We start from the raw sequence: 115,343 nt of genomic DNA, 5'->3' as shown, positions 1-115,343 counted from the left end.
AGCTTTCTGGCTATCTGAATAGTAGATTCTGGGTCACTGCTTCATTTGCAACACTCCTGCCGCCTATGCGGTGGTGAGTGTGTTGCAACGACCGGTTGAATCCGTCAGCGATTACGGCTGCTCACACTCACATCACAAATTTTCGCAAACCGCCATATAGAGGTCATCCGAGCTATATGGCGGGGAGCTTCTCAATGGCAGGTTTCTTTACGTAGCTGGCAGTACCCTTCGATAAAAGCTGGAAGTCCGTAGTGACCTTCCATGAAGGCTGTGCGATCCAGCTTCGGACATCAAAATTTTTGATGAATACCGCCCGAGTCAAAGGAGCCTAAAGCTTTGATCAAAGGTCGTCTCAACCTCCAGCTTTTGCTTAAGTAACCGTGCTTTCACATAGAAATCTGCGGTGCGCTGCTGGTCAGCAATGACTGCGGCATCAATATCTTGCCAACGCATGGCTCTGCGCTCAAATTGCAAAGTTGCTGCAGCTACGGGAATGCCAATGATTTTGGCCAGCGATTGTCCATAAGCATCTGCATTTTTGTAAGACCAGATTTGTGCTCTGGCGACACGCTGTTTGAAGTCCTGCAGGGCTTCACGCTTTTCTTTCAGAGCTACATCGGTTGCCGCCAAAAAGCTCAGGCCACTCCACAACCCTCGTCCATTCACCAGTACGCGTGCATGCTGGCTAGTTTCCGCCAAAGCGGTATATGGCTCCCAAGTTGCCCACGCATCCACCGAGCCTTGTGTCAGCGCCAGCTTGGCATCGGCCGGCGGAATGAATTTGAACTGCACGGAGTCCAGTGGCAGCCCTGCAGCATCCAAGGCTTTGAGCGCCACAAAATGTCCGATCGAGCCACGATTCGTGGCAATGCTTTTGCCCTTAAGGTCGTTGACGGATTTGAATGCTGAATCTGGGCGCACCAAAATGGCGGTGCCATAGGCATCAGAGCGCTGTGCGGCAAATGCCCTGGCAGCGCTGCCCGCCGCCAGACTAAACAACAAGGGTGCATCGCCAATAATGCCGAAATCAATGGCCCGGGCATTTAACGCCTCTGCCAAAGGTGCGGCTGCCGGGAACTCACTCCACTTGATGTCATAGGGCAGATCCTTGGTCTCACCTGCCGCATCCAGCAAGGCTTTCAACCCACCTTTTTGATCGCCTGCGCGCAGTTGCACGCGATTGCCTTGCGCACCCACGCTGGAAGCGCCCAACAAGCTGGAACCCGCAAAAACAGCGCCCAGCACTTGATGGAATTGTCTTCTTTGCATAACCGTCCTTGTGATGTCTGAAATACAAGAACCATTGCAGCAGTCAAGTTGCTTCAGGTGAAGCGAGTAATTCGCAGATGCTTATGCGAAAAATGGTGAGATAACTCAGTAGCCTTTGCTTAGATCCACCACATCAAATAGAGCTTGGGAGCGCCGATAACGCTGAAGATTCTCGGCAAACTTGTCCCGGGTAGCAGCCTGCACATCGCCTGCGGCCCAAGAAATATGCGGGGTGAGCCTGACCTTCTCGTGGCTGTAGAGCCAATGGCCTTCTGGCAGAGGTTCAGGCTCGGTCACATCCAGGCTGGCTGCGCCGAGCAGACCTGAATCCAGCGCAACTTTGAGTGCATCTTGGTCAACCAAGCCCCCACGAGCCACATTGATCAGATGCAGGCCCGGCTTGCAATACGCCAATGCATCGGCATTGATCAATCCCCTGCTCGCCGCTGTTAACGGCAAAGCCAACACCGCATGGTCACTGCTAGCGAGCAATTGAGACAGGTCTTTGGCAAAGGATGTTCCATCCTCAGCCAACTGCGCAGATCCTTTTCCATTGCGCAAAGCCTGCACCGTCATCCCAAATGCTTTTGCACGTTGGGCTACCGCCTTGCCTATGGCACCGTAACCCACGATACCCAGTGTTTGCCCTGCAAGCAGCCCCATGGGTTGGGAGATCACCGAAGTCGATTCCCGTTCCCAATCCGCAGCGTTTTTCGCACGGCGCGCATTCAACGCCAAAGACTGCTCCAGCAGTACAGAAAGCACGTAGTCGGCAATAGGGTCAGCCGCCACACCACGTGCACAACTGACTTGAACACCCTCAAACAACCAAGCGGGAAAATAATCGATGCCAACCGAAGCCAGATGCACCCAGCGCAGGCGCCCGGGCCAGCCTGCCGGCTTTTCTTCAGGGGCATCGCGCCAGCCATTACGTGGAGCCGTCAGCAACACATCGGCCTCGTGACAACGCTCCCAGGCCAAATCTTGGCCCGCATCCAGAACCTGCACACCGGTGGATGCGGACAAAACCGCACGACCCAACTGATTAAGCACGGTGAGCTGGCGCAGCGAAGGCGCCAAGGCGGGTGCGTCTGTCATTGCGCCCATGATCAGATCCCCAGGGCCTTGCGCCCCGCGGTAATCCACACGCTATCGTCTTGAGGCGTGTGGATACGACCGCACAGCACATCACGCCAATGGCGCTCCAAGGGGTTATGCCGTGTCAGCCCATGGTTGCTGGTCAGCGACTGGGCCAGCTCTACCGCCCGCACTGCATTATTGGTAGTCACGCTCTTGATCAGCCCTGCCTCGCTCGCGGATGGAAATACACCATCGTCCAGGCCTCTGGCCAGTCCAGCGATCAAGCGCTGATTTGTCAGTAACAGACCTTCTATACGGCCAACGACTTCTTGGGCACGCGGCAAGGTCGCCAAAGAAGCTCCTAAGGAAGACGGCTTGCGGGCATGCAAGAAACCCAGCAACCAATCACGTGCGGCCTCGGCCACCCCCGTATAAAGCGCAGAGATCAGCACGGAAATCTCTGCCTGCGCCTGGGGATCTGCACCAAGCCATTCGGCCGGAAGACGCAAATCCACTGCATTCTCGAAAGGCACCAGCACATCTTCAAACACGACATCATGACTACCACTGGCGCGCAAGCCCAGGTGGTCCCAGGTCTCTTCAATACGTGTACCGGCCAGCCCCGCAGGAACCAGCAAATAGCCGACTCTAGGCTCGGCCTCATCGGTACGCACCCATAGTGCATACCAGCTCAGAATCGGCGCACCTGTTGAGTACAGCTTGCGCCCCGAGACTCGCCACCCCTGCGACGTTTGGCGTGCAATGGTCGCAGGCAGACCTCCACGCGCAGGAGACCCCAACTCAGGCTCCACACGCAAGGCGTTGATCAACGCCCCTTTCTCAGCGGCCTCACGCACTACTTTTTGTGCCAAAGCTTCGGGCCAGCGATTACCCGCGCGCCCCAAACTGCGGTGCTGAGTGAACTGCATGATCAGCACCAGTGCCGTAGCAGGATCGCCCTTGCCAATCACTCCAATCACATCACTGAGCTGCGCCAATGTGGCCCCCTGCCCACCAAGCGAGATGGGTGCGGCCAAGGTCAGCAAGCCCGCTTGATGCAGATCCGAGAAATTCTCAAAAGGAAAGCTCGCATCCCTATCATGCGCGGCCGCACGCTGCGCAAAATCAGCTGACAGAGTGCGCACCAGCTCCGGCAATTTCAATGGCGCGTTCATTGCAGCACCTCCGGCTGCTCACGCACAATAACGGCAGCCAAATCGCGGAAGGTGTGATGAGCACCACCAGGGCCACCAATTTGCGAATGCGTCAATGCAGCAATCTCGTGCGGTATGGGTTGCGGTGTGCCTGCTGCTTCTGCAAGCAACTGTGTGTGGCAAACATTCTCTAGTGCGATATACCACCAAGCCGCAGCTTCGATCGATGGGCCCGCTGTCAAGATACCGTGATTCTTGAGAATCACCGCCTTGCGCTGTCCTAGCACCTTGGCGATGCGTTCGCCCTCATCGGTCTCAAGCACCACCCCGGAGTAATCGTCAAACAGCGCATGATCCTGGTAGAACGCGCATGAATCCTGCGTCAACGGGTCTAGCAGGCGCCCCAAGGTGGACCATGCCTTGCCATAGGTGGAATGGGTGTGCGCCGCAGCCACGATATTGGGACGCGCCTCATGCAGGGCTGCATGAATCGCAAACGCTGCACGATTCAGCGGCCCTTTGCCCACCACAATTTCTCCGGCAGAGTTGACTAGCAATAGATCCGAAACACGAATTTGCGAGAAGTTGATGCCTAATGGATTGACCCAGAAATGGTCACTCCACTCAGGGTCACGGGCCGTAATATGTCCGGCCAGGCCTATATGCAAGCCGTGGCGTGCGAACAATCGAAAAGCAATCGCAAGTTGCTCACGACGATATTGACGTTCTTGCAGGATGCTGCGCTGCGGCGCAGGCTCTTCAAACCAGTCTTGTCGACGGGGGCGGGCGTTAATCTCCAGTCGCTGACTGACCACTGGCTCGGACAAGGCAATAACAGTTGACATGGACAATCCGATTTTTCAAAAAGAGTTTCAAGCCGCCAGGGCTTGCAAGACTGGCGATGAATGGGGAACCGCAACGCTCACCCGTTTGCGGCTTGCAAGCTTGTCCTTCACCAGAGGCAGCAGCTCACGCCCATAGGCCAAGGTATCTGGCAAAGGATCAAAGCCTCGAATCAAGAAGGTGTGAATACCCAAGTCGTAGTACTTGATCAGCGCATCGGCCACTTGCTCGGCCGTGCCCACCAGCGATGTGGTGTTGGAGCGCCCACCTGTTTCGCGGGCAATCGCCGTCCATAGGCGCTCATCCACGCGGTCGCCGTTGGCGGCATCGGCCAACAAACGACGCGCACCCTCGCTTTGCTGTGGGCCACCGCGGGCATAGCTTTGCTCGGAACGCAAGTGCCTTGTAGTTTCAAGAATATGCTGTGCACGATCCCAGGCTTGGGCTTCCGTCGCACCCAGAATAGGTCGGAACGAAATGCTGAAATCGATCTCACGCTTGTTAAGCGCTGCAGCGGCTCTTACACGCTGCACCAGATCACTCGCCTGAGCCAAAGACTCGCCCCACAATGCATAGAGATTGGCATGGCGACCTGCAACCTCCAGCGCAGGTGCTGAAGCTCCGCCAAAATAGATCGGAATATGAGGTTGCTGCAAGGGCTTGACTTCAGACCACACAGCCTTGGCGCGGTAGTAGCGCCCTTCGTGATCAAACGGCTTGTCTTCGCCCCAAACACGGCACAGCAAACCTAGGTACTCATCGGTTCGCGCATAGCGCTCGTCATGACTCAAGAAGTCGCCATCGCGCTGCTGGTCTTCATCGGAGCCGCCCGAGATGATGTGCACCGCAACCCGACCACCGGTGTAGTGATCCAGAGTCGCCAACTGGCGAGCCGCCAACGTAGGTGCGACAAAGCCTGGGCGATGTGCCAGCAGAAAGTTAATATTTTTTGTGGCAGCTGCGGCATAGTTGACCGTCAGCAACGTATCTGGACTGCTGCCGCTGGCTGGCACCAGAATACGGTCAAAACCCGCGTACTCGTGGGCCTGAGCAAATGCACGAACATAAGCGGGATCTATGGCAGGACCGCGTCTGGCAATGATTTCCGATACTTCATGGGGCTGAATCATGCCGATGAACTGAGCGCTCATGTGTATTCCTTGTGAGTTGATCATTGACCTCCACCATAGGTCGAACGCCTGAATCAACCAACGAAGAAAAACGAGTTTTCACATCCGCTTTTCGCATGTAAAGCCTCAGAAACAACTCAGTGAGAGAAGCCCGCAACCACCGTGCGCACGGGCTCGGCATCCATACGGCGTATCAGGGCCTGCAAGCCATCAGCCGCACTAGCAGGCTTGCTGATTTGGGGGGCATCCGCCGTGCGGCACACCAGATCATCTTCACTCCAGCCGGAACTACCAGGCTTGGATTGCGCGCGCAGCCAGCCCTGTCTATCCACCAGAATCTGATACCCGCCCAACTTGCCATCCTCCGCCCCCAGCAAGACGCTCAAAGCGCGGCGCATCTCTGCACTATCGCTTGTGCAATCTATGCCTTGCGTCTCACCCACCGACACAGTCACCATCCGCGGGTCTTCTCTGACCGTGGTGTCCCCGGCAAAGACCAAGCGCACGGTCTGCCCGCGCAAGGCATCCAAGCGTTGACTGCTTGGGCCACGCCCTGCACATCTCACAGCCTCATCTGGCAAAGCCACAGGAAACTCCCAAACGCCTTCACGCTTAAGAGACTGCCCCGCCGCTTGCGCACGAATAAAGCCCAGGACCTTCCAGATCTGCTCATCCGTCATTAGCGCATCGGCAGCAGGCATGGTTGCGGCGCCATGCCTATCTGTCATGCCATGGCGAACACTCCAGAACAGCTCACCCTCAAATCGTCGCCACAAGATGGATCGATTCAAAGTAGGTGGCCATATCACTTGCCTCTCGGCATCCACTCCATCTCCGTCACCCAACGCGCCATGGCAACGCAGGCAATGTGCTTGATAAAGCTGCTGCCCCTGCATCACTGCACTGGCGGTAAAAGGCACGGCGCTGACGTGAAACGCGGTGGGGACGGTGGGCGTCAACAGCAAACGCCATATAGGCCATGGCGTGAACAGAGCGATCAAGATCGCCAAAGCTCCGAGCCCCAGCAGCCTGCGTGGCCTCTTTCGCCACCACAGTGCCACAGCCAAAATCAGCAGCAATGCAGCGATGACCAGCGCAGCCCACACCAGGCGCGCAGCCTGGCCGCGATCGAAAAGCAGCTGCTCTGCCGCCAACCTATGGCTAAAAGGCCAAGAGCTGACCCCCAATATTTCCAGGAAAGCCGCCAGGCCGAGTTGGGCCTGGTGCAAGACCCATAAAAGGGTCTTGACTCCATCATCCGTCATACCAACCTATTCAAGCTCTGCTCGCCATTACCAACTTCTCAAGCTACCAACTTGCATCCAGACCCAGCAGCTTGAGGGCTTCGTGACGCAGCTCCGTCAGTTTTGGATGGCTGCGGTGGCGCGGATATGGCAGATCGTTGTGCAAAACGGCTTTGACCCGTGCCGGTCGATCTGAAAGCACCACGATGCGCTGCGCAAGAAATAGCGCCTCTTCCACATCATGGGTTACCAGCAGCGCAGAGAAGCCTTTGCGCTGCCACAGCTGCACAATTTCCGTCTGCATACCGAGTCTCGTCAAGGAGTCCAGCTTGCCCAGCGGTTCATCGAGTATCAACAACTCAGGATCATTGACCAAGGCCCGTGCCAAAGCCGCACGCTGCGCCATACCGCCAGACAATTGATGCGGGAAAGCCTGCGCAAAATCTTGCAACCCCACCAAAGACAAAGCCTGATCAACCCGTGCGGCATGGGTCTTCTGCAAACCTCTGGCCTGCAGACCTAGCAATACGTTGTCACGCACAGTGCGCCAGGGGAACAGCGTGGGATCTTGAAACACCAGCAAGCGTGAAGGATCTGGATCTTCAATCCGCTGGCTGTTGTGACGTATCTCACCCGTCGTAGGCGTATCCAGGCCAGCCACCAAACGCAGCAGGCTCGATTTGCCACAGCCGCTAGGGCCCAAGAGGGCCACAAACTCGCCAGGAGCGATATCTAAAGAAAAATCATCCAGCACCTGCAAGCGCTTGCTGCCGTCACCAAACCAGTGGTTAACCGCCTCAATTTGCACATGCGCGCCCGCTTGCACCGTGGATGCATCGGCCTGCGTGACTTCTGCAACTCGCCCTACCATTTCACCACTCCTTTTTGCCAGCGCAGCACGCGGTCACGAACCAAAAATAGCAAGCTGATTAGGCCCGAGAACAGCAGTGCCATCACAATCAGCGCCCCATACATGTTGGGATAGGCTGCCCAGCCCTGCGCCCAGGTCAGATACCAACCCAAGCCCGACTTCACTCCCAGCATCTCAGCTGCAACCAAGGTGGAGAACGCCGCGCCCAAACCCATGAACAGGCCCACAAACACCTGAGGCAAGGCAGCAGGTACAGCCACACGCAAGATCAAAAACCACTGCGATGCCCCCATGGTTCGTGCCACGTCATAAAAATTCTTGTTCACACTGGCAATGCCAGACCATGTCAGCACAGCCACAGGGAAACCTGTTCCCAAAGCGATCAAAAACACCGCAGTGGACCAACTGGATGGGAAGAAGAAAAACGAGACAGGAAGCAAAGCCGTGGTAGGGATGGGTCCCAGAACCCGCAGCACAGGGTGAATCCAGTAGCTGGCCTGACGCGACCAACCAATCCATACCCCAACCAGAAAGCCCGTCCACGCACCGCACACAATTCCTGCAGACAACAGCACCAAAGAGTTACCGGTGCTGTCCAGCAGCTTGGCTGCGTCTGTTGTAAAAACTTCGATCAGGCTTTGAGGTGGTGCAAAAAATGGCGTTGGCAATCTGGCCAATTTGGCGGTCACAATTTCCCACACGGTCAAACCTGCGCCCAACGCCACCAACCAAGGCCCCAGTGCCTTAACCCGCTTTGTGACGGGAATACCAATCAAAGGGGTCATCGCCTGCAGTAACGCAACCAGCGCCACAACTGCGGCAGCACATCCAAACTCAGTGGTGTAGGCCCAATCACTAAAGCCGACCTCTGCGTTGGACCAGAGCAAGGTCACTGCAGATAGAACTCCCCATGACACCGCAGCCGACAACCCGACCCACCACAAAGCCTGGCTCGATCTACGTGTTTGCGGCACTGACACCGGAGACTTAACCTCGATAGAGTGCTCAAGCGTTGCAGAAATATTCACTGCACTCATAGCCTTCTCCTCAGGTCAGTACATCCACGTGAACATGGGTCGCAAAGCGAGCTGGATCCGTTGTGGATTTCAGCACCCCAACGGTTTTGAAATCACGTGCGTAGAATTCAATTTCTTGGCGCAATGCCTGGCCCTGCGGATGATGCTTGTGTGTCAATGTAGCCAGCACCGCACGCAAGTCAGCCTCAGACACCTTCGAATAGGCGCTGTAGATACGAGCCGTTTCCGCAGGGTAATTGGCCACAAAATCAGATGCTTCGTTGATTGCTCTGACCAAAGATGCGACCACCGGTTTTTCGTTTCGCACCAGCTTGCCCGTCACCCCCACCACGCAGCAAGTCTTGGTCGCATATTCACCGCTCAAATTGGTCGCCAGCTCCACCAGGCCCTTGGTGCGACGCTCAATGATGGCGAGATTCGGGTCGCCGTCAGCAATTGCGTGGGCTTCACCTTTTTCCACCGCCACACCCAGCATGTCGCCGGGGAACTGCCGCCAGTTCACGTCCTTTTCAGGATCCAGCCCAGCCTTGAGAAGCAAAATCGAGAAGAAGTTCTTACCGGGACTATTCAGGTCTGAAACAGCAATCGTCTTGCCCTTGAGCGCTTTGAGCGTGGTGATACCCGCAGGCTGAAAACCCACCAGGCGCACGCAGCCGCCATGGCTGCTGCCGACCAGCTTGACATCAAAGCCGGACTCCAAAGGCTTGAGCCAGCGATGAATCATGCCCAGGCCACCATCGGCCTTGCCTGTGGCAATGGATTCCAACAGCTGATCGGTAGATCCGCTGAAGTTAATCAGCTCCACATTCAGGCCATGCTTTTCAAAAATGCCGCGTTCTATGGCCACCGGCGCCGGCGAAAGACAAACCGCACCCATATTCCAGGCCAGTTTGAGGTTACGCGCGGGTGGAGCAGCCAGAACCTGGTTTGCCCCCAAGCCCACCAAGCCCAAAGCGCCCGCTGCAGACGCTGTGCGCAAAAATGCACGACGCCCTAAGCCATTACCCTCGCCCAGCTGTGCTGGATCCAATGCCGCCATGACCAATCCCCTTATGTTGCCAAGCTTGCATTGAACCCAAGAGCCCCCCGGTACACCAACGAAGAAAAACAAAGATCCTTATGCGAAAGTATTCGGCCAGCAGGGCCACGCTTCTGCTGCAATCGGCTCAGACTTCACTTTTCGTAAACGAAAGCCATGACGACAAGCCACAACCCTGCAAGACTGCGCCGCTTTCTCGCGCAACTCACCCAGCTAGTCCATGAAGCTCCTGAGGAAACCTTGTTACTGGAGCGCGGCAAGGTGCTGCTGCACAACCTGGTGCAGCACGATGACTGGCTACCAGATGCCTACGCCCAGCCATCACCAGAGCGTTACCAGCAGTACCTGCTGTATGCAGATCCGCTTGAGCGCTTTTCCGTTGTGAGCTTTGTCTGGGGACCCGGTCAAAAAACGCCGGTGCACAACCATACGGTATGGGGTTTGATCGGCTTGCTTCGCGGCGGTGAAAAGTCCCAGGGCTTTGTGCAAAACACTGAAAAGCAATGGCAGCCTCAGGGTGCCGCCCAAGTGCTTTCACTGGGCGACGTGCAAGCCGTTTCTCCCACCATCGGTGATGTGCACCAGGTCAGCAATCTCTTTGAAGACCAAACCTCCATCAGCATCCATGTCTATGGAGCCAATATCGGTGCAGTCCACCGTTCTGTCTTCACAGAAGACGGCAAGGAAAAAGCCTTTATCTCTGGCTACAGCAACACCACGCTGCCCAACATCTGGGACAGATCGCGCGAAACCGAATCGCACGCTGCCACCTCTCATTGATTTCACTGACTTTTCTTTCTCGCGCTCCATGACTCAACCTATTTCCTACACCACGACCGCTCAAGTCCGTGAAGCTTTGCTTGCCAAGCGCGAAATTGCCTTGCTTGATGTGCGCGAAGAAGATCCGTTTGCGCAAGGCCATCCGCTGTTTGCCGCCAACCTTCCACTGGGCCGGCTAGAGTTGGATGCGCGCTGGCGCATTCCCCGCCCCAATACCCAGATCGTGGTCTATGACAACGGTGAAGGGCTTGCTGAAATAGCTGCACAACGTCTGCAAGCCCAAGGCTTTACCCAGGTCAGTCTGCTACAAGGCGGCTTGCAAGGTTGGCGCGATGCAGGCGGCGAAATCTTTATCGACGTCAACGTCCCCAGCAAGTCTTTTGGCGAACTGGTGGAGTCCGAGCGTCACACGCCCTCTTTGCCCGCCCCCGAAGTCAAGGCCTTGCTCGATCAAAAAGCCGATGTCGTGGTGCTGGATGCTCGCCGCTTTGACGAGTACCAAACCATGAACATCCCCGGCAGCAGCAGCGTGCCGGGTGCTGAACTGGTATTGCGCGCCCGTGAACTGGCGCCCAACCCGGCAACACGCATCATCGTGAACTGCGCGGGCCGCACACGCAGCATTATTGGCACCCAGTCGCTCGTCAACGCAGGTCTGCCAAATCCTATCTCCGCTTTGCGCAATGGCACGATTGGCTGGACGCTCGCAGGCCAGACCCTGGAGCATGGTGCAGATCGCCGCGCTCCAGCCACAGTCTCTGCAGAGCACAAGGCTGCAGCTGCCAAGCAAGCCCGCGACGTGGCAGACAAGGCCGGCGTACAACGCGCTGTGCCCAGCGATATTGCCAACTGGCAAAAAGAAGTGGATCGCACCACTTACCTGCTCGATGTCAGAGCCCCCGAGGAATTTACGGCAGGCCATCTCTCTGGCTTTCGCAGCGCGCCCGGTGGTCAACTGGTGCAAGAAACCGATGTCTCTGCACCGGTACGTGGCGCTCGCATCGTGCTGGCTGACGATGATGGCGTGCGTGCCAATATGACGGCCTCCTGGCTGGCCCAGATGGGCTGGAATGTGCATGTGCTTGACGGTCTGAGCAGTGCTGACTTTTCAGACAGCAGCCCGGTGGCGCAAAACCTGCCAGCACCCACCGCACCCGTGACCTGGATAAAGCCCCAAGCATTGGCTGATGCAATTGCCAAAGCACCTAAAGACAGCATTGCTGTGGTGGACCTGACCACCAGCGCCAACCATGTGCGCCGCCATATCCCCGGTGCCTGGTTTGCGCTGCGAACCGACCTCCAACAAGCACTGAGCCGCATTCCCAAGGCCGATCGCTATGTGCTGACCTGCGCCAGCAGCTTGTTGGCCAAATACGCGGTGCAAGAGTTTGCCGAGGCCACCGGCGCAACCGTTGAGGTACTGGAGGGAGGCAACCAGGCTTGGGCCGATACAGGTCTGCCCGTTGAGGCCGGCGAGCAACGCCTTGCCAGCCCCCGCGTCGATCGCTATCGCCGTCCCTATGAAGGCACGGACAACGCCCATGAAGCCATGCAGGCCTATTTGGACTGGGAGTTTGGTCTGGTGGAACAACTGGGCCGCGATGGTACCCATGGTTTCAAAGTGATCTGAACGGTCTCACGTTCACCCACAAAAAAGGCAGCTCGAAAGCTGCCTTTTTCAATCTATACCGAACACTCAAACCACTGCTGCTTCTGGCTGACTCTGCGTTGTTTGCGCCTCTTTCGCCTCTTGAGCCAAGCGCTTGACCGTATTGCGGTTCACAGGCACATCCAGTCCCAGGTTGCCGCGAAAGGTATCTGCCTCATAAGCTTCGCGCCAAATGCCGCGCTGCTTGAGCAAAGGCACAACCAGCTCAACAAAGTCTTTCAGCGATGTATTGGGCAAAGCTTCAAAGAAGTTAAAGCCGTCTGCGCCCTCGTTGTTGAACCAGCGCTCAATTTCATTGGCTACATGCTCGGCCGTCCCGACAAACACCGTCTTTGGCGTAGCGAACCACTGCGCCACCTCACGCAAAGTCCAGTCATTTTCACGCGCAATCTTTTTGATGTGATCGCTGGCGGCCTGCTGGCTGTTGCGTCCAATGTCGCCCAAATCAGGGAAGGGCTCATCCAGCGGGTAGACCGAGAAGTCATGGTCATTGAAAGGCCGGGCCAAAGCAGCCAAGGCATTCTCAATGGGCACGAGGCTCGCTGCAATGCGGTACTTCTCTTGTGCCTCCTCCTCGGTGCGTCCTACGATGGGGCGAATGCCAGGCAAGAGCAGCACCTTGCTCGGGTCACGCCCAAACTTTGCCACCTTGGCTTTTACGTCGCGGTAATAGGCTTGGGCTTGCTCCAGCGAGTCGGCGTGAAAAAAGATCGCATCAGAGCGTGAGGCTGCAAAATTTTTGCCGTCCTCAGAGGCTCCTGCCTGAAAAATCACCGGCTGGCCTTGGCGTGAACGTGCAATATTGAGCGGCCCTTCCACCGAGAAAAACTCACCCTTGTGATCCAAACGGTGTAGCTTCTTCTTGTCAAAGAACTGGCCCGTGGCCTTGTTGCGCACCAGTGCGTCGTCTTCCCACGAGTCCCACAGACCTTGCACCACATCCAGATGTTCGCCCGCCAGGCGGTAGCGCACATCATGAGCATAGTGCTCATTGCGGCTGTAGTTGCGCGCACTGCCGTCCAGCCAGGAAGTCACCACATTCCAGCCCGCACGGCCACCGCTGATATGGTCTAGCGAAGCCAATTGGCGCGCCACCGTAAACGGCTCGCTATAGCTGGCTGTAATGGTGGCGACCAAACCGATATGAGAGGTGGCCCCCGCCAGTGCAGAAAGAATCGTCAGCGGCTCAAAGCGGTTGAGATAGTGTGGACTGGAGCGCTCAGTGATATGCACGCTATCGGCCACAAACAGAAATTCGAAACCTGCTTTTTCTGCCAGCTGTGCCTGCTCTCGATAGAAGCCGAAACTCACGCTGCCATCGGTCAGCGCCGCCTCATGGCGCCAGTCTCCCCAACCCGCCCCCACGCCATGCAGCACAAAACCTGCCTTAAGTTGTCGTTTGCTCATCTTGCATCCCCTCCGTCAGGCTGTACCGCCTAAATATCGATTGAATGTTTTGTCCCACAGCGGCCGCACATCGGCCGAACCTTCCAGCACCCCCATGGACTGGAAGGCTTCGGCTACACGCTGGTGACTTAAAACGGCTTTGTCGCTTACTGCCTGAACACTGCTGTTCTGACTGCGGTTGTTATAGATTTCGACCAAGTCACCCACCGGCACGCGCGTTTGTGCGGACTGGGCCTTGGCGTAGTCCAGAAAGTTGGCATTGCTCCATGCATAGGCTTTTTGCAGGCGCTGCAGCAAATCAGCCAGGGCCGCTTGGCGTTGCACGTCTTGCACCGCCTTGGGATTGGCATAAATCAGGAAATTGCCCGACAGATAACCCACCGCCGTTTTGAGAATGCGTGCACCATGACGTGTGCGGGCCAGTTGGCCGTTGTAGCCATAGATGGCCCAGGCATCGATATCGCCGCGCGCAAAAGCCGACAGCCCATCTGCGGGTGAGAGATTGACGGGCTTGATATCGTCAAAACTCAGCCCAGCCTCCTTGAGCTGTTGATACAGATACAGATGCGAGGTGGTGCCGCGCACATAGCCCACGCGCCTGCCACGCAGATCTGCCACTTTGTAAATGGCCGAGTCTTTTTGCGCCAGCGTGGCCTGGTTGTTCAAGTCTTCGTGATAGACCGCAACCACTTTGACCGAGGCCTTGGCCTTGGCGGCAAACACAGCAGGTATCTCGCTGCCAGAGCCAAAATCCAGCGCATCGGCGTTGATGCTTTCAATGTGCTGCACGCCAGAGTTGAACTCTTTCCACTCAATCTGATATGGCGTTTGCGCCAGGCCTGCGGCCTCCAGCAAAGTTTTGTGACCACCTTTATAGGTGGCCACACGCAAAGTCACACCACGCAGATTGCTTTGCGCATTACCGATGGATGGCAAAGCCGCAGCCAGCGATAAGACTCCAGCGCTTTGCAGCATGCGTCTTCTTGAGGGCCAGAGCGAGGAAGGGGAATATGGTTCCATAAGGCAGTTCACGATGGGGAATCGGCGCTGCCTGAAGTTCAAGGCCAGCGAAATCGTGTCCTGACTCTAGAAGCTGTTTCGTGGTGCGTTAAGGAAGAAAAACAGATATAGATATACCTCATGCAATACCTGCTTAGCAGGTGGCCTCTTGAAAAAACACCCTCTTCGACAACTTTGAGGTGTTAGGCAGGCCTGCATTGAAGGCCCTGATGCAATGACGGCTGTGGGCCATTCAGCAGTCATTGGCATTTCTGAGTCGAACGGCTGTAACCAGCCTGGATCTGTCGTTTGAGGGTGAGCTGAGGCCGTTCGCTCCAGACCCAAAGCAGGCCTCCAACAATTTTCAAAACCCCGGTGAACATGTAGCCACCGGGGTTTCCATCGAAACAGAACGGCACACCAGGTCAGCCGCACAGATTTGACGCCCACTCGCAGTAGTGTGCCGTCAGTCGCCATGATTGCTGCGTCCTGCGCAAATGGCCCGGTCGGTCGTCTATTCCCCCTTGTCGTAGGGCGGGTGCGCAGCACATGGGCTCCATGCGAAGGGGTTCGGGGATGACCGGGGCCATCCACCAGAGCGATCCACTTGTTTTTCAATAGGTACGAGACGCGCCTCCAGGAACAAGGTCAGACCCGAATCTTTTCCGCCTGCGGCCGAGGCGCCCCGGGTAACGTGGATTGCATCGGCCCAAAACAGTCACCCAGCATTTGCATCTTGGCGCTTGCGTCGCCAAGCGATGACCGCCACCGGGCTGCAGGTTCGCTGCGGCAGCGCTCAGCGCAGTCGCATCACGCAAGACAGGCATGCGCCGACCATGTCATTGCGTAGTCTCCGGTAACGACGTCGCCATTCATGTCCACCGTGAAGGTGGCTCCCGGAGGAATACATATGCCGCCGGTGTTCAGGCTCACACCAAGCGCTCCCCATCCGGTGCGGCCTGCACGCAGCGGGACTTTCAGGCCACCGCGATCGATGGGCACCCACAGTCTGTGCTGCCCAAAAAAACGGGCCTGAGCCCGTTTTTCTGTTGACGTCCAACGTTCTTACTTGTTCCCCAGCCAAGCCACGCTGTTGAGGAAGATGCGCACCAGCTCGGTCTGGCGGCGCACCCCCGTCTTGGAGAAGATGGAGCGCAGATGGGCTCGCGCCGTGTTGCGGCGGATGTTGAGCGCTTCGGCAGCCTCTTCCAGCGACAGGCCGTTGGCCAGTTGAATGGCCAGCGAAGTCTCGGCCGGCGTCAGCTGGAACAGCTGCTGAGCCAGCTTCACGGGTGGGTCGGCCTTGCCGCCGGTGTCCCGCACAAAGACGGCAACACTGGGGCGTTGCTTGCCCTCGGTCCACTCGTCGGGAGAAATGCTTTGCACCACCACGCCCCAGTTGAGCTGGCCGGACTGCCGGCTGACCGACATGCCTTCGGTCATGGACAGGCGCGAGACCTGGGTATGCATGAGCGCATCCTTGATCAGGCGCTGCAGCTTGCGGTTGTCGTTGGCGTAGTTGGCCTCCAGCATGCCGCCGGAGATCTTCAGGCCGTCCTGCATGTCCAGAATGCTGGCCGCTGCGGGATTGCACTCCAGCACATTGCCGTTCTGATCGAGGATGACCACCCCCACCATCAGCTGGGCCGTGGCCTTGCTGTAGAGGGAGATGACCTGACGATCCTGGTTCACCGACAGATGCAGGTTCAGCGCGCGCTTGATGTGAGGCAGCATCATGGAGCCAAAGGCACGCTCCTGCTTGTTGAAAGCCGGGGAACCTTCGGGCCGCGTGATGCGCAGACCGTAGACGCAGCTGTCCTTGGTGACGATGTCGGCAGCCATCACGTGAAACACCTGCAGCTGCTTGCACCAGTCGTTGTAGTAGCTTGAAGCTCGCCACTCGGACTCGGGCATCACATCCCCCACGGTCACGATACGGTCGGTAGGCATGCCGCGAAACGGGCTCATGCTGATCTTGGGGCAGTTCGGCATCAGATCGCGGCGGTCGCCTGCGGCCGAGACGATCAGCCCCACATCATCGGCGGAGCCGGGACGCACTATGAGTGAGGCGTAGTTGCCGCCCAGCTGCAGACGCAGAGTCTCCAGAAAAGGCTTCCAGCCTTCCGGGTCCATGGCAGCTTCATAGAGCTGACTGATCAGCGCACTGAACTGCTCGGCACTCACGAAGGGCGCATCGGGCGATACGCGCACGGGGGCAGGGGTGTCGAATATGGGCACATCCTTGATCACGCAAGCGATGGAACTTGGCGTGTAGGTGGAAAAACCCATCTTGGCGAAAGCGCTGTCCATCATGTTCAACTCCTTGGTTGAAGGTTGGTTGCAGACAGATCAGATCAATTCAGCTCAAACAGGCCAGCCGCACCCATGCCGCCGCCAATACACATGCTCACCACCACAAAACGCACACCGCGGCGACGGCCCTCCAGCAGGGCGTGACCAACCAGGCGGGCACCCGACATGCCGAAGGGGTGGCCGATGGAGATCGCGCCGCCGTTGACGTTCAGCCGCTCATCGGGAATGCCGAGTTTGTCGCGGCTGTAGATCACCTGACAGGCAAATGCCTCGTTGATTTCCCACAGGCCGATGTCGCCAACCGTCAGCCCATGCTGCTTGAGCAGCTTGGGGATGGCATAGACGGGACCGATCCCCATTTCATCGGCACGGCAGCCTGCCACGGCCACGCCGCGATAGATGCCCAGAGGCGCAAGGCCTCGACTGCGGGCTTCGTCGGCACTCATCACCACACAGGCGCTGGCGCCGTCGGACAGTTGGGATGCATTGCCGGCCGTGATGAACTGACCTTGCTCCACCCACTGGCCGTTCTTCCATACAGGCTTGAGCTTGGCCAGACTCTCAAGCGTGGTGTCGGCACGGTTGCCCTCGTCGCGGGTCAGCGTGACTTCCTCGCTGCCGGTGACATTGCCTTCCTTGTCAAACAGCTGCTTGACCGTGGTCAGCGGCACGATTTCATCGTCGAACAGACCACGGGCCTGTGCAGCGGCCACGCGCTGCTGGCTGCGCAGCGAGTACTCGTCCTGGGCTTCACGACTGATGCCGTAACGCTGACTGACCAGCTCGGCCGTCTCTATCATCTGGATGTAAGCCGTGGGCTCTGCGGCCAGCACCGCCTTCGATTGGGCGCGGTACGAGTTCTTGTACTTGTTCTGTACCAGGGAGATGGACTCCAGGCCTCCAGCCACAGCGATATTCATCTCGCCGGTCATGACACCCTTGGCAGCCGTGGCAATGCTCATCAGGCCCGATGCGCACATGCGATCGATCACCATGCCGCCCACGGATTCAGGCAGGCCGGCGGTATAGCCGCACAGACGCCCCAGGTTGTAGCCCTGCGTGCCCTGCTGCGCGGCAATGCCCAAAATGACATCATCCACATCCGCACTGGCCACATTCGCCTTGTTGAGCGCCGCGCGAATGACGTGTCCGCCCAGCACGGGGGCTTCGGTGTCGTTGAAGGCACCACGGTAAGCCTTGCCTATGGGGGTACGTGCCGTCGAAACGATGACTGCGTCTTTCATGTCTTTGTCTCCTAACTTTCTTTTCGTCGCGCCCTGGGCAGCTTTTGCTGCCGTATCGAGGTCGGCCGCTCTGTCGGCAGCTCATCCCTCTTCACAAAAAATGCAATCACCCATCGAAGCGGGCGCTTGCACACACTCAATTTTCCCGGATAAAGAACAGCCTGCTGATGGTTTCAACCACACAGCCGGGTTTGTCCTGATTCTTGACCTGTACTGTGATTCGGATCGTGACCTGCACGCCGTCTTCCCCGATCGGCGTCGCGGCCACCACTTCGCCGCTGCCACGCACGAAGCTGTTCACCAGCACCGGAGCCGGAAAACGCACCTTCTCGCAACCATAGTTGACGCCCATCTTCAGCCCCTGATAGCTGACCAACTGAGGCAAAAACAGATTGGCCAGAGACAGCGTCAGATATCCATGGGCCACGCAGGCGCCGAACGGGCCGCTGCCGGCCCGCTCGGGGTCCACATGAATCCATTGCTGATCACCCGTGGCATCGGCAAACTGATTGATGCGCTCCTGCGTGATCTGCATCCATTCGGTCTCGCCCAGCTGACGTCCCACCGATGCCTGCACCGAGGCTGCCGAGTCAAACTGCATCTTGTCTGAGACTGCATTCATGCTCAGGCCCTCTGCGAGCAGACGGACACCACTTCACCCGTCATGTACGAGGAGTAGTCGCTGGCCAGGAAGATCATCACATTGGCGACTTCCCAGGGCTCGGCACCACGGCCAAAGGCCTCCTTCTCGGACAGTTTGGCCAGCAGCTCTTCAGAGGCGGACTTCTTGAGGAAGGCGTGGATGGCGATGGAAGGTGCCACGGCGTTGATGCGGATGCCGAATTCGGCCGCTTCCAGCGCCGAACAGCGTGTGAGGGCCATCACGCCTGCCTTCGCGGCTGCGTAGTGAGCCTGCTCGGTCTGAGCGCGCCAGCCCAGCACCGAGGCGTTGTTGACGATCACGCCCTTGCCGCGCGGTTGCATCAGCTTGAGCGCTGCGCGCGTCATGCGGAAGGTGCCGGTCAACGTGATGTCAATGACCTTGCTCCACTCGTCATCGCCCATGTCGACGACCTTGCAGCTGGTGCCCAGACCCGCGTTATTGATCAGCACATCGATACCGCCCATGGCGCTGTCGGCTTCGGAGATCAGTGCCTGAACCTGCTCTTCCTTGCTCACGTCGCAAAGCTTGCCAAAGACCTGGGTCAAACCCGTGTCCTTTTTGATCTGCTCCACGGCTTCGGCCAGCCGACGCTCATGCACGTCGGAGATGAACAGGGCCTTGCAGCCCTCCTCTGCTGCTCGTTTTGCAGCAGAGAAACCAATACCAGCGCCAGCTGCGGCGGTTACGAGAACTGTCTTGTCTTTGAGCAGACCGTGGGGGGCAACGTAGGGGGGAGCGCTAATCATTTGTCATTCAAAAGGTAGTTACCCTTGATCTTCCGGCTCCCGCTGCGCTGCAGCATCGTCACTTTGGACGATAGGTCATTCCCTAGTGTCGCTGGACCGACATTTCATACGCAAAAAGCGCCGTAAACCTTCGGGGTCAACCCTTGATTTACGGCAGCTTTACATCAACCAATCAGAGTAATCACCTACACAAAGGCGAGCACTCCAAGCCCCTGAAATCAGCGCGGCATACCCAGCGCACGCTCGGCCATGAGGTTCAGCTGAATCTCGTTGGTGCCGGCGTAAATGGTGTCGGCGCGGCTGACCAGCCACAGTTGCTGCAGCGCAGCAAGTGCAGGCTCCTTGAGCACCAGCTCGCCCTGCTCGCCGAGCACCTCCATGGCCAGTTCGCCCAGATCACGGTGCCAGTTGGACCATGCGTATTTGGAGACGGAAGCCACACGGAAGGGCGTGCTCTCATCGCTGGAGCGCAGCGCATGGGCGCGCAGCGTCTGCAGGCCCATATCGGCCTTGGCCAGGCGCTGACGGATCAGCGGGTCGCGGGCCGCGCCGTTGCGCTTGGCCAGGTCGATGATCAGGTCCAGCTCATAGCGGAAATGTGCCTGCTGGCCCAGAGTGGACGCACCGCGCTCGCAGCCCAGCAGGTACATGGCGACCTTCCAGCCGTCACCCACGGGGCCCAGATGCAGCGCGCCTTCGGTGCGTGCGCCGTCAAAGAAAACTTCGTTGAACTCCGAAGTGCCGGTGATCTGGCGAATCGGACGCACCTCCACGCCGGCCTGCTTGATGGGCACCAGCAGCAGCACCATGCCCGCATGGCGGGGGCTGGCAGTGCTCGCTCCAACCTCATCGGTGCGAGCCAGCACAAACACCCATTCGGACTCATGGGCCCAGGAGGTCCAGACCTTCTGACCGTTGATCACCCACTCGCCCGTGGCCGCATCACGATGGGCTTTGGTACGAATGCCCGCCAGGTCGGAGCCCGCTCCCGGCTCGGAGTAGCCCTGAGCCCAATAGTCGGTACCGGCCAGAATACCGGGCAAAAAACGCTGCTGCTGCTCCGGCGTGCCAAAAGCCATCAGCGTGGGGGCGAGCAGGGTCTCGCCGATATGACCGATGCGGCCGGGACCGCCGCAGCGCACATATTCCTCGTGAAAGATGACTTGCTGCGCCAGTGGGGCGTTGCGCCCGCCGTACCGAGTCTCCCAGCCCAGGCCGGTCCAGCCACCCTTGGCCAGCTCCTGCTCCCATTCCTTGGCCAGTTGCGCGTCATAACCTTCGGCGCCCAGACCGCTGGCATGCTTGAGCGGGGCGAACCGCCCTGTCAGATGTTGCGCCATCCATTCACGCACTTCAGCGCGAAAGGCTTCATTGATTTCCGACTCCTGCATCTTCATGCTGCCTCCGTCACGCTCTCATCCAACAAACGCGCAGCCACCAGCTCGCGCCACTGCTCCACTGTGCCCATGCGCTGGCTGGATGCCTGCGCGCGGCGCAAGAACAGATGCGGATCAAACTCCCAGGTAAAGCCCACGCCGCCGTGCAACTGAATGCTTTCGCGCGTGGAAAAGAGAGCAGCCTCCGTTGCATCTGTGCGGGCTTGCGCTGCAAAATATGTCAGATCGCTTTCATTACCAGCGGTATCAGCTATGAAAGCTGCAGCATAGACGGCTGATCTGGCCGTCTCCACCTTCACCAAAATCTGCGCTGCACGGTGCTTGACGCCTTGGAAGCTGCCCACGGCTTTTCCAAACTGCTGACGCTCCTTGGTGTAATCCACCGCCAGATTCAGCGCGCGATCGGCCACACCGACCTGCTCGGCGGCCAAGCTAATCGCCGCCAGATTGCGGGTCTGAGCCCACAGTTTTTTGAGCGCGTCGCCATGCATCAGCACGGCAGCGCCAGTCAATCTCACATTAACGGCCATGACATCGGCACTGCTGCGTGTGGCGTCCACCGTCGTCAGCACCTGCACGCTCAAACCTTCTTCCTTTGCATGCACCTCCAGCAGGCCCAGCGAGCCGCAAGGCAGGGTAGCGGGCAGAAGGAACACATCGGCATGTGCTCCTGATCCCACCTGACTCCACTGACCATTGAGCACCAGCGTGTCGCCTTCAACCGTCACCGTCGCGGCCGCGGGCAGCTCGCCACGCACTGTCATGCCCAACACACAGATCCGGCCAGAGGCCGCCAGGCGCTCCACCACGCCCAGGCCCTGCTCGGTCTGGCTCAACGCTTGCCACAACGGCGTCACTGCGACAACAGCGTCAAAAAACGGCACGCAGGCGAGGTGGTAGCCCATCTGCTCTTGCAGCAGCACCAGCTCGCGCCAGCCCAGCCCCATGCCGCCTGCGGCTTCGGGCAGGGCCACGCTGCACCAGCCCATGTCCAGCACTTCCTGCCACAGGGCACGGTCCAGCCCGCCCTCGGTTTCAGAAACCTTGCGCACCTGCGCCGTGCTGCTTTTTTCCTGCAGAAACACCTCGGCGCTCTCGGCGATCATTTTTTGTTCTTCGTTCAGACTTAAATCCATGATGGCTCGCGTCCTGAGTTCTTCATCGAATGGGAAGGTCGGGCCCCACGGCCCGGCTGTTTCTTGCGCTTAGGTTCCGTAGACCTTCTGAGGAGCCTTGCCCTCGGCGATCAGCTGATCGACAACACCAGACAGCTCGGAAGGCTCCCAGCGCGCCTGCTTGTCATTGATCTTGCCGGTGAACCAGCCGTCGGCCACGGACAGCTCGCCACCCTTGGCTTCAAAGCAGCGGCCCGTCACATGCCTGGACTGGCTGCTGCCCAGCCAGACGACGATGGAGGCCACGTTCATGGGGTCCCACACATCAAAGCCGGATTCGGGCTTCCTGACCATATCGGGCATGGCGCCTTCGGTCATTGAGGTGCGCGCAGCAGGTGCCAGACAGTTGGCAGTGATGCCGTAGCGCGCCAGCTCCGCAGCCTGCACCAGAGTCAGACCGGCGATGCCGGCCTTGGCTGCTGCATAGTTGCTCTGACCGATGGAGCCTTGCAGGCCCGCGCCGGAGCTGGTGTTGATGATGCGCGCATCCACGTCCTTGCCGGCCTTCTTCTGATCGCGCCAGTAGCCGCCAAAGACCTTGGCCATGCAGAAATGTCCGCGCAGATGCACGCGCATGACCATATCCCAGTCCTCTTCGGACAGGCTCAGGAACATGCGGTCACGCAGCACGCCGGCGTTGTTGACGATGACCTGCACATCGCCATAGGCGGCCAGTGCCGCATCGAGAATCGATTGCGCTCCGGCCACGGTGGTGATGTCACCCGTGTTGGCCAGCGCCTTGCCACCAGCGGCCTTGACTTCCTCGGCCACGGCCTGAGCGGCTTCGGCACGGATGTCGTTGATCACCACACTTGCACCTTCTTGCGCGAAGGCCAGCGCATAAGCGCGTCCCAGGCCACCGCCTGCACCGGTGATGACGACGGTTCTCTGGTTGCAAATACCCATTTCTTTCCCCTTTTGCTTGCAATGCAGACAAGCTCATGGCCGTCTGCTTTTTTGAAATTACGCTTTGAAAACCGACAGATCAGGCTGACGATGTGCCCAGGGAACGGCTTGCTCCAGCTGCGCGGCCAGCGCCAACAGGCGCCCTTCGCGGCCAAACGGCGCAGCAAAGTGCGCGCCCACAGGCAAGTTGTCCCTGGTCCAGTGCATGGGCACAGACATGGCGGGCTGGCCTGTCATATTGAAAAGCGCGGTATAGGGCGAAGCCTTGACGGCTTCGCGCGCGAATGAGTCATAAGGCTGGTCCAGCGTCAGCACACCCAACAGCGGTGGCGGCACGGCCATCACGGGGGTAAGAATCAGGTCGTACTTCAGAAAGAAGCGGTCCAGAATCTGGCCGGCCGTATCAAAGTTGGTACGCGCCATCAGCATCTGCTCGGCGGTATAGGACTTGGCCTTTTCCAGATACAGCCAGTCCATCTGCTCTAGCTCATCCTGGCGCACTGCGCGACCGAGCAGCTTTTCGCGCGCACGGATGCTGGCCATCATGCCCACGGATGTCACCACGCCCAGGCCCGAGAACACCTCAGCCACAGGCAACTCCGGCATGTCTTCCACGATTTCATGTCCCAGCGCCAGGCAGGCCTTGATGGCCTTGTCCACCGCAGCCTGGCAGTCCGCATGTACGGGAATGCCAAAGTAGTTTTTGGACCAGACGGCAATCCTGAGCTTCTTGGGTGCCTGCTTGAGGGCGTCCAGATAGCTGCCTTCCACGTCGCGCGGCGGCACGGTGCGCGAGCCGGGCTCACGCCCCTGCGTCAGATCGAGCAGGTGAGCACTGTCGCGCACGCTGCGACTGATGACATGGTTCATGGACAAGCCCATCCAGCCTTCCATATTGGCCGGACCGGCAGGCAGACGGCCACGGCTGGGCTTGAGGCCAAACAGGCCGCAGTGCGAAGCGGGAATGCGGATGGAGCCGCCTCCATCACTGGCATGGGCCACGGGCACAATGCCTGCGGCAACCACCGAGGCCGCACCACCCGAGGAGCCGCCTGTCGTGTGGGCAGCATTCCAGGGGTTGGGCGACTTGCCGTAGAGCAAGGACTCGGTCGTGGGCGTCTGGCCGAACTCGGGCGATGCCGTCTTGCCAAAGATATTGAGACCGGCCGCCTTGTAGCGTGCCACCAGGGTGCTGTCGTACTCTGCCACGGCCCCCTTGAAAAAGCGGCAGCCATTGGTAGTGACCGTTCCCTTCAGATACTGGTTCAGGTCCTTGAGCAGAAAGGGCATGCCCCACATGGGCGCCCTGGCTGTGGCTTCGGCACGCGCAGCGCTGCCCAGCGCCGACATCTGCCTGGCCTGATCACGTGCCAGCTCGTAGTCTTTGATGACCACTGCATTGAGCTTGGGCAAGGCCTCCGTGCGTGCAATCGCCGCTTCCAGCGCTTCCAGCGGCGTGATATCGCCCCGGCGGATCTGTTCTGCCCAGGCATAGCCATCCACCGCAGTCGCCTCATTTTTCTTCTGTGCGGCCATTGTCGGCATGGTCGCGGCTGCGGCCACGGCACCTGCGCCCTGAATAAAGCCGCGACGATCCACACCTTGATTCAAGGTATCCATGGTCTCCATCCTTTTGTTGTTCGGGATTCATGTTCCGAGTGCGGACAGTCAGGCACCCGATGCGGAGCCGGCGCTGGCTGTCGCGTCGTCTTGCATGTCCTTGTCTCCGCTGGCTTTCTGGACGACTTGCCCAGACGCTCATACCTGAAATCCGGGGCGATGCAGGCACTGCGGTGCCTGCATGAGTGCCGTCAGAGACGTTCGATGATGGTGACGTTGGCCTGACCACCACCTTCGCACATGGTCTGCAGCCCATAGCGACCGCCCGTGCGCTCCAGCTCGTGCAGCAGTGTGGTCATGAGCTTTGCGCCCGAGGCTCCTAGCGGATGACCGAGCGCAATCGCGCCGCCGTTGACGTTGGTTTTGCCATGGTCGTAGCCGGTCTCCTTAAGCCAGGCCATGACCACGGAAGCGAAGGCCTCGTTGATCTCGACCAGGTCGATATCGGACATGGTCATGCCAGCCTTCTTGAGCGCATATTCCGTGGCGGGAATCGGAGCAGTCAGGTGCCAGATGGGGTCATCGGCTCGTACGCTCATATGGTGAATGCGGGCGCGTGGCTTGAGGTTGTAGCGCTTGAGAGCGGCTTCAGACACCACCAACACCGCAGCCGCTGCATCGCAGGTGGAGCTGGAGACAGCTGCCGTGATGGAGGGATAGCTGGGGTCCACCGGCTCCAGAGTGGCCATCTTCTCCAGAGTGGAAAGGCGAGCCGTCTCGTCCATCCTGAAATCTCCGAACGGCACGATTTCACGGTCGAAGCGGCCCTCGGCAATCGCATTCAAAGCGCGGTCGTGGCTTTCCTTGGCAAACACTTCCATATCGGCACGACTCACACCCCAGTGATCGGCAATGCGCTGGGCGGCATAGAACTGGTTGACGGGCGCGTTGCCGAAGCGGGCCTGCCAGCCCTTGCTCTCGGCAAACGGCGTGGTAAAGCCCAGGGGCTGACCGGCGAGCATGGCCGAGGAGATGGGAATCGCGGTCATGGTCTGCACGCCACCGGCCAGCACCACATCCTGCGTGCCACTCATCACGGCTTGGGCCGCAAAATGAATGGCTTGCTGGGACGAGCCGCACTGGCGGTCGATCGTGGTGCCGGGAACGTTCATGGGCATACCGGCTGCCAGCCAGGAAGTGCGGGCAATGTCGCCGGCCAGAGAGCCGATGGTGTCCACGCAACCAAAGATCACGTCGTCGTAATCGGCTGCGGGAATGTCGTTGCGCTCGACCAGCGCTTTGATCACATGGGCGCCGAGGTCGGCACCGTGCACGGTGGCAAGAGAGCCCTTGCGCTTTCCGGTAGGAGAGCGCAGCGCATCAACGATATAGGCCTGGGCACTCATACAGCCACCTCTTCAGCAATGTTCTTGATTGCATCTTGCGCAAAGCAGGAGGCACATGAATCGATTTCTCGATCAAAAGTCGATCCGGGACCCACGGGGGCATTCGGACTGCGCAGCAGGCCCTGAGTCAGGCGGGCCGCATGGTATGCCTTGTCACCCCAGGCAGCGTCCAGTACCCAGGCGCGCTTCATGAACATCTGCAGGTCGACTTCCCAGGTGTAACCCATGGCGCCATGCACCTGCAGACTGTTGCGTGCCGCAAACCAGCTCGCTTCACTGCACTGGAGCTTGGCGTGCGAGATACGCACGGCCAGATCGGGTTCGCCGTGCTGCAGCGCATAGAAGGCGCGATAGAGCACGGGTTTGGCAAACTCGATCTTGGTGACGATGTCCGACAGATGGTGCTGCACGGCCTGAAAGCTGCCAATGACCTTGTCGAACTGCTTGCGCTGCGCCACATAGTCCACCGAAAGGTCCAGCATGCGCTGAGCCAGGCCCAGCATCTGGGCAGCTGCGGCGAGTGCACCGCGCTCGCCGGCAGTCTCCCAGACCTTCTGGCCCTGAGTGCCATCGAGCAAACGGGTGGCATCGGATGCCGTCCAGCGTACCCGTGACAGGCGGCGCGAGGAATCAATACTGCTCAGCGCCGTGATCTCGCACTGTGCGGGCCTGATCAGGTGCAGTTCCAGCCCGGTGGCCGTGGCATGGGGCAGCAACAGCACATCGGCCAGTGCGGCATCTGCCACATTGAGGTTGACGGGATGGCCCACGGCCACGCGGCAGCTGCCTTCGGCAATCCTGGGCAGCCAGACACGGCCTTCATGACCTTGCGGCAATGCACTCAACATGCCCACGGCCACATAGGCTGTGTCGGTCAAGGAATCGGGCAGAGCGTAATAGCCCACTTCCTGCAACAGCAGTGCCCAGTCCACATCGGCCATGCCCATGCCGCCATCGGCTTCGGGGGCGGACAGGCCCATCAGGCCTTGTTCTGCAATCTTGGCCCACAGCTCGGGGCAGCGACCGGTCGGGGTTTCCCAGATGTCGCGCAGCAGCTCGGGGGCTGCTTCGGTCATCAGAAAGCGACTGATCGAGTCACGGAATGCGATTTGATCTTCGGTAAAGGTGAAGTCCATGGTTGTCTCCCTGCCGATCAGGATTTGGGCAGGCCCAGCATGCGCTGAGCGATGATGTTGCGCTGGATCTCGTTGCTGCCCGCGTAGATGGGACCGGCCTGCGAGAACAGGAAACCTTCCAGCCATTCGTTGGCCTCGGCGTCATCGATGAGCTCGGCACGCGCGCCCAGAATGCGCATCGCGGTTTCGTGAATCATGATGTCCAGCTCGGACCAGACAATCTTGTTGGTGCTGGCTTCGGCGCCAATCTGTGCGCCCTTGTTCAGGCGACCCACAGTGTGATAGGAAGACAGCGTGTATGCCTCCGCCCCCTGCCAGGCACGCAGCACGGCATCGCGGATGGAGTGATCGCGGTCGGCATCGACCTGATTGCGCAGATACAGGTCCACCAGCTTCTGCGCACTGCGCTGATAGCGGGCGGGAGAGCGCAGCAGCAGGCCGCGCTCGAAACCGGCCGTCGCCATCGCCACATGCCATCCCTTGCCTTCTGCACCCAGCAGGTTCTCCACGGGTACTTCGACATCGTCGAAGAAGATTTCGGCAAAGTGCTCACGGCCATTGATGGCACGAATGGGGCGCACGGTGATGCCGGGCGTATTCAAGGGCACCAGTATGTAGCTCAGACCATGATGGCGGCTCGATGTCGGGTCGCTACGGAACAGGCCGAACACCCAGTCGGCGAAGATCGCACGGGTAGACCAGATTTTCTGACCGTTCAGAATGAATTTTTCACCCATGCGAATGGCGCGGCTGCTGATGGCCGCCATGTCCGAGCCAGCGTTGGGCTCGGACCAACCCTGGGCCCACATATCGTCGCAGCGGGCCATACGGGGCAGAAAGCGAGCCTTCTGCTCGGGCGTGCCAAATTCCATCAGCGTGGAGCCCAGCAGCAGAATGCCGTTCTGGTTCACGCGGGATGGAGCATCGACTGCCCAGTACTCTTCTTCAAAGATCAGCCATTCGGTCAGGTCGCAGCCGCTGCCTCCCAGATCCTTGGGCCAAGTCACGGCGCTGTAGCCGGCGTCGGCCAGCTTGGCCTCCCACTGGCGGTGCTGCTCGAATCCCTCTCGGGTGTCATAGCTCTGCAGTCGTTGCGCAGGCACATTGTTCTTGAGCCATTCACGTACCTGAGCACGGAACGCTTTTTGCGCTGGGGTGTATGTCAAATCCATGGTTGTCTCCTCTTCGCGCTAGTGATGCTCAGAATTTGGCGTCGCGCTTTTCCACAAAGGCGCTGCGCGTCTCGGCGGAATCGGGACTCATATAGGCTTGCAGGGTGAACCCCTGCTCCCAGCGGTATTTGTCTTCGAGGTTGCCGTCTTCGATGCCGGTCAGCGCTTCCTTGGCGATGCGGATCATGGCGGGGCTCTTGGAGGCAATCTTGTTGGCGATATCCATGGCGGTGTCGCGCAGCTGCTCGCGGGGAACCACGCGCTCGATGGCCCCCAGACGCAGGGCTTCTGCCGCACCAATCATCTCGCCCGTAAAGAACAGGTAGCGGGTCTTTTGCACGCCGAACATGCGCTGCAGATGGGCGGCACCGCCCATGGCTCCCCGGTCCACCTCGGGCAAGCCGAAAGTGGCGTCTTCGGCGGCGATCACAATGTCCGATGCACCGCAGATGCCGATACCGCCACCCAGCACAAAGCCGTGCACGGCCGCAATCACCGGCACCTTGTTCAGATGCACGGCCTTGAACGTAGCGTAGTTGCCGGCGTTCACGTCGATGATGAGCTTGTCGTTGGTCGCCAGCTCCTTGATGTCCACACCCGCGCAGAAGCCACGGTTTTCGGCACGAATGACGATAACGCGCACGTCAGGGCTTTGACCCAGCGCCTCGATTTCCTTGGCCAGGCCATTCCAGCCAGCGGCATTCAGGGCATTGACGGGAGCACGGTCAATCACCAGCTCTGCCACACCGTTGTCGTGAATATTGGAGTGAAATTGTTGAGTGGACATATCCAGCCTCGTTGGCTTGTTGTTATGCGGGAGTCAATGCGTTCAATGCGTTGCGACGGTCCATGGCCTGGCGGACGATGCCGCCGATCACTTCCTCGCAGCTGTCGAGCTTGCCGATCAGCGCGGCCACCTGGCCGGCTGACATCACCCCTTCTGAAGGGTTGCCATCCACCATGGAGCGCTGCAGCAACATGGGGGCATTGGCGGCCATCACGGTCTGGGCGACGGAAGAAGAGTCTTCGCGCATGGCCTTCATGAAGATGCTCAAGGCCTGGCCCGTGGTCATGCCGGTCTCGGCCTTCCACTGCAACGCCAGACCCAGGGCGATGCGCAAGCGCTTCATGGGGCTGGCTTTTTCCAGCATGGCCAGGTATTCGTTGGGGATCATGCGCTGGGGCATACCGTCGACCAGGTGCGAGATGGCGATCTTTTCCGCATCCTTTGTCGCCAGATAGCGCTGCAAAGTCTCTGCGGGAACCTTGGAGTCGCTGGTCATCAAAAAGCGTGTACCCATGGCAATGCCCGATGCACCGTAGGCCAGCGCAGCCAGCAGGCCGCGGCCGTCATAGAAGCCGCCTGCGGCGACCACCGGGACCTGGACCGCATCCACCACCTGGGGCAGCAGCACCGTGGTGGGCACGCTGCCGGTATGACCGCCCCCTTCACCGCCCTGCACGGTGATGGCATTGGCCCCTATCTCGATCGCCTTCTGGGCGTGCTTCAGGGCTCCCACGGTAGGCATGCAGACGATGCCCGCCTCGCGCAGCCGGCCTATGACCTTCTTGTCCGGGCCACGGCCGTAGCTCACCGCACGCAGCCGGTACTTCACAGCCAGATCCAGCAGTTGCTGGGCGTTGGGCTGGAACATGTGAAAGTTCAGCCCGAAAGGCTGGTCGTCGGTCTCGCGCTTGACGCGCAGGATTTCGGCCTCGATCCTGTCTGCAGCAATGGTGGCTCCGGCCAGAAAGCCGAAGCCGCCAGCATTGGTCGTACCTATCACCAGATCAGCCCCCGCCACATAGCCCATGGCCGTCTGGATGACGGGGTAGCGACACCCCAGCAGGTCGCAAAGAGGAGTGCGCAGACCGCCCATATCGTTCATATTGCTCATGCCCTTGACTCTTCTTTGTTGGCCTTGACCATGGACCTGGCGTCCTGGCCGCCCAGTTGCCCCATACCCATGGTCTGGCTGTGTGCGTGCGCAAAGTGGTGGTAGCCAAAAGCCATGTCCATGGTGGAGCGCAGGCCTTGCAGCTCCTCCGCCTTGTTGACGACCATCTTGGTCAGCGCCAGTCCCAGGCGCGGCTGGGCCGCCATGCGCCGGGCCATGGCATAGACCTGGTCCTCGAGCTCGGCACGCGGCACCACGCGATTGACCATGCCCATCTGATAGGCGCGCTCTGCCGGCATGCGCTCGCCCAGCAGCAGAAATTCCTTGGCGATGCGCGGGTGCAGCTCGTGAGCGTGGGCGAAATACTCCACACCGGGGATGCCCATGCGCACCACGGGATCCTGGAAGAAGGCATCGTCGCTGGCCACGATCAGGTCGCAGACCCAAGCCAGCATCAGGCCGCCAGCCACGCAAGCGCCCTGCACCATGGCAATCATGGGCTTGGGGATGTCGCGCCAGCGGCGGCACATGCCCAGGTACACCTCTTGCTCGCGGGCAAACAGCTGCTCGCCCCCGGGCTTGTTGGTGTGATCCCACCACAGGTGTGCACGGTCAAAGGACTTATTGATGTCACGGCCTGGTGTGCCGATATCGTGACCTGCACTGAAGTGCTTGCCTTCGCCGCGCAGCACGATGACCTTGACGCTATCGTCATCGGTTGCCTTGCGCAATGCTGCATCCAGCGCATAGGTCATCTGCGAGTTCTGCACGTTGTTGAACGTGGGCCGATTCATGGTGACCGTGGCAATGCCGTTGTCCACGCTGTAGAGCACCGGCTCGTCGGTTTCGTAGACGGCCTTGTCTTCGCGTGTCACAAATTCACTGGGTGCATCATCCATATCAGGCTCCCATGGCCGTAGCGCGCAGATTGTGCGGATCGAGCTGGGCCAGCAAGGCCAGTTGCTCGGGCGTTGGATCAGGTGTCACACCCACGTTCTCGGGGACATGGATCGGAAAGCCCGTGGCCTCCTTGACCTGCACAGCCGTCACGCCGGGATGCAGCGACACCAGGCGCAATTGATGACTGGGTCCGCCAAAGTCCATCACGCACAGATTGGTGAAGATGAAGCGAATGTCGGTGGTCTCCTCCAGCGTCCAGCCCTTGGCCAGGCGCGCTGGGTTGTAGCCCACGCTGCCCACGGCATCGACCTCACCCGGGACAAAAACCTTGGTGCTGTGGTTGGGCACAAAGAAGGAGTTGGCGTGGTTGATCGAATTACCGGGGAAGCCGCGCACCCCCAGCATCATGGACTTGGGACGAGCGTAGTCGCCGCCCACCATGGAGATATTGCCCTGGCCAAAGCGGTCCACCTGCACGGGACCCACCATGGCGTGGCGCTTGCCTCCCCATACGTTGTCAAAGATGCGCGAGAAACCCATCCAGCTTTCACGCTTGATCTTGTATTCACCTCGTGGACCTACAGGCACGGGTTCATTGACCACCCAGGCCTCCGAGTCGGTCATGATCAGATCGGTGTTGATGGAACGCATGCACAGCGAAGCCGCCAGACGCGGAACCAGACCAATGCCGGTGGCCAACACCTCACCGTCGTTTTCCCAGGCACGTGCCGCGGCGCAGATGACGCGATCTACCAATGCAATTTCACTCATCTCTGTGCCTCCTCAGAACACGGGCAAGGGCAGGCGCTTGATTGCTTCCATGCCACCCACTTTTTCCAGATATTCCTGCTCCGTGCACTGCACGTATTTCTGCTGGTAGCTGCTCCAGCCGCCCTCCTCCTTGCTGCTGGCCACGTATTCCTTGAAGTGCTTGACATCAAAGCCATACAGAGGTGCGCAGGACGATGGATGAGCACCGCCGGGCAGGTGCACGACGCCCGTGGTTTCAGAGCGCTCCCAGAACACCAGGCGCGCGGCTTGCTCCGACTCGAAGCTGCTGGACTCGACCAGTTCATCGCAGCTCACAAACGTATTGGTTGCGGCTCGGGCAAACAAGTCGTCCATATAGATATCGGGACCGGCAATCTGGCAGACACCGCGAGAGTCCGCGCGATCCACGTGCAGCAGGGCCACATCCAGATTGATGGCGGGCATCGCCACCCACTCCTTGCCGTCGTAGGGCGATTCGATAAGGCGGATGGAGCTGTTGTGCTTGAGCACGTCGGTGCCCAGGCCGACGCGGGTGGGAATGTAGGGAATACGCATGCCTGCAGCCTTCAGGCCCAGCACCATATGACCTTCGTCAATTTCCATGACCTCGATCTCACCACTCTGGCGGGCCTTGCGAAAGTACGGCTCCAGCGGGATGAAGTCCAGCGACACGAAGGCGAAGATCAACTTCTTGACCTTGCCGGCCGCACACAGCATGCCCACATCGGCACCGCCATAGGCCACCACGGTCAGGTCCTTGACGGGGCTGCGCAGCAGCTCGCGCACCAGGGCCATGGGCTTGCGTCGGGGCCCCCAGCCACCAATTCCGATCGTCATGCCGTCCTTGATGGATGCCACAACGTCCTTCGCTGTCATCAATTTATTGGCCATGTCTCCAAGCCTCCTATCAGTTGTTTTCAGGGCGGCCCACGCCGAAGTCGTGCCCCCAGAGGCTTACGGTCGTGAACTCGTGCGTGATGTGGTGATCCCAGTCGATGACGGCACCGCCATAGCCGAACTCCAGGTCGAAGTTGGAGGGCGTCTTCATGTAGAACGAAATCATCTTGTCGTTGGTGTGCTGGCCCAGGGTGGCGGACAGCTTGACCTGGCTCTTTTGCATGCGGTCCATGGCGCGGCCCACCTCTGGCATGTTGTCCACCTCGACCATCACGTGCACGCAACCCGAGGAAGAAGGGAATTCGGCCAGTGCCAGACTGTGGTGACGAGCGTTGGCGCAGTGAAAGAAGTGGATTCGGACTGTGGGGCCGGCATCGCCTGCGGGCTTGAAGTTGTAAATATCCGAGAGGCCAAAGCCCAGCACATTGCGCACAAAGGCCACGGTCTTGTCAAAGTCGGGAGCGGGCAGCACGGTGTGGCCCAGACCATAGTCGCCGGTGATAAAGCGCGACACCCCCTGGGGCGATGCGAAATGGCTGAAGTCGGACTTGAAGCCCCAGACGATCTCATGACGGTTTCCGGACGGATCCATCACGATGGCCAACTCCTGCACATGCCGCTTGGCACACAGTTCGGAGCTACCCATTTCGTAGTGCACATCAGCTGCCTGCAACACCTTGATCGCCTGCTCAAAGGCTTGCTTGTTGGCCACTTCCCAACCGGATGCGGAGTATCTGTCATTGCTGCCAGGCTGAACCTGGAAGCGGAACTGACGCTCATCCATCTTGATCAGCAGATCGCCATCGGCAGTGGTGCTTGGCATCATGCCAAGCACATCACGTGCATAGCTGATCCAGCGATCCAAATCAGAGCTCTCGGCAACAACGTACGCTAGTCCACGTATTTCCATCATGATGTCGGGGCCTCCAACCCAATTCCTTTAGTGATGCTGAGGATTCTGAAGAGGGGAACCTTTGCAAACATCGTCCATTGAGACTAACGATTTACCGCTTCATTACCCAAATTTAATAGCAGCCATACCAGAAACAGCATGCAGTTCAGCGGAATAGACTAGATTGCTTTCAGCCATTTGAAACAGGCCGGTCCGACACCCTTGCGACAGCCGTGAAAACCCGCAGTGCCAAAAAAAACCGCACCCCCAGACGGGAGTGCGGCCAACACGATGAACTCAGTTTCTTGATGGATCAGACGGTCTGCACTTCTTCTGCAGACGCATAGTCGTTGTAGCCTCTGGCACCGGGGGTGTAGAGCGTGTTGCGGTCAAACTTGGCCAGAGGCAGGCCCTGACGCATGCGCTGCACCAGATCGGGGTTGGCGATGAAATGCCGCGCAAAAGATACCGCCAGCCCCTCGCCTGCCTGCAACGCGGCTTCGGCGCTTTGCGCATCAAAGCCGTCGTTGAGAATCAGACTCTCGCCAAAGTTCTCACGAGCGAGCTTGAAGGCGTCGATTGAAGGATCGAACACCGCACGCATCACATGTAGATAGGCAATGCCCAGCTTGGATGCCTGACGCATCAGCTCGGCATGGGTTGCTGCGGAGTTTTCGTCCGTAGTGTCATTGAAGGTGTTGCCGGGATTCAGACGCAGACCCACGCGGTCGATGCCGATTGCATTGCCCATGGCGCTCAGGCATTCCACGGCGAAACGTGAGCGACTGCTGGCGTTGCCACCATATTCGTCGCAACGCCGATTGGTGCTTGAGTGCAGGAACTGCAGACTCAGATAACCGCTGGTGCCATGCAGCTCGACGCCATCAAACCCCGCATCCATGGCGCGCTGTGCGGCTGCAGCATGCTCGGCAATGGCCTTGCGCACTTCTTGCGTCGTCAATGCCTGGGGCAGGTCGAAATCTTGCATGCCTGCGGCATCGGTCCAGATCTTGCCCTGAGCCTGAATAGCGGACGCCGATACGGAACGCACACCGGCGGGTTTGATATGGCTGCTGCCGATACGACCGGAGTGCATGATCTGCAGCACGATGGATCCGCCACGCGCATGCACGGCGTCCGTCACACGGCGCCAGCCGCGCACATGAGCGGCAGTTTCAATGCCGGGCTGACGACAATAGGCTTGACCTGTGACCTCGGGCCAGGCACCTTCAGCCACGATCAGCCCTGCATCAGCGCGCTGGGAATAGTGCTCGGCCATGATGTCGGTGGGCGTGCCATCGGCATCGGCGCGGTTGCGCGTCATGGGGGCCATGACCACGCGATTCTGCAGAGCAATCTTGCCCAGCTGGATGGGCGTGAAAAGCGTTTGACTCATGCCGACTCCTTAGCGCACGCGCATGCGCGGCGCGGGTGTGCCACGGCGCATCGTTTTGAGGAACTGCTCCAGCGGCGCGGGCGCGGACACTTGCGGCAACTCATCCTTGTCTGGACGGCTGGCCCAGAACTCCTTCCAGCTCGGAAACAGCTCGTGGAAAGCGCCATGGTAGGGCTCCCGACCGGGCCAGCGCATCTTCATGTCGCCAATCGGAGGCTTGTTCAGGTCGGTGGCATACCAGTAACAGGGCAGACGGCGACGGAAATACCACTGGCCGTCAATGCGCTCGTAGTCGTCCCAGTACAGCATCTGCATGATGACCCACTCGGCACCGCACTCATGCTCGTTCTTGGAATACACCACGCCAGTGGCATGATCCTTATCCACGAACTCGATGATGTGCTGGCCCAGATGGTGGGAGGTTCCCGTGAACTGGTCACGCAGCGTGCTGTCCTGCCAGGCCATGAAATGCGCCCGCCCCACTTTTTCCTTGCCCACCTTGATATCAGGAGCGAACAGGTTCACATGGGCGTCCATGTCACGCATGTCCAGCGACAGGGAATACTTGCCAGCCAGCTGACGAATCGCATCCAGCGACTCCAGCCTGTCAATACGCTCTTCCAGCGTTTGTGGCCACTGATTCACGGATTCACTCATCTCTTCAGCCTCTTTCTTACAGCGCCGTCACCAGCACCGCGGAACGGCCGCCATCCACGGGCAGGGCGGCACCTGTGACATAGCTGGCTTCGTCGCTGGCCAGAAACAGCACGGCACTGGCCAGCTCGCTGGACTGACCCACGCGCCCCATTGGAATGAGTTTTTCGGTGTTCTTGCGCGAGGCTTCATCGGCCAGCATGCCGGCCGTGGCGGGGGTTTCCACCACGGCGGGGATCACCACATTCACACGGATGCCCGCCGCCGCACCTTCGGCAGCCGCCGCACGCGAGAAGTTGATGATGGCGGCCTTGGCCGCTGAGTAACCCGACATGTAGGGTGTGCCCAGCATGCCGCAGATGGAGCTGATATTGACGATGGAGCCACCCTTGGCGCTCATCAGCTTCAGCGCCGTGCGGGTGCCCCAGAAAGTGCCGTCCACCGAGGTGGAAAAATTGGCATGCCAGTCAGCCGTGGTCATACCGTCGATACCGCCCCACGTGTAGGCCATGGCGTTGTTGACCAGAATGTCCAGGCCGCCATGCTTTTTGGCAGTCTGCTCCAGCGCTCTGACAAACTGGGCTTCGTTGCCCACGTCGGCCACGATGGCCTCGGCACTGCCGCCTGCCGCCTTGATCCTGGCCACGACTTCGTCGAGAGGCTGCTTGCGGCGGCCGCAGATCACAACATTTGCCCCCTCCTGGGCGAAACGCTCAGCCGTTGCGGCACCGATACCGGAGCCACCACCGGTCACAAATGCAATCTTTCCTTCCAGACGCTTGCTCATGCTTGTCTCTCCTTAGAGGAAGGCGCTGCCGCCGTTGACTGCCACGTTCTGACCCGTCACAAAGCCGCTGTCGTCGCTGGCCAGGAACACTGCCACCTTGGCGATGTCTTCTGGCTCAGCCATGCGCCCCATGGGCACGCCGGCAATGATGGCGTCGGCCCATTCCTGGGGAATGCCCTGCATCATGGGCGTGTTGGTGGGACCTGGAACCAATGTGTTCACACGGATCTTCTTGGACGCCAGCTCCTTGGCCATGCCGCGGGTCAAGCCCATCAGGGCCGCTTTGGAAGCACAGTAATGGGCAGGGCCGTCACCGCTGACTGCCGAGGTACTGGAGATATTGACGATGGCACCGCCCTTGCCTTGCTGCATCTGCTTGACGGCGGCGCGGGCGCAGTAGAAAGCGCCGTTCAGGTTCACGCCAATCACGCGCTCCCAGGTCGCATCGGGAATATCGGCAAACTGGTCCACCGAGCCTACGCCGGCGTTGTTCACCAGCACGTCGACAGCGCCCAGCTTTTCGCGGATCTCGACAAACAGCGCATCGACCGCGGCGCTGTCGGCCACGTTGGAGGAACGAGCCAGATGCTTACCAGGCTTGCCTTCCAGGGTCTGCTTGGCAGCTTCTTCATTCAAGTCCACCGCCACCACAGTGGCTCCCTCATCGGCAAAACGCTGTGCAATCGCTCGCCCCATGCCCTGGCCCGCCCCTGTGACCACGGCAACTTTTCCTGCTAAACGCATTCTTGTCTCCTTATTGATTTGCAATCAAAACGTGGAGACAGCGTAAAAAGAAATCAGCCTCAGCCCATCGTCCAACAAGACTAAGCAAATTTGCGCGCATCGCTATTGCTTCAATAGCTTCAAGCGCCATACAGGACTGCATTCCAATGAATTTTTAAAGCTTTTAGTCAGCGGTTTGCAGCCATCCGGCCTCGGCCCGAGCTTCAGATCGCAAGCAACACCTACTAGCCCCCATAGGGAACAAAGCCGCTCTCGTTTTCATTGACCTGGAGCGGTGTAGCCACATAAGGAAAGGCGCGTTGTGGGCAAGCGCCGCGCTCACAGACCTTGCAACCCATGCCGATGGGAGTCGCAGCAGCGGTATTGCGCAAATCCATGCCTTGGGAATACACCAGCCGTGCAGCGTGCTGCAAGTCGCAGCCCAGGCCGATGGAAAAGGTCTTGCCCGGCGCACCCCATCCCGGGCCGGCATGACTGATGGTGCGGGCAATCCATAGGTAGATTCGCCCGTCCGGCATGCTGGCGAGCTGGGGAACGATGCGGCCAGGCTGGGTAAACGCCTCATACACCCCCCACAACGGGCAGGTGCCGCCGGTCTTGGAGAAGTGGAAATGCGTGGCCGACTGGCGCTTGCTGATATTGCCTGCCCGGTCCACGCGAATGAAGAAAAACGGCACACCCGGTGCATCGGCGCGCTGCAAGGTGGAAAGGCGGTGGCAGACGGTCTCGAAGCCCACGCCGAAACGGCTGGCCAGCAGGTCGATGTCATAGCGAAGACTTTCAGCCGCGCGCAAGAATTCGCCATAAGGCAGCACGAATGCCCCAGCCACATAGTTGGCCAGACCCACGCGCACCAGCCGCCGCGTGGCCTCGTCCTGCCAGGGCGCGCCTTGCAGCTCTGCCGCAATCAGTGCATCAAATTCCAGCAGCGCAAGCTGCGTGGCCATCTGAAATGCCTGCTGCATGGGACTGAGCTGCGCTGCCACATACAGGGTACGCGTGGCCGCATCGTAGCGCCTATGGCTGCCGGCCTTCTCTGCACTTCCAGCATGGGCACGCAGAACCATCACCCCATGTTGCGCCTGCAGCCGGTATTGCAGCCAATCCTGCAGATGACCGCCTTGCTCTGCGGCCTGTCGAGCCAGTGCTTCGGCCGCTCGATCAAGCCTATCGAAGTAATTACGGTGGGCAAAAAAGAAGTCACGCACAGCCTCGAATGGCATCTGACGCGAGGGCTGCGTCAGCAGGCCTGCCATTGCCCCTTTGCCATTGACCGCCCCGCCTGCATCCTGCCCGGCACGGCCATCGCCCAGATGGGCGCTCAAGGCCTCCAGCCGCTGCGCATCGGCCAGGTGGCGCTGGTGCATGGCCAGCAGTGTCTGCGCCAGCTGCGGCAGCCTGGCCGCGACCTCACGCAGCTCGGGCAGCGGCACCGCCGCTTCGGGCAGTGGCATGGCAGCCACCGCATCGCGCAGCTGCGCCAGCAGACGGGCCTCCTCATCCTCGGAGAACTGCTGGATATCGACGCCCAGCACCCTGTGAATCTTGAGCAGCACGGCCACCGTCAGCGGGCGCTGATCCTGCTCGATCTGGTTCAGATAGCTGGGTGACAACTCCAGCGCTTGGGCCAGCGCTGCCTGCGTAAGACCACGCTCGGCACGCAGGCTGCGCAAGCGCACGCCCATGAATGTCTTGGCCACTTACTCGCTCCCTATTCCTGACTCCAAAGATTCGCAAAATTTGCAAATACATGCAATCACCTTCACAAGCATTCGCCAATTCAGGTCTATGCACATGAAAAGCAAATGCGTAGATTGCGAAGTATCGCAGACCAGCAAGAGCCTGCACTGCATATCCAAAGGAGACACCCATGAGCACTGTGACCGCCGCAACATCCCCAACCGCCACGCCCCACGCCGCCGCAAGTTTCAAGCCCAAAAAGTCCGTCGCCCTCTCCGGTGTGACCGCAGGCAACACGGCGCTGTGCACCGTGGGAAAGACCGGCAACGACCTGCACTACCGCGGCTACGACATTCTGGACATTGCCGAGGTCTGCGAGTTTGAAGAGATCGCCCATCTGCTGGTACATGGCAAGCTGCCCACACAGGCCGAACTCAAGGCCTACAAAGCCAAGCTCAAGGCTTTGCGCGGCCTGCCCGGCAGCGTAAAGACTGCGCTGGAACAGTTGCCCGCCGCCAGCCATCCCATGGACGTGATGCGCACCGGTGTCTCCGCCCTGGGCTGCGCGCTGCCGGAGAAAGACGACCACAACCTTCCAGGTGCGCGCGATATCGCCGACCGCCTGATGGCCAGCCTGGGCAGCATGTTGCTTTACTGGTACCACTTCAGCAACTCGGGCCGCCGTATCGAGGTCGAAACCGGGGACGACTCCATCGGCGGTCACTTTCTGCATCTGCTGCATGGCGTCAGGCCTTGCGAGAGCTGGGTGCGCGCCATGCATACCTCGCTCAATCTGTATGCCGAGCATGAGTTCAATGCCTCGACCTTTACCGCCCGCGTGGTGGCCGGAACAGGCAGCGATATGTACTCGGCCATTACCGGCGCGATCGGCGCACTGCGTGGCCCCAAGCATGGCGGAGCCAACGAAGTGGCGTTCGAGATCCAGAAGCGCTATGACAACCCTGCCGAAGCCGAGGCCGACATTCGCCGCCGCGTGGATGCCAAGGAGGTCGTGATCGGCTTTGGCCACCCGGTCTATACCGTGAGCGACCCCCGCAATGTGGTCATCAAGGGCGTAGCCAAGAAGCTGTCGGATGAAGCCGGCAGCACCAAGATGTATGACATTGCCGCGCGGCTTGAGTCAGTGATGTGGGAAACCAAGAACATGTTCCCCAATCTCGACTGGTTCAGCGCCGTCAGCTACCACATGATGGGCGTGCCCACTGCCATGTTCACGCCACTGTTCGTGATTGCGCGCACCAGCGGCTGGGCGGCGCACATCATCGAGCAACGCCAGGACAACAAGATCATCCGTCCCAGCGCCAACTACACAGGCCCGGAGGATCTGACGTTCATCCCCATCGACGAACGTCAGTAAATCTCTTCCAAGCGCCATGACCGCCAAGCCCATGCAATCCCATTCACTGTGCATTGCCATCGCCAACAAACTGCGCGAGCGCATTCTGAGCCACCGCTTGCCGCCCGGCTCCGACATCAACGACGGCGCTTTGGCGCAGGAGTTTGGCGTGAGCCGCACCCCTGTGCGCGAAGCCATGAAGCTGCTGTGCCATGAAGGACTGCTGACGGCCCAGCCAAGGCGGGGCATGATGGTCACCCAGCTCACGGCGGCTCAGGTGGCCGAGGCCCAGCAGCTGTGCACCTTGCTTGCACATCATCTTGCGCAGCTACAACGCCAGCAGCCCCGGGGCTGCGCAGAGCTGACCGAGCACTTGCATGCCATCGCACAAGCGAGGCTGCAACTGGCCCTGGGCCCTGGGCCCCGCGCCGCGTACTCCTCTGACGATTTCCGCCCCACTGACCGAGCACCGGCGCACAGCCCTGGCGCTCTGAAAACCGCGAACAGACACCACAATGAGCAAACCCCAACCCCAGCGTTACCGCAAGCCCCTGCCAGGAAGTCAGCTTCACTACTTCGATGCGCAAACTGCTGTGGAAGCCATACGCCCTGGCAGCTGGACCACACTGCCCTATACCAGCCGCGTCCATGCCGAGAACCTGGTACGGCGCAGCGATCCGGCCCACCTGACCGAGTACCTCACGCAAATCATTGAACGCAAGCGCGAATGCGACTTTCCCTGGTTCCCGGCCCGCGTGGTCTGCCATGACATCCTGGGTCAGACGGCTCTCGTCGATCTGGCCGGCCTGCGCGATGCAATTGCCGAGCAAGGCGGCGACCCAGCCGCGGTCAACCCCGTGGTGCCCGTGCAACTGATCGTGGACCATTCGCTAGCCGTGGAGTGCGGCGGCTACGATCCTCAGGCCTTTGAGAAAAACCGCGCCATCGAAGACCGGCGCAATGAAGACCGCTTTCATTTCATCGAGTGGTGCAAACTGGCCTTCAAGAATGTGGAAGTGATTCCGCCTGGCAACGGGATCATGCACCAGATCAATCTGGAGCGTATGAGCCCTGTGATCCATGCTATCGATGGCGAAGCATATCCGGATACTCTGGTTGGCACGGACAGCCACACGCCGCATGTCGATGCACTGGGCGTGATCGCCGTGGGCGTGGGCGGGCTGGAAGCCGAGAACGTGATGCTGGGCCGCGCCTCGTGGATGCGCCTGCCCGAGATCGTTGGAGTGCAGCTCACTGGCAGGCGGCAGCCCGGCATCACTGCCACTGACATCGTGCTGGCTTTGACCCAATTCCTGCGTCAGCAGAAAGTCGTGGGCAGCTATCTGGAGTTCCATGGCGAAGGCGCGCGTAGCCTCTCCATCGGCGACCGCACCACCATCTCGAACATGGCGCCCGAATATGGGGCCACGGCCGCCATGTTTGCGATCGACGAACAGACGATCGACTATCTGCGCCTGACGGGGCGCGAGCCTGCCCAGGTACAGTTGGTCGAGAACTACGCCAAACAGGCAGGTCTGTGGGCCGACAGCCTTGAAAATGCCGAATACGAACGTACGCTGAGCTTTGATCTGTCCAGCGTGGTGCGCAATATGGCCGGCCCTTCCAATCCACACGCCCGTTTGGCAACCAGCGAGCTTGCAGCAAAAGGCATTGCCGGTGAGTGGACACAAACAGAGGGCCAGATGCCCGATGGAGCAGTCATCATTGCCGCCATCACCAGCTGCACCAATACCAGCAACCCGCGCAATGTGATCGCAGCCGGCCTGCTGGCGCGCAACGCGCGCAATCTGGGTCTGGCGCGCAAGCCCTGGGTCAAAACCTCTCTCGCCCCAGGCTCCAGGACCGTGCCCCTGTATCTGGAACAAGCCGGTCTGCTGCAGGACCTGGAAGCGCTGGGCTTTGGCGTGGTGGCCTTTGCCTGCACCACCTGCAACGGCATGAGCGGCGCGCTGGACCCCGTGATTCAACAAGAGATCATCGACCGCGACCTCTACACCACGGCCGTGCTCTCGGGCAATCGCAACTTCGATGGCCGCATCCACCCCTATGCCAAACAGGCCTTTCTCGCCTCGCCTCCGCTGGTCGTGGCCTATGCGATTGCAGGCACCATCCGCTTCGATATCGAGAACGATGTGCTGGGCTTCTTCCAGGGCCGCGAGATCCGCTTGAAGGACATCTGGCCCAGCGACGAGGAGATCGACGCCGTGGCCAAGGCTGCAGTCCAACCCGAGCAGTTCCGTGCGGTCTATGAACCCATGTTTGCCATCCGCGCAGACCAGAGCGAGAAGGTCGAGGCACTGTATGACTGGCGCCCGCAGAGCACCTATATCCGCCGACCGCCGTACTGGGAGGGAGCCCTCGCGGGCGAGCGCAGGCTGCGCGGCATGCGCCCTCTGGCCATACTGCCCGACAACATCACCACCGATCACCTCTCGCCCTCCAACGCCATCCTGATGGACTCGGCCGCAGGCGAGTATCTGCACAAAATGGGTCTGCCCGAGGAGGACTTCAACTCCTATGCCACGCATCGCGGCGACCATCTGACCGCGCAGCGCGCAACCTTCGCCAATCCCAAGCTGTTCAACGAAATGGTGGTGGACGACCTGGGCAAGGTGCGCCAGGGTTCTCTCGCCCGCGTCGAGCCCGAGGGCCGGACCCTGCGCATGTGGGAAGCCATAGAAACCTATATGCAGCGCAAGCAGCCGCTGATCATCATCGCCGGAGCCGACTATGGTCAAGGGTCGAGCCGCGACTGGGCAGCCAAGGGCGTGCGCCTGGCCGGTGTGGAGGCCATCGTGGCCGAAGGCTTCGAGCGTATCCACCGTACCAACCTGATCGGCATGGGGGTGTTGCCGCTGGAGTTCCTGCCCGGCACGAGCCGCCACACACTGGGGTTGAATGGCACTGAGAGCTTTGATGTCATCGGCCAGCGTAGCCCTCAGGCCATGCTTACACTTCATATCCACCGAACGACAGGTGTTTGCACCGAAGTGTCGGTACTGTGTCGCCTCGATACCGCAGAAGAGGTCTCGATTTACGAGGCTGGTGGCGTGCTGCAGCGCTTTGCCCAGGACTTTCTGGCGGACAGCGCCGCAGCCGACTCCACATCAAGGGCTGAACTAGTGAGCTAAGGAGCAGCTATGAGCCAGGCACGCATACTGATTGTCACCCAGCCTCAAAGCCTGGCACGTCATCGCTTGCGTGCCCGGATCAGCGCTTTGGGCCTTGATAGGGAACTGGGCGAGCGCCTGTTCTCTCCAGATCACTGGCACCAGACTTGGTGTGGCCCGTTTGACTCCGGGCAAGAGGCTCTGCTCGCCTTGCTGGCTGCGGGAAATGCCGAGCAAGCAGCGCAACTGAAGACCGTTGAGCTCAGCTTCAACCGTATTCGCGGTGAAAAGGGCGAGCGAATTCACTGGTCTTTCTGTGCCCGCGGACGTCCAGAGCCTTTCAACCGGCTGCTGACCACGCTGCAGACCGAGTTGAAATCCCACGGTTTCAAGGATGGCGGCCATAGACCGCATATCACCATCAGCTACAGAGCACTACATGCCCTGCCCACTTGGCGTATAGATCCCGTTGACTGGCTGATCGATGAGATTCAGCTGGTCGAGCGAACCGGCACAGGCAAGCAGTTACGCTACCAGGTACTGCATCGCTGGCCATTGGCTTCCGACTCTCCGCCTCGTCCCCAACAGCTATGTCTGTTTCACTGATCCAGAGCCCTCGTCCTGCCTGGGCTTTGACAATCTTGTTTGTTTGCCATTCCATGTCTCTTACTTCGCAAATCCGCATTCCTGCTACCTATATGCGCGGAGGCACCAGCAAAGGTGTGTTCTTCAAACTGCAGGATCTGCCCGAAATGGCCCGGCAGCCCGGCCCTGTTCGCGACGCCATCTTTCTGCGCACCCTGGGCAGCCCCGACCCCTATGGCAAGCAGATTGACGGCATGGGCAATGCCTCATCCTCCACCAGCAAGGGCGTGATCCTCTGCCAGAGCGCAAGCGCCGATCACGATGTGGACTATCTGTTCGGCCAGGTTTCCATCGATCAGCCGTTTGTGGACTGGAGCGGCAACTGCGGCAACCTGAGCGCTGCCGTTGGCCCCTGCGCGATCCACATGGGTCTGATTCCGGCCGAGCGCATTCCGCACAACGGCGTGGCTACCATCCGCATCTGGCAGGCCAATATCGGCAAGACCATCATCAACCATGTGCAGATCCGCGATGGTCAAGTGCAGGAAACCGGGGACTTCGAACTTGACGGCGTGACCTTTGCAGCTGCCGAAGTGGCCCTGGAGTTCCTGGATCCCGCCGATGAAGGTGAGGACGGCGGCGCCATGTTTCCCACCGGCAATGTCAGCGACGAGCTGGATGTGCCCGGCGTCGGCCGCTTTTGCGCGACCCTCATCAATGCCGGCATTCCGACCATTTTTCTAGATGCCAGAGAGCTGGGCTACACCGGCTGCGAGCCGCAGGATGCCATCAACAGCGATGGCGTAGCACTGGCCAGATTCGAAGCCATTCGCGCCCATGGTGCACTCAGGATGGGTCTGATCAAGGATCTGGATGAAGCCGCCACACGCCAGCACACGCCCAAGATCGGCTTTGTGGCTCCTGCGCAAAGCTATATTGCCTCAAGCGGCAAAGCGATTGCCGCCCAGGACATCGATCTGGTGGTGCGGGCGCTTTCCATGGGCAAGCTGCACCACGCCATGATGGGCACGGCCGCCGTCGCCATCGGCACGGCTGCCGCCATTCCCGGCACGCTGGTCAATCTGGCGGCGGGCGGCGGCCAGCGCCAGTCCGTACGCTTCGGCCATCCCAGCGGCAGCCTGCGTGTGGGGGCCGAAGCCAGGCTGGAACATGGTCAATGGCAGGTCACAAAGGCCTTGATGAGTCGCAGCGCCCGCATTCTGATGGAGGGCTGGGTACGGGTGCCGGGCGAAGTGCTGCAGGCCTGACACTGCGGGCTCAGGCCCGCGGCCAGGCTCAAGCGCTCAAGGTCACGCTTTCAATCCGGTGGCGGCCTTTGTTCTTGGCCGCATAGAGCTGCCGATCCACGGCTTCGATAAAGCCGGCAGGTCGATCATGCTCTGCCGGCAACACCGTGCCCGTGCCAATGCTCACGGTTACCTGCCTGCCATGGGGCGACAGCGCGTGCACGATGGACTGCTTCTGTATCAGCCGCTGGCAGCGCTCGGCCACTTTTTGCGCGGTTTCTGCATCGGCCTCGGGCAGCAGCACCACAAACTCCTCGCCGCCGTAACGCGCCACCAGGTCACGCTGTCCATCCAGCGCCAGACTCAGGGTCTGGGCAATATCCACCAGACATTTGTCGCCCTGGATATGGCCGTACAAATCGTTGTACTGCTTGAAGAAATCGACATCAAACAACAGCATGGACAGCGGCTTGCCCTCACTGCGCGTGCGCGCCCATTCCTGCTCGAAACTGGTATCGAAGCAGCGTCGGTTGGCAATGCTGGTCAGACCGTCTCTGAAGGAAAGCACCTCCAGCTCCTTCTGCAGACTCAGCAATCTTTCCTCGGTCTTCTTGCGTTCGCTGATGTCGAACATGAATCCGATCAGCGCCTCGGCCTCGCCTTGTTCGTTGCGCACCACATGGACCACATCGCGAATCCAGACATAGCCGTTGTCCTTGGTCAGCGCTCGATAGTCAGCCTCATGGTCCACGCCGGCCTGGGACTGGCTCACGCAGAAATTCACCACATATTCGCGGTCCTCGGGGTGCATGCGCATGGCCCAGTCTTCAACGCTGATCCAGCTTTCACGACTCCAGCCGAGCAAGCTCTCGATCTGCGGGCCTATGTAGGCGAACTTCATGGTCGCCCAGTCGATCTTCCAGGGAATGGCCTTGGTGGACTCCAGCAAGGTTCTATAGACCGTACTCTCGCTCTCCAGCTCGCTCACATCGGACATAAACCGTCTCTCTCCCGATCCCAATCGATAAAACTCCGGCCTGCCTTGTGGTTGGTCCCGGCCTTGCCGCGCCTGCAGTCTTCCAGACCTTGAAAGCCCGAGGCTGGCATGAGATTGTTGCGCCAGATGCCGGATTTCAGGCCAAGCACTCCAGCCATTGGCCGAAATAATACGTATGGCAGCGCAGAACCTCGGCTAGGCCTTCATGCGCCGCCATAGCGTGGCCCGGCTGATGCCGAGAATCTCGCAGGCCTGGCGCTGATCGCCGCCGACCGACTCCAGCACCTCGCGCAATCGTTTCTGTTCGGCAAGGCGACCCGCGTCTCTGAGCTGCGCCTGCCGGGCTGCGACAGGCTCGGCCAGAGCCAGGCCGTCGGCACACTCCGGAAAGACTTCAAGCAAGCGCGCCATATCCAGAAGACCGCCCCGGCCTGAACCCAGATAGTCGCTGCAGGCCAGCAGACGCTCCACCCAGTTGTCCAGTTCACGGACATTGCCGGGCCAGTCATGCGCCGCAGCTCTAGCCAGCAGTGCATCGAGCTGCTGCTCCACTCTGTCATGCAGTGCGCGGGGCAACCCGCTTGCAGCGCTCAGGCGTTGAGCCAGCATGGCGCGGCCCAGTTCCGCAATATCAGTGGCACCACGCATTTGCAGCGAAGGCGTGCTCAGGCGCAGCACCGCCAGCCGGTAGTAGAGATCGCGCCGGAACAGGCCGCGCCCCACCTGATCCGCCAGATCCGCATGGGTGGCGGCAATCACGCGCACATCCACAGGAATCGGCGTGGTGGAACCTACGCGCAATACCTCGCGCTCCTGCAGCACGCGCAGCAGCCGCGATTGCAGCGACAGCGGCATGTCGCCAATTTCATCGAGAAACAGGGTCCCGGTATGCGCAGCCTCTATCAAGCCAGTCTTGCCGCCGCGCCTGGCCCCGGTAAAAGCGCCTTCCTCGTAACCGAAAAGCTCGCTCTCCAGCAGGCTTTCGCTGAGCGCCGCGCAGTTGACCGCCAGAAATGGCTGTTCCGCACGCCGTCCCGCGCTGTGAATGCCTTGCGCCACCAACTCCTTGCCGGTCCCGCTCTCACCCAAAATCAGCACCGTCGCATCGCTGCTCGCGTACTGCCTGGCCAGCAGTCGCACGCGCTGGGCAGCGGGGCTGCTGCCCAGATAGTCCTCAATACGCCAGCGCACGCCGGCAGCTCTTTGCCGCTGATTGGCACGCAGGCTGCGATCGGCCCGCTGGATGACGGCAGGATCGCGGCAGACCAGCAAAGCGCCGGTCACCTGCCCGTTCTCCACAATTGGCGCACGTCGCACCACCAGGGTACGCAAGGCCAGTTGCACCACCTCTTCTCCGCCCTCCTCACCCGCCAGTGCCCGGGCTGTGCCCAGGGTCGGAGCCACCTCGTCCAGCATGCGGCCGTGCAAGGCCTCGACCGGGGCCCCAAGCAAGGCGACCATGCGTGGGTTCAGCGCGCAAATGCGGCCACGCTCGTCCACGGCCGCCACACCGTCCTGCAGCTGATGCAACACGGTTTCCAGCCGTTGATGCCGGTCACGCTCGGCCCGTCGATGCCGGGCCAGCAGCATGGCGTCGCTGAGCGCCTGACGCACCGAAATATCGGAATACAGCAACACGCTGGCCATGCCCGCCTGCTCTGCCAGGTCGGCCACCAGGCCCGGCGCCACCACGGCTCCAACGCCTGACGCCCTGAGTTTCTGCACGCAGGCCGGCGCGTCATGCGGACCTTGATAGGCGATCTGGACCAGACCCAGGCCGAACAGGCTGTCGAACTGTGCCACCACAGGCGACGGCACCTCGAAGTTGACCAGACCCACGCGCGGAGCTTCTTCTGTGGTCTGCAACTTGGCCTGGCGCAGCGCCTGCAGCAAATCCAGGCCACGCACTTCGACCATGGCCAGCGGAATGTCCACGCGTTCTCGAATCCAGGCACCACTGGCACCCGCCCCCACCAGTGCATCGATGGGCTGGCGCAGATTGAGCGCCTGCACCTGGGCCACCGCATCGTCGAAAGAAGCCGAGATATGCGAGAACCTGGCCTCGCCCGACCACAGCTGTGCCAGCCGCTCCAGCACCCGCCCCACACGGTAGCGGCCTACGGTGACGATGTGAGGCAAATGCGGCTGGCCAGCTGTCGGCATCCGTTTGACTCCATCGTTCGATATCGCATATGTTTCATTCATGAAAACGATTATTTCATCATCGAAATAGAACCCATACACCACCGCAGGCAGGCACTCCACAAAACCACAAAAATTCCAATGATTTCAAATACTTAATATGTAAAGGGTTTTCCCTAAATCTGTCTGGCACAGTGCTTGCGGTAACAGCTCATACCAATAGGGATTTGGATCCAGGAGATATCCATGTTTTTGAACCGTCGCAATCTTGTTGTCCAAGCCTTGGCTCTGTCCGTGCTGGCTCCCGCAGGTCTGGTCCAGGCTGCCGACTGGCCCACGCGCCCGATTCGCCTCGTGGTGCCGTTTTCCGCAGGCGGCGCCAATGACCTGATGGCCAGATCGGCAGCCGAAGGCGCTTCCAAGATCCTCGGCCAACCCGTAGTGATCGACAACCGCCCCGGCGCAGGTGGCACCGTGGGTGCCGATATCGTGGCCAAGGCCCAGCCCGATGGCTACACGCTGCTGGTCAGCGCGGCAGGCGTCATCTCCAACAGCATGATCAAGAAGACCATGCCTTTCAAGGACGATGCTCTGCAGCCCGTGGTGATGATAGGACTGACACCTTCGGTGATCGTGGTGCCCAAGAACGCGCCCTATAACAATCTGCGCGACTTCGTCGAAGCCTCGAAGAAGGGCGCAGGCTTCAACTTTGCCACCGCCGGCACGGGCAGCACGCCGCACTTCGTCGCCGAGATGCTGAATGTGAAATACGGTGCCAAGCTGCAGCCCGTGCCCTACAAGAGCGGTTCGGAGAGCACCACGGCCGTGCTGGGCGGCCAGGTCGAAGGCACGTCCGAAGCCAGCATCATTGCGCTGCCGCACATCATTCACGAGGGCAAGTTCAAACCTCTGGCCACGACCTGGACTCAGCGCATCTCGGCCTACCCACAGCTCTCCACCGCCGTCGAGCAAGGCTTTGCCGACCTGCAGATTGCGCATTGGGCCGGCATTCATGCCCCCAAGGGCACGCCATCCGTCATTCTGGACAAGCTGGCAGCCGCCGTGGACAAAGCCATGAAGGAGCCTGCCACCGTCGAGAAGCTCAAGGGCCTGGGCATCGAGCCGGTCGGCGGCACACGTGCGGAGTTCGTGAAGTTTGCCGATGCCGAGCGCAAGCGCTTGGGCGAGATCGTCAAGGCAGCTCAAATGCAGGAAAAGTAAGATTCACAAAAAACATAGCAGCCAGCGCATGCCCCATATACGCTGAAGCCTAAAAATAGTACTGATAGCTGATTCATGATTTCCCGTAGAAACGCCTTGCTCCGCGCCACTGCCTGCGCTGCCGCCACCACCGCCTTGCTGGGCGCTACCTCTGCAGCTCTGGCCCAGGGCTCTGAAGCCTGGCCCACCCGCACCGTCAAGCTCATCGTGCCCTATGCGGCAGGCGGCTATGCCGATACCCGCGCGCGCCTGATTGCCGACTCGCTAGGCAAGGTGCTGGGCCAGCCCGTGATCATCGACAACCGTGGCGGTGCCGGTGGTGTGACGGGCACGGATGCCATCGCCAAGGCCAACGACGGCCACACCTTCGGCTTCGGCTCGCCAGGCCCGCTGGTCACCAACCCCATGCTTATGAAGAAGATGCCTTATGACGCCAAGACGGCGTTCAAGCCCATCATCCTCATCGAACAGGCTCCCCTGTTTCTGACCACCGCTCCCAACCAGCCTTTCAAGAGCGTGCAGCAACTGCTGGCCCATGCCAGAGCTAAGCCCGGCGACCTGACCTATGGCTCCTCAGGCGTGGGCGGAGCCCACCATCTGTCGGGCGAACTGCTGGCCTACCAGACCCAGACCCAGCTGACCCATGTGCCCTACAAGGGCGGCTCGCTGGCAGCCACCGACCTCATGGGCGGCCATCTGGCCATGATGTTCGAGATGGGCTATTCGGCCCTACCTTCCATCAAGGCCAAAAAGATCAATGCCCTGGCCGTCTCCAGCAAGACCCGTCTGGCCGTTCTGCCCGAGGTTCCCACGCTGGACGAAGCCGGGGTCAAGGGCTTTGAGTCGTACAACTGGCTGGGCATGATTGCGCCGGCCGGCACGCCCGACGCCGTGGTGGCCAAGCTCAACCAGGCCGTCAATGAAGCGTTCAAGACCGACAAGTCTCTGCGCCAGATGATCGAAAGCAGCGGCGGCCAGATCATGGGCGGCACGCCTCAGGCCTATGGCAAATACCTGGAAGCCGAGCGCGCCAAGTGGGGGCCGGTGATCAAGAACGCGAATATTTCGCTGGACTAATCCCCCTGAGCCGCTTCGCAGTCTTGGCCGCGAGGCGGATGCTGCCAGGCAGCGCTCTGCCTCGTCAAGGCTGACAGCAGGCTGCGCAGGGCAGATAAGCATCAGAGTCTTTTTTATCAAGAAATCTCATGAACCCCAAACAACAACTCAAAGCCCTGGCCGATGCCCGCCGCGGCGTCATCGTGCCCGGTGCATTCAACGCCATGTCGGCGCGGCTGATCGCCGATCTGGGCTTTGAAGCCATCTATGTGACCGGTGCCGGCGTGACCAATATGTGGTTCGGCATGCCCGACCAGGGTTTTATGGGTCTCAGCGATATCGCCGACCATACGGCCCGCATCCGCGACGCCGTGGAGGTGCCGCTGCTGGTCGATGCCGACACCGGCTTCGGCAATGCCGTCAACACCTACCACGCCGTACGCACACTGGAGCGTGCCGGCGCCGACTGCATTCAGCTCGAGGACCAGGTCAGCCCCAAGCGCTGCGGTCACTTCAATGGCAAGGCCGTGATCGAGACCAGCGAAATGCTTGGCAAGATCAAGGCCGCCGTCGATGCGCGCCGCGACAGCGGCACCCTCATCATGGCCCGTACCGACGCTGCAGCCGTCCACGGCTTCGAAGCAGCCATCGAGCGTGCCCAGAAATTTCAGGAAGCCGGCGCCGACATCCTGTTTGTCGAGGCCGTCACCCAGGCCGAAGAAGTGCGCGCCCTGCCGCAGCGCCTGCAAGCTCCCCAGCTCATGAATATGGTCATCGGCGGCAAGACCCCCATCTTCAACGCCGACGAACTGGGCGAGCTGGGCTATGGCTTTGTGCTCTACGCCAATGCCGCACTGCAAGGCGCTGTGGCCGGCATGCAAAAATGCCTGACCCTGCTGCGTGACGATCACAAGGTCGATGAAGACCCCGCCATCGTCGCACCTTTCCTTGAGCGCCAGCGATTGGTAAATAAGGACTTCTGGGATGGACTGGAGCAAAAGTACCAGTAATCCAGTTTCCGGACCAGCGCCTGAATCGCGTGCAACGTTGATACATCAGGCGCCGCACGCCATGTTTTCAGGCCAGTGTGACCATGGCCGGCAGCATTCACTCCCCTGGCTACGGTCCCGAAGCCGGTTGCGCAGGGAGGCTCTGGGCGCCATCCTCTATTGCAGCATGGCCCCATCCAGCGCCAGCCTGACCTGCATCAAGGCATGCCGAAGCGTTTCGAGCGGCACCGAACCCAAGGCTAGCCGCAGTGCTTGTGGCACTTGCACGCCAGTGGTGAAGGGCTCGGCCGTTGACACGGAAATTCCCACCGCCTGCAGTGCCATCGCGACCTGATCAGCCCTCAGGTCGTCAGGCATGGGGAGCCAGACAAAATACGAATGGGGGCTGCGCACACAAGGCAGCCCCTTGAAGACCTGCGTCACCTGTTTCTGACGCATCTGGGCGTCCTCTCGCTTCTGAGCTTCCAGCCTGGCAACAGTCCCGTCTCTCAGCCAATTCACAACCATGGCGGTCATGACTCCAGGGGTGTTCCAGGTCGTTGCGCGGATAGCTCGTTCTATCCGAGATATCCAGGCTGCCGGTGCAGCCACGAAGCCCACCCGCAAACCCGTGGCGACACTCTTGGAAAAGCCTGAGACATATACCGTGGACTCAGGCAGCAGAGTGGCCATGGGCGGTGGTGCATCCGGAGCGAGAAACGCATACGCGGCATCTTCGATCAGCAACAGGCCATGGCGATGGATCAACGCTGCAAATGCATGACGTCGGCTGATGCTCATCACCCATCCAAGCGGATTATGAAGAGTCGGCATTGCATAGACCGCGCGCACCTTGCGGCGTCGGCACAGCAGCTCCAGCGCATCGAGATCCGGCCCCGAACCAGCTGCCGGAATGGCAATCAGTTCAAACCTCAGCTGTTGCGCCAGCACCTTGAAGCCTGGGTAACTCAAAGCGTCAACAGCCACTACATCGCCAGGTTGCAGCAATGCCATAGCCGTGCTTGCGAGTCCATGCTGCGCCCCATCCACGATAAGCACCTGTTCGGCAGGAACCGTCAGCCGACGGTTCTCAAGGTACAGGGCGATAGCCGCTCGCTCATGGGCCCGGCCTCCGTGCGGCTGATAGCGCAGCAGTGCCTCCAAATCTCCACTGGTGGCAAGTTGACGCAATGCGGAGCGCAGCATCTCGGCTTGACCAGGAAGAGCAGGAGCGTTGAAGTTCAGGTCCAGCATGCCTATCGCAGTGGCATGCTGGTCAATACCGAGGCCACGTGGCAGCGCAGTTTCGCGCACAAAAGTTCCTCGCCCCGTCTCGCCGCTGACCAGGCCCATGGCCTGCAGTTCGGCATAGACACGAGTCGCCGTGACCAGGGCCAGTCCTTCCCGGGATGCCAGCTGCCGGTGGGTGGGCAAGCGTGTGCCCGGTGCAAGCCGGCCTTCGCGAATTTCCGAGGCGAGCTGGTCCACCAGCTGCTTGTATCGGGCAATCGGCATATAGAGCCTGTATCCATGACAATTATTTGAGTGTATTGGACCTCATCTCTAGCATGAGCATTGATACAAGTTCACATCCGGAACATCCCAATGCATATCGCAATCCTGACTTTCGAAGGCTTTAACGAGCTCGATTCACTCATTTCTCTAGGCATACTCAACCGCATCAAGCGACCCGGCTGGCAGGTGTCGATTGCCTGCCCGAGCGCACGCGTCAAGTCAATGAACGGAGTGGTCATAGAAGCCCAGGCCACTCTGGAGGATGCGAGTGCAGCAGATGCGGTCATCGTGGGCAGTGGAATGCATACGCGTGAGGTCGCGCGCAATGCCGACCTCATGTCAAGGCTCAGGCTGGACCCTGCACGGCAGCTGATTGCTGCACAGTGCTCCGGCACGCTGATACTGGCCAGGCTCGGCTTGCTGGATGGCGTGATGGCGTGTACCGACCTGACAACCAGGCCCTGGGTTGAAGAGGCTGGCATTCGCGTGCTGGAGCAGCCCTTCTTCGCAAACGGCAACGTGGCTACCGCTGGAGGCTGCCTGGCAGCGCAATACCTTGCCGCATGGCTTATTGCCCGTGTCGAGGGGATCGAGGCCGCCAGGAGTGCATTGCATTACGTGGCCCCCGTGGGTGAGAAAGATGTCTATATGGCCCGGGCCATCGCCAATATCTCGCCTTACCTGCCTGACTGACTTGCTGCATCAGCTTGCTCGCCGCCGCCAGCAACCGCTTTGAAGCGCCCTGAAAACCTCAGGCGACTCGAATGTGGCCGGTCGTCGATCCAGTAAAGTCTCCGAGCCCGGACTCTTTGCAAATTCCGGATTGTTCGCTTGCACAAAATCGCTGATGTCCTCAGCTCGAGAACACCCAGGCAGTCAAAACGATCCTCATTCTGGCTACTGCGGGCAAAGCACAGCAGGCATGGCTGCATGCATGGCTCTGGCAATGGCTCACGCCGCCTTCCAGCCTTGCAGCATCAAATCCAGCGCCTGCAAGGCCTCATTCAGACGCTCGGGTGGAGCACCCTCCTCGGCAATCCAGAACGCCGCCTCGATCAGGCAGCCGTTGAGCAACCTTGCCAGCGCCGGCGCACTGGCATTCACGATGACGCCTTGGTCTATGAGCTGCTGCAAAAAGCCGGCAATAAAAGCAATGCATTGCTGGTGTTGCTGGCCCTGGTCGGTACCGGTGAGCACAGAGCGTGCATCCTGCAGCACGATGCGACGAATCTCAGCCTCCTGAGCCATGGCCAGGTAGGCCCGGCAATAGGCGAGAAAGCCCTCCCATGGATCGGCATGGGCCCGCAGCACGAGTTCCAGCCGCTGGTCCATTTCTTCATCCATCTGCGCCACCACGGCAGCCAGCAAACCAGGCTTCCCACCAAAGTGGTGATAGAGCGCACCGCGCGTCAGACCTGCCTGCGCGGTCAGCTCGTCCATGGCTGCCTGGGCGTAGCCATGCTCGGCGAAAGCGCTGCGCGCCGCGCTGATCAGCTTGGCCCGCGTGGCTTCGATCATGCTGGCACGACTCTGGCGGACTTGGGTCACTGCGAACTCCCGGCAATATTCACATACAAAGCGTATGCTAATCATACGCGCTACATCCCAAGCTCCTAGAATGTCACTCGCATACACAATGTATGCAAATGAATCTATGCAAGGGTTTCCATGTTGAATGCTTACCGCAAGCTGTTCACGGCGCCGGGCAGCACGGGCTTTGTGCTGGCCGGGCTGCTGGCGCGACTGCCGCTGTCGATGACGGGGATTGGCTTGATCACCATGCTGTCGCAGCAGCGCGGCGCCTACACGCTGGCAGGCATGGTGTCGGCCTGTTTCGCGCTGTCGATTGCCGTTCTGGCACCGCGCATCTCGGCGCTGGTTGACCGTTACGGCCAGTTCAGGGTGCTGCCGTTTGCAGCCGCCAGCAGTGCGCTATCCATGCTGGCCCTGCTAGCCTGTGCCCACTGGCAAGGGCCGGACTGGCTGCTGCTGGTACTGGCCGCTGCCGTCGGCAGCCTGCCCAGCATGCCGGCCATGGTCCGCGCCCGCTGGACAGCAATCTACAGCGGCACACCTCAGTTGCAGACGGCATTTGCGCTGGAAGGCGTGCTCGACGACCTGGCCTTTATCGTCGGCCCGCCGCTGTCGGTGGGCCTCAGCATGCTGCTGTTCCCCGAGGCCGGCCCGCTGGCTGCGGCGCTGTTCCTCATCATCGGCGTAGGCCTGTTTGTGGTGCAACGCCGCACCGAACCACCTGTCAGCCCGCATGCCGACTCGGAAAAAGACAGGGCTTCGTCGATGCTGCGCCAGCCTGTGGTGCGCACGCTGGCACTGTTCATGCTGGCGCAAGGCGTCATCGTGGGCGTGATCGATGTGGCCAGCGTGGCCTTCGCCACAGCTCAGGGCCAGCCCGGCATGGCCAGCGTGGTGCTGTCCTTCTATGCGCTGGGCTCCTGCGCCATGGGCTTGCTGTTTGGCACGCTGCGCCTGCAGATGCCGCTCAGCCGCCAGATCGTCTGGGTCGGGGCATCGGTCGCCATCTCCGCCCTGCCCCTGCTGCTGGCCAGCAATCTGACCGCGCTGACGCTGGCCGTGCTGCTGGCAGGCATTACCTTTGGCCCGACGATTACCGTGGCCATGAGCCTGGTGGAGCAGCAGGTACAGGCCAACCGCCTGACCGAGGGCATGACCTGGCTGCTGACTGGCCTGGCCAGCGGCGTGGCCCTGGGTGCAGCCGCTGCCGGCTGGCTAATCGACCACTGGGGCGCACAGCAATCGTTTGTGCTGACGCTGCTGGCGGGCGGCGCCATGTGGCTGTGGGGCGTGCAGGCCGGACGGCAGGCCGACCGGGCATCCGCACCAGGCATGACCGCCGCCAACATGTGAATCAGCCGCTATCGCTTATTAAGCAATCGACTACCGCTATCTTTTCAAAAGTATATCTGCGTAGGTGCGGCAGCCGGCAAAGCCAGACCAGGTGATCGCGCCAGCGCGATAAAGGCCTGCAGATAGTCGGTGTGCAACTCTGCCTCGCGCGCGCCGAGGTAGATTTGCTTGGCTATCCCCTTGCTGCCCAGCTTCACGGGTACGACGGCCATCTTTTCGGCGTATTCCAGAGCCAGCCAGCGCGGCAGGGCCGCGACACCCCGGCCGCTGGCGACCATCTGCATCATGATGTCGGTGGTCTCTATGGTTTTATGGCGCCTGGGGGCAATGCCTTTGGGCAGCAAAAACTGGGTATAGATGTCGAGCCGGTCTACGGCTACGGGGTAGGTAATCAGCACCTCGCGAGCCAGATCACCGGGCTTGACATAACCGGCCTGGGCCAAGGTGTGATCCACCGCCACGACCAGCACCTGCTCGTAGTCAAAAACGGGTTCAAAGTGCAGACCCGGCTTGAACAACGGATCGGGCGTGACCAGCATGTCGATCTCATAGCCGAACAGCGCACCGATGCCGCCAAACTGGAACTTCTGCTTCACGTCCACATCCACATCGGGCCAGGCGGCCAGATAGGGTGAGACGATTTTCAGCAGCCACTGGTAGCAAGGATGGCATTCCATGCCGATGCGCAAGCTGCCGCGCTCTCCCTGGGCAAATTGCTGCAAGCGCGATTCGGCCAGCTCCAGCTGAGGCAGCACGCGATTGGCCACCGCCAGCAGGTATTGGCCCGCCTGCGTCAGGCGCAGGCTGCGCCCTTCACGCAGCCAGACATCGGTGCCGAGCTGGGCCTCCAGCTTTCTCATGCTGTGGCTCAGGGCGGACTGGGTGACGCACAGCACATCGGCTGCCGCAGTCAAAGAGCCTTGTTTTTCAACCTCTTGCACGATGCCGAGATGGATACGCTCAATCATCTGTGAACACCATTCATGGATATATGAGATATGACCATTTTAATTCATGCATCTACTCCAAGAACATCCAGTCCGCTGACCCGAGCCACTCTGGCCATGGGCCAAAAATCACAAGACTGGATTTCTGCATGACGACTATTCACAACCTGGGCTTTCCTCGCATCGGCGCAAAGCGCGAACTGAAGTTCGCGCTGGAGTCCTACTGGAGAGGCGAGACCTCGCGCGATGCACTCAAGGCGCTGGGCGCCGAGCTGCGCCAACGCCACTGTGCTGCCCAGCAAGAACTGGACTGGGTGCCCGTGGGCGACTCCGCGTTCTGCGAACAGGTACTGGACATGAGCTCTACGCTGGGCAATCTGCCCGAACGGGCGCAAGACTTCGAAGGCTATGCGCTGGACAACTACTTTCGCGCGGCCTGCGGCCGTTCGGCGATCACGACCGAATCCCGCAGTACCGGCCACACCCACTGCTGCGCTGGCGTCGCCGCGGGCGAGATGACCAAATGGTTTGACACCAACTACCACTACATCGTACCCGAGTTCAGCTCGGCCACCGAATTCAAGCTCGATGCATCGCACCTGCTGGAACAACTGGCCGAAGCTAGGGCGCAGGGCATAGCAGCCAAGCCCGTACTCATAGACCCCGTCACTTATCCGGCACTGGGCAAGACCAAGGACGGCACCAGCAAGCTGGAACTGCTGCAACGCCTGCTGCCCGTCTATGCCCAATTGCTGGATGTGCTGGCGATCCAGGGCGTGGAATGGGTGCAGATGAACGAACCCATTCTGGTCACCGAACTCGATGCCGACTGGCAACATGCGTTCAACACCGCCTACCACCACCTCAAGAGCTGCAGGGTCAAGCTGCTGCTGGCGACCTATTTCGGCCAGTTGGCCGAGAACAAGTATCTGGCAGCAAACCTGCCCGTGGCCGGCCTGCACATCGATGCCGTCAATGGTCAGGACGATGTGTAGCAGTTGCTGGGGCTGCTGCCCGCGCACAAGGTGTTGTCCCTGGGCGTGATCAACGGCCGCAATATCTGGAAAACCGATCTGAATGCTGTGCTCGACTGGGTGAAGCCACTGGTCGAGCATCTCTGGATTGCGCCATCCTGCTCCTTGTTGCATGTACCCAGGGATTTGAGCAGCGAGCAAAAGCTCGATGCCGAGATCAAGTCCTGGCTGGCCTATGCGCTGCAAAAGCTCGATGAGCTGCGCGTGCTGGGCAAGGCTTTGCGCCATGGCCGGCACACTGTCGCGGCCGAGCCGGCCGACAACGCTGCAGCTCTGGCTGCACGCCGCACATCGCCTCGCGTCCACAACCCCGCGGTGCAAGCTGCGGCCAGGCAGATCAGCGCCATACTGGCGCCAGCGCCAGAGCAGCTACGAAGCGCGCCCCCCAAGCAAGCCCGCCTGCTCAAGCTGCCAGCCTTCCCGATCACCACCATCGACTCTTTCCCACAGACGGCAGAGATCCGCCAGGCACGCGGCGAATTCAAGGCCGGTCACCTGGATTTCGCCCACTACCAAGGCGCCATGCACGCCGAGATCGAACGCTGCGTGCAAGAGCAGGAGGCTCTTGGGCTGGACGTACAGGTGCATGGCGAGGCCGAATATGACGCACGGTCAGCATCGGTTTTTAATTGCTTTTACGCGCACAAAAACAAAAAGGCCACCCGCAAGGGTGGCCTTTTTGTTGATTTCCCTGGAGAAATCTGGAGGCGCGAACCAGAGTCGAACTGGTCTAACCGGATTTGCAATCCGGGGCATAACCGCTTTGCTATCGCGCCGCTATCACAAAAACCTGGAGCGGGAAAACGGGTTCGAACCGTCGACCTATACCTTGGCAAGGTATCGCTCTACCAACTGAGCTATTCCCGCATTCAAAAAGCTCTCGCCTCTTGATGCGAACCTGTATTGCTACAGGCCCCGAAAACCTGGAGCGGGAAAACGGGTTCGAACCGTCGACCTATACCTTGGCAAGGTATCGCTCTACCAACTGAGCTATTCCCGCATTCAAAAAGCTTTCGCCTTTTGATGCGAACCTGTATTGCTACAGGTTCTGAAACCTGGAGCGGGAAAACGGGTTCGAACCGTCGACCTATACCTTGGCAAGGTATCGCTCTACCAACTGAGCTATTCCCGCATTCAAAAAGCTTTCGCTTTTTGATGCGAACCTGTATTGCTACAGGCTCTGAAAACCTGGAGCGGGAAAACGGGTTCGAACCGTCGACCTATACCTTGGCAAGGTATCGCTCTACCAACTGAGCTATTCCCGCATATCTACCGAAGCCCAACATTGTACAACGTTGTTTGCTGCGATGGATGAATTGTAGCGCAGTTCTGAGCCCTCTCAGAAAAAACGCCACAATTTTCACAAAACAAGCTTAATGCTTGATGGCCGCCTCTACAGGCTTGGCATCGGTCGATGCCACGGCAGCTACAGTTTCCTCAGACAAAGGATCCGGCACACGCTCCAGAGCCACCTTGAGAACCTGATCGATCCACTTCACAGGAACGATTTCCAGACCGCTCTTCACATTATCAGGAATGTCCTGCAAATCCTTGGCATTCTCTTCAGGAATGAGCACAGTCTTGATACCACCACGCAAAGCAGCCAGCAGCTTTTCCTTGAGGCCGCCGATTGCAGTGACTTCACCGCGCAAGGTGATTTCACCAGTCATGGCCACATCAGCGCGCACGGGAATGCCAGTGAGAGCCGAGACAAAAGCTGTCGTCATCGCAGCACCGGCGCTGGGGCCATCCTTGGGTGTAGCGCCGTCAGGCACGTGCACATGGATGTCCTTTTTCTCAAAGGCTTCATCCTTGATGCCTAACAGACGAGCGCGGCTACGCACCACTGTGCGAGCAGCCTCGACCGACTCCTTCATCACATCACCCAGTGAACCTGTACGCGTAATAACACCCTTGCCTGGCATGGTTGCTGCTTCGATGGTCAGCAGATCTCCTCCGACTTCGGTCCAGGCCAAACCCACAACCTGCCCCACCTGATTGGCATGCTCGGCACGGCCATAGCTGAACTTGCGCACGCCCAGATATTCATTGAGGTTGTCGGCATTCACCTCCACCTTGGGCTGAAGCTTGCCAAGTTGCAAGCCCTTGATCACCTTGCGGCAAATCTTGGACAGCTCGCGCTCAAGCGAACGCACGCCCGCTTCGCGAGTGTAGTAGCGCACGATGTCGCGGATCGCGGCTTCGGTCACTTCCAGCTCCCCGTCCTTCACACCGTTGTTGGTGAGTTGCTTGGGCAGCAGGTAGCGCACGGCGATATTGGTCTTTTCGTCTTCGGTATAGCCCGACAGGCGAATCACCTCCATGCGATCCAGCAAGGCCGAAGGAATGTTCATGGAGTTGGAAGTCGCCACAAACATCACGTCGGACAGGTCGAAGTCGACCTCCACGTAGTGATCGCCAAACTTGTTGTTCTGTTCGGGATCCAGCACCTCCAGCAGAGCGCTCGAAGGATCGCCACGGAAGTCCATACCCAGCTTGTCGATTTCGTCCAGCAGGAACAGAGGATTGCGCGTACCAACCTTCTCCAGGCTCTGCAGCACCTTGCCGGGCATGGCGCCGATATAGGTACGACGGTGACCGCGAATTTCCGCCTCATCTCGCATGCCGCCCAGCGCCATACGCACGTACTTGCGACCTGTGGCCTTGGCAATGGACTGTCCGAGCGAGGTCTTGCCCACGCCGGGAGGACCCACCAGGCACAGAATGGGCGCCTTGACCTTGTCCACACGCTGCTGTACAGCAAGATACTCAAGAATGCGGTCCTTGACCTTTTCCAGGCCAAAGTGATCTTCGTTCAGCACTTCCTCGGCATTCGCCAGGTTGTGCTTGATTTTGGTCTTCCGGCTCCAGGGTAGACCAGTCAGCACTTCGATGTAGTTGCGCACCACTGAAGCTTCAGCCGACATGGGCGACATCAGCTTGAGCTTCTTGAGCTCGGCCTCAGCCTTCTTGCGAGCATCGGCAGGCATCTTGGCGAGCTTGATCTTTTTCTCGATCTCCTCGATGTCGGCACCGTCCTCACCTTCGCCCAGCTCCTTTTGAATGGCCTTGACCTGCTCATTCAAATAGAAGTCGCGTTGATTTTTCTCCATCTGGCGCTTGACGCGGCCACGGATGCGCTTGTCGACGTTGAGGATATCGACCTCGCGCTCGAGTTGCTCGAACAGGTTTTCCAGACGCTCCTTGATGTCCACCAGATCCAGCACAGCCTGCTTGCTCTCGAGCTTGAGAGGCAGGTGCGCCGCAATGGTGTCCGTCAGACGACCGGCATCGTCAATGCTGGCGATTGAGGTCAGGATTTCCTGAGGAATTTTCTTGTTGAGTTTGACGTACTGGTCAAACTGCTGGGTCACCGCACGGCGCAACGCTTCGATTTCACTTTGCTCATGGGCATCGCCTTCGGGCTCCACAGGCGTCACAGACGCCGTGAAGTGAGACTCTTCGTCGGCGACCTGCTTGACCAGCGCGCGCTGCTGGCCCTCCACCAGCACCTTCACGGTGCCGTCGGGCAGCTTGAGCATCTGCAAGATGGTGGAGACACAGCCAACATCAAACATGTCTTCCGCTGCAGGCTCATCCTTGGAGGCCGTCTTCTGCGCCACCAGCATGATGCGGCGGTCGCCTTCCATGGCCAGCTCCAGAGCCTTGATGCTCTTGGCACGCCCCACGAACAGCGGAATCACCATATGCGGAAACACCACCACATCGCGCAGCGGCAGCAGTGGCAGGTCCAGCTCGGTAGAAGGCAAAGGGGTTTGTCCAGACATAGGTATCCTCGGTTTCTCAGCGGAAGATGGTCCGCTTACCGGTGTATTTCAACCCCTGGGGGCAAATTGTTTTTGCCGCCGCAGGGGCATTGCCTTTCAGCCACAGGCGACAAAGCGAGCCCATTGGAAGGTCGCCTTGCACACAAGCACAGTATCAGGCCTTTTTGGCCGCTTCGCGGTAAACCAGCAGCGGCTCCTTGCCGTCTTCAATGGTGGCTTCTTCCACCACGACCTTTTCCACATTCTCGGCAGTCGGCAACTCGAACATGGTGCTGATCAGTGCCTGCTCGACGATGGAGCGCAAGCCACGGGCACCGGTCTTGCGAGCCAGGGCCTTGCGGGCGATCGCCTTCAGGGCCGCAGGGCGGATCTCCAACTCCACCCCCTCCATGGCCAGCAGCTTGCTGTACTGCTTGACCAGCGCATTCTTGGGCTCGGTCAGGATCTGCACCAGCGCCTCTTCGCTGAGTTCGGCCAGCGCCGTCACTACGGGCATGCGCCCCACCAGCTCGGGGATGATGCCGAACTTGATCAGATCCTCAGGCTCGATCTCAAGGAACATCTCCGAGATGGAGCGCTGCTTCTTGCTCTTGACGGTAGCGCCAAAGCCTATGCCCGAGGCCTCGGTGCGGTTCTCGATGACTTTTTCCAGTCCCGCGAACGCGCCGCTGCAGATGAACAGGATATTGGTGGTGTCAATCTGCAGAAAGTCCTGGTTGGGATGCTTGCGTCCACCCTGGGGAGGAATGCTGGCCATCGTGCCTTCGATCAGCTTGAGCAGAGCCTGCTGCACGCCCTCACCCGAGACGTCACGCGTGATGCTGGGGTTGTCCGATTTGCGCGAGATCTTGTCGATTTCGTCGATGTAGACAATGCCGCGCTGAGCACGCTCGACGTCGTACTCGCAGCTTTGCAGCAGCTTCTGAATAATGTTCTCGACATCCTCGCCCACATAGCCGGCCTCGGTCAGCGTGGTGGCATCGGCCATCACGAATGGCACATTGAGCTGACGCGCCAACGTTTGAGCCAGCAAGGTCTTGCCCGAACCCGTGGGGCCGATCAGCAAGATATTGCTCTTGCTGAGCTCCACATCGTCCTTGCCTGCCTTGTCCTTGTGGTTCAGGCGCTTGTAGTGGTTGTAGACAGCCACGGCCAGCGTGCGCTTGGCCTGCTCCTGACCGATCACATAGTTGTCGAGATTGGTCTTGATTTCAGCAGGCGTCGGCAGATCGCCGCGGCCTTCCTTGGCGTCGGCGGCAGGCTGTTCGTCGCGAATGATCTCATTGCACAAGTCGATGCACTCGTCGCAGATGAACACGGACGGGCCGGCGATCAGCTTCTTGACCTCGTGCTGGCTTTTGCCGCAGAAGGTGCAATACAAATTCTTTTCGGTGGAAGAGCCTTTTTTATCGGCCATGGGGGCTGTGCCTCGTTACGAAAAAACGAAAATTAATGATAACCAAAGACAAGGCGGCGTAGGCCATCAGGGACAAACGCCGCCGAGCAAGTCCTGAGAGCCAGTCAGCAGCTCCCAGGTTTTTCAGTGCTAGCACCCGCAAGCCCAATCAGACATGAGACTCGGTGCTATGCATTTCAGGAACGCTTACTGATTACCTGGTCAACCAGGCCGTATTCCTTAGCCTCATCGGCGGAAAGGAAATAGTCGCGCTCGGTGTCGTTCTGGATCTTTTCCAGAGGCTGGCCGGTACGCTCGGCAAGAATCTTGTTCAGGCGCTCGCGGGTCTTGATGATTTCGCGGGCATGAATTTCAATCTCGGTCGCCTGACCACGTGCACCGCCCAGAGGCTGGTGAATCATGACCTGGGCATTGGGCAGCGCATAGCGCTTGCCCTTGGCTCCAGCCGACAGCAGGAAAGCCCCCATGCTCGCAGCCATGCCGGTGCACAGTGTCGAGACGTCGGGCTTGATGAAGTTCATGGTGTCGAAAATCGCCATGCCTGCGGTCACACTGCCGCCAGGGGAGTTGATATAGAAGGAAATATCCTTGTCAGGATTTTCGCTTTCCAGGAACAACAACTGAGCCACCACCAGGTTGGCAGTCTGATCGTTAACCTCGCCCACCAGGAAAATCACGCGCTCCTTGAGCAGACGCGAATAAATGTCATAGGAGCGCTCACCGCGACCCGACTGTTCAATGACCATGGGCACCATGCCCAAACCCAATGTATCCAATGCGCTCATGTTTTCTCCAGTGCTATGCGCCTACTGTAGCCGCATTCTGAAAAGAAAATGGGGCTTGCGCGCAAAAGCACAAGCCCCGCAATTCAAGTTATCGGAACTCACCTAGGGCAAGCACCGATAAAGATCCAGCCCTTAGGCCTGACCCATCAGCTCGTCGAAGGAAACGGCCTTATCGGTGACCTTAGCCTTACCCAGGACGAACTCGGTCACGTTGTTTTCGATCACAACGGCTTCTACTTCGGCCAGACGGTTGCGGTCGCCGAAGTACCAGCGCACCACGTCTTCGGGCTTCTCGTAGCTGGAGGCCAGCTCTTCCACGTGAGCCTTGATCTGTTCGGCCGTGGCTTGCAGATTGTTGGTCTTGACCAGCTCGGCCACCACCAGGCCCAGGCGCACACGACGCTCGGCTTGGGGCAGGAAGATGTCTTCAGGGATTTCAGCCTTGGCTGCATCCTTGATGCCGCGCTGTTCCAACTCGGCGCGTGCGCCTTCCAGCAGGCGGCCCACTTCAGCTTGCACGGAAGCCTTGGGCAGATCCAGCTCGGCCACGGACACCAGAGCGTCCATCACGGCTTGCTTGTTGCGGCCTTGAACGCGGAACTTCACTTCGCGCTCCAGGTTCTTCTTGATGTCGTCGCGCAGGGCGTCAACGGAGCCGCCTTCCACGCCCAGAGTCTTCACGAACTCTTCGTTCACCTCGGGCAGGTTGGGAGCTTCCACCTTCTTGACGGTCACCAGGAAGTCGGCAGTCTTGCCGGCCACGTCAGCGCCGTGGTAGTCAGCAGGGAAAGCCAGGGGGAAAGTCTTGGACTCGCCAGCCTTCATGCCGCGGGTTGCGTCTTCGAATTCCTTGAGCATCTGGCCTTCGCCGACCAGGAACTGGAAGTCTTCAGCCTTGCCGCCGGAGAAAGTCTCGCCGTCGATCTTGCCTTCGAAGTCCACGGTCACGCGGTCGCCGTCCACAGCGGCTTCACCGGCAGCGCGCTCGGTGAAGGTGCGACGCTGCTTGCGCAGAATGTCCACGGTCTTGTCGATGGCTGCGTCGTCCACGTTGGTGGACAGCTTTTCCACTTCAGCAGCAGTCAGATCGCCGATCTTGACTTCGGGCATGACTTCGAACACGGCTTCGAATTGCGCTTCGCCTTCGGCAGCGCCTTCCTTCTCGGTGATCTTGGGCTGACCGGCAACGCGCAGATCGGCTTCGTTCACTGCAGCGGCAAAAGCCTCGCCCACCTTGTCGTTCAGCACTTCGTATTGCACGGAGTAGCCATAACGCTGAGCCACGACGCTCATGGGCACCTTGCCTGGACGGAAGCCGTCCATCTTCACGGTGCGCGCCACCTTCTTCAGGCGGGCATCCACTTCGGACTGGATTGCCGACAGGGGCACGCTCAGCGTGATCTTGCGCTCGAGCTTTTCAAGAGTTTCAACGTTAACGGCCATGATTTTTCCTAAGAGGGATGAGGACCGTGCAGATTGCAGAACAACCCGCACCGTGTTGCGCAAAGTCACAGTGCGCGCAAGTCCAGGAATCCCCACGGACATGCGGCACCACAAATTTCCAGAGCCTGCCCCGGTCATTTGCCCGAGCGTCAGGCGTCAGGCATTTGTTCAAATCAGGAACAGGCGAAGCCGACCATTATAACGAGGCGCCGCGCAGGCTCCGTCATCGGCTATCAGGGGTTTGCCTTAAAAGCTGACACCGCGCCTGCAATGCTCGGCGCGGGAAAAGAAAAAGCCCGTAACTGCTTGGGGTTACGGGCTTGAGGCAGCAGAGACCGCCGGTGTCTGGTGCGCGGAGCCGGACTCGAACCGGCACGGTGTTGCCACCGTCAGGACCTAAACCTGGTGCGTCTACCAATTTCGCCACCCGCGCGGTCAGCAATGCGCAAATCTACGCTTACTGAGGTCAAGACGCAGATTCTAGCCGCAAAACCGGCAGTCTTTCGCACAATGCAGGCTCAGGCCGTGTCCTTTCTGATGCGGAATGCCGCTGCATACATGGCAGGCAATGCCAGCAGGGTCAGCACAGTCGCCACGATCAGGCCACCCATGATGGCCACGGCCATGGGCCCCCAGAACACACTGCGCGACAACGGAATCATGGCCAGTACAGCTGCAGCCGCCGTCAGCACGATGGGACGCAGCCTATGCACGGCCGCCTCCACAATCGCATCCCAGGCCGGCACGCCGCGGGCACGCCCGCTTTCGATCTGGTCGATCAGAATCACCGAATTGCGCTGAATCATGCCCATCAAGGCCACGACCCCCAGCAGCGCCACAAAGCCGAAGGGGCGATTCAGCAGCAGCAAGGCCGCCGCCACACCGGGGATGCCCAAGGGGCCGGTGATAAACACCAGCAGCGAACGGCTGACGCTGCGCAGTTGCAGCATGAGCAACGTGAAGGTCAGAAACAGCAGCACCGGGATACCCGCCACGATGGCGCCGGAGCCCTTGGAGCTTTCTTCCACGGCACCAGCGACTTCGATGCGATAGCCTGTGTCGCCTGCAGCATGCCAGCCAGCCTCCATCTTGCGCAACTGCGGCAACAGCTCGTTGGTCAGCGTTGCACCTTGCAGGCCTTCGCGCACATCGCCTTGAACGGTAATCGCAAAGTTGCGCTTTTCGCGCCACATCACGCCCGGCTCCCAGACCATGACGGGTTTGGCAATCTGCGTGAGAGGGATCGACTGCCCGTTTGCCGTGGTGACATAGACAGCCGCGATGTCTGTAATGGCATCGCGCTCCTGCTTGGGCGGGCGCATCACGATATCGATCAGCTTGTCGCCTTCACGGAACTGCCCCACGGTGGTGCCGCTGAAGTTCATGCCCGTGGCTTCGGCGATCGACTGGCTGGTCACCCCCAGAGCACGCGCCTTGTCCTGATCGACCTGCAGGCGGATGACCTTGACGGACTCGTTCCAGTTGTCGTTCACGCCACGCATATCGGCATTGGCCTGCATGAGTGCCTTGACTTCATCAGCGTAGGTTCGCAACTTGGTGGGGTCCGAGCCCATGACACGGAACTGCACCGGGTATTGCACGGGCGGCCCGTTGGGCAGCAGCTTGGAGCGCGCCCGCACCTCGGGGAATTCCTCGGCCATCAGCGCCGGCAACTGCTTGCGGATTTCCTCGCGCGCCTTCAGGTCCTTGGTCACCAGAATGAACTGGGAGACGTTGTTCTGCGGAAAAACCTGGTCCAGCGGCAGATAGAAGCGCGGCGCTCCGGAGCCTATCCATTCGCTGACGGACTCCACACCGTCGAGCTGCAAGAAGCGTTTTTCCACGCGCAGTGTCACTTCCTTGTTGGCCTGCAGGGAAGTGCCCTCGGGGAACCATATATCGACCAGCACTTCGGGACGGCTGGAATCGGGGAAGAACTGCTGCTGCACCTTGCCCATGCCGGCCAGACCCAGCACGAACACCAGCACCGTCGCACCGATCGTCAGCCAGCGGTGCTGCACGCACCAGTTCACCGTGCGGCGGAAGCGGTTGTAGAACGGCGTGTCGAACAGCTCGTGCTCGCCTGCATCGGTGTTGATTCCCGCCTCTTCGGCCGACACCTCACCGGACGCCACCTCGGGCGGCAGCTTGGCCGCATGCGGCGGCTTCTTGAGCAGCAGCAGACCCAGATAGGGCACGAAGTACACAGAGGCGAACCAGCTGAGCACCAGGGCAATCACCGTCACCGCGAAGATGGCGAAGGTGTACTCGCCCGTCATGGATTTGGCCATGCCGATGGGCAGAAAGCCGGCAGCCGTGATCAGCGTGCCGGTCAGCATGGGCTTGGAGGTGATCTCATAGGCAAAGGTGGCGGCGCGGTACTTGTCGTAGCCTTCCTCCATCTTGCGCACCATCATTTCCACGGCAATGATGGCGTCGTCCACCAGCAGGCCCAGCGCAATGATGAGCGAGCCCAGCGACACTTTGTGCAGACCGATATTCCAGTACCACATGGCCAGGAAGGTCGCGGCGAGTACCAGCGGAATGGTGATGCCCACCACCAGTCCGGGGCGCGGGTCGATATACCAGCGCTTCCACAGCGGATGCTGCCCCGGGCGCTTGTGCAGGCCCAGGCTCAGAAAGCTCACGGCAAGCACCACGACCACGGCTTCGACCAGCACTTGGAGAAACTCGCTGACCGAATCCGCCACCGCCTTGGGCTGGTTCTGCATATTGCTCAGCGTCACGCCCACGGGCAGGCTTTTGGCGATGCGCTCCGTGGCCTGCGTCAGCGCCTTGCCCAAGGCAATGATGTCGCCGCCCTTGACCATGGACACCCCCAGGGCCACCGTAGGCTCACCCTGAAAACGCACCATGACATTGGCCGGATCGGCATAGCCACGGTGCACTTCGGCGATATCGCCCAACCTGAACTGCGCTCCTCCCTGGCCGATGATGGGCATGGCACGCAATTGCTCCAGGTCGTTGAACTGCCCCTGCACACGCAACACAATGGTTTCGGCAGGCGTCTGCAAGGTACCGGCCGATGCCACGGCATTTTGCTGGTTGAGCTGATCGAGCACCTGCTTGAGGTTCAGCCCCATCTGGGTGGCGCGGTGCGACAGCTCCACATAGACCTTTTCGTCCTGCACTCCGAACTGCTCGACCTTGGCTACATCAGGCACCTGCAGCAGTTGCTGACGCACATCGTCGGCCAGGGTCTTGAGCTCGGCATAACTGAAGCCCTTTGCCTGCAGCGCATAGATCACACCATAGACATCGCCAAAGTCGTCATTGAAGAACGGCCCCTGCACGCCCTGCGGCAGGGTGTAGCGCATATCCCCGACCTTCTTGCGCACCGTATACCAGAGCTGCGGCACTTCCTTGGGGGGCGAGTAGTCCTTGACCTGAAAGATGACTTGCGACTCGCCGGGCTTGGAGTAGCTGCTGATCTTGTCGGCATAGGGCACCTCCTGCAGCGTGCGCTCGATCTTGTCCGTCACCTGCTGCGCCACCTGCTCGGCTGTCGCGCCAGGCCAGTAGGTACGAATGACCATGGCCCGGAAGGTGAACGGCGGATCCTCGTCCTGCCCCAGCTGGAAAAAGGCCGCAAAGCCCAGCAGCATCAGCACGACGATGAAATAGCGTGTCAGCGCTACATGATCGAGCGCCCAGCGGGAAAGATTGAAATGCGCACCACCGGTCTTTTTGTGTCCAGTGCCGCTCATTTGCCCGCCTCCGCAGCAGCCGCAGGCTGAGACGCTTCAGATTCAGGAGCATTCTGCGCTTTATTTACGTGCGCTTGAGACTGATTTGACTCAGATTTCTGTAGCGGCTTGGCGTATTTATCGCGATACACCGTCACCTTCTGACCCGGGGTCAGCACATGGACGCCCGTGGCCACCACCTGCATTCCGGGTTGCAGACCCGAGGCAATCACCGCCTCGTTGCCGTCGGCGCTGGCAATCTGCACCGGCTGCAGCTTCACCGAGCTGCTGGCCGCGTCATAGAGCCAGACGGCCGTGCCCTGACCGTTGCCACCCTCCTGGCGCAATGCCGTGGTTGGCAGCTTGATGACCTGGCTGCCAACGGCTTCGCGGCTCACGCCCATGCCCTCTGGCATGACCTGCACGGTGGCTCCCAATGCGGGCAGATCCTCTCCCTGCAGAGCGGCCTTGACCACATAGGTGCGTGTGGCCGGATCGGCGCTGGCTGCCACCTCCCGCACCAGGGCCTTGATCACGCGCGACTCATTCGACCAGGGCCTGACCTTCACGCCCTGCCCCGGCTTGATGGCGCTGCGCCGGTCTTCAGGCACACTGAACACCGCATCGCGCGCGCCATCCTGGGCAATCCGCACCACCGGCGTGCCGGCCGCAACCACCTGACCGGGCTCGGCCTCCACGGCGGTGACCACGCCATCGGCATCGGCCAGCAACTGGGTGTAGTTCTCCTGATTGGACTGGCTGGAGAGCTGGGCACGGGCCTGATCGAGCGAGGCCTGGGCCGCCTTCAGATTGGCCTCGTAGCGCTCCATCTCTGCGGCGCTGATGAAGTTCTGGGCTCGCAGCGTGCGAAAACGCTTGGCATTGGCCTCGGCCAGATCGCGCTGCGTGGTGGCCGAGGCCAGCTGGGCGCGCGCGGCATCGGCACTGAGCTGATAGTCACGCGCATCCAGGCGCGCCAGCACCTGTCCGGCCTTGACATGCTGACCCAGCTCAACCTCGCGCCTGATGATCTTGCCCGCCACGCGAAAGCCGAGTCGAGACTCCACACGGGCCCGCACATCGCCCGAATATTCCTGGGCAGATTCGATCTGCCCCTCACCCACGGTCACCAGCTTGACCGCGCGCACCGGCTCAGGCGCAGCCTCCTTCTTGGAGCAGGCCGACAACATGACAGCAGCCGCCACTATGGACAGCGCAGCCAAAGGCACGGCAGGCCGGCGCGGCAAAGACAACATTGCAAAACGACGAGAAGACGAAACAGCCATGGTGTTCTGGGCTTGTAAAAATAGGAAAAGCGCAGCCGCCGAGCAGGCCGCTGCACCAAAGTCAGCGCTGATTGTGCACGCACGTGCGCTTTTGCGCCGTCTTTTTATGGGCTGCCGCAAGCCGGCAAGCCCACCCGGTCCACAATACGGGCGTGAACCATATGCCCCCAGCGAGCTCCGCCGCTAACGCGCCGGCCAGCATCAGCCACTACGAAAATTTCCCTGTCGCCTCCTGGCTGTGCCCGCCACGGCTGCGTGCGCCCATCGCCGCCATCTACCACTTTGCGCGCACCGCCGACGACCTGGCCGACGAGGGCCAGCACAGCGCCGGGCAGCGCCTGGAACAGTTGCAGCAATACGCCGCCGATCTGCAGCAGCTAGGCAGCGCCGGCGAGGCCGCCATGCTGATGCGTACCGCCTGGCCGCATATCTTTGGCCCGCTGGCAGTTCAGGTCCAGGCCCATCGCCTGCCCAAGTCATTGCTGACCGACCTGCTCAGTGCCTTCGAGCAGGATGTGTGCATGACGGCCGCCCAGAGCCGCTACACCGACATGGCCCAGCTGCTGGATTACTGCCGCCGCTCGGCCAACCCGGTCGGCCGCCTGCTGCTGCATCTGTATGGCGTGGTCAACGCCAAGGCACTGATTCAAAGCGACGCCATCTGCACCGCGCTGCAGCTGATCAACTTCTGGCAGGACCTGAGCCAGGACTTGCCACGCCAGCGCCACTACCTGCCCGATGCCGACCTGGCCCGCCACGGCATTGCGCGAAGCGCCATCCGGCCGGACGCAGCGGCATTGACGCCCGAGCTGCAGGCCCTGCTCGGCGAGCTCAACCGCCAGGCCCGCAGCCTCATGAACCATGGCGCGCCTCTGGTGCATCAGTTGCCAGGCCGCACAGGCTGGGAGCTGCGTCTGGTCGTGCAAGGCGGCCTGCGCATGCTGGACAGACTGGACGCCATGCAGGGGCGCAACCTCTATCAGCGCATCAAGCTGGGCAAGCGCGATATGGTCGCCATGCTCTGGCAAGCCGTGCGCATGTGATCGTAAAGATAGCCCCAAACCCCTTATAGGCCTGCGCAAGGCGCTATTGAATTTGAAGTCCGACCAGACACATGCCGCGCATTTCACTGTTGTGTCAGCCAACAACCCGCGTCATGGGACAATGCTCCCCCTATGAATCCGGATCAGTACGTCCAAGATAAAGCCGCCTCTTCGGGCAGCAGCTTCTATTACGCCTTTCTCTTCTTGCCCAAGGAGCGCCGCGCCGCCATCACGGCTTTCTATGCTTTCTGCCGCGAAGTGGATGACGTGGTCGACGAAGTCACAGATCCCGGCGTGGCAGCCACCAAGCTGGCCTGGTGGAAGACCGAGATACACAGGGCATTCACCAGCCAGTCTGCTCATCCCGTGATGCAGGCACTAATGCCCCACGCCAAGACCTATGGCATCGAAGAGCGTCATCTGCAGGCCGTCATCGAAGGCTGCCAGATGGATCTGGATCAGACCCGCTATCTGGACTTTGCCGGTCTGCAGCGCTACTGCCACCTGGTCGCCGGCGTTGTCGGCGAAGTCGCCGCCCGCATCTTCGGCCAGACCGACGAGCGCACCACCGAATACGCCCACACGCTGGGTCAGGCCCTGCAGCTGACCAATATCATCCGCGACGTGGGCGAAGACGCCATGCGCGGCCGCATCTACCTGCCCATCAGCGAGCTGCAGCAGTTCGACGTCAAGGCCCACGAGATCAACAAGCGCGAGTACTCGGACCGTTTCACGGCCCTGATGCGCTTTCAGGCCGAGCGCGCCCACAGCCTGTATGACAAGGCACTGGGCCTGCTGCCCGATGCCGACCGGCACGCACAAAAGCCCGGCCTGATGATGGCGAGCATCTACCGCACCCTGCTGCGTGAAATCGAGTCCGAGAACTTCCAGGTGCTGCACCAGCGCATCAGCCTCACGCCGCTGCGCAAATTCTGGCTGGTCTGGAAGATGCAGGCACTGGGCCGCATGTAAGAGCGCCATGCAAGTTGCCATCATCGGTGGCGGCTGGGCCGGCATGGCTGCCGCAGTACAGCTCTCGCTAAGCGGCCATCAGCCCACGGTTTTTGAAGCCGGCCGCCAGCTCGGTGGTAGGGCCCGCAATCTGGAACTGCCACGCTGCACCATCGCCGACAACGGCCAGCATATTCTGATTGGCGCCTATGCCGAATGCCTGCGGCTCATGCGCGTCGTGGACGTGACGCCGGAGCAAGCCTTGCTGCGCAGGCCACTGGCCATGCGCTACGCCGATGGCGGCGGCCTGTCCTTCCCCAACCTGCCGGCGCCGCTGGACGCACTCGTCGGCATTGCCAGCGCCAGCGGCTGGTCACTGCGCGAACGTGCCGCCCTGCTGGGCCGTGCCCTGCGCTGGCGCGTTCAGGGCTTTCGCTGCGCAGATGCTGCAACTGTTGCCGATATCTGCAGCGGTCTGCCAAAGCGCCTGCTCGATGAATTCATCGAGCCGCTGTGTGTATCGGCGCTCAACCTGCCGGCCGTGCAGGCAAGTGGCAGCATCTTCTTGCGCGTGCTGCATGACGCTCTGTTCGCCGGCACGGGCGGCTCGCACTTTCTGGTGCCGCGCTGCGGCCTGGGCGATCTGTTTCCCGTCCCGGCTGCGCAATGGCTGCAAGACCGAGGCCATGCGGTGCATACGGCCAGCCGCATTCAGGAGCTGAGCCCCCAGGGCCAGCAATGGCTGCTGCGCTGCACAAACCCAGCCATTGCCGCAGAGCTGGAGCAATCGCGCTTTGATGCCGTACTGCTGGCCTGCCCACCTCAGGAAGCCGCTCGCCTGGCCCTGCTGGCTGCCGAAGACCTGCGACTTCCCGCCCGCGACGGCGTGCATTACCAGCACTGGGCACAAAGCGCGCAGGCGCTGGAGCACACGGCCATTGCCACGGTCTATGCACGCAGCAGCCATCGCCTTGCCGCCGGACTGCCCTGGCTGGCACTGCAACCCGGCGAGCAGGCTCCAGCCCAGTTTGTATTTGACCGCGGGCATCTGCAGCCCTCCGATGGCACCCAGCAAGGTCTGATGGCTTTTGTCGTCAGCGACTGCCGCACGGACCGCCAAGCCCTGGAACAGCAGGTGCTGGAGCAAGCCCGTCAGCAACTGGGCTGGCAAGACATTCAAGCTGTACTGACCGTGGTTGAAAAGCGTGCCACATTTGCCTGCCGACCCGGCGTGAAGCGCCCTGGCTTGGAGCTGGGTCATGGCCTCTGGGCTTGCGGCGACTATGTGAGCGGCCCCTACCCTGCGACGCTTGAAGGCGCGGTTCGCTGCGCACTCGCGGCAGCCGAGGAACTGGCCCGCAAGGACCAGGACTGAGCAGCTCTAGCGCAAACCCTATCAGCACAATCCTGATGCCCGGATCGCACTGCCGCAGGCGGTTTGACAGCGATTTGACAGCCACAGTTGCAACCATGGCCGAAGAGGCAATCTCTCAGCCGCCAAAAGCCAAAAAGCAACGGAGACAACATGGCATCCACGTTCGACCATTCCACTCGCGAGATTCTGAGCATCTCGCGCCGCCACCTGCTGACTGGTGCCGGAGCCCTGGCCTGCAGCAGCCTGCTGCCCGGCATGGCCCGTGCAGCCGACGACGGCTGGCCCAGCCGCCCGATCCGCTTTGTCGTGCCGTTTGCACCCGGCGGCAGCTCCGAAATCGTGGCCCGCTCCACCGCCGCCGAGCTGTCCAAGACCATTGGTCAGAACGTTTTCGTGGACAACAAACCCGGTGCCGCAGGCAATATCGCCATGCAGGAAGTGGCTCGCGCCGATGATCAGAGCACGGTCATCCTCGGCCATATCGGCACCCTGGCCGTCAACCCCTATATTTTCGACAAGCTTCCCTGGGACCCGAAAAAGGACTTTGTGCCCGTGAGCCTGCTGGCCAAGGTGCCCAGCCTCTATGTGGTGCACCCCGACCTGCCCGTCAAGAACATTGCCGATCTGGTGGCCTATGCCAAGAAGAACCCCGGCAAGCTCAGCTATGGCTCGGCCGGCAATGGCAGTGCGGGTCATCTGGCATTCGAATATCTAAAGATGACGGCCGACATCTTCATGCTCCATGTGCCTTATCGTGGCACCGGCCCCATGATGACCGACCTGCTCTCGGGCCGTCTTGATGCGGCCTCGGTCGGCGCCGCCGCGCTGCTGCCCTTCATCAAGGCCGGCAAGGTGCGCTGCATCGCCACCGGCTCGACCAAGCGCCTGCCACAGCTGCCCGATGTGCCCACGGTGACCGAGCAGGGCTTTCCCGGCTTCGAGATGACTCAGTGGTACGGCATGCTGGCCCCTTCGAGCCTGCCTCGCGCCCATGTGGAAAAGCTGGCCGCAGAATGCGCCAAGGCCGTCAAGGCACCCGATGCGCTCAAGCGCCTGCAGGGCGACGCCGCCGAACCCATTGGCAGCACGCCAGAGCAGTTTGCCCAGTTCATCAGCATTGAGCAGAACCGCTGGCAAAAAGTGCTCAAACGCGCACAGGTGAAACCGGGTTGAACCCCCAGGCACCTCGCCTTCCCCCTTCTTTTCGGAAGGGGTGGGAGATCCTCATTGCGGGGCTGGCTTGCTCGATGTACTGAGCCGGTCAGCACCTTATGGCACAGCTCGTGGCGCAGCTCAATGACTCTCGATCCACCACTGGATGATGATTTTGGCGATATAGCCCACAAAGCCCACGCCCAGACCCAGGCAAATCACAAAGGTGCCGAACTTGCCTGCCTTGGACTGACGCGCCAGCTGCAGGATGATGAACACCATGAACAAGATAAAGGCGCCCACGCCCCAGGTCAGGAAAAAGTGGGCAATCTGCTCTTCCGTATAACCGAATATCACGACAACCAGGTCCTTACAGCCCTTGCCAGGCCCTGGCCGTGCAGCGCTCAGACGGCAGGCGCTATCGCTTCATCCCTGGCGGAGAATGCAGAAGCATCCACCAGGTCACGATAGGCGTGCCAGCTGGCATGGCCCAGCAGGGGCATCACAACCACCAGCCCCAGCAAATAGCTGCCAAGGCCCAGCAAAGTCAACATCACAATCAGCGCCGCCCACAAGGCCATAGGGCCCGGGTTGGCCAGCACCACGGACCAACTGGTCAGCACGGCCTGGCGCACGGTCACTCGCCTGTCCAGCATCAGCGGCATGGCCACCACGCTGGACGCAAAAATCGGAGCAGCCAGAAAGCTGCCCAAAGCCATCCATTGCACAAACAGTTGACCGTCCTTGGCCAGCACCACATGCGCAATGAAATCCTGCAGGGTCTGCACCCGCACGGGCGACATCACAGTGATCAGCGACGCGGAAATCAGCACCCAGCCAGTGGCCGCCAGCGCCAGCAAGGCGCCGAACCGAACCATGCACCAGTACCCTCCCCGGCCCGTGGCATGGCAACTCTGCCACTGCGTCCAGGTGCGGCGGATCAGACCCCAGTCTGCCACCTCACCGCGCTCGATGGCCCGGCTGATGGCGTAGAGGCTGGTGGCCACCAGCGGCCCCACCACCAGAAAGCCCGACAGGGCGCCTGCCATCAACCAGAAGCGATTGTGCCCCAGGGTCAGGATGGCTGCACCGATCAGGATCAAGGCCAGACCATGCGCCAGACTGATTAACGGAGCGTTAGAGATGTCCTGCAAGGCTCTGGAAAGCCACACCAGAGGCCGGCTCCAGGCAATGGTTCGCACAGGTGCCAGCGGAGGCGGCGTGAGAAGGCAGGCAGACAGGCAGGTAGGCATAGGCGGTCCTTGTTCGCTGACCCGCACTGCTCCCGCTCGTCCCGGTCAACGATCTGCCAGCCCCTGACACAACTGCCAAAGGCTGGCGACTGTGACGTGGGGTTCAGGACCCACGCCAGGCCATGCTACCTGCCCACGGTTGAGCCAGACTGCGTGCATACCCGCATCCATGGCGCCCTGGGCATCGAGCTGCGCATCGTCGCCGATGTGCAGCACATGCTCGGGGGCCACGCCGGCCGCATCCGCTGCGGCCTGGAAAAACCGCGTCTCGGGCTTGGCCATGCCGGCTGCGCTGGCAGACAACGAGGCATGGAAGTGCTCGCCGATGCCCACCACATGCACATTCGCATTGCCATTGGACAGGGCCACCACCGGCCAGCGTTGCGAGAGAAACTGCAAGGCCGGCAATGCATCGTCAAACAGCTCGACCCGCTGGCGAGCGGCAAAGAACTCGTCAAAGGCCGGTTCGGCCAGGGCAGGATCGTCACCGGCGCGGCTCAGCGCCAGCCGGATGGACTCACGGCGCAGGCCGCTGAGGTCGGCTTTCAGATCCGGGCGCAATGCCACGATTTCATGGCGCAGGGCGCGCACCTTGTCCGTATCGCCCAGGTGCTCGGCCGTACCGGGAGCATGCTGCGCGAGCCACTGCAGCAAAACGGCCTCTGCCTTGGCAATCGTGGGCCAGATGGGCCAGAGCGTGTCGTCCAGATCCAGACTGATGGCGCGAATCTGGCCGCTGTGGCGCAGGCGCTGAAGGGTTTCAATGGCAGGGGCTGTGGTGTCTTGGGATTGCATGCCCCAGAGAATAGCGGCCCGGCTAATGCCGCAGAGCGGCTGCGCCTATCCGATTAGCTGACACAATTGCGCCATGCCATCACGCTTTGCGCCCGAACCCCGCTTCCGTCACGATCAATCCGCACGCACCGGCATTCTGCTGTGCAATCTGGGCACGCCGGCCGCACCCACGGCTGCGGCAGTGCGCCCTTATCTGGCGGAGTTTCTCGGTGACGATCGTGTGGTCGAGATTCCCAAGCTCGCCTGGTGGCCGATTCTGCACGGCATCATCCTGCGCACCCGTCCGGCCAAGTCGGCCGCCAAGTACGCCACCGTCTGGCATGAAAAGGACGGATCCCCGCTGCTGCACTGGACCACACGCCAAGCCACCTTGCTGCGCGGCTGGCTGGGCGAGCGGGGCCACAATGTGCTGGTGCTGCCAGCCATGCGCTACGGCACGCCGTCCATTGCGGCCCAGCTGGATGCACTCAAGAAAGACGGCGCGACGCGCATCCTGATCCTGCCGCTGTACCCCCAGTATTCGGGCACAACCACGGCCAGCGTGTTCGACGCCGTCTACGACTGGGCCAGGACCCAGCGCCATATTCCCGAGCTGCGTTTCGTCAACCGCTACCACGACGATGCCGGCTATATCGAAGCGCTGGCACAGCGCATAGAAGCCCACTGGCGCGGCCATGGTCGCGGGGACAAGCTGGTCATGAGCTTTCATGGTGTGCCAGAGCGCACCCTGCATCTGGGCGACCCCTATCACTGCGAATCGCACAAGACGGCACGCCTGCTGGCCGAGCGACTCAAGCTCGGCAACGAGCAGTATCTGGTGACCTTCCAATCGCGCTTTGGCAAGGCCAAATGGCTGGAGCCCTATACCGAGCCCTCGCTGATCGCCATGGCCCAGGCTGGCACCCGGCGCGTCGACGTGGTCTGCCCCGGCTTTACCAGCGACTGCCTGGAGACGCTGGAGGAAATCAAGCAGGAAGCGCGTGAAGCCTTTTTGCATGCGGGCGGCCAGCAGTTCGAGTACATAGACTGCCTCAACGACAGTGCGCCCTGGATCACCGCACTCAGCGATATTGCCCAGCAGCATATGCAAGGCTGGCCCACCGGGCGCGAGGACGATGCAGAGCTCAAGGCCCGCGCCCAGCACGCCAAGGCCGCCGGCGCGCCGCAGTAGGCGGCCATCCAGCGAACTGGCACGGCATATGCTGCCTCCGGTAGCATGCATATTCACGCCCGCTCCATTCGCTATTTCGACATGATTCGCCGCTGCGGCTCCATACGCGAGGCCGCGCGCCATCTGCATGTGGCCTCGTCGGCAGTCAACCGCCAGCTGCTGCAGCTCGAGGATGAAATCGGCAGCCCGCTGTTCGAGCGCCTGAGCTCGGGCCTGCGGCTCACGGCCGCTGGCGAGGTGTTTTCGCGCCATGTGATCACGGTGCTGCAGGACGAGCACCGCCTCAGCACCGAGCTGGAGCTGCTGCGCGGCGTGCGCCGGGGCTCCGTCAGCGTGGCCGCCGTGGAGGGCCTGAACGCCGACCTGATGCCGGCCGTGCTCACGCAGATGCACAGGCGCTACCCCACGATTCAGATTCATGTGCGCACCTGCGGCTCCCAGCACGCGGCACAGGCCGTGATTCAGGGCGACGCGGACGTGGGCATAGGCTTTTCGGTCAAGCGCCACGACAATCTGCGCCAATGCACCATGGGCCGCTTTGCACTGGGTGCCATCGTGCCGCCCAAGCATCCGATTGCCCAACTGGAACGCGTGGACTTTGCGCAATGCGCGGCCTTTCCGCTGATTCTGCCAACGCCCGAACTCTCCATGCACGACTTGCTGCAGCCCTTGCTGGCGCACCACAAGCGTGCATTGCAGGTGTTGCTGGAAACCTCGTCCATCGAGCTGGCCAAGAGTCTTGCCGAACGCGGCGTGGGCATTTTCTTCCAGAGCCGCCTGGGACTGGAGCGCGAGCTGCGCGAAGGCAGGCTGGTCCATGTGCCGCTGGATACCCCCACCACGCTGTACTCCGAACTCGGCGTCTATGTGCGCGCGGGGCGTACCCTGCCATCAGCACTCGACGCCTTCAATCGCATCGCGGCCGATGCCATAGAGAGCCGCGAGGACGAGGAAAGCGTCGCCCTGCGTGAATGGGTGGCCCGCACGCAGACCGCCGCTGCGGCGGCTTCCGCCAGGAGCTGAACCCGCCCTTGCCTATGCCTGCACCGGCATTGTGCGCATCGCTTTTTGCGAATGCACCAATGCCGTGCAGCGCCTTACCCATTAGCGATTAGCGCTCACATTTTTAGATCACCCCGCAGCAAAAGCTGCGCTATCCAGCACGGACTTCGCTTTCTAAACTGACTCCAGTTCTTCAGTTTCTGGACGCCATTTGTGAGCACCTCTGCCCTCCCCCTCATCGACATCAGCGGCCTGCGCAGCCATGACCCTGTGGATCAGCACCTGGTGGCCGAGCAACTGCGCCAGGCTTGCGAACAGCGCGGCTTCTTCTATATCACCGGCCATGGCATAGACCCGGCGCTGATCAGCAGCCTGTTTGCCGCCAGCCAGCGCTTCTTTGACCTGCCCATGACCGAGAAGCTGGCCGTGGACAAAAAGCTCTCCCGCTGCAATCGCGGCTATGAGCCGCTGCGCGCCCAGACGCTGGAGAGCGGCGCACCGCCCGATCTCAAGGAAAGCTTTTACGCCGGCGCCGAGGTCGCGGCCAACGATGCGCGCGTGCTGGCCGGCCGCTTCAATACCGGCCCCAACCAATGGCCCGAAACCCTGCCCGACTTCCGCGCCGTGATGCAGAACTATTACCAGGCCGCCTACGGTCTGGGCGCGACCATTGTGCGCGGCCTGGCCTTGTCGCTGGGCGTGCAGGTCAGCCACTTCGATGGCTATCTGAAGGAGGCCGCCGCGACCCTGCGCCTGCTGCATTACCCGCCCCAGCCCGCCAACCCTGAACCCGGCGAGAAAGGCTGCGGAGAGCACACGGACTTCGGCGGCGTGACCCTGCTGCTGCAGGACGAGGCCGGCGGCCTGCAGGTCTGGGACAAGGACCTCGGCAGCTGGATCGACGCCCCCCCCGTGCCCGGCGCCTTCGTCGTCAACATCGGCGACCTGTTCGCGCGCTGGACCAACGACCGCTATGTCTCCACCTTGCACCGGGTCATCAATGTCTCGGGTCGCGAACGCTATTCCGTGCCCTTTTTCTTCACGGGCAACCCACTGCACAAGGTGGAATGCATTCCCACCTGCCTGGACGAGGGCGAGCAGCCCAGATACCCGGCTGTCACGGTGGAGCAGCACCAGATCGAATGCTATCGCCGCACCTACGGTTGACGGAGGCCACGATGAAAAGCTCACGCAATATGGTGCTGATCCACGGGGCCTGGCAGGGCAGCTGGGCTTTTGCAGCCTGGACGCCGCTGCTGCAGGCCCGAGGCTGGAAGGTGCTTGCCGTCAATCTGCCGGGCAACGACGCCGCCGCCGAAGACGACAGCTGCGCCAATCTCGACGGCTACACCGCCCATGTGCTGCGCGTGCTGGAGTCGCTGGACGGCCCTGCCGTGGTGGTCGGTCACAGCGGTGGCGGGATGACGGCGTCTCAGGTCGCCCAGGCCGCCCCCGAGCGGGTCAGCGCCCTGGTCTATCTGGCCGGAATGATGCTGCCCAGCGGCATGAGCTATGGCGATGTAATCGCGCAATGCCGCGCTGCCGATCCGGGCTTTGACTACCAGGGCATAGGCCCGCATCTGGCCTGGAACGAGCAGCGCAATGCCAGCAGCGTGCCGCTGGAAGCCGCCATGGCTTTGTTCCTGCATGACTGCCCTCGGACCGCAGCGCTCAAGGCGGCCAGCCGTCTCTGCGTCCAGCCCGAAGCGGGCCGGGCCATGGTGAACCGGCTCAGCGCCGAGCGTTTTGGCAGGGTGCCACGTATCTATGTGGAATGTCGCCAGGACCGCTCCGTGACGCTGCCGCTGCAGCAGCGCATGCAGCAGCTCACGCCGGGCGCCAGGCGCATCAGCCTCGATTGCGGCCATGTGCCCCAGCTGGCCTGCCCTCAGGCCCTGAGCGACGCCTTGCTGCCGGCTTTAGATGAAATCCAATCGAAACCGTTTATGAGCTTACGCATTCCGCTCATCAATGTATAGCAACCAGTTGCCCCGAACTCGCATTCTTCAGGAGTTATTCATGACGTGCCCCACTACCTACTTTAAACGCTCCACCCTTGCCGCCATGCTCGTCGCCTGTGGCGCAGCGGCGCAGGCGGCCGACAAGCTCACGGTACAGCTCGACTGGCTGCCCGGGGGCGACAAGTCCTTTGTCTATGCCGGCGTGCAGCAAGGCTTTTTCAAGGACGAAGGCCTGGACGTGAAGATTGTTCCGGGCCGAGGCTCGGCCGATGCCGTGACCAAGGTGGCCTCGGGCTCTGCCGATGTGGGTTTTGGCGGCATCTCGGCGCTGATGATGGCCGCTGCCGAAGGCAGGATTCCCGTCAAGGCCGTGATGTCGCTGTATTCCAAACAGCCCGATGCGCTGTTCACGCGCGCCGACAGCAAGATCAGGAACCTGAAGGACATGGAAGGCAAGACGGTGGCCATGCCCACCTTCTCCTCGTCGAATGCGCTGTGGCCCATCGTGCTGCAGAAGAACGGCGTGGACGCCAGCAAGATCAAGGTCATCAAGTCGGACCCGGCGACGCTGGCTCCCATGCTGGCCCAGGGCCGCGTGGATGCGACCATCAACTGGGTGACCGTGGCTCCGGCCTTCGGCGCAGTGCTCAAGCAGGCCGGCAAGGAACTGTCGGTCCTGCCCTGGACGCAGTTCGGTCTGGACGGCTATGGCTGGTCCGTCATGGCCAGCGACAAGACCATCAAGGAACGCCCCGAAGTGCTCAAGCGCTATGTGCGGGCACTGGGCAAGTCGCTGGAGTTCTCCATCCAGAACCCGCAAAAGGCGGCCGAGTCGCTGAAGGCCCAGGTGCCCGAAGCCGACACTGCCGTGGTCAAGGCCGAATTTGAAGCCTCCATCCCGCTGCTCAGGAACGAGATCAGCCAGCGCGACGGCCTTGGCAAATTCGAGCCCCGGCTGCTGGCTGCCACCTGGGGCTGGGTGGCCCAGTCCATGAGTTACGACCTCAAGAAGGTCGACCCGGAAACGCTGGTGGATCGCCGCTTTCTGAGCCAGTAAATCCCATGTGAGGGCGGCGCAGCGCCGCCTTCGCGCTCCCGCCCTTGTTCTTTCCTTGATCGCCTGCCATGCAATACGTAATCGATCTGAACGCGGTCACCCAGACCTTTGTCTCCAGCGATGGCAGCCCTGTCACGGCCCTGCAGGGCGTGGACCTCCATCTGCGCCGCCACGAATTCGTCTCGCTGATCGGCCCCTCGGGCTGCGGCAAGTCCACCATATTGCGCCTGATTGCGGGCCTGATCCGCCCCAGCAGCGGCGAGGTACGCATCTTCGATCTGCCCGTGACCGAACCACGCGACGAGATCGGCATGGTGTTCCAGAAGCCCACGCTGCTGCCCTGGCTCTCGGTGCTGGACAACATCACCTTTCCCATGCGCCACAAATACGGCCATGTGGAAATGAAGGAAGAGGCCCGCGCCCAGCAGCTGCTGGAGATGATCGGCCTCAGGGACTTCGGCCACAAGCGGCCCCACGAACTCTCGGGCGGCATGCAGCAGCGCGTCGCGATTGCACGCTCCTTGCTGCATGACCCGGACATCCTGCTGATGGACGAGCCCTTTTCGGCGCTGGACGCACTCACACGCGACGAAATGAGCCTGGAGCTGCTGCGCATCTGGAACGAGCGCCCCAAGACCGTGGTCTTTGTGACCCACTCCATCCAGGAGGCCTTGCTGCTATCCGACCGCATCGTGGTCATGAGCGCCCGCCCGGGCCGTGTGGCCGACATCATTGATGTGCCGCTGGCACGCCCGCGCAGCATGGCCACCCTGGCCGATCCCGTGTTCACCGAAATGGCCAACGAGATTCGTCTCCAGGTCTTCAGCAAACACCCCGCACACGCCTGAAGATCCTCCCGCAGCCCCAAGAGGCCCCCTATGTCTGCCCTCCTACAACGCCATGCTTCGCTGCTGGTTTTCCTCGCTGTCCTGCTGTTCTGGGAGTGTGCCTGCCGCCTGGCGCATATCCCCGAGTACATTTTTCCCGCTCCCAGCCAGATCTGGCGCTCTGCTGCCGAGATGGGGCTGCAGCGCTGGCTGGAGCATGTCACGGCCACCTTGCAGGTCGCGCTCATAGGCTATGCGCTGGCGATCGCGCTGGCCATTCCGCTGGCCATCGCCATCACGCGCTCGCAGCTGCTCTCGAAAATCATCATGCCCTGGCTGGTGGTGATCCAGTCCACCCCCATCGTGGCCGTCGCCCCTATCATCGTCGTCACTCTGGGTGCAGGCCTGCTGCCCCGTGTGGTCATCACCACGCTGATTGCCTTTTTCCCGCTGGTGGTTTCCACAGCCCTGGGCCTGGCTTCGGTGCCGGCAGAGCTGGTGGAGCTTTCGCGCTCGCTGCGCGCCACCACCAGCCGCCAGTACTGGCAGATTCGCATGCCGTTTGCCGTGCCCTATGTGTTTTCGGCCCTCAAGGTCTCCATCACGCTGGCCATCGTGGGCGCCGTGGTCGCCGAGTTTGTGGCTGCAGAAAAAGGCCTGGGCTATCTGATTCTGTTTGCCACCTCCTCCTTCAAGGTACCCGTGGCCTTTGCCGCACTGGCCCTGCTGGTGCTGTGCAGCCTGCTGCTCTATGGTGGCGTGCAGCAGCTGCACAAGCGCCTCTTTCCCTGGAGCCACAGCACTCCAGCCTGATCAACACAAGGACCGCCACCATGACAGACCAGAACTTCCCCCCTCAGGGCCTGACGCCCTCTGCCGAACAAATCCAGCGCAATCTGCGTCGCGCGCAGGGCGTGGCCCAGCGCGCCACCGAGATGGGCCACCACCCCTTCGGCGCCGTGCTGGTGGGCCCCGACCAGGAGAGCGTGCTCATGGAACAGTGCAATATCGACACCGTCAACCACGCGGAATCGACCTTGGCGCGCATGGCGGCCACCAATTACACGGCCGAGTTTCTCTGGAGCTGCACGCTCTACACCAATGTGGAGCCTTGCTGCATGTGCGCCGGTACGGCCTACTGGGCCAATATCGGTCGCATCGTGTTCGGCATGACCGAGCACCGCCTGCTGGAATGCACGGGCAGCCATGGCGAGAACCCGACCATGAGCGTCTCTTCGCGCTATGTCTTCGACCATTGCCAGAAGGCCGTGGAGCTGATCGGCCCGGTACCCGAGATGGAGGCCGAGATCGCCGCCCAGCAGCAAGCCTTCTGGGCGCAGCGCTGAGGACCACGCCAGCAGGAGGCTGCCATGCTGCTCACCCACCCCTCGTCACCCCAGGCCGCGCAGGCCCTGGCCCGCAAGCTCGGCAATGCCGCCTGCTTCATCGCCGGGGGCACGCTGCTGCAGCAGTCATGGGCAGAGCCTCACCTGGCGCCGTCGGCCACGCATTTCATCAATGTGATGCACTGGCCCGAGATGCAGCAGATCAGCCTCGGCCCGCAATATCTGCACATCGGTGCAGGCATGCGGCTGGAGGCCGTCCGCCGTCACCCCTGGGTTCAGCAGCACGCGCCCGTGCTCGTCCAGGCCCTGGATCAGCTAGGGGCCATGGGAATACGCCGCCTGGGAACCCTGGGTGGCAATATAGGCTGGGGCGAAGGCGACTGCTGCCCGGTATTGCTGGCCATGGATGCGCAGGTCGAGTTGACGGACGGCAACCTGCAGTCGCTGGCGCAGACGCTCAAGCTCATGGACCGCCCTCTGATGCTGTCGTTCCTGCTGCCGCGCAGCAATGTGATGGAGCCCCGGCCACTGGTGTTCGAGAAGGTCGGCTATCGCGCGGCATTCGCCCCCGCGCGCCTGCGCATGGCCTTGCGCTGGAGCGATGCACAAAAGCGCCTGAACCTGGACCGCATTGCGGCGGCAGCCCCTGGCATAGGCGTGCACCGCCTGCAAGCCACGGAAAAGCTGTTGAGCTATGCGCAGGAGCTGCAGATCCGTCCCTCCCTCGGCGATATACGCACCACCTGCGAGCAAAGCCTGCCTCCCGATCTGGCCAGGATTGCCAGCCGCCTGATTGCCGGACATTGCGGGCTGCTGGCCTGAGCTGCCATGAAATTCCTCACTCCTCATCACATCCGCGAGCTGGGCCTGGAGACTTTGCCGGTCCGGCCCGATGCCAGGGCCAAGCTCGGCGGCAACCCTGGCTTTCTCACCGACCGAATTCGACCGGGCCAGCTGCGAGGAGCGATTCTCGGCAGCCCCCACCCCCATGCGTGCATTCTGAGCATCGACACCAGCGCGGCCAAAGCGCTTGCGGGCGTCCATGCCGTGGTCACCCATGCCGATATCCCGGGCCTCAAGCACTACGGCCTGCGCAAGGCGGATCGGCCCGTGCTCTGCATCGACAAGGTGCGCCATGTGGGCGACCCGGTCGCCGCCGTCGCGGCCGTGGACATGGAGACGGCGCGCCAGGCTCTGGCGCTGATCCGCGTCGAATACGAACTCCTGCCCCCGGTCTGCGACCCGGTCACCGCCCTTGACGGGACAGCGACCGCCGCCCATCCGGTCCATCAGGACGGTAATCTGCTGCATGCCTGCAGCCACCGCCAGGGCGACCTGTCTGCGGCCCAGGCAAGCACCGTGCACCGGGTGCAGGACCACTATGTGACGCCGCGCCAGATGCATGCCTTTCTCGAGACCGAAGGTGGTGTGGCCGAGCCCGATGGCGCGGGCGGCCTGCAGTTGTTCTTCGGCGGCCACAACCCCGCGCGGGAAAAGCAGGTCATCGCCGACATGCTGGGCCTGCCTCACGACAGGGTTCACGCCGTGGCCACGCCCGTGGGCGGCTCCTACGGCGGCAAGGACGAGCTGACGATTCAACCCATCGCGGCCCTGCTGGCCTGGAGGGCCCAGCGCCCCGTGCGCTTGCACCTGACACGTCCGCAATCGGTGGATCTGGGTGTCAAGCGACACCCCATGCAGATCGAAATGCAGACCGGCTGCGATGCACAGGGACGGCTCACCTACCACCAGGTGCAGATAGTGGCCGACACCGGGGCTTATGCCACGCATGGCCCCGAGGTGCTGGATGCCGCGCTCGAGCATGCCCCCGGCCCCTACCGGTATCTGGCTCTGGACCTCGGCGCCAGGCTGGCCTATACGAACAACGGCATCGCCGGTGCATTTCGCGGCTTCGGTGCCGTGCAGGTGCAATTTGCACTCGAGCAGCAGATGGACAGACTGGCTGCGCTGGTCGGTATGACATCTGACTCGTTTCGCGCCCTCAATCTCGCCGCTCCCGAAGCGCCCGGCCCGCTGGGCCAGCAGGTCGTACCGTTTGACGGTGCCCAGCGCGCACTCGATGTCGCCCGCAAGCACGCGCTGTGGCGCGGGCCGCATCGCTGGGCCAGCGGGGACGGCCGCCATCTGCACGGTGTGGGCCTCACGCTGATCCATCGCAGCGACGGCTTTGGCAAGGGTGGGCCCAGCGACTGCCGCATGGAACTGGCCCTGGCTGCCGACGGTGCGATCGAGCTGCGCTGCGGCTTTACCGAGCTGGGGCAGAACCTGATCGGAACCATCCAGAGCCTGGGCGCGCAGCATCTGGGCTGCGCCGCCGATGCCATCCGGCCGGTGCTGGGCGATACCCGGCTGACGCCCGACTCGGGCCCCGTGGCCGCCTCGCGCGCCACCACGCTGGTATGGCGCGCCTTGCACGAGGCAGCCCGACCCTGGCAGCAAGCCTTGCTCCTGGCCGCAGCAAGACTGCTGCCCGATATCCCTCTGTGCTGCGGCGCATGGGGCCTGGAAAGCGCTGCGGGCCTGTGCCTGAGCTACGTCGATCTGGCAAAGGCACTGGGCAAACAAGCGCCCTGTATCCCCATAGACCTGCGCGCAGAGGACCCGGAGGACAACGCGCATGACACCCACTTCGTCTTCGGAGCCTGCGCCGCCATTGCCCAGGTATGTGTCGACACCTGGAGCGGCATGGTCCAGGTACAGCGGCTGGTGATGTGCTCGGCCCTGGGCCCCGTGGCATCGGCCCAGGGCTATCTGGGCCAGATGGAAGGCGGCGCCCTCATGGGCCTGGCCATGTGCACACAGGAGGAGCTGGCCTGCCTGGACGGCCACTATCAGGCGCGCAATCTCGACGGCTATCTGATCCCCACGCTGGCCGATGCCCCTGATATGCAGGTGCTGGCGATCGAGAACCTTCCCGAGGGCGATCCCATAGGCCCGCGCGGAGCCGGCGAGATCAGCGTCAACCTGGCCCTGCCCGCAGTGGCCAATGCCCTGGCCGCCGCACTGCAGCATCCCATCACCCAACTGCCCATGACCCCGGAGCGCGTGATTGCCCTGCTGGAAGCGGGCGCGGAGCCCTCCACACCATGACGACCCACATCCCTGATCACAGCGGCAAGCCACCCACAGCCAGCGCGAAGGAAGCCTCGTCCTTTGTGCTGCAGCTGAATCTGAACGGCCAGCCGGTCAGCGCCAGCTGCAGCCCCGATACCCGGCTGCTGACCTTGCTGCGCGAGCACTGGCACCTCACCGGGGCCAAGCCTGGCTGCGAAGTGGGACGCTGCGGCGCCTGCATGGTATGGCTCAACGGCGAGCCCGTGAACGCCTGCCTGCTGATGGCCTATCAGATCCAGGGCCAGACCGTGCGCACCATCGAGTCCGTGGCACAGGACAGCGCCAGCGAACCCGTGCGCGAGGCTCTGGCGCGCTGCGGCGGCGTGCAATGCGGCTATTGCACCGCCGGCATGGTCATGAGCATGAGCTGGCTGCACCAGCAGCAACCCCGTCCCACGGTCGCCGAGGCCGAGGCCCAGATGTGCGGAAACCTTTGCCGCTGTACGGGCTATGGCGGTATCCGGCGGGCAGTGCAAGAGCTGTTTCCGGTTGGGCAAAGCGCATGATTTTTCAAAATTAATAGCTGCAATCGCTTACTCACAAGCCGATTCGCCCACTTTTAACCATATCTATCAGAAACCACGCTGTTTGTTCGCCGGTTCATGACCCCAGGCAATAAGCAGACAAGTTTTTCTTGGTTGGCCCTGTCGCGGCAAGGCCGGACAATAGAGGCCCTGGGCATAGCCATGCCCCTGACGAATCGGCTTTGCCGACTCCTGCCATGAAAAACTCTCTGACAAGCTATGCGCTGGTTCTGGGCTTGGGCCTGGGCACCAGCGCCTGGGCGCTCGCAGCCCAGCCCCTGCTCAACCCCGAGCAGCTGCAGCCGCTGCTGCAGCAGGCCGATGTCCGCCTCATCGATATCCGCGACCCCAAAGCCTTCGAGGCCGGCCATATTGCCCAGGCCGCCAACGCTCCCTACGGCAAATGGCGCGGCCCGGCCACCAATCCCGGCGAGCTGCCCGACCAGGCCAAGCTGGTGGCGCTGGTGCAGTCGCTGGGCCTGACGCCAGCCACACACGCCATCGTGATCTCCAGCGGTGCCGATGCCACGGACTTTGGTGCCGCGGCGCGTGTGTACTGGACGCTCAAAAGCCTGGGCCTAAAGGAGCTGTCCATCGTCAACGGCGGCATGAAGGCCTGGGAAAGCGCAGGCAAGCCCTTGGGCAAGACCCAGACGCAGATTGCGCCCAGCAGCTACGCTCCGACTTTTGACGCCAACTGGCTGGCCACCCAGCAGGACGTGGGCAGGCATCTCGACCTCTCCAACGCGGCTCTGGTGGACTCACGCCCCGACGCCTTCTATCTGGGCAAGACCCGTGCGCCCGCCGCCAAGCTCTCGGGCACCCTGCCCGGCGCCCAGCAACTGGATTTCAATCAATGGTTTGTGCCCGGTACCTCACAGTTCGTGGATGCCGCCAAGGCCAGGGAAATCGCTGCCAAGGTCCAGCGCCCGCAAGGCCAGGACATGGTTGCCTTCTGCAACACCGGTCACTGGGCGGCCACCGACTGGTTCGGCCTGTCCGAAATGGCGGGCCTGCCCAATGTGAAGCTGTATGCGGGCTCCATGGTGGACTGGACGCAATCCAAGGACGCGCCGCGCATGGCCAACCAGCCGGGCCGCGCCCAGTCTTTGGCCTATGACGCCCAAAAATGGTGGGAAAAAACTTTTAAATGACTCCCCTGAGTCGCTTCGCGCCTTCCCCAAGGGGACAACAACCTCGCTGCAGGGCGGCCTTTGCTCGTTGTCTCTGATCTGGGTGCATGCCCTTTGCGGAAAGTGCGTCGCAGTCCTGACCCATCAATTCCATAAAAACACATGAAACGACTTCCCATAACGGCCTTGCTGGCCGTTTTCTTTGGCTGGCTGCTGTGGTCGGTCTCGGTGCGTCAGGCGGCGCTGTTCGCCGTGGGCATAGGCCTGGGCGCGGTGCTGGCCGGCAAGCGCTTTGGCTTCACCACGGGCTGGCGCATGCTGGTCGAGGAAAAAGACGGCAGCGGCATCTTTGGCCAGTTGCTGCTGCTGGCGCTGGCTGCAGCCCTGGCCATGCCTTTGCTGGGCCATTTCCCCGAGCTGACGGCTGCTCTGGGCCCCCCCAGCATCAGCCTGCTGGTTGGAGCCTTTGTCTTCGGCCTGTGCATGCAGATCGCCGACGGTTGCGGCAGCGGCACCCTCTACAAGGCAGGCATGGGCATCCCCATGAACACGGCCATACTGCCCTTGTTTGCGATCGGCAGCTTTCTGGGCAGTCTGCACCTGGGCTGGTGGCTGGACCTGGGCAATACAGCACCCGTGGGCCTGGTCACGCAATGGGGCTGGGCTCCAGCGCTGATCGCCACGCTGGTCGCGCTGGCCGTGATCGCGGCAGGCGTGGCCCTGTATGTGAAAAAGGCCAATGCCGCCCTGAACCGCCCGGCCAAGCCGCTGCTGGTGCGCAAATGGCTGGTCGGCGCCGTACTGCTGGCCATCCTGGCCACGCTCAATCTGATCATTGCGGGCCAGCCCTGGGGCGTGGTCTACGGCTTTGGTCTGTGGGCCGCCAAGATCGCCAACGCCACGGGCGCCGTCGATCTGGCCAGCAACTGGTTCTGGAGCCAGCCCGGCAATGCGGCACGCCTGCACGAGACCGTACTGCTGGACGTGACCAGCATCACCAATATCGGCATTCTGGGCGGCGCATTGTGGATTGCCGCCGGCAAGCCCGCGGCTGCCAAGGCACTGACAGGCACGCAATGGGTCGTGGCCCTGGTGGCGGGACTGGTGCTCGGCTATAGCTCGCGCCTGGCTTTCGGCTGCAATGTGGGCGCCATGCTCTCGGGCATCTCCACCGGCTCCATCCACGGCTGGATCTGGGTCCCACTGGCATTTGCGGGCACCATTTTCGGCCTGCGCATCCGCCGCCATTTCGGCTTCTGAGCAAGGAACAACCATGACCTCACCAAGCACCTTGCGCACCGTATTCTGGGCCATGCTGCTCGTCTTTCTGGCCTGGGACGTTCATACATCGCCGGCCATTGACCTGCGCTTCGAAGCGCCGCTGATTGCCGCCGGCTCCGGCCAGGCCGCACAGGGCGGGCATTGCTCCATGCCTGCCGGCAAGTAAGCGCCTCGACCCCACCCGACGCCCTGCCCAAGGAATGGTCAGGGCGTTTTCTTTTGGGGCCTGCTCAGGCCTGGGGCTTTTCGAGCTCGAAGCCGGCTGCCTCCCAGGCCGTCAGGCCACCGGACAATGGCCGGACGTTGTGAAATCCCGCACGCTGCAATTGCCTGGCCACGCGCGCGGCGGAGATCTCGTCGGGGCAGTCGCAATACACGACCAGTCCATGCTCATGCCGCTCGCGCGGCAGCAAGTGCTCGTAGGCCGCCCTGCCCTTGCCCTGATGCTCCAGCCAGGAGCTGGCACCGGGGATATGACCCTGACCGAAGAGCAGGGGTTCGCGCACATCGATCACCGTCGGCGTGATGCCCTGGGCATTGAGCCCCGCCAGTTCCTCGACCGACATGCGCGGCATCTTCAGCGAACGCACCACGCGCTGCCTCTGCCACCATTTGCGCGCCACGAAGACCGCGAACGCCACGCACAGCAGCAGCAGCCCCCATTTGCCCAGCGCCGTCAGCACATCGAGCAGATCCTGCACCGTGGAACTGAACAGCGAGCCCAGAAACACCGCCGAGCCCACCCAGATCAGGGCCCCCAGCGTATCGAACAACACAAAGGTACGCAGCGGCGTGCCCACGACACCGGCCAGCGCGCTGGCAATGGAGGCAAAGCCCGGCACAAACTTGGCCACCAGCAAAGACCTGGCTCCCCAGCGACCATAGACGGACTCGGTCTGACGGATGCAGGCATCGGGCGAGAGCGAAATGCGGCAGATACGTCCCAGCACCCTGTGCCCATAGGCTCTGCCTGCCTGGTACCAGAGCACATCGGCAATCAGCGCTGCGGCCACCGCAATCACAGTGAGCCAGCCCAGGCGTGCCAGGCTGCCGCCCTCCAGCGCTCCGGTCACCACCAGCACCGGATAGGCCGGGATGGGTGCGCCCAGCTGCTCCACCAGCACGTTGAGAAAGACAATGCCGAAGCCGTATTCCCGAATCAGATCCACGACAAAACCCATGACCCACGCTCCTTACCCCGACCAGGGTGAGCCACCGATGCTAGCGAGACGCGAACATCCCCAGTGCTGCGAGGTTGTTGCGCTTCAAGCCTGGTGCAGATGGGACAGAACGGCTTTGAAATGCGGGCTCACATTGAGCGCCGGTGCATGGCCGCAGTCCGGCACTTCCAGCCAGGTCAGCAGGCCCTGGGCACCGGGACCGCGCTGCTGCATTTGCTCGGCCACAGGCTTGAGCACCAGATCGGACTGCTCGCCGCGCAGCAACAGCACGGGCAGTTGCAGCGCGTCATAGTGATCCCAGAGCAGATAGTCGTTGTCATGCTCGGTGAACTGCTCGATCATGCGCGGGTCGTAATGCGGGGTGACGCGGCCGTCGTCGCAACGGCGCGTGCTGGTCTCGGTCAGCTTGCGCCACTCGAAATCGCTGAGCCAGCCATAGGGCTTGTAGGCCGCGCGAAAAAAGCCTTCCAGCTCGGCGACGGTGTCGAACACCGGCGGCCGGCCGGCGTAGCTCCTGATGCGGGCCAGCGCAGCCTCGGCCAGCTCGGGCGCATTGTCGTTGAGCGTGAGCGTGAGAATGCGCTGCCTGAGATCCGGCTCGAACAGGCCGGATGCGCAGACCGTGCCTATCGCACCGCCCATGCTGGTGCCCACCCAGTGCACCTGCTGCAGCGCCAGCGCATCCATCAGTTCGTACGCCAGACGGGCATAAAAGCGCAGCTGATACTCCTCGCGCGGATTGCGACTCCACTGGCTCAGGCCGCGCCCCAGCGTATCCGGACAGATGACGCGATAGCCTTGCGCCACAAGAAACTGCGCCAGTGCATCCATGTCGCGGCCCGTGCGTGCCAGGCCATGCCAGGCGATCACCGTGGCCTTGGTCGGGCCTTGCGGCAGCCAATCCAGGTAATGAATCTCGTAGCCAGCGCAGTTCGCATAGCGGGATGCCGGCACGATGGCCGCAGAAGCGCAGTTGTTGGGCATGGCAGGTTTCAGCATCAAAAAGGCCTCTAGCGCATATGTGATAAGCGCTATCAGCTATCAACTTCGGTAGTCGGCCGGCAGCCGTAGCCGCCGGCCGGTCATGCGTATCAGTCCGGCACGCGGATGGCTCCGGCACTGACCTCAATCCTGTCGGCCGCTGCCGGCGTACCGGCAATCAGCGGCAGATTGGCCGGCTGTATGGCCGGTGCCTGACCCGGGTTGCCGCCACGCGGCACGGTGCGCACCACCTGGCTGGGCGGCAGCGCCTTGCCGCTGGCAAGGTGGTCATACATGGCATCGAGCGCGCGGTTCAGGTAGACATGCAGCGGGATGTAGCGCGTGTCGTAACCCGGCAGCACGGTGGGCAGGCCGATGAAGCTGTCGAAGTGCTGGGCATTTGTAACCTCCACATAGCTGAGCTTGCTGGCAGCGCCTTCCACTTTCCGGTTGAGCGCCACATAGGGCCGCGTCGTGTGGTTCACAGGCAGCAGCGCATCCGCACGGCCATGGACGATGATGGCCGGCTTGCCCTGCAGATTGCCGTTGCGTCTTGTCTCGTCGACACCGGCCTGCAGCGCCCTGGCGGCGCCATCGTTGCCGGTGACGAGATTGCGCAGGCACAGCGCACCCGGCGTGTTCCAGTCGGCCACGCCCGAGTTCATCGAGACGGAGAGGAAGTCACGCGCGGCACCGAACTTGCCCTTGTTGTTGATGAGCTGAACGCCGCTCGATGGCGGCACGCCGTTGCCCGTGGAGAACATGCTGGCCAGCGCCTCAGGGGCCAGCGGCGTCACTGCGCCCGCAGCCGTCGCACCGGCATAGCTGTAGCCGCAGAGGTTGTCCTTCACGCTGGCGCGCGAGAGCGAGTTGGCAAAAGTGACAGACACTGCGGGCGCCACCTCAAAGGCGGCCAGCGAGGCATGCAGCTCGCTGGACTCCGGCTCCCAGCCATAGTCGCGCAGCTTCTGCAAAGCTTCTTCGGCCTGCGCCGCCGTGGTCGTGGCGTTCAGCAAACCGGCAGTCCTGAGTGCCGCGCAGCGGTTGGGCGCAATCGGCAGAGCCGTGCTGGCAAAGCCAGCGGCAAACGCAGCCGCATAGGGCGAGCTGCTGACTGATGCCGCCAGCGAGGCGCAGGATTGATAGAGGTTGGCGTAACTCGTGAAGTCCACCAGCGTCTTGCCCACCACAGGCAGTGCCGTGCCGCCGCGCTGCACGGTCACGCCGGGGCTGGCGGGCAATTCCACCGCAGGCTCGGACACGGCTACGCCGTTGATCAACCCCTGCGAGTCCTGCTCGGCGGCGGCAATCGCCGCGCCGCCGCCGTTGGAGATGCTCGAGGCAATGACGATGGTGTTGCTCGGTTTGAGCGTCCGCAGACGTTCGCCCAGAATGTTGCGGTCCCCATAGCGCTCGTTGAGCACGTAGTAGGCGAACTCCACGGCCTGCAGCGTGGTACGGCCCCAGTCCTTCTCTGGGTTCTGGCCCGAATGCGCATGCTTGAAGGCAAAGCGGTTGGGCATGGCCGTGTTGAAGGCGGCCAGTTCGCCAGCCGTGAGTCCCGCATTGAATGCAGCCTGCTTGTCCGCTGCGGCAGCCGTGCTGCGCGTGCCGTCGATCAGCGGCACAGTGTCGTTCATGAGGTCATGTGGCGCGGCGCCGGTTCCCTTGTCGGAATAAGCCACCGCGCAGCCGCGCTTGAGCCCCCATTCACCCGTAGTGATGGCGCCGTACACGCCGCGCGATCCCGAAGCCGTGGCGGTGATGATGCAGGCCTTCCTTGGGTCAAAGCTGGCCGGTACCTGCACCATGAGCGTGACGTTCTTGCGGCCCGTGCCGTCGTCCGAGAATGCGATGTACTCGATGCCTGCAATCCTGCCTTCGCCGGCCGTCACCCGGCCCTGCGCATCCACATTGGGGCCGTAGAGCGTGCCATAGCCACCCGCAGCAGTCATGTCCAGCATGGCGCGGTAATTGGTGTAGATGGCCAGGCGGCGCAACTCGGCCGCCGTGGGTTGGAGCGCAATGGCAAAGCCCGGTGCTGTGGCCGCAGCCAGGCCGCTCTTGCCCATGCCTGCGGTCAGCAGGTCATCGCTGCTGCCGTCATAGCTCTGTTGCCGCACCGTGCCCAGGTAGCCGGGTTTGGCATTGAGTTCGCCTCCGTCGCCGCCCCCGCAGGCGCTCAGCACGGCAGCCGCCAGCACCGCTAGGGCTGAGGGCGGTAAGGCAATCGCATAGGTCTTCGGCATGGGCTTTGTCTCCTGTCGTAGTGAAAGCAGTCAGAGAAGGGATGCCAGTAAAAGATGTCAGGGTTGGCGCGCCGCAGCCGCGCGCAGCCGGCCAACCACGCCGGTAGGGAAGTAGTAGACCGACAGCACGAACAGCAGACCCAGCCACAGCAGCCAACGGTCCGGCGACAGCAGGGCCGACAGCCATGGCAGGCTGACGGCGGCTTCGCTGCCTAGCCGCAGAAAATCCTGCAGATAGCTTTGCGCGACCAGAAAGATGACGGAGCCGATCACCGCGCCATAAATCGTGCCCATGCCACCGATCACCACGATGAGCAGACAGTCCATCATGATCTCGAACGAGAGCGAGGTATCGGGCCCGTTGTAGCGCAGCCAGACAGCCAGCATGGCACCGGCCACGCAGGCAAACAGGGCCGAGAGCACGCTGGACGTGGTGCGATAGACCACCACGCGGTAGCCAATGGCTTCGGCACGGAATTCGTTCTCGCGAATCGCCTGCAGCACGCGGCCGAACGGCGAATTGACAATGCGCAGCAGCATCAGCACCAGAACCACAGTCACGGCAAACAGCAGGTAGTAGCTGATGATCCTGCCGTCGATGAGAATGCCGAAGATCTCGTTCTCGAAGGGCTCGAAGCTGGGCGACAGCCATGCGGGCATCTTGAAGGTCAGGCCGTCCTCGCCTCCCGTCCAGTCGGACAGCTGCGAAGCCAGGGTCTGAAATGCGGCCGCTACGGCCAGCGTGATCATGGCAAAGAAGATAGCGCGCACACGCAGGGAGAACAGGCCGATGGCCAGGGACAAGAGCAGCGACACCAGCAGCGCCGCACCCCCCCCCAGAGCCAGCGCCCCCCAGCCCGGCCCCAGCTTGCCGGAGGCAATGGCCACGCCATAGGCTCCTATGCCGAAGAACATGGTGTGGGCAAAGCTGACGATTCCGGTATAGCCCAGCAGCAGGTCAAAGCTGGCCACCAGCACCACAAAGATCAGCACCTTGGCCGCCACATTGAGCGCCTTGACGCCGGGAAAGGCGAACGGCGCCACGGCAAGACCGAGGAAGATCGCCAGCAGCATCAGTGCCAGGATGCGACTGCGCGGCAGATCGCCCGAGAGCAAACGGTTGAGCATTCTGTTGTCCTTCAGCGGTTGGCGACCGGATAGATGCCTTGGGGACGCCAGAGCAGGATGGCGACCATCAGCGCGATATTGGAAAACAGCGCCACCTTGGGCACGAGAAAGCCCGTGTAGTTGGCCATCAGCCCCACCAGCAGCGCTCCGATGAGGGCACCACCGGTGCTGCCAAGCCCACCAATGATGATGACGATGAAGATCAGCACATTGACCTGGGCGCCCATCTGCGGGATCACGTTCTGCTGATACAGCCCCCACATCACGCCGCCCAGCCCGGCCAGGGCCGAGCCGGCCACAAACACGCCTATGAACAGGCTGCGCACCCGGTAGCCAAGCGCCTCGACCATCTCGCGATCCTGCACGCCGGCGCGGATCAGCAGGCCGAGCTTGGTGCGTGCCAGCGTCCAGGCCAGCCCTGCAAACACCAACGCGCCCACCAGCACGGCAAACACGCGGTACTTCTCCACGGCCGCATCGCCCAGCAGCCACGCGCCCTTCATGGCATCGGGCAGGGGCAGCGGTATCTGCTGCGGGCCCCAGATGACCTTGATCAGCTCCTCGCCGATGATCATGCCGCCCATGGTGATGAGAATCTGCTTGAGGTGCTGGCCGTAGACCGGGCGCACGATGAAGCGCTCGAAGGCCAGACCCACGGCGCCAGCCACCAGCATCGCCACCAGCATGGCCGCAAAGACGGCGGCCAGATTGCGCCAGAGCTGGTCCGAGCCAGTCCAGTCGCCCATGACGCCAAGCACGCTGGTGGCCACAAAGGCGCCGAGCGCGATAAACACGCCGTGCCCGAAGTTCAGCACATCCATGAGGCCGAACACCAGCGTCAGACCCGAAGCGATGATGAAGACGATCATGCCCATGGCCAAACCTGCAACCGTCAGCGTCAGCCAGGTGCTGGGCGAACCCACCAGCGGCAGCGTCACCAGCGCCAGCAGCGGCACCAGCAACAGCGGCTTGTAATCCATATCCTTAAAGCTCATGCAGGCACTCTCCCATGGCGCGCTGTCGCTTCAAAATACATAGCTACTCGCGCTCTATACATATAGACCAATGGCATTTTTGATGTGTTTTTTCTCATAGCGACAGCCCCAGCAGCCTCTGCTGCAGCTGCGCGTCGGCCGCCAGATCGGCCATGCGGCCCGCGTGGATGACACGGCCGTTGTCCATCACGGCCACGCCGTCGCCCAGGCGTTTTGCGAAGTCGATGTTCTGCTCCACCAGCAAGATGCTCACGCCGCCGGCCTTGAGCTGGGCAAAGGCCTCGATCATGTTGTTGATGATGGCGGGAGCCAGGCCCTTGCTGGGCTCATCCACGATGAGCAGATCGCGCGGCTCGACAATGGCGCGCGCCACGGCCACCATCTGCTTCTGCCCGCCGCTGAGCTTGCCCGCAGGCGCATTCCAGAACTTCTGCACGGCCGGGAACAGCTGGTAGATCCAGTCCAGCCGGGCGGCATCCATCTGGCCCGCATGGGCGGCGGCGCGTGCAGCCAGCAGCAGGTTTTCCTTGACCGTGAGGTCGGCAAAGATGCCCATGTTCTCGGGCACATAGGCGATATTGAGGCGTGCAATGGCCGGCGTGGACAGCTGGGTGATGTCCTTCTGCGCAAACTGGATGCGGCCCTGGCTGGCCTGCCACAGGCCCATGATGGTGCGCAGCGTCGTGGTCTTGCCCGCGCCGTTGCGGCCCAGCAGCATGGTGACCTCGCCGCGCGGCACAGCCAAGTCCACACCGTGGAGGATGTGATAGGCGCCGATATGGGTGTGCACGCCCTGGAGTTTCAACAGCAGCTCGCTCATGGCTGTTCTCCCCTTCCCCCGGACGGGGGAAGGCTGGGATGGGGGGGAGCGTCAGTGCCGCCAACGGCATCCTGGGGCGTCAGCCCCAGGTATGCCTGCTGCACCACGGGCGAGGCGATGACCTCGGCAGGCTTGCCGTCGGCCACCAGCTGTCCATTGGTCAGCACGATGATGCGATCGGCGAGTTCGCGCACCACATCCATCTTGTGCTCCACCAGCAGGATGATCTTGCTGCGGTCTTTCTTGAGTTCACGTATCAGGTCCAGAATCACCGGTGCCTCGTCATGGCTCATGCCCGCCGTGGGCTCGTCGAACATATAGACCTGCGGCTCCAGCGCCATGAGCAGCGCCACCTCGAGCTTGCGCTGGTCGCCATGCGGCAGGCTGGCGACGACGGTGTCGGCACGCTCGGACATGAAGACCCGCTCCAGGATTTGTCGCGCACGCTGCGTGACCGCCCGGTGATCGCTCCAGATGCTCCAGAGGTTCAAGCCGCGGCGATGCGCTCCCGTCATGCTGGCCTGCACCGCCAGCCGCACGTTCTCCTGCACGCTCAGATTCGGAAAGAGATTCGTGAGCTGAAAGGCCCGGCCCAGCCCGGCGCGCGTACGCGCCGATGCGGGCAGGCCGCTCAGATCACGCCCCCCCAGCGTGACCCTGCCGGAACTGGCCTTGAGCTGGCCCGAGATCAGATTGAAATAAGTCGTCTTCCCGGCCCCATTGGGGCCCACGATGGCCGTGAGCGTGCCCGGCTCGAACGAGCAGGTCACAGCGTTCACGGCCACATGGCCACCAAAGCGGATGGTGAGATCTTGCGTTGCCAGAATGCCCATGGAAGCGGATCTTTCCTTCTCGGTTGCGTGCGGTCGCTGCTCAGGGGCAGGTCCCGATCACGTAGTAGTTGCTGCCGGTCTGCTTCAGCGTGGTGGTGTAGAACACATTCCACAGGCCCATGTTCTGGCCCGAGCCGTTGGCATAGGCATAGCCGCCTTGCTGATAGGCGCGGTTGGCCTGTACATGGGCGTAATTGCTGGCCGTGGTGCAAGTGCCCGCAGGATTGCTGCCGGCCAGGGTCGTGCCGCTCACGGCAGAAGAATCGGCACTTTCCGCGCCATTGCCGTCCACGGCCCGCACCGTCCAGCTGTAGCTGGTGGCAGGGCTCAGCGCCGCATCGACATAGCTGGTGGCATAGACCGGCAGTGCGTTGGTCTTGTTGCCGTTGCGATAGACGTTATAGCCCGCAGCGCTGGTCACAGGAGCCCAGTCCAGCTGCATGCTGGTGCTGGTAGCAGCCGACGCCCCCAGCCCCGTGGGAGCGGCCAGGGCTGGCTGGGTCGGGTTGCCTCCGCCACTGCCGCCACCGGTGCCGGAGCCCGCGCCGGATGCAATGCGATCGATCATGGCCTTGATGGCCGTCATCTGCACACCGCTCTTTTGTGCGAAATCATTGCCATACCAGCCAATCCAGTCCCAGCAGGCATTGGGATTGGCCAGCGAACCGCTCTTGCTTGTGCTGCGGTTGTTGTTGTCCACCCGGGTCTGCGGGTACAGCACGATGATGTTGTTGGTATCGGCCCAACGGCTAAAGCCGGTGTTTCTCACGAACTTGTCGCCAATCTTGTCCGTGCTCTGCTGACAGCCGTGCAGCACCACATGCAGCTTGCACTGCGTGCCGCTGGCGCAGCTTTGCGGCACATAGAGCCAGCCGGTGCTGGCCATGCCGGGGTTGGCATTGGTATAGGCCGACTGGTTGAACTCTATGTAGTTGCCAGTGGCCGGAGCATCATTGCGCGGATTGAGCGCACCATAGAAATGCGTGAGTGCGGCCTTGGCGCCGTCATAGCCGCAATTGCTGATATAGGGCGAAGCGCTGCTGCTGCAGGCATTGTTGCCGCTGCTATCGAAGTCGGTGGGCAGCACATGGGCAGCCCCCGAGCGCTTGACATAGGCGATATTGGCCTGCGGCACGCCGTTGTTCAGGTACTGGGTCTGCAGCGCATCGGTGAGGTTCGGGCCCACCGTGTAGTCGCTGGTGCCCGTGAAGATATAGATCTTCTGCGCCGCAATCCGGCTTTTGGCGTCGATGCTGGCAGCGCTGCTGTAACTGTCGATGCTGGACTGCATGGCATTGAGCTGTGCGCTCGTGATGCTGGCGTTGTACATGCAGGCCGTGTAATTGTTCAGGCCCGCGCACATATACGGGCCTGCCGCGAAGATGCCCACCCCCATGAAGCTTGCCGAGTAGGCATTGCCCAGCTGATTGGCCATGAAGCCGCCCGACGACAGGCCCGACACGCTGATCTGGTCGGTGGCAATGTTGTATTGCCCCAGCGGCACGGCCGCCACCGCAGCCAGGTTCACGCCGCCCCATAGCGCCAGCGCGGCAACGCCGCTTCTCCAGGATTGAACTCGCATGCCTTGTCTCCGTGAATCGTTGAAATAGGAATGAGCAATGCCAGCCCTCGTGTTTCCGAGGGTTCATCAATTGAGAGGACGGTTGGGCGCGGGAGGATCTCCCGGCCGGATCAGCGCTGGTTGCGCACGGGAACGTTCATTTCTTCAGGCTTGATCTCGCGCACCAGCTCGGGCACACCCCAGGCCATGGCCGGATCGTTCTTGATCCTGAAGTGGTACATGCTCTGCATGGCCTGGTGATCTTCCTTGCGGAAGGTCATGACGCCCTTGGGTGTATCGAAGCTCATGCCTTCCAGAGCCTTGATCAAGGTGTTGGTCTTGGTGTCGCCGCCAGTCTTCTTGAGTGCCGTGACGATGGCCATGGCGGCCGAGAAACCGCCCGCCGTGAAGAAGTCGGGCGGAGCCTTGAACTGCTTGTAGCTCATGGAGACCATGGCTTCGTTCACCGGGTTCTTGGGAATGCCGAAGTAATAGTAGGTGGCGCCCTCCATGCCCGGCATATTCTTGTAGGCAGCCATGGCGGGCAGTATGTTGCCGCCCGTGGCAATCTCGATGCCGTAGCGCTTGAGGTCCATGTCGACGATCTTGAAGGGGTTGCCGGCACCGGCCCAGACAATCCAGATCACCTTCTTGCCTGGAACATCCTTGAGCCTGTCGATCAGGCGCTGGGCACCGGCCGTGAAATCGGTGGTGGCTGCGGGCAGGTACTCCTCATGCACCAACTTGCCCTTCTTGACCGCTTCCTTGAAGGCCTTGACGCCATCGCGGCCGAAGGCATTGTCCTGGGCCAGTGTCGCAATGGTCACGCCGGGCCTGTCGATGGCCACGGCATTGCTGATCGCATCCTGGCTGGAGTTGCGGCCGGTGCGGAAGATGTACTTGTTCCACTTGTCGCCGGTGATGGAATCGGCCACGGCAGGCTCGACGATCAGGATCTTCTTGTACTCCTCTGCCACGGGCAGCATGGCCAGCGCCACGCCCGACGCGCTGGGACCGACAGCCAGATCGGCCTTGTCGTCCGAATAGGCGGCGGCCAGCAGGCTCTTGCCAAGGTCGGGCTTGCCCTGGTCGTCTTTCTCGATCACCACCAGCTTCTTGCCTGCCACCGTCATGCTGCCGCTCGTGGCGTATTCAAGCCCCATCAACAGCCCGGCCTGCGTCTGCTTGCCATAGGCCTCCAACGGCCCGGTCTTGCTGTAGACATGGGCAATGCGGATTTCAGATTGCGCCAAGGCGCCGGGAACATGAACCACCATGGCCGCCAGAACGGCCGCCTGCAGCAGGCTGCGCTTGTGCATGTGTTGTCTCCTTGAGGATGGATGCGGTGTGTCCGCTTGTCTTTGTATGGTGTGCAGTTAGCAGTCTTCGTGCCAGTCTGGTTTTCCTCTGAGTCTTGTTTCAGCCCGCATCCCGACTGTCCAAAAATCAAACAAAAAATGTCTTAAAAAAAGACACTGCACGATTTCAATACACTGCTTCAGGCCTCGCCTCGGCCGAGGTTCAAGCGCCATGAAAAAAGGATCACCGGGGTGATCCTTTGAGCTTTCATGCGGCATCGCGCTTTCTGTCCAGCTCCAGCAGCCGCACGGCGTTGTCCTTGAGAATGCCAGGCATGACCTCGGGCTTGAAGCCGGCGACCTCGAAGTCCTTCATCCAGCGCTCGGGCGTGATCAGCGGGAAGTCGCTGCCGAACAGCACACGGTCCTTGAGCAAGGTGTTGGCGTACTGCACCAGTTGCTTGGGGAAATACTTGGGGCTCCAGCCCGAAAGATCGATCCAGACATTGGGCTTGTGCAGCGCCACCGAGATCGCCTCGTCCTGCCAGGGAAAGCTGGGATGGGCCATGACGATCTGCATATCGCCGAAATCCACGGCCACGTCGTCCAGCAGCATGGGGTTGCTGTAGGCCAGGCGCAGACCGCCGCCGCACTTCATGCCGCTGCCGATGCCGCTGTGGCCGGTGTGGAAGATGGCGGGCAGCTTGTAGTGATTGATGACCTCGTAGATGGGCCAGGCCATGCGGTCATAGGGATGAAAGCCCTGCACCGTGGGATGGAACTTGAAGCCCTTGACGCCGCATTCGGTGATCAGGCGTTCGGCCTCGCGCGCGCCCATCTTGCCCTTGTGCGGGTCGATGCTGGCGAACGCCACCATCATGTCGCTGTTCTCGCGCGCGGCATCGGCAATCTCTTCGTTGGGAATGCGGCGGCGGCCCAGTTGCGCCTCGCTGTCCACCGTGAACATCACCAGACCGATCTTGCGCTCGCGGTAATAGGCAATGGTTTCGGCGATCGTTGGACGCAGCGAGCTGCCGAAGTATTTGTCGGCCGCTCGGTCGTACTCCTCGCCATAGCTGTCAAAGGGATTGCGGCAGCTGACTTCGGCATGGGTATGAAAGTCGATGGCGATCAGATCTTGATGGTTCATGGGTGGGTCTGCTTTGGGTATTGAGTCAAATCAGCCTCAAGCGCTTGTCACGCCCTCGGCACCTGCTCTCGAAATTGAATAAAGAAATCAATGCTCGATGGATTGGCCATGGCATCGGGGCTGGCCACCTTGGCGGCGTCCGCTCCCAGCAGCAGCTTGCGCACCGGCACCTCCATCTTCTTGCCGGTGAGGGTGCGCGGAATCTCGGCCACTTGCACCACCACATTGGGCACATGGCGTGCCGAAGCCTTGGTCTTGATGGCGTTCTTGATCTGGGCAGTCAGCTCGCCCGTCAATGCCTGGCCTTCGGCCAGGGTCACGAACAGCGGCATGAAGGACGGTCGGCCCAGGTATTCAAGGTCGACCACCAGGCTGTCCTTGACGGCTTCGAGCTCCTCGACGACACGGTAGATCTCTGCCGTGCCCATGCGTATGCCGAAGCGGTTGATGGTGCTGTCCGAGCGCCCGTAGATCACGGCCGTGCCGCGCTCGCTGAACTCGATCCAGTCGCCATGGCGCCAGCAGCCGGCAAACACGTCGAAATAGCTGTCGTGGTAGCGCGCGCCGCTCTCGTCGTTCCAGAAGAACACGGGCATGGAGGGCATGGGCTCGGTAATCACCAGCTCGCCGACTTCGGCAATCACCTTCTGGCCCTGTTCGTTGAAGGCATGGGCGGCCACGCCCAGTTCGCGGCACTGAATCTCGCCCGCGTTGACCGGCAGTATGGGCGCGCAGGCCACAAAGCCCGAGGCGATATCCGTGCCGCCGCTGATCGAGGCCAGCCACAGATCACTTTTGACGTTCTCATAGACCCAGGCATAGGCATCCAGCGGCAGCGGCGAGCCTGTGGAGTTGATGGCACGCAGCTTCTCGAACTGGCGCCCCTTCTTCGGCGAGACACCATCCTTCATGCTCTTGGTGAGGAAGGCCGCACCGCAACCAAAGATACTCACCTGGTATTGGTCGATGAAGTCCCAGAGCGCATCATCATGGGGCGCCGTCGGATTGCCGTCGGACAGCACCACGGTCGCGCCGGCCAGCAGGCTGCCTATCATCAGATTCCAGACAATCCAGCCCGTGCTGCCCAGGAACATGAAGCGATCACCGGGCAACACATCATGCTGCAGGCGATTGGTCTTGAGGTGGGTGAGCACGATGCCGCCATGGCTGTGCACCATGGCCTTGGGCAGGCCGGTGGTTCCCGAGGAGTACACCACCCATAGCGGATGGGAGAACGACAGGCGCTCGAACTGCAGCGGCGCTGCATGACGCGTTGCCTCGTCCCAGCGCATGCAGTCACGCCAGGGCACGGCGGCATGTTCTGCATCGCTGCCGAACAGGGGCCCCGGCACATGAATCACCCGGGCGATATCAGGCAGACCCTGGAGCACCTCGTCCAGCACTTCACGGCGATCGAACTGCCTGCCGGCATAGGTATAGCTGTCGGTCGCGAAAATCAGCTTGGGCGCGATCTGCTGGAAGCGGTCCAGCACCACGGAGACCCCCATCTCCGGCGCGCAGCTGGACCAGATGGCGCCAATGCTGGCACAGGCCAGAAACGCCACCACGGTCTGAGGCACATTGGGCAGATAGGCCACCACGCGATCGCCGGGCCCAATGCCCAGACCGCGCAGACTGGCAGCCAAGGCTCCCACATCGCGCTGCAGTTGCTGCCAGGAGACTTCGACCGGGGTCTGGCCCTCGCAGCGCGCAATGATGGCCGGGCGCTGATCACTGGCCTGGCGAAAGATATGCTCGGCGTAGTTGAGCCGGGTGTCGGGAAACCACTCGGCACCCGGCATCTTGCGGCTGGCCAGCACCTGTGTCGGGTCACCATCGGCCTGGATCTCGAAGTAGTCCCAGATGGAGCGCCAGAAGCCTTCGATATCCGTCGCCGACCATTGCCACAGCGCCTCATAGTCGGGGAAGTCACGGCCACGGCTGTCGCGCAGCCAGCTCATGTAATGCCACAGGCCGCTTTGCTCATGCTGTTGCTGCGTGGGCCTCCACAACTCCTGCCCTTGTACCAATGCCATGCTGTCTCCGGACTTAAATTAGATATTTTTTATAACTATAAAAACAAACCAAGTCCTGCCCACCAAGGGCAATCCCTAGCATGACTCAGAAATTCAGCTTCTCGAGCCGGTCGTAGAGCTTGGCGCGCGATATGCCGAGCGCCCTTGCCACCGCCAGCTTGTTGCCCCCATGGGCCTGCATCGCGGCCCTTATCGCGCGGGCTTCGAGCTCGGCCATTTGCTCGGCAAGCGGTTTGAGCAGATCGCTCGTCGCCGGCACCGCCGCCACAGTCTCCTGGGCCAGGCACAGCCGATGCGGAGCCTGAGGCTCGACCCCAGAGGAGCGCAGCACCTGCGCCAGCAGGCCGGCATCGATGTGCGAGTCATCGCAGCGCATGGCTGCCTGCTCCAGCACATTGCGCAGCTCGCGAATATTGCCGCGCCAGGCTTGTGCGACCAGCAGTTCCAGTGCGCCCTTGCCCAGCTCCGGCGGAACCATGTCGTTGCGCAGCGCCAGGTCCTCGCAGAGCACTTCCACCAGGGCCGGGATATCGCTGCTGCGCTCGCGCAGCGGCGGCACGCGCACGGGCAGCACATGCAGCCGGTAGAACAGGTCCTCACGGAAGCGCCCGTCGCGCACCATCTGCAGCAGATCGCGAGAAGTTGCGGCCACCACGCGTACATCGAAATGCACGATCTGGTTGGAGCCCAGCGGCTCGATCTCGCCCTCCTGCAAGGCCCGCAGCAGCTTGGCCTGCAGACTGGCGGGCATGTCGCCGATTTCGTCGAGAAACAGAGTGCCGCCATCGGCAAGCTTGAACTTGCCATCGCGCGTCTTGCGCTCGGCTCCGGTAAATGCGCCCGGAGCCACGCCGAAGAATTCAGCCTCCAGCAGCGTTTCGGGAATGGCCGCGATATTGACGCTCACAAAAGGACCGGCAGATCGTGCCGATGCGGCATGGATGGCATGGGCCAGCACCTCCTTGCCGGTACCGGTCTCGCCCAGCAGCAGCACCGGGCTCATGGACTGGGCCGCCCGCCGCGCCTGGCGCTTGACCTCAACCGCAGCCGGGCTGCTGCCCACAAAGCTGGCAAAGCTGTATTTGCTGCGGCGCGAACCCTGTACCGACGCCTGCAAGCTGCGGCTGCGCTGGGCAGCCAGCTCTCGCCTCGCTTCATCGAGATCGCGCTGCAGCATCGCGAACTTGCTGATCAGCGGCTGCAGGGTCGTCTCGGGCTGATCGAACAGCACAATGCCGATGGCGCCGATCACACCTCCTTCGTCGTCGTGCAGCGGCAGGCGACTGACGACAAAGGTCCCGGCACTATTGGTCAGCAGATCGATCAGGACAGGCTTGCCGGTCTCCAGCACACTGCGCATCTGCGTGTTGGGGATGACCTCCTCCACCATATGCCCGAGAAAGTCGCCCACACCGGCCACGCCCAGGCGCGGCAAAAAGCGCTCGTAGCCTTTGTTGACCCAGACAATGCGCCCGCTTCTGTCGACCAGAAACATGCCTTGACTCATTGACGAGAACAGCTGAAACATGGACCGAGCCGCCAATGCATAGATGCCGTCGGCATCGTCGGGCAGCTCGCAAGCGAAATCGTTGGGTAGCAGTTGGCTCATTTCCATCATTGCGCCATGGTAGGGCGACATTGCCCCAAAACCATCGGCACAGACCTCTAGCGGCCCCTCTCACACTATCAATACATGAGCAAGATAGCGCATTCAAACAAATGCTTGAGTCTGCCTCCATAAAAAAATCCCCTGTCCAGCTCACCGAACAGGGGATATGAATGCAACGGGCTCCATGCGTGAAGCACCCGCAGCAGGCTAGGAAACCGGACTCAGGCGGTGCTTGCCTCCCGCTCGTGCTTGGCCTGCGACAGGCGCTTGAGCACGCGGGGAATGATCAGCACAGCCAGCACGATGATGATCAGCGTCAGCGACATGGGGCGCTGCAGGAAGATCCACCAGCTGCCCTCGCCGATCGACACGGCGTTGCGCATCTGGGCTTCGGCCAGGGGGCCGAGGATCATGCCAACCACCACGGGAGCGGTGGGGAAGTCGAAGCGACGCATGATCACTCCCAGCACGCCAATGCCGTAGAGCAGGAACAGATCGAATGCGCTCTGGCGCATGCCGTAGGCACCGACTGTTGCGAAGATCAGGATGCCGGCATACAGCTGGGGACGCGGAATCTTCAGCAGCTTGACCCACAGACCCACCATGGGCAGATTCAGCACCAGCAGCATCACGTTGCCGATGTACAGCGAGGCGATCAGCGCCCAGACCAGGGCCGCCGAGCTGGTAAACAGCTGGGGACCGGGGTTGATGCCGTAGTTCTGGAAAGCACCCAGCAACACGGCCGTGGTGTTGCTGGTGGGAATGCCCAGAGTCAGCAGAGGAATCAGAGCTGCGGTCACGGTCGCATTGTTGGCGGCTTCCGGTCCGGCCACGCCTTCGATGGCGCCCTTGCCGCCGAACTCGGCCTTGTCTTCGCCCTTGGCCAGCTTCTTCTCGGTCGCATAGCTCAGAAAGGTCGGGATCTCGGTGCCGCCTGCAGGAATACAGCCGAACGGTGTGCCCAGCAGCGTGCCGCGCATCCAGGCGGGCCAGGAACGCTTCCAGTCGCGCTTGGTCATGTGCACACGCGTCAGCTTGTTCTGGGACTCCTCGACCTTGCCTTCATACATGGCGGCATACAGCACTTCGGCCACGGCAAACAGCCCCACGGCCACCAGCACGATATCGATGCCATCCAGCAGCTCCATCTTGCCGCCGGTATAGCGCGCCGCACCGGAGATCTGGTCCATGCCGATGCAGCCTGCAGCCAGGCCGACAAACAGCGCCGTCATGCCGCGCAGCGTGCTCTGGCCCAGCACGGCACTCACGGTGGTGAAGGCCAGCACCATGAGCATGAAGTATTCGGGCGGGCCCAGCTTCACGGCGAAGTCGGCCACGTAGGGAGCAAACAGAGTCACCACTACGGTGGCGAAGGTACCCGCGAAGAACGAGCCGATCGCGGCGGTCGCCAGCGCCGCCCCGGCTCGGCCGCTCTTGGCCATCTTGTTGCCCTCCATGGCCGTGACCATGGATGCCGTCTCGCCGGGCGTGTTCAGCAGAATCGATGTGGTCGAGCCTCCATACATGGCGCCGTAGTAAATACCGGCAAAGAAAATCATGGATGCCGTCACATCCACCTTGGCGGTGATGGGCAGCAGCATGGCCACGGCCACGGCCGGGCCGATACCGGGCAGCACACCTACGGCCGTACCCAGGGCACACCCCACCAGAGCCCACAACAGATTGGCGGGCGTGATGGCAGTGGCAAAGCCAGCCATCAAAGCATTGAAAATATCCATTACAGCCACCCCGTCTGAGTCAAGCCTGGCAGATTGATTGCCAGGAACTGAGTAAACATCCAGAAAACGGGCGCTGAAATCAGCAAGCCAGTGATCACATCCTTCAGCCAGGTACCGATTTCAGAGGCCTGAGGCTGATGCGCGGCGCGGCGCAGGCCTTGCACGGCCAAGACATAGCAAATCGTGCAGCTGAAGATAAAGCCGACGGTTCCAATCAAGGCCGCATTCACCAGCAGACCGGCCGAGACCCAGGCAAAGGGCAGGATGTCGGCCTTGGGCTGGCCGCCCGGGTCGGCCGCATGGCGAAAGCCGCCGCTGCGAGCTTCCCAAAGCAGCAGTGCACCGCAAGCGGCCAGCACGATGGCGCACAGCCAGGGCAGAAAGTTGGGGCCGACGCCGCCGTAGCCCGAATCGGAAGGAATCTGCAGCGCGCCGACAGCCAGGCCAACAGCGACCAGCAGCACGCCCGCACCGACAATGGTTTGCGCTCTCTTGGACGGTACGTTGGGGCTCTGCGGCTCGTCGGGGTCTGCATAGGCCGAAACTTGTGCGGCCTCCGCTGCCCGGGCCAGATCTTGGAATGAATCAGACATGATGAATGTGTTTGATTTCAATGGTTTTCGGAACCCGCCAGAGCCGCCTTGCAGCAGCTCCCACGGCATCATGGGGTTGCACAAACCCTGGCTTGCGCCGTCAGGAGCAGACCATCAATCAGTGCGGGGGAGAAACAGCAGCACACAACGCGATCAGGGCTGAAGTCGCCAGCCCTGTGCCATGTCCTGAAAAGGCCGCTGCAGAACGCAGCGGCCTGGAGATCGTCAGATCATGCCGGACTTGGCCATGGTGGCGCGCAGGCTGGCGAACTCGTCGTCCACGAACTTGCCGAAGGCATCGCCGCCCAGCCAGGCAGGTGTCCAGTCGTTCTTCTGCAGCGCTTCGGTCCAGGCCTTGCTCTTGGTGGCTTTCTCGATCTGGGCGACCAGCTCGTCGCGCTGCGCCTTGGAAATGCCGGGAGCGCCATAGACACCGCGCCAGTTGCCGATTTCCACGTTGATGCCCTGCTCCTTGAGCGTGGGAACGCTGGACGCCGCACCCTTGAGGCGCTGGGCCGATGTCACGCCGATGGGCTTCATCTTGCCAGTCGCGATGTATTCGGCAAACTCGCTGAAGCCGCTGCCGCCCACGGTGACGTTGCCACCCAGGATGGCGGAGATGGCCTCGCCACCCCCACGGAAAGCCACGTAGTTGATCTTGGCGGGGTCCACACCCACTTCACGCGCGATCATGGCCGCAGCAATGTGCTCGGTGGAACCACGCGAGCCGCCACCCCACTTGACGGAGCCGGGATCCTTCTTGAGCTGGGCCACCACTTCCGCCATGTTCTTGAAAGGCGAGTTGGCGGGCAGCACAAACACGTTGTATTCGCTGGTCAGGCGTGCCAGAGGCGTGGCCTGGCTCAGATTGACGGGAGGCTTGCCGGTAATGATGCCGCCCAGCATCACGGCGCCCATGACCATCATCGCATTGGGATCACCCTTGCTGCCGTTGACGAACTGGGCCAGGCCGATGGCACCGGCAGCACCACCCTTGTTGTCATAAGTGACGGAAGAAGCCACACCTGCGTCCTGCAAGGCCTTGCCCAGGGCACGGCCTGTCGTGTCCCAGCCGCCACCAGGGTTGGCGGGCAGCATCATCTTGATGGCCGCCGCGGCCTGGGCCGACAGGGGCAAAGCACCGGCCGCCGCCAGGGCTGCCAGAGACTTCAGAAACGTATCACGACGCATGATGTACTCCTTATGTAGTTAGTGGATGCAATCATGGACAGCCTGCCTGTCAAACAGCTGTCCAATCACCTAGGGCTATCCCTTAAGCAACCCTGGTAGTTTCACGACTTGTCTGCGCATTCGCAGCGCAGTGCTATGTTCGGCAACATGCAATTACTGCTTGTTGAAGATGACTCCGCCATGCGCACCACGCTGCAGCGCACCCTGATGCGCCGCGGCCTGAATGTGGATGTGGCGGCCGACGGCCCCAGCGCCCTGGCCCATTGGCAGACCCGCGAACCCGATGCCGTGGTGCTGGACCTGAGCCTGCCTGGTCTCGACGGCCTGCAGGTGCTGGAGCGCGCCCGCGCCCTGGGTCTGCGCACACCGGTGCTGATCCTCACGGCACGTGGCACCGTGGGCGACCGCGTCATGGGACTGAATGCCGGTGCCGACGACTATCTGGCCAAGCCCTTTGACCTCGACGAACTGGAAGCACGCCTGCGCGCCCTGCTGCGCCGCAGCCAGGATAGTTTCACACCCAGATCGGCTTCTGAAACTGTCACCCTGGGCGCATTGCGCTATGAAAAGGAAAGCGGCGCGATCTATCTCGACGACAAGGTTCTGGAGCTGACCCCGCGCGAGCTGTCCATGATGCATGCGCTGCTGGCCCGCCCCGGCCATGCAGTCACCAAGGAGCGGCTGTTCAGCCTGGTCTTCCCCGGCGAGGTCGATGTGCAGTACGAGGCCGTGGAAGTCGTGGCCTACCGGCTGCGCAAAAAGCTGGGCGGCACCGGCGTGCAACTGGTCACGCTGCGCGGACTGGGCTATCTGGTCAAGGCCGAGGCTGCGGCATGACAGCCAGTCCGGCAAGGACGCGGCCCAAGACAGCCTGGTCGCTGCGGCGCCTGCTGCTCACCGGCATTTTGCTGCCCGTGCTGGCGCTGATTGCCCTCAACGCCTGGAGCCTCTATCAGCAAACCCTGGCATCGCTGCACACGGCTTACGACAGAACCCTGCTGGCCTCGGCCAAAAGCATCAGCGAGCAGATCGGCGTTACCGGATACGACGAGCAGGCGCAGCTGCGCGCCATCGTTCCCTATTCGGCACTGGAGATTTTCGAGGCCGATAACCAGAGCCGCATGTTCTACCGCGTCTCCACGCTGGACGGACAGCTGATTTCGGGCTTTGCGGAGCTGCCGGTCTGGACCGGAAGGATTCCGCAGCGCCCGCCTTATGCAGCGCTGGTGGACTTCTATGACGACGAGTTTCGCGGCCACCCCGTGCGCGTGGCCGTGCTGCTGCAGCCGGTTGCCAGTGCCGACGGGCGCGGCATGGCCGTGATCCAGGTGGCCGAGACCCTGGAGCTGCGCGAATCCCTGGCCTTGCAGATTCTGCGCGACACCCTGATTCGTCAGGCCCTGCTGGTGCTGGTCGTCGCCCTCATCGTCATCATCGTCGTGCAGCGCGCCACCCAGCCCATACGCCAGCTCAGCCAGGACCTGCAAGGCCGGGCCCAGGGAGATCTGAGCCCGCTGGCGGCACCCGAGGCCCCGCGCGAAATCCAGCCCCTGCTGGAGGCCACCAACCAGACCATGCAGCGCCTGCAAGGTCTGCTGAGCAACCAGAAGCGCTTTGTGCGCGACGCCTCGCACCAGCTGCGCACGCCGCTGGCGGTGCTCAAGGTTCAGGTGCAGTCGGCCAAGCGCGGCGATATCCCCCCTGCACAGGCCTTTGCCGAGATCGACGACACGGTGGACCGCGCCACCCGCGTCGCCAACCAGATGCTGGCCCTGGCCAAGGTCGAGCAGCTGCGCCAGGAGGACGGCAACCAGAGCAGCGCCATGCTGGCCCAGCTCGACGACATTGTGCGCGACGTGGCGCTGGAGCTATCCCCGCTGATTGCCGATCACGACATGGACTTCGGCATCGAAACCCAGGCCTGCTGCGTGGCCGCCCATGAATGGATGCTGCGCGAGCTGACCCGCAACCTGCTGCACAACGCCATACGCCACACGCCCAGGCACGGGAGTCTGCAAGTCGATGTGCGCGCACACAACGGCATGGCGCAGCTGAGTATCGAAGACAGCGGCAGCGGCATCGACGAGGAACTTGCCCAGCGACTGTTTCAGCCCTTTTCGGCGGGCAACACGCGCAGCGGCTCGGGCCTGGGCCTGGCCATCTGCCAGGAGATCGTTCAAACCCTGGGCGGCCAGATCGAGCTGCGCAATCTGCACGATGGGCTCGGCCGGGTGCGTGGCCTGCAGGCGCTGATTCAGCTGCCCCTGCACAATGGCGATGCCCAGGACATGGATACTGCTCTGACTTGAATCGCCATCCCTTCACGCCGCAAAATACCGATATGAGTGAAACTGAATCCATGCGTCTGGACAAATGGCTGTGGTGCGCGCGGTTCTACAAGACCCGCAGCCTGGCTGTGGAGGAAATTGGCAAGGGCCGGGTCACGGTCAACAACGCCAACGCCAAGGCCTCGCGTGAAATCCGCCTGGGCGACCACATCCACCTGCGTCAGGGCAATGTTCCCAGGGAAGTCATCGTGCGCGGGCTGAGCGGCATGCGCGGCCCTGCCCCCGTGGCCCAGCAGCTCTACGAGGAAACGGCGCAGAGCATTGCCCAGCGAGAACAACTGGCCGAGCAGCGCCGTCTGGCACCCGAGCCCGCCGAAGCACTGGCGGCCCAGCACACCGGCCGCCCCACCAAGCGTGACCGCCGGGATATCGACCGCGTGCAGCGCAGCAGCGGCTGGGGCGACCGCTGGAGCGCTTCCATCGATGACTGAAAACCTTCGCCCATGAAGCGCAGGCGGCTGATCTCCACACTCTCCACCCTGGCAGTTGCGGCAACCGGCGCCTTGAGCTGGTTCTGGCTTCGCCAGCGTGGGAGCAGTACCGAACGTCGATCCGTGATCCGGACGGTCTTCAGCCAGGCGCTGCCGCCACTGAGCGCCCAGCATCTGCAGCTGATACGCCTGCTGCGGGTGCAGTGGATGCCCATAGAGTCGGGGGCGCCCGGCTTCGATCCCGTGCAGCCCTTTGGCGGCGATCTATTCCCCGTCGACACGGCCCAGCAAGTGCTGCGCATTCACAATCCTGCTCTGGTCACCCAGCTTCTGGCCGAGGTCTGCCTTTGGCTGCCGCAGTTTGTGGCAAGCGCCACCTTGGCACCGGGTCGCTATGCCTTGCCACCTGACTTCCCAGGCCAGGCGCCAGACAGCAGCTTCGACTTTCGCCCCGAACATCTGACGCTGCTGCATGCCGCCCTGTGGCGAGAAGTCGGTATCGATGAGCTGCCTGATGTTTTGGCCGAGGAGGAAGACGGCCAGGCGATCTGGCCCTTGCCCTATATCGACGGCAAGCGGCCATATGGCGACCGCAGCTACTACCAGATCGATATGGCCGACATTCTGGGCAAGCCCTATGCCAGGAACGCACAGGGCCAGTACATTTTGCCGCCCCAGAAAGATGAGGCGCTCAGGCAGCTGCATCTGCAAACCCAAGCCGCACTGCAGATCCTGCTCATGCATGGAACGCCCTCGGGGACCCGCAGCTTGACGACATAAGCCGGGACAGGGCCGGGGCAGGGCCGTGGCAAAGTCCACTTTTCATAAAATATGAGCACTTAGCGCTTTATTACAAAGCTTTTCAGGAAACTTTTACCTTGAAAAGCTTTCAAAGCTTGCGCAAGCAGCTCTTATTTGAGTAGCAATCAATCACCCATCAATGATGGCAAGACTCGCTCTTGCACCTGGGCTGCTGGCACTCTTTCCATCTCCCTCGGCCTTCTTCGCGCATGTCCTCCGCTTTTTCAGCACCGCTTTCCTCTTCTTGCTCACAAGTCCCCCGATGGCTGCACCATGCCGGCATCGCAATGCTGGCCATCAGCAGCGTGGCCTGCTCCGCCAAGATGCCTGCGCCCTCGGCAGCGACCAGCCCCGCATCGCTCATCCAGGTCAGCAATCCCACGCGCAGCACCCAGGGCTTTGAGCAATGCCCGCAGTTCTTTGCCAATGGCAAGGCACCCGTGCTCAGCGATCAGCCCAAACTGCGGGCCCTGTGCTATGACGCGTTTGCCGTGCTGCACAGCGGCCAGAGCAAGACTCCCATCTTCGTCGCTCAACGTCTGAACAAGGCCCTGGTCGCCGATGCCGACGAAAAGCGCACCAACAAGTTCTACAGCGACGCCCGCCTGCCCCGCGATGAACGCGCCGAGCTGGACGACTACAAGCGCTCCGGCTACTCACGCGGCCACATGGCTCCCGCTGGCGACATGCCGACCGCACAGGCCATGGCCCAGAGCTTCTCGCTGGCCAATATGGTGCCCCAGTCCATCAAGCAAAACGGCGGCCCCTGGGCCCGCATCGAGAAAGACACGCGCAGCTATGCGCAACGGGCTCAGGGCGATGTCTACATCATCACCGGCCCGGTCTTTGATGCCGGCGCCGCCTCCGTCGGCCACAACCAGGTGCGTGTGCCCAGCTTTCTCTACAAGCTGGTTTACGACGCTCAGAGCCAGCGTGCCTGGGCGCACTGGCAGGCCAATGATGACGCAGCCCGCGTCACCGAACCCATCAGCTACGTGGAGCTGGTGCGCCGCACCGGCATCGAATTCCTGCCCGGCGCTGCGCTGCAAACCTCCGGCAAGCTCCAGCAGGCATCCGCGCCCGCCATGCAACGGCACTGAGTTGCCATATCGCCCATTAAAAAGCCTGCTGGCGCAAGCCAGCAGGCTTTTTATCTTGCTCGGTTTTACTTGCCCGGCTTGAACAGTTCCAGCTCGTGCGCCGTCAGCCAGCGCCATTGGCCAGGCTCCAGCTCTGCGGGCAACTCCATGCCGCCGATTCTTCTGCGGTGCAGACCTTCGACCCGGTTGCTCACAGCCGCAATCATGCGCTTGACCTGGTGATACTTGCCCTCGGTCAGCGTCAGATCCAGCACATGGCTGTCCACCTGCTCGCAGGCCGCTGCCTTGACAGGCTTGGGATCATGGTCGAGAACGACGCCATCCAGCAGCCGCTGTATCTGCTTGGCATCCACCGGATGCTTGCAGGTCACCCGATAAACCTTGGAGACGTGCTTTTTGGGCGACGACATGCGGTGGATGAACTGGCCATCGTCGCTGAGCAGCAGCATGCCCGTCGTATCCTGGTCCAGACGGCCCACTGCCTGAACACCTTGCACCGCCCCTTTGTTGGGTCGTTGACGCAGCGGAGCCGGCAGCAAGGTATAGATGCTGGGATGGGCCGATGGCTTTTGCGAGCACTCGGTGCCGGCAGGCTTGTTCAGCAGCACATAACCCAGCTCGTGATACTCCCACTCCACGCCTTGCACCTTGAAGCGCAGACCTTCGGGATCCACCTGCTGGGTGGAATCCAGGACCTTCTCCCAGTCAGAAGTCTGCGAGTTCCACAGCTCCACCCAGCCTTGCTGCACCAAGCCGGAGCACACGCGGCGAATACCAAAGCCCTGTGAATACAACATGTCCTGCAGCTGCATGCTCATCCTTTCCATGTCCGCTACTGCGCAAGCAATATCAAGAATACCGATTGATCAAATAAAAAACCCCGTAATCTTTCGACTACGG

General features: G+C 61.5%; 97 protein-coding genes, 6 tRNA genes and 3 pseudogenes. 36 read left to right on the top strand and 70 right to left on the bottom strand.

Annotated features, from left to right (window positions below; genetic code table 11):
* Positions 1-318: 318 nt before the first annotated feature.
* From P353_RS24610 to P353_RS24570, 10 genes and pseudogenes are all read right to left on the bottom strand, one after another.
* Positions 319-1,269: an ABC transporter substrate-binding protein gene (locus P353_RS24610; RefSeq protein ID WP_034375590.1), complete on the bottom strand. Its 951-nt coding sequence runs from the start codon at positions 1,267-1,269 to the stop codon at positions 319-321.
* Positions 1,270-1,374: 105 nt separating this feature from the next.
* Positions 1,375-2,376, bottom strand: a complete 1,002-nt coding sequence (locus P353_RS24605; RefSeq protein WP_232776885.1) for a D-isomer specific 2-hydroxyacid dehydrogenase family protein — start codon at positions 2,374-2,376, stop codon at positions 1,375-1,377.
* 2 nt (positions 2,377-2,378) lie between these two features.
* A complete protein-coding gene (locus P353_RS24600; protein ID WP_034375588.1) occupies positions 2,379-3,524 on the bottom strand; it encodes an acyl-CoA dehydrogenase family protein in 1,146 nt (381 codons plus the stop codon).
* A complete protein-coding gene (locus P353_RS24595; protein ID WP_034375586.1) occupies positions 3,521-4,348 on the bottom strand; it encodes a class II aldolase/adducin family protein in 828 nt (275 codons plus the stop codon). The genes P353_RS24600 and P353_RS24595 overlap by 4 nt, the downstream gene beginning before the upstream one ends.
* Positions 4,349-4,375: 27 nt before the next feature.
* A complete protein-coding gene (locus tag P353_RS24590) occupies positions 4,376-5,497 on the bottom strand; it encodes an LLM class flavin-dependent oxidoreductase (protein ID WP_034375585.1) in 1,122 nt (373 codons plus the stop codon).
* Between the two features lie 116 nt (positions 5,498-5,613).
* A complete protein-coding gene (locus P353_RS30090) occupies positions 5,614-6,006 on the bottom strand; it encodes a hypothetical protein (protein ID WP_232776883.1) in 393 nt (130 codons plus the stop codon).
* A 120-nt stretch (positions 6,007-6,126) separates the two neighbouring features.
* Positions 6,127-6,372 (bottom strand): annotated as a pseudogene (locus P353_RS30385) (c-type cytochrome); the annotation flags it as partial.
* 412 nt (positions 6,373-6,784) lie between these two features.
* Positions 6,785-7,591 carry an ABC transporter ATP-binding protein gene (locus P353_RS24580; RefSeq protein ID WP_052085011.1) on the bottom strand — a complete coding sequence of 269 codons (807 nt, stop codon included), beginning with the start codon at positions 7,589-7,591 and terminating at the stop codon, positions 6,785-6,787.
* Complete coding sequence (locus P353_RS24575; RefSeq protein WP_034375582.1) at positions 7,585-8,628, bottom strand: ABC transporter permease; 1,044 nt, start codon at positions 8,626-8,628, stop codon at positions 7,585-7,587. The genes P353_RS24580 and P353_RS24575 overlap by 7 nt, the downstream gene beginning before the upstream one ends.
* 10 nt (positions 8,629-8,638) lie before the next feature.
* Positions 8,639-9,667: an ABC transporter substrate-binding protein gene (locus tag P353_RS24570; RefSeq protein ID WP_052085010.1), complete on the bottom strand. Its 1,029-nt coding sequence runs from the start codon at positions 9,665-9,667 to the stop codon at positions 8,639-8,641.
* 156 nt (positions 9,668-9,823) lie between these two features.
* On the opposite strand from P353_RS24570, the gene P353_RS24565 reads away from it, so the two are divergent.
* Positions 9,824-10,447: a cysteine dioxygenase gene (locus P353_RS24565; protein ID WP_034375581.1), complete on the top strand. Its 624-nt coding sequence runs from the start codon at positions 9,824-9,826 to the stop codon at positions 10,445-10,447.
* Between the two features lie 28 nt (positions 10,448-10,475).
* A complete protein-coding gene (locus P353_RS24560) occupies positions 10,476-12,077 on the top strand; it encodes a rhodanese homology domain-containing protein (RefSeq protein WP_034375580.1) in 1,602 nt (533 codons plus the stop codon).
* Between the two features lie 66 nt (positions 12,078-12,143).
* Here P353_RS24560 and P353_RS24555 read toward each other — a convergent pair whose 3' ends face one another.
* From P353_RS24555 to P353_RS24440, 24 genes are all read right to left on the bottom strand, one after another.
* The gene (locus P353_RS24555; RefSeq protein WP_034375579.1) at positions 12,144-13,523 is read right to left on the bottom strand and encodes an LLM class flavin-dependent oxidoreductase; all 1,380 of its coding nucleotides are present in this window, start codon (positions 13,521-13,523) and stop codon (positions 12,144-12,146) included.
* Between the two features lie 15 nt (positions 13,524-13,538).
* On the bottom strand, positions 13,539-14,498 hold the full coding sequence (locus tag P353_RS24550; protein ID WP_080750674.1) for an ABC transporter substrate-binding protein: 960 nt from the start codon (positions 14,496-14,498) through the stop codon (positions 13,539-13,541).
* A 1,089-nt stretch (positions 14,499-15,587) separates the two neighbouring features.
* A complete protein-coding gene (locus P353_RS24545) occupies positions 15,588-16,835 on the bottom strand; it encodes a LuxR C-terminal-related transcriptional regulator (RefSeq protein WP_034375575.1) in 1,248 nt (415 codons plus the stop codon).
* 41 nt (positions 16,836-16,876) lie between these two features.
* Positions 16,877-18,079, bottom strand: a complete 1,203-nt coding sequence (locus P353_RS24540) for an acetyl-CoA C-acyltransferase (RefSeq protein ID WP_034375573.1) — start codon at positions 18,077-18,079, stop codon at positions 16,877-16,879.
* Positions 18,080-18,215: 136 nt separating this feature from the next.
* Entirely contained in the window at positions 18,216-18,701 is a 486-nt protein-coding gene (locus P353_RS24535) for a MaoC family dehydratase (protein ID WP_034375572.1), read from the bottom strand.
* A 2-nt stretch (positions 18,702-18,703) separates the two neighbouring features.
* Positions 18,704-19,489, bottom strand: a complete 786-nt coding sequence (locus P353_RS24530) for an SDR family oxidoreductase (protein WP_034375571.1) — start codon at positions 19,487-19,489, stop codon at positions 18,704-18,706.
* A 218-nt stretch (positions 19,490-19,707) separates the two neighbouring features.
* Positions 19,708-20,886: an acyl-CoA dehydrogenase family protein gene (locus tag P353_RS24525; protein WP_034375568.1), complete on the bottom strand. Its 1,179-nt coding sequence runs from the start codon at positions 20,884-20,886 to the stop codon at positions 19,708-19,710.
* Complete coding sequence (locus P353_RS24520; RefSeq protein ID WP_232776881.1) at positions 20,883-22,022, bottom strand: acyl-CoA dehydrogenase family protein; 1,140 nt, start codon at positions 22,020-22,022, stop codon at positions 20,883-20,885. Before P353_RS24520 ends, P353_RS24525 begins: the two co-directional genes overlap by 4 nt.
* Positions 22,023-22,091: 69 nt before the next feature.
* Positions 22,092-22,967 (bottom strand): SDR family oxidoreductase, encoded by an 876-nt coding sequence (locus P353_RS24515; RefSeq protein ID WP_034375563.1) that lies wholly within the window; start codon positions 22,965-22,967, stop codon positions 22,092-22,094.
* 57 nt (positions 22,968-23,024) lie between these two features.
* Positions 23,025-24,587 (bottom strand): amidase, encoded by a 1,563-nt coding sequence (locus P353_RS24510; RefSeq protein WP_034375762.1) that lies wholly within the window; start codon positions 24,585-24,587, stop codon positions 23,025-23,027.
* Between the two features lie 191 nt (positions 24,588-24,778).
* Positions 24,779-25,933: an acetyl-CoA C-acetyltransferase gene (locus P353_RS24505; protein ID WP_034375562.1), complete on the bottom strand. Its 1,155-nt coding sequence runs from the start codon at positions 25,931-25,933 to the stop codon at positions 24,779-24,781.
* Positions 25,930-27,069 carry an acyl-CoA dehydrogenase family protein gene (locus P353_RS24500; RefSeq protein ID WP_034375560.1) on the bottom strand — a complete coding sequence of 380 codons (1,140 nt, stop codon included), beginning with the start codon at positions 27,067-27,069 and terminating at the stop codon, positions 25,930-25,932. Before P353_RS24500 ends, P353_RS24505 begins: the two co-directional genes overlap by 4 nt.
* Positions 27,070-27,086: 17 nt before the next feature.
* Entirely contained in the window at positions 27,087-28,241 is a 1,155-nt protein-coding gene (locus P353_RS24495; RefSeq protein ID WP_034375559.1) for an acyl-CoA dehydrogenase family protein, read from the bottom strand.
* A gap of 28 nt (positions 28,242-28,269) precedes the next feature.
* Positions 28,270-29,028 carry an enoyl-CoA hydratase family protein gene (locus P353_RS24490; protein ID WP_034375557.1) on the bottom strand — a complete coding sequence of 253 codons (759 nt, stop codon included), beginning with the start codon at positions 29,026-29,028 and terminating at the stop codon, positions 28,270-28,272.
* Between the two features lie 22 nt (positions 29,029-29,050).
* Positions 29,051-30,139, bottom strand: a complete 1,089-nt coding sequence (locus P353_RS24485; protein WP_034375555.1) for an NAD(P)H-dependent flavin oxidoreductase — start codon at positions 30,137-30,139, stop codon at positions 29,051-29,053.
* Entirely contained in the window at positions 30,136-31,038 is a 903-nt protein-coding gene (locus tag P353_RS24480) for an enoyl-CoA hydratase (protein WP_034375553.1), read from the bottom strand. The genes P353_RS24485 and P353_RS24480 overlap by 4 nt, the downstream gene beginning before the upstream one ends.
* A 1-nt stretch (position 31,039) precedes the next feature.
* Complete coding sequence (locus P353_RS24475) at positions 31,040-31,810, bottom strand: CoA-transferase subunit beta (RefSeq protein ID WP_034375551.1); 771 nt, start codon at positions 31,808-31,810, stop codon at positions 31,040-31,042.
* A 12-nt stretch (positions 31,811-31,822) separates the two neighbouring features.
* A complete protein-coding gene (locus P353_RS24470; RefSeq protein WP_034375549.1) occupies positions 31,823-32,701 on the bottom strand; it encodes a CoA transferase subunit A in 879 nt (292 codons plus the stop codon).
* 16 nt (positions 32,702-32,717) lie between these two features.
* A complete protein-coding gene (locus P353_RS24465) occupies positions 32,718-33,620 on the bottom strand; it encodes a VOC family protein (RefSeq protein WP_034375548.1) in 903 nt (300 codons plus the stop codon).
* Positions 33,621-33,912: 292 nt separating this feature from the next.
* Complete coding sequence (locus P353_RS24460; protein ID WP_034375545.1) at positions 33,913-34,995, bottom strand: alkene reductase; 1,083 nt, start codon at positions 34,993-34,995, stop codon at positions 33,913-33,915.
* A gap of 9 nt (positions 34,996-35,004) precedes the next feature.
* Positions 35,005-35,652, bottom strand: a complete 648-nt coding sequence (locus P353_RS24455) for a nuclear transport factor 2 family protein (RefSeq protein WP_034375542.1) — start codon at positions 35,650-35,652, stop codon at positions 35,005-35,007.
* Positions 35,653-35,668: 16 nt separating this feature from the next.
* Positions 35,669-36,436, bottom strand: coding sequence for an SDR family NAD(P)-dependent oxidoreductase (locus P353_RS24450; protein WP_034375540.1), 768 nt, complete (start codon positions 36,434-36,436; stop codon positions 35,669-35,671).
* A 12-nt stretch (positions 36,437-36,448) separates the two neighbouring features.
* Positions 36,449-37,180 (bottom strand): SDR family NAD(P)-dependent oxidoreductase, encoded by a 732-nt coding sequence (locus tag P353_RS24445; RefSeq protein ID WP_034375538.1) that lies wholly within the window; start codon positions 37,178-37,180, stop codon positions 36,449-36,451.
* Between the two features lie 224 nt (positions 37,181-37,404).
* Positions 37,405-38,880, bottom strand: coding sequence for a short-chain fatty acyl-CoA regulator family protein (locus P353_RS24440; RefSeq protein WP_034375537.1), 1,476 nt, complete (start codon positions 38,878-38,880; stop codon positions 37,405-37,407).
* 170 nt (positions 38,881-39,050) lie between these two features.
* Between P353_RS24440 and prpC the strand changes: the two genes are divergently transcribed.
* The 5 genes and pseudogenes from prpC to prpF all read left to right on the top strand — a co-directional run bounded on the left by prpC (position 39,051) and on the right by prpF (position 45,201).
* A complete protein-coding gene (gene prpC / locus P353_RS24435; protein WP_052085008.1) occupies positions 39,051-40,238 on the top strand; it encodes a bifunctional 2-methylcitrate synthase/citrate synthase in 1,188 nt (395 codons plus the stop codon).
* 16 nt (positions 40,239-40,254) lie between these two features.
* Positions 40,255-40,413 (top strand): annotated as a pseudogene (locus P353_RS30085) (GntR family transcriptional regulator); the annotation flags it as partial.
* 319 nt (positions 40,414-40,732) lie between these two features.
* Positions 40,733-43,369, top strand: coding sequence for a Fe/S-dependent 2-methylisocitrate dehydratase AcnD (gene acnD, locus P353_RS24425; RefSeq protein ID WP_034375533.1), 2,637 nt, complete (start codon positions 40,733-40,735; stop codon positions 43,367-43,369).
* Positions 43,370-43,378: 9 nt separating this feature from the next.
* The gene (locus P353_RS24420; RefSeq protein WP_034375532.1) at positions 43,379-43,954 is read left to right on the top strand and encodes a 2'-5' RNA ligase family protein; all 576 of its coding nucleotides are present in this window, start codon (positions 43,379-43,381) and stop codon (positions 43,952-43,954) included.
* 53 nt (positions 43,955-44,007) lie between these two features.
* Complete coding sequence (gene prpF, locus P353_RS24415; RefSeq protein ID WP_034375530.1) at positions 44,008-45,201, top strand: 2-methylaconitate cis-trans isomerase PrpF; 1,194 nt, start codon at positions 44,008-44,010, stop codon at positions 45,199-45,201.
* 28 nt (positions 45,202-45,229) lie between these two features.
* On the opposite strand, the gene P353_RS24410 is transcribed toward prpF, so the two are convergent.
* The gene (locus P353_RS24410; protein WP_034375527.1) at positions 45,230-46,177 is read right to left on the bottom strand and encodes a sensor domain-containing diguanylate cyclase; all 948 of its coding nucleotides are present in this window, start codon (positions 46,175-46,177) and stop codon (positions 45,230-45,232) included.
* Positions 46,178-46,372: 195 nt separating this feature from the next.
* The gene (prpR, locus tag P353_RS24405; RefSeq protein WP_034375759.1) at positions 46,373-48,382 is read right to left on the bottom strand and encodes a propionate catabolism operon regulatory protein PrpR; all 2,010 of its coding nucleotides are present in this window, start codon (positions 48,380-48,382) and stop codon (positions 46,373-46,375) included.
* Positions 48,383-48,565: 183 nt separating this feature from the next.
* Here prpR and P353_RS24400 point away from each other — a divergent pair, with 183 nt between their 5' ends.
* The 3 genes from P353_RS24400 to P353_RS24390 all read left to right on the top strand — a co-directional run bounded on the left by P353_RS24400 (position 48,566) and on the right by P353_RS24390 (position 51,606).
* Positions 48,566-49,540, top strand: a complete 975-nt coding sequence (locus tag P353_RS24400; RefSeq protein ID WP_034375525.1) for a Bug family tripartite tricarboxylate transporter substrate binding protein — start codon at positions 48,566-48,568, stop codon at positions 49,538-49,540.
* Between the two features lie 75 nt (positions 49,541-49,615).
* Positions 49,616-50,617 (top strand): Bug family tripartite tricarboxylate transporter substrate binding protein, encoded by a 1,002-nt coding sequence (locus P353_RS24395; RefSeq protein ID WP_034375523.1) that lies wholly within the window; start codon positions 49,616-49,618, stop codon positions 50,615-50,617.
* Between the two features lie 128 nt (positions 50,618-50,745).
* Entirely contained in the window at positions 50,746-51,606 is an 861-nt protein-coding gene (locus tag P353_RS24390) for an isocitrate lyase/PEP mutase family protein (protein ID WP_034375520.1), read from the top strand.
* A 156-nt stretch (positions 51,607-51,762) separates the two neighbouring features.
* Here P353_RS24390 and P353_RS24385 read toward each other — a convergent pair whose 3' ends face one another.
* Positions 51,763-53,100 carry a PLP-dependent aminotransferase family protein gene (locus P353_RS24385; protein ID WP_034375517.1) on the bottom strand — a complete coding sequence of 446 codons (1,338 nt, stop codon included), beginning with the start codon at positions 53,098-53,100 and terminating at the stop codon, positions 51,763-51,765.
* A gap of 90 nt (positions 53,101-53,190) precedes the next feature.
* Between P353_RS24385 and P353_RS24380 the strand changes: the two genes are divergently transcribed.
* Complete coding sequence (locus tag P353_RS24380) at positions 53,191-53,793, top strand: DJ-1/PfpI family protein (RefSeq protein ID WP_034375514.1); 603 nt, start codon at positions 53,191-53,193, stop codon at positions 53,791-53,793.
* Between the two features lie 258 nt (positions 53,794-54,051).
* Here P353_RS24380 and P353_RS24375 read toward each other — a convergent pair whose 3' ends face one another.
* Entirely contained in the window at positions 54,052-54,618 is a 567-nt protein-coding gene (locus P353_RS24375; protein WP_034375510.1) for a TetR/AcrR family transcriptional regulator, read from the bottom strand.
* A gap of 150 nt (positions 54,619-54,768) precedes the next feature.
* Here P353_RS24375 and P353_RS24370 point away from each other — a divergent pair, with 150 nt between their 5' ends.
* Positions 54,769-55,986: an MFS transporter gene (locus tag P353_RS24370; protein WP_034375507.1), complete on the top strand. Its 1,218-nt coding sequence runs from the start codon at positions 54,769-54,771 to the stop codon at positions 55,984-55,986.
* Positions 55,987-56,030: 44 nt separating this feature from the next.
* Here the strand turns inward: P353_RS24370 and P353_RS24365 are convergent, their stop codons facing one another.
* Positions 56,031-56,954, bottom strand: a complete 924-nt coding sequence (locus tag P353_RS24365; RefSeq protein WP_034375504.1) for a LysR family transcriptional regulator — start codon at positions 56,952-56,954, stop codon at positions 56,031-56,033.
* A gap of 128 nt (positions 56,955-57,082) precedes the next feature.
* Between P353_RS24365 and P353_RS24360 the strand changes: the two are divergent.
* A pseudogene (locus tag P353_RS24360) lies at positions 57,083-58,567 on the top strand (5-methyltetrahydropteroyltriglutamate--homocysteine S-methyltransferase); the annotation flags it as partial.
* Between the two features lie 102 nt (positions 58,568-58,669).
* Here the strand turns inward: P353_RS24360 and P353_RS24355 are convergent.
* From P353_RS24355 to P353_RS24300, 12 genes are all read right to left on the bottom strand, one after another.
* Positions 58,670-58,743, bottom strand: a tRNA-Cys gene (locus tag P353_RS24355).
* A gap of 15 nt (positions 58,744-58,758) precedes the next feature.
* A tRNA-Gly gene (locus P353_RS24350) sits at positions 58,759-58,834 on the bottom strand.
* A 57-nt stretch (positions 58,835-58,891) separates the two neighbouring features.
* Positions 58,892-58,967, bottom strand: a tRNA-Gly gene (locus P353_RS24345).
* A gap of 56 nt (positions 58,968-59,023) precedes the next feature.
* Positions 59,024-59,099: transfer RNA gene (locus P353_RS24340), tRNA-Gly, on the bottom strand.
* A 57-nt stretch (positions 59,100-59,156) separates the two neighbouring features.
* Positions 59,157-59,232 (bottom strand) — tRNA-Gly (locus P353_RS24335).
* Positions 59,233-59,340: 108 nt separating this feature from the next.
* A complete protein-coding gene (lon, locus tag P353_RS24330; protein WP_034375500.1) occupies positions 59,341-61,755 on the bottom strand; it encodes an endopeptidase La in 2,415 nt (804 codons plus the stop codon).
* 154 nt (positions 61,756-61,909) lie between these two features.
* Positions 61,910-63,172, bottom strand: coding sequence for an ATP-dependent Clp protease ATP-binding subunit ClpX (clpX, locus tag P353_RS24325; protein ID WP_034375498.1), 1,263 nt, complete (start codon positions 63,170-63,172; stop codon positions 61,910-61,912).
* A gap of 176 nt (positions 63,173-63,348) precedes the next feature.
* Positions 63,349-63,957: an ATP-dependent Clp endopeptidase proteolytic subunit ClpP gene (gene clpP / locus P353_RS24320; protein WP_003068910.1), complete on the bottom strand. Its 609-nt coding sequence runs from the start codon at positions 63,955-63,957 to the stop codon at positions 63,349-63,351.
* Between the two features lie 132 nt (positions 63,958-64,089).
* Entirely contained in the window at positions 64,090-65,400 is a 1,311-nt protein-coding gene (gene tig, locus P353_RS24315; RefSeq protein WP_034375495.1) for a trigger factor, read from the bottom strand.
* 346 nt (positions 65,401-65,746) lie between these two features.
* Positions 65,747-65,833 (bottom strand) — tRNA-Leu (locus P353_RS24310).
* An 85-nt stretch (positions 65,834-65,918) separates the two neighbouring features.
* Positions 65,919-69,128 carry an efflux RND transporter permease subunit gene (locus P353_RS24305; protein ID WP_034375492.1) on the bottom strand — a complete coding sequence of 1,070 codons (3,210 nt, stop codon included), beginning with the start codon at positions 69,126-69,128 and terminating at the stop codon, positions 65,919-65,921.
* Positions 69,125-70,363 carry an efflux RND transporter periplasmic adaptor subunit gene (locus P353_RS24300; RefSeq protein WP_034375491.1) on the bottom strand — a complete coding sequence of 413 codons (1,239 nt, stop codon included), beginning with the start codon at positions 70,361-70,363 and terminating at the stop codon, positions 69,125-69,127. The genes P353_RS24305 and P353_RS24300 overlap by 4 nt, the downstream gene beginning before the upstream one ends.
* A gap of 191 nt (positions 70,364-70,554) precedes the next feature.
* Between P353_RS24300 and hpnC the strand changes: the two genes are divergently transcribed.
* From hpnC to P353_RS24280, 4 genes are all read left to right on the top strand, one after another.
* On the top strand, positions 70,555-71,436 hold the full coding sequence (gene hpnC / locus P353_RS24295; RefSeq protein ID WP_034375489.1) for a squalene synthase HpnC: 882 nt from the start codon (positions 70,555-70,557) through the stop codon (positions 71,434-71,436).
* A 132-nt stretch (positions 71,437-71,568) separates the two neighbouring features.
* Entirely contained in the window at positions 71,569-72,408 is an 840-nt protein-coding gene (gene hpnD / locus P353_RS24290; RefSeq protein ID WP_034375486.1) for a presqualene diphosphate synthase HpnD, read from the top strand.
* Positions 72,409-72,415: 7 nt separating this feature from the next.
* A complete protein-coding gene (gene hpnE, locus P353_RS24285; RefSeq protein ID WP_034375484.1) occupies positions 72,416-73,762 on the top strand; it encodes a hydroxysqualene dehydroxylase HpnE in 1,347 nt (448 codons plus the stop codon).
* A gap of 150 nt (positions 73,763-73,912) precedes the next feature.
* The gene (locus P353_RS24280) at positions 73,913-74,935 is read left to right on the top strand and encodes a Bug family tripartite tricarboxylate transporter substrate binding protein (protein WP_034375481.1); all 1,023 of its coding nucleotides are present in this window, start codon (positions 73,913-73,915) and stop codon (positions 74,933-74,935) included.
* A gap of 120 nt (positions 74,936-75,055) precedes the next feature.
* On the opposite strand, the gene P353_RS24275 is transcribed toward P353_RS24280, so the two are convergent.
* Genes P353_RS24275 through P353_RS24265 form a run of 3 tightly spaced genes read right to left on the bottom strand, consistent with a single transcriptional unit; the run spans position 75,056 to position 76,962 of the window.
* Entirely contained in the window at positions 75,056-75,271 is a 216-nt protein-coding gene (locus P353_RS24275) for a DUF2788 domain-containing protein (protein ID WP_003078455.1), read from the bottom strand.
* A gap of 47 nt (positions 75,272-75,318) precedes the next feature.
* Positions 75,319-76,167: a DUF2189 domain-containing protein gene (locus tag P353_RS24270; protein WP_034375479.1), complete on the bottom strand. Its 849-nt coding sequence runs from the start codon at positions 76,165-76,167 to the stop codon at positions 75,319-75,321.
* 45 nt (positions 76,168-76,212) lie between these two features.
* Positions 76,213-76,962: an HAD family hydrolase gene (locus tag P353_RS24265; protein WP_080750671.1), complete on the bottom strand. Its 750-nt coding sequence runs from the start codon at positions 76,960-76,962 to the stop codon at positions 76,213-76,215.
* A gap of 73 nt (positions 76,963-77,035) precedes the next feature.
* On the opposite strand from P353_RS24265, the gene hemH reads away from it, so the two are divergent.
* The 14 genes from hemH (at position 77,036) to P353_RS29700 (ending at position 90,565) form a co-directional block, all read left to right on the top strand.
* Positions 77,036-78,133: a ferrochelatase gene (gene hemH, locus P353_RS24260; protein WP_034375475.1), complete on the top strand. Its 1,098-nt coding sequence runs from the start codon at positions 77,036-77,038 to the stop codon at positions 78,131-78,133.
* Positions 78,134-78,178: 45 nt separating this feature from the next.
* A complete protein-coding gene (locus tag P353_RS24255) occupies positions 78,179-79,156 on the top strand; it encodes a LysR family transcriptional regulator (protein WP_034375473.1) in 978 nt (325 codons plus the stop codon).
* Between the two features lie 192 nt (positions 79,157-79,348).
* Positions 79,349-80,302, top strand: a complete 954-nt coding sequence (locus P353_RS24250; RefSeq protein ID WP_034375471.1) for an isopenicillin N synthase family dioxygenase — start codon at positions 79,349-79,351, stop codon at positions 80,300-80,302.
* An 11-nt stretch (positions 80,303-80,313) separates the two neighbouring features.
* A complete protein-coding gene (locus tag P353_RS24245) occupies positions 80,314-81,114 on the top strand; it encodes an alpha/beta fold hydrolase (RefSeq protein WP_034375469.1) in 801 nt (266 codons plus the stop codon).
* A gap of 40 nt (positions 81,115-81,154) precedes the next feature.
* Positions 81,155-82,153: an ABC transporter substrate-binding protein gene (locus P353_RS24240; RefSeq protein ID WP_034375466.1), complete on the top strand. Its 999-nt coding sequence runs from the start codon at positions 81,155-81,157 to the stop codon at positions 82,151-82,153.
* 68 nt (positions 82,154-82,221) lie between these two features.
* Positions 82,222-83,001 (top strand): ABC transporter ATP-binding protein, encoded by a 780-nt coding sequence (locus tag P353_RS24235; RefSeq protein WP_003078463.1) that lies wholly within the window; start codon positions 82,222-82,224, stop codon positions 82,999-83,001.
* Between the two features lie 30 nt (positions 83,002-83,031).
* Positions 83,032-83,793 (top strand): ABC transporter permease, encoded by a 762-nt coding sequence (locus P353_RS24230; protein ID WP_034375463.1) that lies wholly within the window; start codon positions 83,032-83,034, stop codon positions 83,791-83,793.
* Between the two features lie 20 nt (positions 83,794-83,813).
* The gene (locus P353_RS24225) at positions 83,814-84,326 is read left to right on the top strand and encodes a nucleoside deaminase (protein ID WP_034375460.1); all 513 of its coding nucleotides are present in this window, start codon (positions 83,814-83,816) and stop codon (positions 84,324-84,326) included.
* A gap of 24 nt (positions 84,327-84,350) precedes the next feature.
* Entirely contained in the window at positions 84,351-85,148 is a 798-nt protein-coding gene (locus tag P353_RS24220; RefSeq protein ID WP_034375457.1) for an FAD binding domain-containing protein, read from the top strand.
* A 6-nt stretch (positions 85,149-85,154) separates the two neighbouring features.
* Positions 85,155-87,437: a xanthine dehydrogenase family protein molybdopterin-binding subunit gene (locus P353_RS24215; protein ID WP_034375454.1), complete on the top strand. Its 2,283-nt coding sequence runs from the start codon at positions 85,155-85,157 to the stop codon at positions 87,435-87,437.
* Positions 87,434-87,967, top strand: a complete 534-nt coding sequence (locus P353_RS24210; RefSeq protein ID WP_034375452.1) for a (2Fe-2S)-binding protein — start codon at positions 87,434-87,436, stop codon at positions 87,965-87,967. The genes P353_RS24215 and P353_RS24210 overlap by 4 nt, the downstream gene beginning before the upstream one ends.
* A gap of 215 nt (positions 87,968-88,182) precedes the next feature.
* Positions 88,183-89,139, top strand: coding sequence for a sulfurtransferase (locus P353_RS24205; protein WP_034375451.1), 957 nt, complete (start codon positions 88,183-88,185; stop codon positions 89,137-89,139).
* Positions 89,140-89,280: 141 nt separating this feature from the next.
* Positions 89,281-90,378 carry a YeeE/YedE thiosulfate transporter family protein gene (locus tag P353_RS24200; RefSeq protein ID WP_034357963.1) on the top strand — a complete coding sequence of 366 codons (1,098 nt, stop codon included), beginning with the start codon at positions 89,281-89,283 and terminating at the stop codon, positions 90,376-90,378.
* 13 nt (positions 90,379-90,391) lie between these two features.
* Positions 90,392-90,565 carry a hypothetical protein gene (locus P353_RS29700; RefSeq protein ID WP_196354067.1) on the top strand — a complete coding sequence of 58 codons (174 nt, stop codon included), beginning with the start codon at positions 90,392-90,394 and terminating at the stop codon, positions 90,563-90,565.
* 64 nt (positions 90,566-90,629) lie between these two features.
* On the opposite strand, the gene P353_RS24195 is transcribed toward P353_RS29700, so the two are convergent.
* The 15 genes from P353_RS24195 to P353_RS24125 all read right to left on the bottom strand — a co-directional run bounded on the left by P353_RS24195 (position 90,630) and on the right by P353_RS24125 (position 109,763).
* Positions 90,630-91,580, bottom strand: coding sequence for a rhodanese-like domain-containing protein (locus tag P353_RS24195; protein ID WP_034375447.1), 951 nt, complete (start codon positions 91,578-91,580; stop codon positions 90,630-90,632).
* A gap of 84 nt (positions 91,581-91,664) precedes the next feature.
* On the bottom strand, positions 91,665-92,579 hold the full coding sequence (locus tag P353_RS24190) for an alpha/beta fold hydrolase (RefSeq protein ID WP_034375445.1): 915 nt from the start codon (positions 92,577-92,579) through the stop codon (positions 91,665-91,667).
* 92 nt (positions 92,580-92,671) lie between these two features.
* Entirely contained in the window at positions 92,672-94,810 is a 2,139-nt protein-coding gene (locus tag P353_RS24185) for a D-(-)-3-hydroxybutyrate oligomer hydrolase (RefSeq protein ID WP_080750670.1), read from the bottom strand.
* Positions 94,811-94,867: 57 nt separating this feature from the next.
* The gene (locus tag P353_RS24180) at positions 94,868-95,938 is read right to left on the bottom strand and encodes a branched-chain amino acid ABC transporter permease (RefSeq protein ID WP_034375442.1); all 1,071 of its coding nucleotides are present in this window, start codon (positions 95,936-95,938) and stop codon (positions 94,868-94,870) included.
* Positions 95,939-95,949: 11 nt separating this feature from the next.
* Positions 95,950-96,933 (bottom strand): branched-chain amino acid ABC transporter permease, encoded by a 984-nt coding sequence (locus P353_RS24175; protein WP_034375439.1) that lies wholly within the window; start codon positions 96,931-96,933, stop codon positions 95,950-95,952.
* 94 nt (positions 96,934-97,027) lie between these two features.
* Positions 97,028-97,753, bottom strand: a complete 726-nt coding sequence (locus tag P353_RS24170) for an ABC transporter ATP-binding protein (protein WP_034375437.1) — start codon at positions 97,751-97,753, stop codon at positions 97,028-97,030.
* The gene (locus tag P353_RS24165) at positions 97,750-98,586 is read right to left on the bottom strand and encodes an ABC transporter ATP-binding protein (RefSeq protein ID WP_232776877.1); all 837 of its coding nucleotides are present in this window, start codon (positions 98,584-98,586) and stop codon (positions 97,750-97,752) included. The genes P353_RS24170 and P353_RS24165 overlap by 4 nt, the downstream gene beginning before the upstream one ends.
* 40 nt (positions 98,587-98,626) lie before the next feature.
* The gene (locus P353_RS24160) at positions 98,627-100,168 is read right to left on the bottom strand and encodes a fibronectin type III domain-containing protein (protein WP_034375434.1); all 1,542 of its coding nucleotides are present in this window, start codon (positions 100,166-100,168) and stop codon (positions 98,627-98,629) included.
* A gap of 110 nt (positions 100,169-100,278) precedes the next feature.
* The gene (locus P353_RS24155; RefSeq protein WP_034375432.1) at positions 100,279-101,466 is read right to left on the bottom strand and encodes a substrate-binding domain-containing protein; all 1,188 of its coding nucleotides are present in this window, start codon (positions 101,464-101,466) and stop codon (positions 100,279-100,281) included.
* Positions 101,467-101,713: 247 nt separating this feature from the next.
* Positions 101,714-102,595, bottom strand: a complete 882-nt coding sequence (locus P353_RS24150) for an amidohydrolase family protein (protein WP_034357944.1) — start codon at positions 102,593-102,595, stop codon at positions 101,714-101,716.
* 47 nt (positions 102,596-102,642) lie between these two features.
* Entirely contained in the window at positions 102,643-104,631 is a 1,989-nt protein-coding gene (locus P353_RS24145; protein ID WP_034375431.1) for an acetoacetate--CoA ligase, read from the bottom strand.
* Between the two features lie 85 nt (positions 104,632-104,716).
* A complete protein-coding gene (locus tag P353_RS24140; RefSeq protein WP_034375754.1) occupies positions 104,717-106,240 on the bottom strand; it encodes a sigma-54 interaction domain-containing protein in 1,524 nt (507 codons plus the stop codon).
* Positions 106,241-106,461: 221 nt separating this feature from the next.
* On the bottom strand, positions 106,462-107,979 hold the full coding sequence (locus tag P353_RS24135; protein ID WP_034375429.1) for a tripartite tricarboxylate transporter permease: 1,518 nt from the start codon (positions 107,977-107,979) through the stop codon (positions 106,462-106,464).
* The gene (locus tag P353_RS24130; RefSeq protein WP_034375427.1) at positions 107,979-108,572 is read right to left on the bottom strand and encodes a tripartite tricarboxylate transporter TctB family protein; all 594 of its coding nucleotides are present in this window, start codon (positions 108,570-108,572) and stop codon (positions 107,979-107,981) included. Before P353_RS24130 ends, P353_RS24135 begins: the two co-directional genes overlap by 1 nt.
* Before the next feature lie 225 nt (positions 108,573-108,797).
* On the bottom strand, positions 108,798-109,763 hold the full coding sequence (locus tag P353_RS24125; protein WP_034375424.1) for a Bug family tripartite tricarboxylate transporter substrate binding protein: 966 nt from the start codon (positions 109,761-109,763) through the stop codon (positions 108,798-108,800).
* 135 nt (positions 109,764-109,898) lie between these two features.
* Between P353_RS24125 and P353_RS24120 the strand changes: the two genes are divergently transcribed.
* The 5 genes from P353_RS24120 (at position 109,899) to P353_RS24100 (ending at position 114,443) form a co-directional block, all read left to right on the top strand.
* Entirely contained in the window at positions 109,899-110,600 is a 702-nt protein-coding gene (locus tag P353_RS24120; protein ID WP_034375423.1) for a response regulator, read from the top strand.
* Entirely contained in the window at positions 110,597-112,072 is a 1,476-nt protein-coding gene (locus P353_RS24115) for a sensor histidine kinase (RefSeq protein WP_034375420.1), read from the top strand. The genes P353_RS24120 and P353_RS24115 overlap by 4 nt, the downstream gene beginning before the upstream one ends.
* 32 nt (positions 112,073-112,104) lie before the next feature.
* Entirely contained in the window at positions 112,105-112,542 is a 438-nt protein-coding gene (locus P353_RS24110) for an RNA-binding S4 domain-containing protein (protein WP_034375418.1), read from the top strand.
* A gap of 12 nt (positions 112,543-112,554) precedes the next feature.
* Entirely contained in the window at positions 112,555-113,322 is a 768-nt protein-coding gene (locus tag P353_RS24105) for a hypothetical protein (RefSeq protein ID WP_034375416.1), read from the top strand.
* Positions 113,323-113,630: 308 nt separating this feature from the next.
* Positions 113,631-114,443 (top strand): DNA/RNA non-specific endonuclease, encoded by an 813-nt coding sequence (locus P353_RS24100; protein ID WP_034375412.1) that lies wholly within the window; start codon positions 113,631-113,633, stop codon positions 114,441-114,443.
* 65 nt (positions 114,444-114,508) lie between these two features.
* On the opposite strand, the gene P353_RS24095 is transcribed toward P353_RS24100, so the two are convergent.
* Complete coding sequence (locus tag P353_RS24095; RefSeq protein WP_034375752.1) at positions 114,509-115,255, bottom strand: 16S rRNA pseudouridine(516) synthase; 747 nt, start codon at positions 115,253-115,255, stop codon at positions 114,509-114,511.
* Positions 115,256-115,343 lie beyond the last annotated feature (88 nt).

Origin of the sequence: Comamonas testosteroni (genome assembly GCF_000761245.1) — a bacterium.
Lineage (GTDB): Bacteria > Pseudomonadota > Gammaproteobacteria > Burkholderiales > Burkholderiaceae_C > Comamonas > Comamonas testosteroni_C.
This window is presented reverse-complemented; position numbering and strand designations above follow the sequence as displayed.

Coding starts and splice junctions, on each gene's coding strand:
- P353_RS24610 (WP_034375590.1), bottom strand. CDS start 1,269: ATGCAAAGAAGACAATTCCATCAAGTGCTGGGCGCTGTTTTTGCGGGT.
- P353_RS24605 (WP_232776885.1), bottom strand. CDS start 2,376: ATGGGCGCAATGACAGACGCACCCGCCTTGGCGCCTTCGCTGCGCCAG.
- P353_RS24600 (WP_034375588.1), bottom strand. CDS start 3,524: ATGAACGCGCCATTGAAATTGCCGGAGCTGGTGCGCACTCTGTCAGCT.
- P353_RS24595 (WP_034375586.1), bottom strand. CDS start 4,348: ATGTCAACTGTTATTGCCTTGTCCGAGCCAGTGGTCAGTCAGCGACTG.
- P353_RS24590 (WP_034375585.1), bottom strand. CDS start 5,497: ATGAGCGCTCAGTTCATCGGCATGATTCAGCCCCATGAAGTATCGGAA.
- P353_RS24580 (WP_052085011.1), bottom strand. CDS start 7,591: ATGGTAGGGCGAGTTGCAGAAGTCACGCAGGCCGATGCATCCACGGTG.
- P353_RS24575 (WP_034375582.1), bottom strand. CDS start 8,628: ATGAGTGCAGTGAATATTTCTGCAACGCTTGAGCACTCTATCGAGGTT.
- P353_RS24570 (WP_052085010.1), bottom strand. CDS start 9,667: ATGGCGGCATTGGATCCAGCACAGCTGGGCGAGGGTAATGGCTTAGGG.
- P353_RS24565 (WP_034375581.1), top strand. CDS start 9,824: ATGACGACAAGCCACAACCCTGCAAGACTGCGCCGCTTTCTCGCGCAA.
- P353_RS24560 (WP_034375580.1), top strand. CDS start 10,476: ATGACTCAACCTATTTCCTACACCACGACCGCTCAAGTCCGTGAAGCT.
- P353_RS24555 (WP_034375579.1), bottom strand. CDS start 13,523: ATGAGCAAACGACAACTTAAGGCAGGTTTTGTGCTGCATGGCGTGGGG.
- P353_RS24550 (WP_080750674.1), bottom strand. CDS start 14,498: ATGCTGCAAAGCGCTGGAGTCTTATCGCTGGCTGCGGCTTTGCCATCC.
- P353_RS24545 (WP_034375575.1), bottom strand. CDS start 16,835: ATGATGGACAGCGCTTTCGCCAAGATGGGTTTTTCCACCTACACGCCA.
- P353_RS24540 (WP_034375573.1), bottom strand. CDS start 18,079: ATGAAAGACGCAGTCATCGTTTCGACGGCACGTACCCCCATAGGCAAG.
- P353_RS24535 (WP_034375572.1), bottom strand. CDS start 18,701: ATGAATGCAGTCTCAGACAAGATGCAGTTTGACTCGGCAGCCTCGGTG.
- P353_RS24530 (WP_034375571.1), bottom strand. CDS start 19,489: ATGATTAGCGCTCCCCCCTACGTTGCCCCCCACGGTCTGCTCAAAGAC.
- P353_RS24525 (WP_034375568.1), bottom strand. CDS start 20,886: ATGAAGATGCAGGAGTCGGAAATCAATGAAGCCTTTCGCGCTGAAGTG.
- P353_RS24520 (WP_232776881.1), bottom strand. CDS start 22,022: ATGGATTTAAGTCTGAACGAAGAACAAAAAATGATCGCCGAGAGCGCC.
- P353_RS24515 (WP_034375563.1), bottom strand. CDS start 22,967: ATGGGTATTTGCAACCAGAGAACCGTCGTCATCACCGGTGCAGGCGGT.
- P353_RS24510 (WP_034375762.1), bottom strand. CDS start 24,587: ATGGATACCTTGAATCAAGGTGTGGATCGTCGCGGCTTTATTCAGGGC.
- P353_RS24505 (WP_034375562.1), bottom strand. CDS start 25,933: ATGAGTGCCCAGGCCTATATCGTTGATGCGCTGCGCTCTCCTACCGGA.
- P353_RS24500 (WP_034375560.1), bottom strand. CDS start 27,069: ATGGACTTCACCTTTACCGAAGATCAAATCGCATTCCGTGACTCGATC.
- P353_RS24495 (WP_034375559.1), bottom strand. CDS start 28,241: ATGGATTTGACATACACCCCAGCGCAAAAAGCGTTCCGTGCTCAGGTA.
- P353_RS24490 (WP_034375557.1), bottom strand. CDS start 29,028: ATGTCCACTCAACAATTTCACTCCAATATTCACGACAACGGTGTGGCA.
- P353_RS24485 (WP_034375555.1), bottom strand. CDS start 30,139: ATGAGCAATATGAACGATATGGGCGGTCTGCGCACTCCTCTTTGCGAC.
- P353_RS24480 (WP_034375553.1), bottom strand. CDS start 31,038: ATGGATGATGCACCCAGTGAATTTGTGACACGCGAAGACAAGGCCGTC.
- P353_RS24475 (WP_034375551.1), bottom strand. CDS start 31,810: ATGAGTGAAATTGCATTGGTAGATCGCGTCATCTGCGCCGCGGCACGT.
- P353_RS24470 (WP_034375549.1), bottom strand. CDS start 32,701: ATGGCCAATAAATTGATGACAGCGAAGGACGTTGTGGCATCCATCAAG.
- P353_RS24465 (WP_034375548.1), bottom strand. CDS start 33,620: ATGATGGAAATACGTGGACTAGCGTACGTTGTTGCCGAGAGCTCTGAT.
- P353_RS24460 (WP_034375545.1), bottom strand. CDS start 34,995: ATGAGTCAAACGCTTTTCACGCCCATCCAGCTGGGCAAGATTGCTCTG.
- P353_RS24455 (WP_034375542.1), bottom strand. CDS start 35,652: ATGAGTGAATCCGTGAATCAGTGGCCACAAACGCTGGAAGAGCGTATT.
- P353_RS24450 (WP_034375540.1), bottom strand. CDS start 36,436: ATGAGCAAGCGTCTGGAAGGAAAGATTGCATTTGTGACCGGTGGTGGC.
- P353_RS24445 (WP_034375538.1), bottom strand. CDS start 37,180: ATGCGTTTAGCAGGAAAAGTTGCCGTGGTCACAGGGGCGGGCCAGGGC.
- prpC (WP_052085008.1), top strand. CDS start 39,051: ATGAGCACTGTGACCGCCGCAACATCCCCAACCGCCACGCCCCACGCC.
- acnD (WP_034375533.1), top strand. CDS start 40,733: ATGAGCAAACCCCAACCCCAGCGTTACCGCAAGCCCCTGCCAGGAAGT.
- P353_RS24420 (WP_034375532.1), top strand. CDS start 43,379: ATGAGCCAGGCACGCATACTGATTGTCACCCAGCCTCAAAGCCTGGCA.
- prpF (WP_034375530.1), top strand. CDS start 44,008: ATGTCTCTTACTTCGCAAATCCGCATTCCTGCTACCTATATGCGCGGA.
- P353_RS24410 (WP_034375527.1), bottom strand. CDS start 46,177: ATGTCCGATGTGAGCGAGCTGGAGAGCGAGAGTACGGTCTATAGAACC.
- prpR (WP_034375759.1), bottom strand. CDS start 48,382: ATGAATGAAACATATGCGATATCGAACGATGGAGTCAAACGGATGCCG.
- P353_RS24400 (WP_034375525.1), top strand. CDS start 48,566: ATGTTTTTGAACCGTCGCAATCTTGTTGTCCAAGCCTTGGCTCTGTCC.
- P353_RS24395 (WP_034375523.1), top strand. CDS start 49,616: ATGATTTCCCGTAGAAACGCCTTGCTCCGCGCCACTGCCTGCGCTGCC.
- P353_RS24390 (WP_034375520.1), top strand. CDS start 50,746: ATGAACCCCAAACAACAACTCAAAGCCCTGGCCGATGCCCGCCGCGGC.
- P353_RS24385 (WP_034375517.1), bottom strand. CDS start 53,100: ATGCCGATTGCCCGATACAAGCAGCTGGTGGACCAGCTCGCCTCGGAA.
- P353_RS24380 (WP_034375514.1), top strand. CDS start 53,191: ATGCATATCGCAATCCTGACTTTCGAAGGCTTTAACGAGCTCGATTCA.
- P353_RS24375 (WP_034375510.1), bottom strand. CDS start 54,618: ATGATCGAAGCCACGCGGGCCAAGCTGATCAGCGCGGCGCGCAGCGCT.
- P353_RS24370 (WP_034375507.1), top strand. CDS start 54,769: ATGTTGAATGCTTACCGCAAGCTGTTCACGGCGCCGGGCAGCACGGGC.
- P353_RS24365 (WP_034375504.1), bottom strand. CDS start 56,954: ATGATTGAGCGTATCCATCTCGGCATCGTGCAAGAGGTTGAAAAACAA.
- lon (WP_034375500.1), bottom strand. CDS start 61,755: ATGTCTGGACAAACCCCTTTGCCTTCTACCGAGCTGGACCTGCCACTG.
- clpX (WP_034375498.1), bottom strand. CDS start 63,172: ATGGCCGATAAAAAAGGCTCTTCCACCGAAAAGAATTTGTATTGCACC.
- clpP (WP_003068910.1), bottom strand. CDS start 63,957: ATGAGCGCATTGGATACATTGGGTTTGGGCATGGTGCCCATGGTCATT.
- tig (WP_034375495.1), bottom strand. CDS start 65,400: ATGGCCGTTAACGTTGAAACTCTTGAAAAGCTCGAGCGCAAGATCACG.
- P353_RS24305 (WP_034375492.1), bottom strand. CDS start 69,128: ATGAGCGGCACTGGACACAAAAAGACCGGTGGTGCGCATTTCAATCTT.
- P353_RS24300 (WP_034375491.1), bottom strand. CDS start 70,363: ATGTTGTCTTTGCCGCGCCGGCCTGCCGTGCCTTTGGCTGCGCTGTCC.
- hpnC (WP_034375489.1), top strand. CDS start 70,555: ATGCCCCCAGCGAGCTCCGCCGCTAACGCGCCGGCCAGCATCAGCCAC.
- hpnD (WP_034375486.1), top strand. CDS start 71,569: ATGAATCCGGATCAGTACGTCCAAGATAAAGCCGCCTCTTCGGGCAGC.
- hpnE (WP_034375484.1), top strand. CDS start 72,416: ATGCAAGTTGCCATCATCGGTGGCGGCTGGGCCGGCATGGCTGCCGCA.
- P353_RS24280 (WP_034375481.1), top strand. CDS start 73,913: ATGGCATCCACGTTCGACCATTCCACTCGCGAGATTCTGAGCATCTCG.
- P353_RS24270 (WP_034375479.1), bottom strand. CDS start 76,167: ATGCCTACCTGCCTGTCTGCCTGCCTTCTCACGCCGCCTCCGCTGGCA.
- P353_RS24265 (WP_080750671.1), bottom strand. CDS start 76,962: ATGCAATCCCAAGACACCACAGCCCCTGCCATTGAAACCCTTCAGCGC.
- hemH (WP_034375475.1), top strand. CDS start 77,036: ATGCCATCACGCTTTGCGCCCGAACCCCGCTTCCGTCACGATCAATCC.
- P353_RS24255 (WP_034375473.1), top strand. CDS start 78,179: ATGCATATTCACGCCCGCTCCATTCGCTATTTCGACATGATTCGCCGC.
- P353_RS24245 (WP_034375469.1), top strand. CDS start 80,314: ATGAAAAGCTCACGCAATATGGTGCTGATCCACGGGGCCTGGCAGGGC.
- P353_RS24240 (WP_034375466.1), top strand. CDS start 81,155: ATGACGTGCCCCACTACCTACTTTAAACGCTCCACCCTTGCCGCCATG.
- P353_RS24235 (WP_003078463.1), top strand. CDS start 82,222: ATGCAATACGTAATCGATCTGAACGCGGTCACCCAGACCTTTGTCTCC.
- P353_RS24230 (WP_034375463.1), top strand. CDS start 83,032: ATGTCTGCCCTCCTACAACGCCATGCTTCGCTGCTGGTTTTCCTCGCT.
- P353_RS24225 (WP_034375460.1), top strand. CDS start 83,814: ATGACAGACCAGAACTTCCCCCCTCAGGGCCTGACGCCCTCTGCCGAA.
- P353_RS24220 (WP_034375457.1), top strand. CDS start 84,351: ATGCTGCTCACCCACCCCTCGTCACCCCAGGCCGCGCAGGCCCTGGCC.
- P353_RS24215 (WP_034375454.1), top strand. CDS start 85,155: ATGAAATTCCTCACTCCTCATCACATCCGCGAGCTGGGCCTGGAGACT.
- P353_RS24210 (WP_034375452.1), top strand. CDS start 87,434: ATGACGACCCACATCCCTGATCACAGCGGCAAGCCACCCACAGCCAGC.
- P353_RS24205 (WP_034375451.1), top strand. CDS start 88,183: ATGAAAAACTCTCTGACAAGCTATGCGCTGGTTCTGGGCTTGGGCCTG.
- P353_RS24200 (WP_034357963.1), top strand. CDS start 89,281: ATGAAACGACTTCCCATAACGGCCTTGCTGGCCGTTTTCTTTGGCTGG.
- P353_RS29700 (WP_196354067.1), top strand. CDS start 90,392: ATGACCTCACCAAGCACCTTGCGCACCGTATTCTGGGCCATGCTGCTC.
- P353_RS24195 (WP_034375447.1), bottom strand. CDS start 91,580: ATGGGTTTTGTCGTGGATCTGATTCGGGAATACGGCTTCGGCATTGTC.
- P353_RS24190 (WP_034375445.1), bottom strand. CDS start 92,579: ATGCTGAAACCTGCCATGCCCAACAACTGCGCTTCTGCGGCCATCGTG.
- P353_RS24185 (WP_080750670.1), bottom strand. CDS start 94,810: ATGCCGAAGACCTATGCGATTGCCTTACCGCCCTCAGCCCTAGCGGTG.
- P353_RS24180 (WP_034375442.1), bottom strand. CDS start 95,938: ATGCTCAACCGTTTGCTCTCGGGCGATCTGCCGCGCAGTCGCATCCTG.
- P353_RS24175 (WP_034375439.1), bottom strand. CDS start 96,933: ATGAGCTTTAAGGATATGGATTACAAGCCGCTGTTGCTGGTGCCGCTG.
- P353_RS24170 (WP_034375437.1), bottom strand. CDS start 97,753: ATGAGCGAGCTGCTGTTGAAACTCCAGGGCGTGCACACCCATATCGGC.
- P353_RS24165 (WP_232776877.1), bottom strand. CDS start 98,586: ATGGGCATTCTGGCAACGCAAGATCTCACCATCCGCTTTGGTGGCCAT.
- P353_RS24160 (WP_034375434.1), bottom strand. CDS start 100,168: ATGCGAGTTCAATCCTGGAGAAGCGGCGTTGCCGCGCTGGCGCTATGG.
- P353_RS24155 (WP_034375432.1), bottom strand. CDS start 101,466: ATGCACAAGCGCAGCCTGCTGCAGGCGGCCGTTCTGGCGGCCATGGTG.
- P353_RS24150 (WP_034357944.1), bottom strand. CDS start 102,595: ATGAACCATCAAGATCTGATCGCCATCGACTTTCATACCCATGCCGAA.
- P353_RS24145 (WP_034375431.1), bottom strand. CDS start 104,631: ATGGCATTGGTACAAGGGCAGGAGTTGTGGAGGCCCACGCAGCAACAG.
- P353_RS24140 (WP_034375754.1), bottom strand. CDS start 106,240: ATGAGCCAACTGCTACCCAACGATTTCGCTTGCGAGCTGCCCGACGAT.
- P353_RS24135 (WP_034375429.1), bottom strand. CDS start 107,979: ATGGATATTTTCAATGCTTTGATGGCTGGCTTTGCCACTGCCATCACG.
- P353_RS24130 (WP_034375427.1), bottom strand. CDS start 108,572: ATGTCTGATTCATTCCAAGATCTGGCCCGGGCAGCGGAGGCCGCACAA.
- P353_RS24125 (WP_034375424.1), bottom strand. CDS start 109,763: ATGCGTCGTGATACGTTTCTGAAGTCTCTGGCAGCCCTGGCGGCGGCC.
- P353_RS24120 (WP_034375423.1), top strand. CDS start 109,899: ATGTTCGGCAACATGCAATTACTGCTTGTTGAAGATGACTCCGCCATG.
- P353_RS24115 (WP_034375420.1), top strand. CDS start 110,597: ATGACAGCCAGTCCGGCAAGGACGCGGCCCAAGACAGCCTGGTCGCTG.
- P353_RS24110 (WP_034375418.1), top strand. CDS start 112,105: ATGAGTGAAACTGAATCCATGCGTCTGGACAAATGGCTGTGGTGCGCG.
- P353_RS24105 (WP_034375416.1), top strand. CDS start 112,555: ATGAAGCGCAGGCGGCTGATCTCCACACTCTCCACCCTGGCAGTTGCG.
- P353_RS24100 (WP_034375412.1), top strand. CDS start 113,631: ATGCTGGCCATCAGCAGCGTGGCCTGCTCCGCCAAGATGCCTGCGCCC.
- P353_RS24095 (WP_034375752.1), bottom strand. CDS start 115,255: ATGCAGCTGCAGGACATGTTGTATTCACAGGGCTTTGGTATTCGCCGC.